This is a genomic window from Psychrobacter sp. PL15, assembly GCF_035984995.1.
In the GTDB taxonomy this organism is placed as follows: Bacteria; Pseudomonadota; Gammaproteobacteria; order Pseudomonadales; family Moraxellaceae; genus Psychrobacter.
The window spans coordinates 1-86207 of the sequence record NZ_JAXCIB010000010.1 but is presented as its reverse complement, the minus strand read 5'-3'; the positions used below and the strand labels follow the sequence as shown (position 1 = coordinate 86207).

General features: G+C 40.8%; 62 protein-coding genes, 1 tRNA gene and 4 pseudogenes. 42 read left to right on the top strand and 25 right to left on the bottom strand.

Annotated elements, in window-relative coordinates; genetic code table 11:
* Positions 1-166: 166 nt before the first annotated feature.
* Positions 167-490 (bottom strand): hypothetical protein, encoded by a 324-nt coding sequence (locus RCH20_RS09830; RefSeq protein ID WP_327193472.1) that lies wholly within the window; start codon positions 488-490, stop codon positions 167-169.
* Between the two features lie 496 nt (positions 491-986).
* Between RCH20_RS09830 and RCH20_RS09825 the strand changes: the two genes are divergently transcribed.
* Positions 987-2513, top strand: a complete 1527-nt coding sequence (locus RCH20_RS09825; protein ID WP_327193471.1) for an acetyl-CoA hydrolase/transferase family protein — start codon at positions 987-989, stop codon at positions 2511-2513.
* A 419-nt stretch (positions 2514-2932) separates the two neighbouring features.
* On the opposite strand, the gene RCH20_RS09820 is transcribed toward RCH20_RS09825, so the two are convergent.
* Both RCH20_RS09820 and RCH20_RS09815 read right to left on the bottom strand, forming a co-directional pair.
* Positions 2933-4069 (bottom strand): glycerate kinase, encoded by a 1137-nt coding sequence (locus RCH20_RS09820; RefSeq protein WP_327193470.1) that lies wholly within the window; start codon positions 4067-4069, stop codon positions 2933-2935.
* A 183-nt stretch (positions 4070-4252) separates the two neighbouring features.
* Complete coding sequence (locus tag RCH20_RS09815) at positions 4253-5611, bottom strand: GntP family permease (protein WP_327193469.1); 1359 nt, start codon at positions 5609-5611, stop codon at positions 4253-4255.
* A gap of 478 nt (positions 5612-6089) precedes the next feature.
* On the opposite strand from RCH20_RS09815, the gene RCH20_RS09810 reads away from it, so the two are divergent.
* Positions 6090-6260 carry a hypothetical protein gene (locus RCH20_RS09810; protein WP_209956941.1) on the top strand — a complete coding sequence of 57 codons (171 nt, stop codon included), beginning with the start codon at positions 6090-6092 and terminating at the stop codon, positions 6258-6260.
* 20 nt (positions 6261-6280) lie between these two features.
* Here the strand turns inward: RCH20_RS09810 and RCH20_RS09805 are convergent, their stop codons facing one another.
* Positions 6281-7273: a GlxA family transcriptional regulator gene (locus tag RCH20_RS09805; RefSeq protein ID WP_327193468.1), complete on the bottom strand. Its 993-nt coding sequence runs from the start codon at positions 7271-7273 to the stop codon at positions 6281-6283.
* A gap of 520 nt (positions 7274-7793) precedes the next feature.
* On the opposite strand from RCH20_RS09805, the gene RCH20_RS09800 reads away from it, so the two are divergent.
* From RCH20_RS09800 to RCH20_RS09780, 5 genes are all read left to right on the top strand, one after another.
* Positions 7794-9599: an acyl-CoA dehydrogenase gene (locus RCH20_RS09800; RefSeq protein ID WP_327193467.1), complete on the top strand. Its 1806-nt coding sequence runs from the start codon at positions 7794-7796 to the stop codon at positions 9597-9599.
* 12 nt (positions 9600-9611) lie between these two features.
* Positions 9612-10619, top strand: a complete 1008-nt coding sequence (locus RCH20_RS09795; protein WP_327193466.1) for an NADP-dependent oxidoreductase — start codon at positions 9612-9614, stop codon at positions 10617-10619.
* Positions 10620-10622: 3 nt separating this feature from the next.
* Positions 10623-11417 (top strand): SDR family NAD(P)-dependent oxidoreductase, encoded by a 795-nt coding sequence (locus tag RCH20_RS09790; protein ID WP_327193465.1) that lies wholly within the window; start codon positions 10623-10625, stop codon positions 11415-11417.
* A 225-nt stretch (positions 11418-11642) separates the two neighbouring features.
* Positions 11643-12404, top strand: a complete 762-nt coding sequence (locus RCH20_RS09785; RefSeq protein WP_327193464.1) for an SDR family oxidoreductase — start codon at positions 11643-11645, stop codon at positions 12402-12404.
* Between the two features lie 656 nt (positions 12405-13060).
* Positions 13061-13444: a DUF1971 domain-containing protein gene (locus tag RCH20_RS09780; RefSeq protein ID WP_209956947.1), complete on the top strand. Its 384-nt coding sequence runs from the start codon at positions 13061-13063 to the stop codon at positions 13442-13444.
* 33 nt (positions 13445-13477) lie between these two features.
* Here RCH20_RS09780 and RCH20_RS09775 read toward each other — a convergent pair whose 3' ends face one another.
* The 3 genes from RCH20_RS09775 to RCH20_RS09765 all read right to left on the bottom strand — a co-directional run bounded on the left by RCH20_RS09775 (position 13478) and on the right by RCH20_RS09765 (position 19165).
* Entirely contained in the window at positions 13478-14665 is a 1188-nt protein-coding gene (locus tag RCH20_RS09775; protein ID WP_327193463.1) for a sugar transporter, read from the bottom strand.
* Positions 14666-15107: 442 nt separating this feature from the next.
* On the bottom strand, positions 15108-17888 hold the full coding sequence (ppc, locus tag RCH20_RS09770) for a phosphoenolpyruvate carboxylase (RefSeq protein WP_327193462.1): 2781 nt from the start codon (positions 17886-17888) through the stop codon (positions 15108-15110).
* A 560-nt stretch (positions 17889-18448) separates the two neighbouring features.
* Positions 18449-19165 carry a 3'-5' exonuclease gene (locus RCH20_RS09765; protein ID WP_327193461.1) on the bottom strand — a complete coding sequence of 239 codons (717 nt, stop codon included), beginning with the start codon at positions 19163-19165 and terminating at the stop codon, positions 18449-18451.
* Between the two features lie 240 nt (positions 19166-19405).
* On the opposite strand from RCH20_RS09765, the gene RCH20_RS09760 reads away from it, so the two are divergent.
* The 3 genes from RCH20_RS09760 (at position 19406) to RCH20_RS09750 (ending at position 22165) form a co-directional block, all read left to right on the top strand.
* Complete coding sequence (locus RCH20_RS09760) at positions 19406-20398, top strand: DUF1852 domain-containing protein (protein ID WP_209956952.1); 993 nt, start codon at positions 19406-19408, stop codon at positions 20396-20398.
* 54 nt (positions 20399-20452) lie between these two features.
* The gene (locus tag RCH20_RS09755; RefSeq protein ID WP_327193460.1) at positions 20453-21511 is read left to right on the top strand and encodes a methionine synthase; all 1059 of its coding nucleotides are present in this window, start codon (positions 20453-20455) and stop codon (positions 21509-21511) included.
* Positions 21512-21661: 150 nt separating this feature from the next.
* Positions 21662-22165, top strand: a complete 504-nt coding sequence (locus RCH20_RS09750; protein WP_209959052.1) for a flavin reductase — start codon at positions 21662-21664, stop codon at positions 22163-22165.
* A 491-nt stretch (positions 22166-22656) separates the two neighbouring features.
* Here RCH20_RS09750 and RCH20_RS09745 read toward each other — a convergent pair whose 3' ends face one another.
* Positions 22657-23736, bottom strand: coding sequence for an alpha/beta fold hydrolase (locus tag RCH20_RS09745; RefSeq protein WP_327193459.1), 1080 nt, complete (start codon positions 23734-23736; stop codon positions 22657-22659).
* 884 nt (positions 23737-24620) lie between these two features.
* Here RCH20_RS09745 and zorA point away from each other — a divergent pair.
* The 4 genes from zorA to RCH20_RS09725 are packed head-to-tail and all read left to right on the top strand — an operon-like array spanning position 24621 to position 32062.
* Positions 24621-26687, top strand: a complete 2067-nt coding sequence (zorA, locus tag RCH20_RS09740) for an anti-phage ZorAB system protein ZorA (protein ID WP_327193458.1) — start codon at positions 24621-24623, stop codon at positions 26685-26687.
* Positions 26688-26705: 18 nt separating this feature from the next.
* Complete coding sequence (gene zorB1, locus RCH20_RS09735; protein WP_327193457.1) at positions 26706-27437, top strand: type I Zorya anti-phage system protein ZorB1; 732 nt, start codon at positions 26706-26708, stop codon at positions 27435-27437.
* Between the two features lie 5 nt (positions 27438-27442).
* Positions 27443-28816 carry an EH signature domain-containing protein gene (locus tag RCH20_RS09730; protein ID WP_327193456.1) on the top strand — a complete coding sequence of 458 codons (1374 nt, stop codon included), beginning with the start codon at positions 27443-27445 and terminating at the stop codon, positions 28814-28816.
* An 18-nt stretch (positions 28817-28834) separates the two neighbouring features.
* The gene (locus RCH20_RS09725) at positions 28835-32062 is read left to right on the top strand and encodes a DEAD/DEAH box helicase (RefSeq protein WP_327193455.1); all 3228 of its coding nucleotides are present in this window, start codon (positions 28835-28837) and stop codon (positions 32060-32062) included.
* A gap of 443 nt (positions 32063-32505) precedes the next feature.
* Here RCH20_RS09725 and RCH20_RS09720 read toward each other — a convergent pair whose 3' ends face one another.
* On the bottom strand, positions 32506-33369 hold the full coding sequence (locus RCH20_RS09720; protein ID WP_327193454.1) for a leucine-rich repeat domain-containing protein: 864 nt from the start codon (positions 33367-33369) through the stop codon (positions 32506-32508).
* Between the two features lie 737 nt (positions 33370-34106).
* On the opposite strand from RCH20_RS09720, the gene ppiC reads away from it, so the two are divergent.
* Positions 34107-34385: a peptidylprolyl isomerase PpiC gene (gene ppiC / locus RCH20_RS09715; protein WP_209956960.1), complete on the top strand. Its 279-nt coding sequence runs from the start codon at positions 34107-34109 to the stop codon at positions 34383-34385.
* Positions 34386-35284: 899 nt separating this feature from the next.
* Here ppiC and RCH20_RS09710 read toward each other — a convergent pair.
* Positions 35285-35359: transfer RNA gene (locus RCH20_RS09710), tRNA-Gly, on the bottom strand.
* A 282-nt stretch (positions 35360-35641) separates the two neighbouring features.
* Between RCH20_RS09710 and RCH20_RS09705 the strand changes: the two genes are divergently transcribed.
* Complete coding sequence (locus RCH20_RS09705) at positions 35642-37312, top strand: alpha-keto acid decarboxylase family protein (protein WP_327193453.1); 1671 nt, start codon at positions 35642-35644, stop codon at positions 37310-37312.
* A gap of 141 nt (positions 37313-37453) precedes the next feature.
* Here the strand turns inward: RCH20_RS09705 and RCH20_RS09700 are convergent, their stop codons facing one another.
* The 3 genes and pseudogenes from RCH20_RS09700 to RCH20_RS12515 form a co-directional block, all read right to left on the bottom strand.
* Positions 37454-38293, bottom strand: a complete 840-nt coding sequence (locus RCH20_RS09700) for a DUF5020 family protein (protein WP_327193452.1) — start codon at positions 38291-38293, stop codon at positions 37454-37456.
* Between the two features lie 515 nt (positions 38294-38808).
* A pseudogene (locus tag RCH20_RS09695) lies at positions 38809-39255 on the bottom strand (IS5 family transposase); the annotation flags it as partial.
* Positions 39256-39647: 392 nt separating this feature from the next.
* A pseudogene (locus RCH20_RS12515) lies at positions 39648-39770 on the bottom strand (hypothetical protein); the annotation flags it as partial.
* A gap of 208 nt (positions 39771-39978) precedes the next feature.
* On the opposite strand from RCH20_RS12515, the gene RCH20_RS09690 reads away from it, so the two are divergent.
* The 7 genes from RCH20_RS09690 (at position 39979) to RCH20_RS09660 (ending at position 47378) form a co-directional block, all read left to right on the top strand.
* Entirely contained in the window at positions 39979-40641 is a 663-nt protein-coding gene (locus RCH20_RS09690; RefSeq protein ID WP_209956967.1) for a cysteine hydrolase family protein, read from the top strand.
* A 90-nt stretch (positions 40642-40731) separates the two neighbouring features.
* Positions 40732-41502 (top strand): DUF2877 domain-containing protein, encoded by a 771-nt coding sequence (locus tag RCH20_RS09685; RefSeq protein WP_327193451.1) that lies wholly within the window; start codon positions 40732-40734, stop codon positions 41500-41502.
* Positions 41503-41585: 83 nt separating this feature from the next.
* The gene (fdrA, locus tag RCH20_RS09680) at positions 41586-43124 is read left to right on the top strand and encodes an acyl-CoA synthetase FdrA (RefSeq protein WP_327193450.1); all 1539 of its coding nucleotides are present in this window, start codon (positions 41586-41588) and stop codon (positions 43122-43124) included.
* Positions 43125-43138: 14 nt separating this feature from the next.
* Positions 43139-44551 carry a DUF1116 domain-containing protein gene (locus RCH20_RS09675; RefSeq protein WP_209956970.1) on the top strand — a complete coding sequence of 471 codons (1413 nt, stop codon included), beginning with the start codon at positions 43139-43141 and terminating at the stop codon, positions 44549-44551.
* Between the two features lie 56 nt (positions 44552-44607).
* Complete coding sequence (locus tag RCH20_RS09670; RefSeq protein ID WP_209956971.1) at positions 44608-45561, top strand: carbamate kinase; 954 nt, start codon at positions 44608-44610, stop codon at positions 45559-45561.
* A gap of 68 nt (positions 45562-45629) precedes the next feature.
* A complete protein-coding gene (locus RCH20_RS09665; RefSeq protein ID WP_209956972.1) occupies positions 45630-46010 on the top strand; it encodes an allophanate hydrolase-related protein in 381 nt (126 codons plus the stop codon).
* Positions 46011-46121: 111 nt separating this feature from the next.
* Positions 46122-47378, top strand: coding sequence for a cytosine permease (locus RCH20_RS09660; protein WP_327193449.1), 1257 nt, complete (start codon positions 46122-46124; stop codon positions 47376-47378).
* A 272-nt stretch (positions 47379-47650) separates the two neighbouring features.
* On the opposite strand, the gene bhcD is transcribed toward RCH20_RS09660, so the two are convergent.
* From bhcD to bhcA, 4 genes are all read right to left on the bottom strand, one after another.
* Positions 47651-48652 carry an iminosuccinate reductase BhcD gene (gene bhcD / locus RCH20_RS09655; RefSeq protein WP_327193448.1) on the bottom strand — a complete coding sequence of 334 codons (1002 nt, stop codon included), beginning with the start codon at positions 48650-48652 and terminating at the stop codon, positions 47651-47653.
* Positions 48653-48826: 174 nt separating this feature from the next.
* Positions 48827-49981, bottom strand: a complete 1155-nt coding sequence (bhcC, locus tag RCH20_RS09650) for a 3-hydroxy-D-aspartate aldolase BhcC (RefSeq protein ID WP_209956976.1) — start codon at positions 49979-49981, stop codon at positions 48827-48829.
* Between the two features lie 139 nt (positions 49982-50120).
* Complete coding sequence (bhcB, locus tag RCH20_RS09645; protein ID WP_327193447.1) at positions 50121-51101, bottom strand: beta-hydroxyaspartate dehydratase BhcB; 981 nt, start codon at positions 51099-51101, stop codon at positions 50121-50123.
* Positions 51102-51197: 96 nt separating this feature from the next.
* Complete coding sequence (gene bhcA, locus RCH20_RS09640; RefSeq protein ID WP_327193446.1) at positions 51198-52361, bottom strand: L-aspartate--glyoxylate aminotransferase BhcA; 1164 nt, start codon at positions 52359-52361, stop codon at positions 51198-51200.
* An 878-nt stretch (positions 52362-53239) separates the two neighbouring features.
* Here bhcA and RCH20_RS09635 point away from each other — a divergent pair.
* The 8 genes from RCH20_RS09635 (at position 53240) to RCH20_RS09600 (ending at position 62294) form a co-directional block, all read left to right on the top strand.
* Positions 53240-54871 carry an alkaline phosphatase gene (locus RCH20_RS09635; RefSeq protein WP_327193445.1) on the top strand — a complete coding sequence of 544 codons (1632 nt, stop codon included), beginning with the start codon at positions 53240-53242 and terminating at the stop codon, positions 54869-54871.
* A gap of 363 nt (positions 54872-55234) precedes the next feature.
* Positions 55235-55771 (top strand): acetyl-CoA carboxylase biotin carboxyl carrier protein, encoded by a 537-nt coding sequence (accB, locus tag RCH20_RS09630; RefSeq protein WP_327193444.1) that lies wholly within the window; start codon positions 55235-55237, stop codon positions 55769-55771.
* A gap of 68 nt (positions 55772-55839) precedes the next feature.
* Positions 55840-57198 (top strand): acetyl-CoA carboxylase biotin carboxylase subunit, encoded by a 1359-nt coding sequence (accC, locus tag RCH20_RS09625; protein WP_327193443.1) that lies wholly within the window; start codon positions 55840-55842, stop codon positions 57196-57198.
* 178 nt (positions 57199-57376) lie between these two features.
* A complete protein-coding gene (gene pxpB / locus RCH20_RS09620) occupies positions 57377-58060 on the top strand; it encodes a 5-oxoprolinase subunit PxpB (RefSeq protein WP_327193442.1) in 684 nt (227 codons plus the stop codon).
* A 113-nt stretch (positions 58061-58173) separates the two neighbouring features.
* Complete coding sequence (locus RCH20_RS09615; RefSeq protein ID WP_327193441.1) at positions 58174-59097, top strand: biotin-dependent carboxyltransferase family protein; 924 nt, start codon at positions 58174-58176, stop codon at positions 59095-59097.
* On the top strand, positions 59087-59821 hold the full coding sequence (gene pxpA / locus RCH20_RS09610; RefSeq protein WP_327193440.1) for a 5-oxoprolinase subunit PxpA: 735 nt from the start codon (positions 59087-59089) through the stop codon (positions 59819-59821). Before RCH20_RS09615 ends, pxpA begins: the two co-directional genes overlap by 11 nt.
* A 101-nt stretch (positions 59822-59922) precedes the next feature.
* Positions 59923-60336 (top strand): acetyl-CoA carboxylase biotin carboxyl carrier protein, encoded by a 414-nt coding sequence (locus RCH20_RS09605; protein WP_327193439.1) that lies wholly within the window; start codon positions 59923-59925, stop codon positions 60334-60336.
* Positions 60337-60611: 275 nt separating this feature from the next.
* Positions 60612-62294: an NAD-dependent malic enzyme gene (locus RCH20_RS09600; protein WP_327193438.1), complete on the top strand. Its 1683-nt coding sequence runs from the start codon at positions 60612-60614 to the stop codon at positions 62292-62294.
* A 144-nt stretch (positions 62295-62438) separates the two neighbouring features.
* Here the strand turns inward: RCH20_RS09600 and RCH20_RS09595 are convergent.
* Positions 62439-62701: pseudogene (locus tag RCH20_RS09595) on the bottom strand (DDE-type integrase/transposase/recombinase); the annotation flags it as partial.
* Between the two features lie 66 nt (positions 62702-62767).
* Entirely contained in the window at positions 62768-63061 is a 294-nt protein-coding gene (locus RCH20_RS09590; RefSeq protein ID WP_209956987.1) for a putative quinol monooxygenase, read from the bottom strand.
* Positions 63062-63529: 468 nt separating this feature from the next.
* Here RCH20_RS09590 and RCH20_RS09585 point away from each other — a divergent pair, with 468 nt between their 5' ends.
* From RCH20_RS09585 to RCH20_RS09575, 3 genes are all read left to right on the top strand, one after another.
* Entirely contained in the window at positions 63530-64210 is a 681-nt protein-coding gene (locus tag RCH20_RS09585; protein ID WP_209956988.1) for a glutathione S-transferase family protein, read from the top strand.
* A 48-nt stretch (positions 64211-64258) separates the two neighbouring features.
* The gene (gene yghU, locus RCH20_RS09580) at positions 64259-65116 is read left to right on the top strand and encodes a glutathione-dependent disulfide-bond oxidoreductase (protein WP_327193437.1); all 858 of its coding nucleotides are present in this window, start codon (positions 64259-64261) and stop codon (positions 65114-65116) included.
* A 111-nt stretch (positions 65117-65227) separates the two neighbouring features.
* On the top strand, positions 65228-65812 hold the full coding sequence (locus RCH20_RS09575; protein WP_327193436.1) for a TetR/AcrR family transcriptional regulator: 585 nt from the start codon (positions 65228-65230) through the stop codon (positions 65810-65812).
* A 423-nt stretch (positions 65813-66235) separates the two neighbouring features.
* On the opposite strand, the gene RCH20_RS09570 is transcribed toward RCH20_RS09575, so the two are convergent.
* On the bottom strand, positions 66236-66547 hold the full coding sequence (locus RCH20_RS09570) for an Arm DNA-binding domain-containing protein (RefSeq protein WP_327193435.1): 312 nt from the start codon (positions 66545-66547) through the stop codon (positions 66236-66238).
* 394 nt (positions 66548-66941) lie between these two features.
* Positions 66942-69602, bottom strand: coding sequence for a TrlF family AAA-like ATPase (locus RCH20_RS09565; protein WP_327193434.1), 2661 nt, complete (start codon positions 69600-69602; stop codon positions 66942-66944).
* Positions 69603-69702: 100 nt separating this feature from the next.
* Here RCH20_RS09565 and RCH20_RS09560 point away from each other — a divergent pair.
* The 5 genes and pseudogenes from RCH20_RS09560 to RCH20_RS09540 form a co-directional block, all read left to right on the top strand.
* Positions 69703-69825, top strand: a pseudogene (locus RCH20_RS09560) (IS3-like element ISPar1 family transposase); the annotation flags it as partial.
* Between the two features lie 285 nt (positions 69826-70110).
* Complete coding sequence (locus tag RCH20_RS09555; protein WP_327193433.1) at positions 70111-71556, top strand: leucine-rich repeat domain-containing protein; 1446 nt, start codon at positions 70111-70113, stop codon at positions 71554-71556.
* Positions 71557-71918: 362 nt separating this feature from the next.
* Positions 71919-72896 carry a leucine-rich repeat domain-containing protein gene (locus RCH20_RS09550; protein WP_327193432.1) on the top strand — a complete coding sequence of 326 codons (978 nt, stop codon included), beginning with the start codon at positions 71919-71921 and terminating at the stop codon, positions 72894-72896.
* Positions 72897-72901: 5 nt separating this feature from the next.
* The gene (locus tag RCH20_RS09545) at positions 72902-74254 is read left to right on the top strand and encodes a phospholipase D-like domain-containing protein (protein ID WP_327193431.1); all 1353 of its coding nucleotides are present in this window, start codon (positions 72902-72904) and stop codon (positions 74252-74254) included.
* A gap of 280 nt (positions 74255-74534) precedes the next feature.
* Entirely contained in the window at positions 74535-75368 is an 834-nt protein-coding gene (locus tag RCH20_RS09540) for a DUF6615 family protein (protein ID WP_327193430.1), read from the top strand.
* 151 nt (positions 75369-75519) lie between these two features.
* On the opposite strand, the gene RCH20_RS09535 is transcribed toward RCH20_RS09540, so the two are convergent.
* The 4 genes from RCH20_RS09535 to RCH20_RS09525 all read right to left on the bottom strand — a co-directional run bounded on the left by RCH20_RS09535 (position 75520) and on the right by RCH20_RS09525 (position 80841).
* Positions 75520-76185, bottom strand: coding sequence for a 3'-5' exonuclease (locus tag RCH20_RS09535; protein ID WP_327193429.1), 666 nt, complete (start codon positions 76183-76185; stop codon positions 75520-75522).
* 360 nt (positions 76186-76545) lie between these two features.
* Entirely contained in the window at positions 76546-76764 is a 219-nt protein-coding gene (locus RCH20_RS12510; RefSeq protein WP_442793129.1) for a M48 metallopeptidase family protein, read from the bottom strand.
* A gap of 319 nt (positions 76765-77083) precedes the next feature.
* Positions 77084-79345, bottom strand: coding sequence for a DUF262 domain-containing protein (locus tag RCH20_RS09530; RefSeq protein ID WP_327193428.1), 2262 nt, complete (start codon positions 79343-79345; stop codon positions 77084-77086).
* Positions 79346-79359: 14 nt separating this feature from the next.
* Positions 79360-80841: a DUF262 domain-containing protein gene (locus RCH20_RS09525; RefSeq protein ID WP_327193427.1), complete on the bottom strand. Its 1482-nt coding sequence runs from the start codon at positions 80839-80841 to the stop codon at positions 79360-79362.
* A gap of 185 nt (positions 80842-81026) precedes the next feature.
* Here RCH20_RS09525 and RCH20_RS09520 point away from each other — a divergent pair, with 185 nt between their 5' ends.
* The 3 genes from RCH20_RS09520 to RCH20_RS09510 all read left to right on the top strand — a co-directional run bounded on the left by RCH20_RS09520 (position 81027) and on the right by RCH20_RS09510 (position 85872).
* A complete protein-coding gene (locus tag RCH20_RS09520; RefSeq protein WP_327193426.1) occupies positions 81027-81884 on the top strand; it encodes a PP2C family protein-serine/threonine phosphatase in 858 nt (285 codons plus the stop codon).
* A 148-nt stretch (positions 81885-82032) separates the two neighbouring features.
* On the top strand, positions 82033-83034 hold the full coding sequence (locus RCH20_RS09515; protein ID WP_327193425.1) for a helix-turn-helix transcriptional regulator: 1002 nt from the start codon (positions 82033-82035) through the stop codon (positions 83032-83034).
* 75 nt (positions 83035-83109) lie between these two features.
* On the top strand, positions 83110-85872 hold the full coding sequence (locus tag RCH20_RS09510) for a leucine-rich repeat domain-containing protein (protein ID WP_327193424.1): 2763 nt from the start codon (positions 83110-83112) through the stop codon (positions 85870-85872).
* Positions 85873-86207 lie beyond the last annotated feature (335 nt).

Below are 86207 nucleotides of genomic sequence, written 5' to 3'. Positions count from 1 at the left end.
CACTTTGGCGGTGGATAGTAACCTTGATGCTAGCGCATCTAGGCCTCTTTTTCACCTGCTGTTTGAAATTGCACTTCACGTGTTAATCTAAGTTTCAATAACAGTCGTTAATAACAGATTTTAAATTCCTACTCTGATAGATTGAAATATAGAATACCCTCTTTATTTATCTGAACTGTCGCGTCTCTGCACCCCATGCAAAAACCAGTGCATAGAGAACGTGGCCAACCAGCGCGACCCAAGTGGCTCCTGTGAAACCGATAAACGGCGGCAGTCCGATAATCAGATGAGCGACGACGTAGAGCGCGAATACCCATAGCACGATTCCGTAGGCCAAAGCAGTGATTGTCCAGTGAAGCGACGGCATGATTGCCTTCCACATCGGTCGTACGACGATCAGCCAACCCAAGGGATAAAGTATCAAGCCGGTGAGGTAGTGCACCAGTTCAGGGACACCTGTTGGTGCTGCACCGAATACGACCTCGATCATAGTCGTGGGGAGTTTAATGGTTGAGGGCTGGAGTGGACTCTAGTACTCGATCTCGAAGATTGAGACGAGCGACATGAAGGCGTTTGTCACCATGCTGGATAATATACTCCTATTTATAATTTGTAAACACCTTTTCCCTTATTTATCAAGGATTTCAGCTGTTTTATAATATAGCTTGAATACATAAAATATTAGTTAAACTTAATAATTTCAGCTACTTGTCTATTTATTTGAGAGCTGTATATTGCGGTCATAAGAGCATGGATTTTATGATCGTAAACTTTGCTACGTCGTTTAGAATGCATACTAACGAAATAGGTTTGCCAAAAAAAAGCATGATGAGGCTGCTATATATTAATATTTAAGCCAATCTACTGGTAATTTGTAATAAAATTGGGCAATATGCTGCAACGAAATCGTGTTAGTGGATTCGTTTCAACTTTTCCTCATAATAATGAGGATTGATTTTAATATGGAAGTTACTAGGAAAAACTGTATGAGTTCAATTAACCATGAAGGGCGCGTGCTTCACGAAGGCTTGAGTAAAAAAATAATGTCTGCTGATCAAGCGGCTGCATTTATTAAAAATGATATGAACGTCGGTATGAGTGGCTTCACTGGTGCAGGCTATCCTAAAGCCATACCAGCGGCGCTTGCCAAACATATGGAAGCCGCCCACGCGCGCGGTGAAGATTTTCAAATTGGTTTGTTGACCGGAGCGTCTACTGCTACTGAGTGTGATGGTGTATTGGCTGAAGCCAAAGGCATCAAATGGCGCACCCCCTATCAATCAGAGCCGGCGCTTCGTAAACAAATCAATGCCGGCGAAGCGTATTATTTTGATATGCATTTATCGCATGTGGCGCAACAAAGTACGATTGGCTTTTATGGCGATATGCATATGGCTGTGGTTGAAGTGTCTGGTATTTTGCCAGATGGTCGCCTCATTCCTTCTACCTCCATTGGTACTAGTAATGCATGGCTAGAAAATGCCGATAAAATTATCTTAGAAGTTAACGCCCAGCAAAGCCTAATGCTTGAGGGTATGCATGACGTTTATAATGATATTGGTATGCCGCCGAATCGCAAACCAATTCCACTAGTTACTCCAGGCGGGCGCATTGGCGTTCCGTACTTACATTGTGACCTAGATAAAGTGGTGGCTATTGTCTTAACCGACTCGCCAGATCGCAATAGCAAGTTTGCAGATCCGGATGAAAAATCCAATAAAATAGCCAGCCATATCATTGACTTTTTTCACAGTGAAGTCGAAAAAGGCCGTCTGCCAGCCAACTTATTGCCGATACAATCTGGGGTGGGTAACGTGGCCAATGCGGTATTGGCAGGCTTGCAGAATAGTCCGTTTGAAGAGTTGACCGGCTATACCGAAGTGTTACAAGACGGTATGTTGGATCTGATCATGTCTGGCAAAATGACTATGGCATCTGCCACTGCACTGTCATTAAGTCCAGATGCGCTTGAAACTTTCAATGCCAATATTGAAGAGCTACGTGCTCGTATTGTTTTACGTCCACAAGAAATCACCAATCACCCTGAAGTGGCACGTCGCTTAGGCGTTCTAGCGATCAATGCGATGATCGAGTGTGACCTTTATGGTAACGTCAACTCGACTCACGTCATGGGCACTAGTATGATGAATGGCCTTGGCGGTTCAGGTGACTTTGCGCGCAACGCTTACACCTCATTCTTTGTGTCGCCATCAGTGGCCAAAGATGGTGCTATCTCTTGCATCACGCCGATGGTATCGCACCATGACCACACTGAACATGATGTGATGGTAATTGTCACTGAGCAAGGTTTGGCTGATTTGCGTGGCCTCGCACCGCGTCAACGTGCTCAAGCGATTATCGATAATTGCGCGCATCCAGACTATCGTCCGATGTTGCAAGATTACTTCGATCGTGCCTCTACCACGGCTGGCATGCAGACGCCGCATATGCTTAACGAATCGTTATCATGGCATCAACGTTATGTCGAAACGGGCGATATGCGCATTAAGTAAGTGTATACAGCCACTCTGTTGTTAAAAGTAAAGTGAGCAAAGCCAGTAAAATACAAGGCCCCTTATCTGTATTCAGGTAAGGGGCGTTTTTGTGGGTGACAGAAATAGCCGGACTAGAAATAATTTTAGACTTCAAAGATACTAGAGACAGGTATAGTTAAAATACCTTAAAAACGCTATGGTACTGCTGGTATAAGCTTCTTGCAGCCTCTGTCTGCGTAGGCACAGCAAGCAAGAGAAACTTATGCCAGCAGTACGTTATGTATCGATACTACTTTTCATTGACTATATGTCTCTTTACTCAACCTTGAGTATTTTAAAACTTTATAAAAATTATAGATAATATTAAGAATTATGAAGAGGGCACTGAATATTCGAGCCCATCCCGAATTCTGTGAAACTGCTTTTAATCAAAGCAGCTATTTCATATTCTGCCCCAACCGAATCGCAGCGGCGATATTTACCGCCGTGGTTTCGATATTATCATAGGCATATCTTAAAACCTTATCGATAGAATCTACTTTTTGAATACTGGGCATCACCACATCGAATTGAGTGGTTTGGGCTGGCTTTAACCCATCGACACTGCCACAAATAGCAATAACCGGTGTGTGACTGAGCTTAGCAAGTTGACTGATACCACCAGCCACTTTGCCCATTGAGGTTTGCGCGTCGAGTTTGCCTTCCCCAGTTATCACTAAGTCAGCATTGGCAATGTGCTGTGATAGATCAACAGCTTCAGCCATGGTATTAAAGCCTGACTGTAACTGTGCGCCGCAAAAAGTCATCAATGCAAGCCCAAGACCACCAGCTGCGCCTGCACCTGCAATATCTTGATAGTTCTCATAACTATGCTGATGGCAAACAGTCGCAAAGTGACTTAAAGACTTGTCTAAACGCGCCACTTGTTCAGGGTTGGCCCCCTTTTGTGGGCCAAAAATAGCACTGGCGCCTAACGGGCCACATAACGGATTGGTCACATCACAGGCCACTTCAAAGACAGTATTTAAAATATTCGGATTGAACGCTGAGCTGTCTATCCGTTGCAAGCTGGCAAGTTGACCACCGCCTGGTGCTAAAGGCTCACCTTGCTGGTCATAAAAGGCCATGCCCAAGGCGGTCAACATGCCAACCCCGGCATCATTAGTGGCACTACCACCAAGGCCAATAATAATACGTTTCGCCCCTTCATCTAAGGCGTCTTTAATCAGCTCGCCAACCCCGTAACTGCTTGCAATGCTAGGGTTTCGTTCTGCTACGGTCAATAAATGTAGGCCGCACGCTGCCGCGACTTCAATCACTGCAGTAGCATCGGGCAATAGCAAGTATTTTGCGCTAATAAGCCTCATGAGTGGGTCGTGCACGATCACGGCTTTCCATCGGCCACCAAGGACGTAAGACAAAACAGCGGACGTGCCTTCGCCGCCATCGGCCATCGGTAACAAGGTATAGTCTGCATTGGGGAATACCTGACTAAATCCAGACTTGATAGCCTGGCAAACTTCTAAAGCTTCTAAGCTTTCTTTAAACGAGTCTGGGGCAATTAAAATCTTCATTACACTCTCTTAAAATATCTATTATCTAGCTATTATCTAACTACTATCGATTAATTTATCAGTGAATTTTTTTAAAAATACTTAAAAATACTTAAAAATACTTAAAAATACTTAAAAATACTTAAAAATACTTAAAAATACTTAAAAATACTTAAAAATACTTAAAAGTAGCTATTAGTTAATTTAAATAAATACTAACGTCAATAACCAGATAAATATAATACTAGTGACGCCTTGGATACCGGTAGCCACCGAATGAGCTTTGTAAGCTTGCGCGACACTCATGCGACTGAACTGGCTGACGATCCAAAAGAAGCTGTCGTTAGCATGCGAGATAGTCATGGCACCAGCACCGATGGCCATCACACAAAACACTCGACCAAGATCGCTATCAAGTCCGATTTGTCCTAAGAGTGGCGCGACCATTGCTGAGGTAGTTACTAACGCTACTGTGGTAGAGCCTTGCGCGGTTTTTAGAGCGGCTGAAACGATAAATGGCATAAATATGCCCAAACCTAATGCTGACAAGGTAGTGCCTAAATAGTCGCCGATTGGGGTTACTTTCAGCATCGCACCAAATGCGCCGCCAGCACCAGTGATTAATAATATCGGTGCAGCGACTACCAAGCCTTGGGCCACGCTGTCGCTAATCTGCTGAGTTTTATCGCTACCACTTATTAAGAAAAACGCTAAAAATAAACCGATCAATAGGGCAGTAAGTGGATTACCAATAAATACTAAGATATCAACAAGGAAACTAGTGCCTAGTGGGGCAGTAGGGAAGTTGGCTACAGAGGACAGGCAGATCAAAACGATAGGTACAATAATAGGTAAAAAAGCCATCGTTGCTGATGGCATTTTATTATAGTCTTCACGAGCTTTCATATTTGCAGGGACAGCAGCAGCGGGCACATTGTCAGCATCTATGTTATCTGGTTCGACATCTAGGAAACGGTTTGACCACAACCAGCCTGCCAATACTGCCACGGTGGTCACTACGATACCAACCATGATCACCAAACCTAGGTTTGACTCAAGCCCCAAGTTACCCGCTGCAGCAATAGGCCCAGGCGTAGGCGGCACAAAAGTATGGGTTGCATATAAGCCAGTCGCCAAAGCAATACTCATCGCCACACTGGATACTTGCAAGCGCTCAGCCAAAGACTCTTTTAAAGAGTTTAAGATGATAAAACCTGAGTCACAAAACACAGGAATTGAGACTACTGCCCCAACGATAGACATGGTCAAGGTTGGAAAGCGTGGCCCTAGAAAGTTAATGACCGCTTCTGCCATAACGATAGCAGCGCCCGTTCTTTCAAGGATTAGCCCAATGATGGTACCGAACACGATTACCAGACCAATATAACCTAAGATGCCACCGAAACCGTCGGAGATAGTTTTTGCGACCGTATCAAGAGGCACTTGATAAAATAACGCCACTAAAAAGGCTGATAGTATTAAGACTAAAAAAGGATGCCACTTTAACTTTGCGGTGGCAAAAATAATAAAAAGAATGGTCAGTAAAAGCCAAAATACTATCATCATGATCCCTATGAGGTTGAGTTCTGCTTATATCTTGAGTGACTGTCAATGCAGCTGACTATCGGTTATTTACCAACAGCAAGACGATTTTTTGAGGTGCATATCTTATCGTAAATACAACTTGCTAGGGAGTCGTATTTGTTTAATGGCCATATATTTTATAGTGCTTTTCACCATACCACTTTTTAGCAATGATTAGACATTTGTATGTTCACGTGCTGCTGCTGGCTCTCGCTTATGAGTGCATTTACTATGGCTATAAAAGTAGAAACCATTACTCGATAAAGCAACGGCTATATACTTTGACATTATGTATAGTCAATGAAAAGTAATATCGATACATAACCTACTGCTGGCATAAGTTTTTCTTGCTTGCTGTGCCTACGCAGACAGAGGCTGCAAAAATCTTATACCAGCAGTATCCTAGCGTTTTTAAGGTATTTTAACTATATGTACTCGTGTCGTTGAGCAAGATAATTTGTTTATAAATACGCCAATATTAGCAGTGGGTCATGCCGGTTGGATTAACGCTGCTAAGATGATTGATGCTAGGCAAGAAGTATCGCAAGTGGCTGCCGAATGGCCACGCTCAGTCGCTTATGGTGAACTTAGTACGCCGGCGTTATCGGCACTCCAAGCCAACCAATAGTTGTGTTACCTACTCTAAATCTACAGTCGGGAAAACTTGTTCTGATATTCCTTGGGTGTAAGCTCTGTGGCGCGTTTGAATAAGCGTGTAAATGAAGACAGATCACTATAGCCGACCTGGTCAGCGAGAGATTTTATAGTCACATCCCCCGATTCTAATAAGCGTTTGGCCTGCTCGATTCTTATCGCTTGAATATACTCAATAGGGCGCATAGCCACGCAGGTTTGAAAGCGTCTATTTAAAGTCCGTGGGGTGATGTTTACCATGGCTGCTAAGTCACTAACTTGTATGGGCTGATCAAAGTTGTCCTCGATGAATTCTTGCACGCGCTGTACCAGTTGGTCGGAGTGTGATCGGTATAATTTAACATTGGTATAACTGTTCTGATTGCCTCTTTTACTATCAACGATTTGGGTTTTCGCCACTTGGGTGGAAATTTCTCGTCCACAATAACGCTCGATTAATAGTAAAGCCAGGTCATAAAAGGCACTACCGCCTGCCGCGCAAAATATATTACCTGATTGCGTGACAAACTGATTTTCTTGTAAATCGACTAATGGAAAGTCTGCTTTAAACTTACTTGCGTATCCCCAGTGAGTGGTTGCTATTAAGCCATCAAGTAATCCTGCTTTTGCTAGAAAAAAGGCGCCGCTACAATTACTGGCAATGTCTGCTTGGGTATCAGCCAAGCGTTTTAAATGTGGCAACAAACTTAGATTCTGCGCCAAAACTTTGTCAACCGAATCACCAATGGTTGGAATTAACAACAAGTCACAATGAGCCACATCCCCGATATCGCAATGGGCTTGCATAACCAAGCGATTGCTACACCTAATATCTAAGCCATCGACACTGGCAATTTGTACGCTAAATCTGGGTTCTACTCTTAGCCCCAAAAATCGTTGCCAACTGACGCCAGCAAATGAAAATAAGTCTAATGCGCCCGTTAATGCGCTACCCAGAACCCCATCAAACCCGAGGATTATGACCTTAAAAGGCTGTACGTTAGTCATTAGTTTTGAGATTCCTTAGTAATTTTATGATGGATCGCTGTTATCTAAAAAAGCTGCTCTGGTGAAAGTTAGAATGATAAGGTGAGTCATTGTTCATAATTATGTGGCGGATACTGAATAAGACAAAAATAATTAACAAACCTTCAAGTCGAGTTGATAAGGGTAATATTTCCTCAATCGCTTTGCCACTACGCTGTTTTTCAATGGCTTTCAATGCTTTAAGCGTTTCTAACTGATATGCGCTATCTGTTTTAAATCCGTCTAACCGTAGACCATCACAGCTATCGTTAAAGTGATAGCTTAACGAATTAAATGTCTCATTTCACCATTATTATGTCATAAATGACAATGGGGTAAAGGTACAAAGTAGACTAATATTAATCGGCGAGCTATTTATTGTTTTGCTTGGTTTACGTTTTTTCTAACACCCAAAGCGATACAATCAATAATTCATGATCACTTGAGCTTCCCAGTATTATTTATCAGCCCTATCTTTTAGCCTTACTAAAGAGACCCTATTATGGCAGCCGATACTTTGATCCACGACTTTGAACTCCCTTTCCAATTATATGACGTATTGAACACCGAAGCGCTTTGCAACAGCACTAAGTTTGAAGAACACAATCGTGCCACTTTCGATGCTGTATTAGATACAGCAAACAAAATGGCAACCAATTTGTTTTTGCCACACAACCATATCGCGGATAAAAGTGAACCGCAGTTTGACGGTAAAAAGGTCAGCATGATAGACGATGTCAAAGTTGCTTTTGATGCCTTCAGAGAATCAGGTTTTATCGCTGGTCGTTATTCGTTTGAAGATGGTGGCATGCAATTACCTGAAACTGTCATGACAGCGGTGGCAGGCTATTTTATGGCGGCCAATCCTTCAACTACAGCCTATCCGTTCTTGACCACAGCAGCGATTAATGTCATTTCGCACTTTGCCAGTGATGATATTAAACAGGCCTTTATGCCGCGCATGTTGACTGGAGAGTTTACCGGAACGATGGCATTAACTGAGCCGCATGCCGGCTCGTCACTTGCTGATATTAGAACCACCGCTGTTCAGCAAGACGATGGTTCTTACCGGGTAAAAGGCAGCAAAATATATATTTCAGGTGGCGACCACGAGTTATCTGACAACATTGTCCATCTAGTATTGGCCAAAGTTCCGGGTGGCCCTGGCGGCGTCAAAGGTATTTCCTTGTTGGCAGTACCAAAGTATCGGCTGAATGATGACTCGTCGGTAGGCGCGCGTAATGATGTTCATTTGACTGGCTTATTACATAAGCTCGGTTATAGAGGCACGACCTCAACCTCATTAAGCTTTGGTGATGAAGGCGAATGTTATGGCTATCTAATCGGTGAAGAGCACTTCGGTTTACGCTATATGTTTAAGATGATGAATGAGGCGCGGATAGCCGTTGGTTTTGGCGCGGCGATGATTGGCTATCGCGGTTATCAGTATTCTTTGGCTTATGCTAAAGACCGGACTCAAGGTAGAATTGCGCCGAACAACAAGCCCGAACATGATGCCACTGCCATTATCAATCATGGTGACGTTAAGCGTATGCTGCTGGCGCAAAAAGCCTATACCGAAGGCGGCATATCGTTATGTTTGTATGGCTCAAACCTAATTGACCGGATCAACACTTGTGACGACGTAACTCTAAAAGCTGAGCTATCTGAGTTACTAGATTTACTGACTCCAGTCTTGAAAGCCTGGCCCTCTGAATATGGGCCCAAAGCCAACGATTTAGGTATTCAGGTATTAGGAGGCGCAGGTTATACACGTGAATATCATGCGGAGCAATTTTGGCGCGACAACCGACTGAATCCAATTCATGAAGGCACGAATGGCGTGCAAGCCTTAGATTTGTCTTTTCGTAAATTATGGCAAAACCAAGGCTTAGGCATTCAAATCTTGAAACGTGAAGTCACTCATGATTTACAAAATATTAGCACGCCAGAAGCTGCAAAACTTGCCGCAAACCTGACCCCTTATATGGGCCAACTGCATGACGTATTGGTGCATTTAGGGGGCGTGTTAGCGACTGACAAGGCGATTACCCTCACAGGCAATGCCCAAGCATTCATGAATATTTTCGCCACCATTGTGGTGAGCTGGATTTGGATTCGTCAAGCCAGCAAAGCAGAGCAATTATTAAGCGCGAGCCCAGACCTTGAAAAACAGAATTTTTACAACGGCAAAATTCAAGCTGCGAAATACTTTATTGATTGGGAATTACCGACTATCAAGCGCGATATAAAATTATTAATGAACACCAATGAAGTTTGCACGGATATGCAAGCTGACTGGTTCTAAGGAGAGAGCAGAATGACAGCAATAAATAAACAATGGCGTCTCAAAGCAAGGCCCATTGGCGAACCTAGCGCCGATACTTGGGATTATACCGAGTCAGAACTACCGGTCGTTACTGATGGTCAACTGCTAATAAAAATTGAGTATATTTCTTTAGATCCAGCCATGCGTGGTTGGTTAAACGATGCCAAGTCTTATATAGAACCGGTACAAATTGGTGAGGTTATGCGTGCGGGCACCGTAGGACAGGTAGTGGAGAGTAAACTTGCAGGTTTTGTGGCAGGCGACTATGTCTGTGGCCACAATGGTGTACAGTCCTATGCGGTCAGTGACGGTACTGACTTGTATAAAGTTGATCCTAATCTAGCGCCATTACCTTATTACTTAGGCGTTTTAGGTATGCCTGGCATGACTGGCTATTTTGGCTTATTAAAAACGGGACAGCCAAAAGCTGGAGAGACTGTCGTAGTATCTGGGGCGGCAGGCGCGGTTGGTGGGCTAGTCGGACAAATTGCTAAGATTAAAGGCTGCCGAGTGGTGGGTATCGCTGGTGGCGCTGAGAAGTGCCAGTTTTTAGTGGATGAATTGGGTTTTGATGCCGCCATAGACTACAAAAATGAAAATGTAAAAAAAGCGCTAAGAAAGACTTGTCCAAAAGGGGTCGATGTGTTTTTTGACAACGTTGGCGGTGAGATTTTAGATGATGTTCTCACCCATATTAATCGCCATGCACGCATTGTCATTTGTGGCGCTATCAGTCAATACAACAATACGGTACCGGTTAAAGGGCCCTCAAATTATTTATCGTTATTGGTCAATCGCGCCCGCATGGAAGGCATTGTGGTGTTTGATAACATCAAAGAATATCCTATTGCTACGCAGGATATTGCCGGCTGGATACAGTCGGGTGAGCTGACCGTCAAAGACCACATTGTTGAAGGTATTGCAACCTTCCCCGATACGTTAATGATGCTCTTTAAAGGTGAGAATTTTGGCAAATTGGTACTTAAGGTAGGGGAATAAGTTATGACACTGACCACAAATGAACTGGCATCAGCGGTTGCTAGTAATGTAGCCGGTAAACGGATTTTAATCACTGGTGGTGCTTCAGGAATTGGTGCGGCAAGTGCACTTTTACTAGCGAGTCGTGGTGCTAAGCTAGTGATTGGCGATTTGGCTGAAGAGTCGGGTAGGGCTGTCGCACAACAAGCGCAGGATGCTGGCCATACGGTCGTGTTTAAAAAGGTGGATGTAACCAGCGCTGATGAAGTACGCGCTCTGTTTGCCTTTGCTATGCAAGCGCTGGGTGGCCTTGATGTGGTGGTGAACAATGCCGGTATCGATCACAAGCCTGCACCCATGCATGAACTCAGCGACGATGACTTTGACCGTAATATCGCTGTTAATTTAAAAGGCGTCTGGCATTGTATGCGAGCAGCTATTACTTGTATGGCACCTAATGGTGGCGGGCATGTGATCAATGTTGCTTCTATCGCAGGCTTGCGTTCAGCACCCTTGCTTTCCGCTTATAGCGCTGCTAAGCACGGGGTCATGGGACTTACCAAATCTGCCGCTCATGAATATGCCCGGGTTAATATTCGCTTTAATGCGGTATGTCCAAGCTTTATTGATACGCCGATGGTACGCAATACTATGGCTAATATGGATGAGCGCGCTCAGCAATCGCTTATAAAAGCCAGTCCGCTGCGCCGTTTAGGGACTGTGGATGAGGTTTCAGGCGCGATTGCATGGCTGGCTAGTGACGAGAGCAGCTTTATGAATGGTCAGGCCTTTACTCTTGACGGTGGTATGTTGGCTTGATAGTCAAATAACGGCTAAATCATTAGGGCGTTAGCCTTGCTTGATGTACCTGCTGGCATAGAGCTACTGTCTACGCTTGGCTGCCTGGTAATCAACAGCTTCTTAATCCATTGGCAGTTTTTTGACTGTCACTTATCTATGTATCGATTTTATGTATTGATGATAGAAAGTGATTCATTAACTTTAACAGTAAAGAATTAGCGCTCAAAAATATAAGGAATAACTATGACAGATCTATTTGATTTAACGGGTAAAATTGCTTTAGTCACTGGCGCCAGTCGCGGTATTGGGGAATCTATTGCACGCTTGCTGGCATCAAGAGGCGCTCATGTTATTGTCTCTAGCCGTAAGATAGATGCTTGCCAAGCAGTTGCTGACAGCATCGTAGCTGACGGAGACAAAGCCAGTGCATTCCCTTGTCATGTGGGAGAAATGGAGCAAATAACCACCATCTTCGAGCACATCAAAAATGAATTTGGTCAAATTGATATTTTGGTGAACAACGCAGCGGCCAATCCTTACTTTGGTCATATATTGGATACGGACTTAGCCGCTTTCCAAAAGACAGTAGATGTCAATATACGCGGTTATTTCTTTATGTCGACTGCTGCTGGCAAGATGATGCGCGAGCAGGGCGGTGGGGTCATATTGAACACCGCTTCCGTGAATGGCGTGGTCGCTGGCAATATGCAAGGTATCTACTCAATCACCAAAGCTGCGGTCATTAGTATGACCAAGTCGTTTGCCAAGGAATGTGGCCCCTTAAACATTCGGGTCAATGCCTTACTGCCAGGACTAACGGACACTAAGTTTGCCTCTACGCTAACTAAAAATGACCAAATACTCAATATTGCGCTTAAATCAATTCCGTTAGGGCGTGTTGCGCAACCTGATGAAATGGCAGGTACGGTCTTGTACTTGGTATCTGATGCGTCAAGTTATACCACTGGTGCCTGTGTGATTGTTGATGGTGGTATGCTGGCCTAGCTAATTAGCTTAGATTAGACAAAGTGAACCAACTACGAATCTATTACGGCGTTAGAATGGCTTAATATACGATAAGTGCCGTTGACACTAGTCTTCTTGGTAGACGCTTTATAGTTGTTTGACCATATCTAAAAAATAGAGTTATCTTAAAAAAGCCGCATAGTCTATTAAAACTATGCGGCTTTTTTGATGACTGATACTGTATCAAACAGACGTGGTAAATGGATCCGAAGGGCTGGCTAGACCTCTCATTTGCTATATGTCGTTAAAATACCTTAAAAACGCGACGGTACTGCGGGTATAAGCTTTTTGCAGCCTCTGTCTGCGTAGGCACAGCAAGCAAGAAAAACTTATACCAGCAGAGTAGGTTATGTATCGATATTACGTTTCATTGACTATAAATTATCAAGCTAATCATCCAAACTAATCATCCAAACTAATCATCCAAACTAATCATCCAAACTAATCATCCAAACTAATCATCCAAGCTAATTGTAATGGATTTTACTACAATGGTTGTTAAGATGTAATTGATAGATAGGGGTCATTCAGGCATTATTATCAAGGCGTGTCATTAAAATATCTATTTTGCTAGGTGACGCTGTTAGTTTAAAACCAGACCACAATAAACGAACCCTATCAACCGAGGAGTTATCATGAGCCCTTTGATCATCCCGAGCCATTGGAAAATAAAACGTTCGACTCACTTTTTTACCAAAGATAAAGTTCCCAAAGCCTTACTCACTCATCACAACACTGCCGAAGGCGTATTCGGTCAAATTTGCGTCATGCAAGGTACTGTTACCTTCTATGGATTCGCTAATGAGGCCGCCACTGATCCTGAGAAAACCATAGTCATTCAAGCAGGACAGTTTGCCGTCAGCCCGCCTGAATATTGGCATCGTGTCGAATTAAGTGACGATGCTCAATTTAACATTAACTTCTGGACTGAAGGTGATACTGGCAATAAATCGATGTTCAATAGCTCTAGTATTCATACTAAACCGATTGAAACATTATTCGATAAACCAAATGAGTAATAATCAATCACTACGAGCCTGTGTTCTGAACGCTTAGCGTAATGCAGGAAAGCGTTGGATCATAAATATTATAAGTAGCAGTGCCATACTAGCGACAGCAGCACCGATGAACCCTACGCTCGACAGCGAGATATGAGTGACAGCATAGCCTCCAAGCAGGGCACCGGTGCCAATACCTAAGTTAATAACGCCAGAGAACATCGACATCACCACGTCTTGAGCCTTATCATCGATCATAATGACTTTGGCTTGGGTGCAGATTACCAGCAGCATGAGCGCAGTGCCCCAGAGTAAGGTAATCACACTCAGCGACCATATTGATTTGACCGCTAACAATAGGGTGACCATAGACAGCAACATTAGTATCGTGGATACCAGCATCAACTTGGTATTGGATTTATCACCCCAACGGCTGAATATCACACTGCCAATCAGTCCAGCACCGCCGAATAGCAGTAATATAAAAGTGGTCAAGTTTTCACTGATTGAGCCGACCTGACGCATATATGGTTCGATATAAGAGTAGGCAGCGTAGTGGGCAGTAAAGACCACAAAGCAGAACAAATATAGACAGACCAACAATGGGTTTTTGAGTAGTTCTGGTACTTTTTTGGCAGACCCTTCAAACATACTGGGTAAGGTTGGCAACAGCTTGGCTTGTAGAACAAACACCACAAAGGCAATCACCCCAATACCACCAAACGTGGTTCGCCAGCCAAACCATTGACCAACCAATCGGCCTATAGGAACCCCCAGCACCATCGCCAATGAGGTACCCGTAGCAAGGACACTAAGTGCTAGCGCCTTTTTACCTTCAGGGGCCACCCGCAATATTATCGCCGCCGTAATTGACCAAAATATTGCATGTGATAAAGCAATCCCGACCCGACTGACCAGTAATACCTGAAAGCTCCAGGCAAAAACCGACAGTACATGGCTGGCAATAAACACCACGAAAACTGCCAGTAGCAGCCGCTTGCGCTCTAATTTACCGGTCAGCAGCATCAGCGGTAATGACATGGCAGCGACGATCCAAGCGTAAAGCGTCAGCATCCAACCAGTCTCTGCCGTGGTAATAGAAAAGTCTTGAGCAATATCACTCAACAACGCCACAGGGACAAATTCTGTCGTATTCACCACGAACGCACTGATACCCATTAAGATTACTCTAAAATACTGAGTCCGCAGAGAGTCTGTGCCCGCCTCGAGGTTGTGTTTCATAAAATTCAACAAAAAAAGGTGCTGATACCGCACGGTTGGCCCAAAATGGGGATGAAGATTTAGGGTTATGACGACTGAGTCGTACAACAATAGGGATAATATGAGGATGGCGTGGCCAAATACCAAGCCAATAGCTGCCGTTAAAAGAGGGTTACTAGGTATTTTGCTGATAGCAAAACCAAGTGTTCACTATATAGAGTACCCTATAAATAGATAGTTTCTTGTGCAGTTGGGGAAAGTGAAAGTAAGTTAGGCAACAGTCACGTTTCAATCACAGTGTTGTTTTTAGGCTTATTCTATAACAGGAGTGATATTAACAATAATTTATTCTCTTCTCACATAAAACGGGGCTAATATTATCAGAACTGCTTAGTAGCAGCTCGATAACATCAACCCAGTATTGGTTTACTATGTTTACTCAATAAGCACGTCGCTTTAGCCATTAACCCGTATTGCGCAGACCTGCTGCCAAGGCATTGATACTACGGATTAATGGATCTTCAACGTCAAGATCACCATGCTTATCATCGCCTGTCATATCTTGTTGTCTGGCACGTTTTAATAGCTCGATTTGTATATAGTTAATCGGGTCTAAATAAGCATCTCGCCATTGTAGGGAAGCAGCAAGATTTTGCTGGCTAGACAATAAAGACTGCTGATTAAGCAAAGAGTTTAAGCCTGAATAAGTCAGTTGGTGCTCATCGGTTACCGCTGTCATAATCTGGTCGCGTAACGTCTCATCATCACACAATTGGCTATAGGCATGAGCAATACTCATCTCAGATTTGGTAAAGGCCATTTCGATGTTGCTGATAAACACACTGAAAAACGGCCAGCAGTCATTCATTTCCTTCATCAATTCTTCGTCTTCTTTAACACTATGTAAAGCACTACCGACACCATACCAAGCAGGCAGGGTGAAGCGGGCTAACGACCAGCCAAATACCCAAGGAATCGCCCGTAAGGTGGATTTGCTTGGTAAGCCTTTTTTACGATGCGCTGGGCGTGAACCAATATTTAATAAAGAGATTTCTGCCACTGGGGTCGCTTGTGAATAGAACTTATAAAACCCTTCGGTATGGTCAGTAAGTTCGCGATAGCGATGCTCACCGGCATCAGCTAAACGAGCAAACAGCGCTTCATAACTTGGCAGCTCAGGTGGTTGTATCACAAATCTTGAGGAGCAGGCTTTAAGGGTGCCGGTGATGCCCATAGTGAGCTCAAACACAGCGGTATCAGTATTGGCATATTTGGCATAAAGCACTTCGCCTTGTTCGGTCACTTTAATCTGTCCGTGCAAGGTACCCGCTGGTTGCGCCGCGATTGCTTTATGGGTTGACCCGCCACCCCGACTCACTGATCCACCACGGCCATGAAACAAGCGGGTTTTGATACCGTATTGCTCAGCGATATGATTGATAGTCTGCTGTGCACTATAAAGCTGCCATGCAGAGGTAATAATACCGCCATCTTTGGATGAATCTGAATAACCCAGCATGATTTCTTGCGTATTATCCGAGTGTTGTAGCAGGCCGCGATAAAGTGGGTTGTCCAAAACAGCAGGTAAGATCTTGTCGATATTTTTAAGGTCTTCAATGGTTTCAAACAAGGGTGCTACGGGCAAGTCAGCAGACAATTGACCTTGATCATTAATTTTACATAAACCTGCAAAGCGCATTAATAGCAATACTTCTAATATTTGACTGGCGTTATTGGTCATCGAAATAACATAACTACCAAAAGTATCTTGCCCAACCAGTTTACGCAAGGTCGCTACCGAGTTCATCAAGGCCAACTGTTCACGGGTTTTATCGGTTAAGTTGTCGGTATAAATGAGTGGTGTACCGGGCTTTTCAAGCAAGCGCGTGAGCCATTCTCGGCGCTCTATTTCATTAAGCGTTTGATAATCTGGTAAATTAGAAGCGCTGGCAAAAATATCGGCAATGACGTCACCATGATAAGACGACTCTTGGCGAATATCGAGCGCGGCCAAATGAAAGCCACAGGTTTTTACCAGACGAATCGTATCCAGCAATAAGCCTTCTGCATGTGCCGTGTCATGAGTATTCACACTTTGACGGATAATGCGTAAGTCTGCTAACAACGCTTGTGGGTTGGGATAAGCATCTGTTTTAGCCTCGCTATCATTACCCTTGCTCTGAATAAAATTATTAGTAGCTTTGACTTTATTTAGGATTAAAGAAAGTAATCGACGATAAGGCTCATTGCCATAGTCATTGAGATTGTAATTAAATACCCGCTGATCGAGCTCATCATAACTCTTAATTTTTGCATATACTTCGGGTGCGACATCAACCGTCGTATCGCTATGAATAAGCTGGCGACGCAACTTTTTGAGCAGTACTTGATAATGACGTAGCACAGTATCAGCATGCATTAATACGGCAAGTTCTGTGGTCTCAAAAGTCACAAATGGATTGCCATCTCTATCGCCACCTATCCAAGAGCCAAAACTCATAAATGCCGGTAAGGGATAATCTATTAACTCGGGGTAAATCTCGACAATAGCATCTTTAATATTACGATAGACCTTCGGAATGGCATCAAATAAACTGGCGTTAAAATAGTGCAGACCATTATTTATCTCATCATAGACTATAGGTTTACGGGTCCGTACTTCATCAGAGGACCATAATAAATCAATCGTTTGCGCGGTTTGTTCTTTGGCTTGCTCATAAGAGAAACTGTTTTCTGAAAGGTTATTTAAGGCATCATTATGAATAAATAGACTCTGTAAGATATTCATGGTCGTACGGCGGCGCGCTTCAGTGGGATGTGCGGTAAATACCGGCGTAAATTTTAACTGATCAATAAGCTCTTGCATTTGAACCGGCTCAATTTTACGTTCACGACACTCAAGTAGCGTACGACGAAACGATCCCTCCCAACTCTGTTCTGTTTGCATACTTAGGACACGGCGCTGATCACGTAAGTAATTTTCTTCACTTAAATTTGCGAGGAAAAAATAAATAGAAAAGCTGCGTATAACATTCTTTAATGCTTGATTGTCTAAAGAGGCTATGAAGTCGATGAGTTGCTGCTTATGGGCTTCATTAGGCTCACGGCGTTGTTGAATAAAACCTTTGCGCAGTTTTTCAATCGTATGTACCGTTTGTTCACCAGACTGGCGAGAAATCGCTTCGCCTAGGAATGACCCTAATAAGCTGATGCGTTCACGTAATACGTCGTTATCTATAGCCATCCTTGAGCTCCTGATTAACTTAACTGAAAAGTAGTCGTGCCAATTTAGAATAGTATATCTAAAATTATTTGCAACAAAATTTTGGCGGTCTTAAAAAAAGCACAATTTTAATTCTTTTATTTGATTATTTACTAGAGCCTGTTAAACATACAATATTATGGCAAGCTCTTATTTGTAACCGCTATGACTTGAATATCAACACTGGTAGAAATAAGCATGATGATAATTTATCTTATCATGGACTCATGAGAGGATATTAGCTTATTATTAAATACAATGATAAAGGTGCTGATAGGGTGGAGTATAGGTTGTTAAGAAACCATCAAAAATTTATAGCTTCAAGAAGCCATTAAAAAACAATCGAAAAACTATCAGGCTTATAATCCGGAGTCGATGTATTATAATAATCCTAATTGGTTAGGCCGAGCGGCCCCACTTAAATAAATAGTCTCTGATGTAGTTGGAGCAGTTCAAATAGTCATTCCGATCCGCTAAGTTACTTCTACAATATACCTAAGCCAGTATCATGTGTTTTAGTGATAAAGACTGCACAAGTGTATTTACACCGACTCTAATACTTGCTGGCAAGCTTGAGCTAAATAAGGATCAACACTCTCCTGTTTGAGCAACCATTTAAGATAGCCTGCGCCATCAGAATTGGTCGCTAGATCTGCAATAGCGACACCCTTATGTTTACCAAAACTCAAATGTGTAGGTATGCGTGCCATTTGGCTAAATTCATATAAGCTATCTACATCAGTTATGGCATGACCTTGACTATTGGCCAAGTCAATCAAACTACCAAGCACCAGCTGAGTGAAGTAAATATCAGCGATAGCTGTATGCGCATTCCTTGCTTGATTACGCGCGACATCTCGGTGGAAGTAATAGAGTAGAGCGACTAACTTATGGCTATCAAGTGTCGGCAGAAGATGGGTAGCCATTGCAAAAGTGCATATCAACTTAGGTGTGTGAGTCACGCCAGCATTTTTTAGGACCTGCACATCAAAATCAATGTTGTGGCCAACTAAATACTCAACACTACTGGGTAATTTAAAATCTGTATGAGGGGGCGCATCCGCAATATCCTCATCACATATATGCGATGTTGCCATAGACCCTAAAGTAATTTCTTTAAGCGGATTAAAACGCTTAGCTCTCGGATCCTGCAAGACAGCTACCTTGCCACCGTTTATCGCAACAATAGAGTAGGCCGCTTCCGTCATGTGCGGTTCAATTAGTCCTGTCGTTTCTGTGTCCAGTATATAAGTACTCATAATTAGCCTTGGTCGCTTTGACTTGTTATAGGTTTTGGTTTGTTATAGGTTTAATGGTTTATTAAGTAAGTCGTCAAAATTGCCGCTATCCAATCTGCTTTCACATCATAAAATTACTAACATGAATTTTATTCATCTTTAATTTAAGTTAAGTCGTTTTTATTCATGTATTGGTTCAGGTATGATTTATCACATACAGAAATTTGGTTTTATCTCGGATAATTAGGGTAGCAGATCACCATGAGTAAAGAATTTACCTGTTCAATTAAGCGCATTCGTTTTGATGAAAACTATCATCCTGCAGACAGCACACGTCTTACGACTAACTTTGCAAATTTGGCTCGTGGCGAACACCGTCAAGAAAACTTACGCAAAACCTTAAGAATGATAAATAATCGTTTTAACGCGTTGGCGCATTGGGACAACCCGACAGCAGACCGTTATTCTGTCGAAGTGGACATCATTTCTGCAGGTATGGACATTGAAGGCAATGGTAATACGTTCCCGGTAATTGAGACGTTGAAAACAACGATTGTTGACCATAAATATAATACCCGTATTGACGGTATGATTGGCAACAGTTTCTCGTCTTATGTGCGCGATTATGACTTTAGCATATTACTATCAGAACATAGCAATAAAAACTTAGCATCACCAACGCCAGAGCATTTTGGTGATTTACATGGTAAATTGTTTCAATACTTATTGAACTCAGACGCATACAAAGCCAACTTTAATAAAAAACCAGTGATTTGTATCAGTGTTTCAACCAGTAAAACCTATCATCGTACCACCAATCAACATCCTATCTTAGGGGTTGAATACAAACAAGATGACTATTCGTTAACCGATGACTATTTCCACAAAATGGGCTTAACCGTTCGTTACTTCATGGCCGCAAATAGTGCTGCGCCTTTAGCGTTTTATTTTGCGGGCGATTTGCTGAGTGATTACACTGATCTTGAGCTGATCAGTGCTATTAGTACTATGGAAACTTTCCAAAAAATCTATCGCCCTGAAATTTACAATGCCAATTCTACAGCAGGTCAAGTGTATCAACCCAGCTTGAAGTACCAAGATTATTCACTGACTCAAATTGTGTATGATCGTGCCGAGCGCGGTCAGATGGCGGTGACTCAAGGTAAATTTACTGAAGAACAGTTTATCAAGCCCTACCAAGCCATTCTTGAGGAATGGGCTGCAAACTACACTGTCAAAAAACACGCCGCCTAACTGTCCTCAATATAAAAATAAAACATAAAACCAAAATATAAAAGATGAATCAACATGACAACATTATTACCGACACCATTACTGAAACCAACATTATTACCGACATCAACTGCTGGCAGCTTACCGAAACCTTCTTGGCTGGCAGAGCCGGAGACCATTTGGTCACCTTGGAGATTAGAAGGCGAGCAATTGATTGAAGGCAAACAAGATGCTCTACGCTTGTCATTGCAGGAACAAGTGCATGCAGGGCTTGATATTGTTAGTGATGGCGAGCAGACCCGTCAGCATTTTGTGACCACCTTTATTGAACATCTTGATGGTGTAGATTTTGAGAAACGCAAGACCGTAAAAATTCGCGACCGCTATGATGCGAGTGTGCCGTCAGTGGTTGGTGCGGTGAGCCGTCAAAAGCCTGTGTTTGTTGAAGATGCTACCTTTTTACGTCAGCAAACCAAACAGCCTATCAAATGGGCACTGCCAGGCCCGATGACGATGATTGATACGCTATATGATGGTCATTATAAAAGCCGTGAAAAATTGGCTTGGGAATTTGCTATCATACTCAATCAAGAAGCGAGAGAACTAGAAGCGGCTGGTGTTAATATTATCCAATTCGATGAACCGGCCTTTAATGTGTTCTTTGATGACGTGAACGACTGGGGTATTGCCACTTTAGAGCGTGCCATCGAAGGTCTAAAATGTGAAACGGCGGTCCATATTTGCTACGGCTATGGCATCAAGGCCAACACCGATTGGAAAAAGTCACTGGGTTCAGAGTGGCGCCAATATGAAAAAGCGTTTCCTAAACTGCAACAATCTAAGATTGATATCATCTCACTCGAATGTCAAAACTCACGGGTGCCCATGGATTTGCTTGAATTGATTCGCGGTAAAAAAGTAATGGTCGGTGCCATTGATGTGGCAACCAATGATATCGAGACCCCTGAAGAAGTGGCAAATACACTACGCAAAGCACTGCAATTCGTTGATGCTGACAAGCTCTATCCTTCGACCAACTGTGGCATGGCACCTTTGTCTCGTCAAGTTGCACGTGGTAAGCTGAATGCTTTAAGTGCAGGCGCCCAAATCGTTCGTAAAGAATTGACTGCCTAGCACTTATCAATGCACTTACCGATCTCAAGAGATGTGACCGGTTACTGCGTTCGGTTTGATTGAACACATTTGATTAGACCATCAAGTCGCCCTAGCTTCATCTAGAAACAAACGATAATCAAATTTAGGATTGCAGCAATGATTAAAGATATGATTGAAGCAACTGACTTTAGAAATGCAATGTCTTTGTTAACGACCGCGGTCAATGTGGTCACCACACAAGGCACCTCTGGTGCTCATGGGTTTACGGCATCTGCGGTCTGCAGCGTCACAGACACACCGCCAACCTTGCTGGTCTGTATGAATCATACAGCTCGATCACATGCCCACTTTATCGACAATAAAATTTTAAGTGTCAATGTGCTAGGCGCACAGCATGAACCTATATCCAATGCATTTGCATCGAAATTAGATTCAGAAGAGCGTTTTAAACACGGATCTTGGACTGAATTAGCAACAGGCGCTCCTGTTCTAGAAGATGCGTTGGTGAGTTTTGATTGTGAGATTGAACACGTTCAGGAAGTTGGCACGCATAGTATTTTTATGTGTCGTGTTGTCGCCATCAAGCATTCTGAACAGCAGGGCGGACAAGAGGACAGTCTGGTTTATTTTAACCGTGCTTATCATCAAGTGGGTCAAGGGCAATTTGCTTAAGTTATGAGAAGCGTTAAAAAATTGTACTGCTAGAAAATTATAAATTTTCTCTTGCACTAGGATAAAGGTCTCCCAGATCTTTATTTTTTCCCAGCTCATAACTTTGCAAGGGAAATTCTTTAAATAGAATTTCCGTATACTATGACACTTACCAAGTTCTAACGTTTAACTAAAAACTTGATTAAAAACCCAGCCCACGCCAATAAAATCAGACTATGCGTTAAGTATCCCGTGGAACTAATCATTTCCTTAATATATGTTGCATACTTAACCGTATCCCCGAACAACTAGATTGTATTATCCATGATTATAAAAATGCTGAAGACCTTGCTGAAGGCATTAATGATAACCAAGACCTTCAAAATTCTGTAAGGTTTCATAATAGACCGATTACAGAGAAGAAAAGCTAGACGCATACGATCATTTGATAAAAACTTAAAAAGCCAGACAATAGAAATATTATCTGGCTTTAGCTGATAAGACATTTTCTTTTATACTTTTATACTCAGTAGTTCAGCTAGATGTTGATCCAATTCATTAAGGTAGCTTTGATCAAAGCCAAATAAGCCTAAATGTCCAGTGACAGTATGCAACTCTCTTAATTCACTATTTGGAGTCAATGCTTGCTCAGCTGCACAATCCGCTGTTGGGAAAAACATATCATGGTCTATCGGCATTACGAAGGTTTTTGCGGTAATACGACCCAGTGCTGCTTTAAGATCACCATCAGTATTCCGAGCAACATCACCACGTTGCCACTTCCAAGCCATTGTCAAAAGAGCATTGGGATCCATCATTCGAAATATAGTACGCAAAAACCCTTCTTGAAATTCTTCAAAAGAATTATAACCTTGTCCCTCAATTAGAGGTTGAATGCTACGCCAATATTCTGTTTTCCAGAAGTCAGTCGAAAGACCCATCACTGCCCAAAGGTCAGCGTGACGCTCTAGCCCATCCGATACTTCAGTATGTGAGCTATACTCACCATCAGCAAAACCAGGGTCGCTAGTAATAGCATCCATCAATGTCTGCGCAAAAATGAAGTCGTGTGGCGTATTTTGAGCAGTACTAGCAATAGGGGCTGCCCTCAGTACCCGCTCAGGGAATCGAACAGCCCATTCCCAAGTTTGCTGTGCCCCCATTGAACCACCAACAACTAACGCTAGCTTATCAATATCAAAAACTTCTCGTAGTAGTTTTTCCTGCGCACGAACGTCGTCACTGATACGCACTTTTGGAAAGCGAGACATAGCAATAAGCTTATCTTGAGTGTTGTGAGGCGACGTTGAGAGACCGTTACCGATTTGGTTGACCACGATAATAAAGTACTTTTCTGGATCTAAAGCACAGCCATGACCAATATAAGCCTGCTCCCAAACACTGTGCGTCCCAGCGAACCAGGTTGGAATGAGAATAGCATTGCTTTTATCCACGTTCAAAGACCCGTAAGTTGCAACTGCAAGCTCTAGATCGGGAATAACAGTTCCTTCCTCAAGCTCGAATGGTCCTATCGAGTATAAGTCATACCTTCCTTGTACTTCCTGCGTATAAAACGGATTGTCTAATAGCATTATGTCCCTCTCCTTTTTTGATCGATTTCCCTATCATTTTTCAGACTTTTACAGCCTGACTGGACTACTAATACTATCATTAAGAATTAGAACCACCTAATCTGGTACTCTAGGTTTTGTTTAACTTTATCAAAGTTGAGTCTACGTTTTGCTCAGCATGGCTCAAAGGTTGGCAGTGCTGAGCCGCTAAAAAAAGTAAATTTGTTTGATACCATGATATACATGGATAGCATGAACGATATTTGAAAAATATATCGCCAGTAAAACTACCGTTTCTTAGGTTTCGTGAACTAGGCTTTAACGGTAGTAATCATTTCTAGTCATAATAGATATTATGGTTAGCGCCCTGATAAAGGCTTCGTGAGTAATCAAGACACCTCTGAACGAGTAAGTCAGTGGGCATATCAGATGGCAATTGAAAATAACGACCTTGTCTGGACGCCGCCCAAACAACTAAAAGTAATCAGTAAACTAACAACCCCCAAAACATTAATCTTATGACGGTCATTAATAACAGGCTTAATTATTATCAAATCAATGCCAATGAATATGCTAAGGCTACTTCTTTTTGATAGGATTCAAGTCAGGACTGTAAGGTAGTGAGCTTTGATAAATACTCTTGAAGATGGTCTATTTCATTATATCTATCATAGCTACGAACTCTCAAAACTGTCTATTATTTCCTAGGTATTAGCTGTCAATCATTTGTTTATGTTACTATTCTCTCTTTGTAAGTTACAGATTGTAATTATGGATATGGACTGCTGTCATAGATATTTTTCGATGTAAATATTTACCATGGGATTGAGCTAACTCTAATCTGGATATAGCAGGTCGAATAGTAAAACTTTCAATCTTTTCTTTGATGCATATAGGTGGTATTGATGGATTTGTTAGGTTTAGCGCAACTTTCGCAAAAGTTCTTTGTTTTGCCATTATCAATGCTTATTTTTGTTTTGGTTATCGGTATTATATTTTGGTGGTTTTATACAAGACCAGCTAAATCACTGAGTAATAAGCTGTCACAATTAGTTAATGATATCGACAAGCTTAATGAAGGATCTAATGTTGATAAAGACTCGTTGGACGCCAATTTTGTAGATAACCCTTCTTTAGAGCAAGCTTGGAAAAACTATAAAAAGACCTTTCATGATATTTATGAAACGGAAGATGGTGAAGCTAATATAGTTCATTCTCGGGCAACGGTACCAAGTGATGTATTTTTCACGGAATCCATCATTGTGGATATTCCATTAAAAGTAGATTTTTATAAGCATTTGCCAGGTCTGATTACTGGTATTGGTATTATTGCGACTTTCGCAGGTCTATTGATGGGATTATGGGCGTTCGACCCTGCGGGTGACCCTGATAAGGTTCAAGACAGTCTGGCTTTGTTACTAACAGGGGTTGCAGAAGCCTTTATGGCATCTGCGTTGGCTATCACCACCGCAATGCTGATTACTTGGCGTGAAAAGTCATGGCTTAGACAGTGTTATGCGCAATTACAACGTTTAAATACCGCCATTGATAATGCCTTTACTGCCGATGACAGTGGTGAGGAATACTTAGCCAAATTACTCAAATCATCGCAAGCCAATGAGGCTAATGCTCGACAGCTTAAAGATAGTCTGGTTAATGATTTAAAAACCATGATGACTAACTTGATTGAAGAGAATAAAAGAAATCAAGCTGCTTTTGCTTCACAACTCAGTGAGTCTTATGCTCAAGTAGGCGCATCAACGGCAACTCAGATTGGTGAATCTATTAAAAGCACATTACAAGAGCCTTTAGATAAAATCGCCTCAAGCGTGCAGCAGGTCAGCGGTGATCAAGGTTCGGCTGTGCAAGAGCTTATGACTGATGTGCTAACTGCATTCATGAGTAAGCTGGAAACGACGTTTGGCGGTCAAATGACAGGTATGAGTGAGATGATGACTCAGTCTGTCACTGCAATGCGTGAGATGCAGTCAGGTTTCTCCCAATTAATTACTGATATGCAAACCAACAGTGAAGTCTCAACTAAAACGTTAGAGACCCAAATGGCGGCAATGATGGAGGACATTCATCAAAAGCAAAATGAGATGTCTACCCAAATGAACGAAATGGTAGAGAATCTATCTGCGGGTTCGGCTAAAATTGGTGATCAAGGGTTATATGCTGTTGAGCAGTTAAACAGTAAGGTTTCAGAGCTTGTATCAGGTTTAGGTACTTCAATGTCAGACCTGCTATCAAATGTCGCAGAGCAACGTATCGAGCAGGATCGCCAAATATCAGATAATCAACAAAAATTGCATGAGCAGTCCTCTGTATTGATTGATAACTTAGGCAGTGAAATTAAAGAGTTGATTGTTCATAGTCAAAATGCGGTTCAGAGTCATAAAGAAAATATCCAAAAACTATCTCAAGTGACTACTGATAGCATCACTGGTATGAATAGTGGTGCGGAAAAAATGCGTATAGCTTCTGAACAGTTTACGACGGCTGGCAGCTCACTAATCACAGTGACTGGTAAAACCTCAGAGCTCATTGCACAGGTTAATACGACGTCAACCAATATGACCAGTGCCAGCAGTAACCTTATTGAGTTAATAAGAGATTATAAGAACTCTCAAAACAGCGTTAATCTTGCAATTGAAACACTAGAAAGTCTCATTCAGCAGTCAAAGTCTGAAGCTAGCATGAGTAGTCAAATGCTTAATGATATGAAGAATATGACGACAGCTCTAAACCAAGTCAAGATGGAAATGCAAGAATATTTAGCAGAGGTTAGTGATGTTCTAGTGAAGAGTTTTGATAGCTTTGGTACTTCCGTTGAAAGTAGTCTAAATCATTCGTTAGTGTCTTTTGACAACACACTTGATCAAGCCGTTAAACGCCTTGCAACCGGTGTTGAGGGTCTAGGAAATGTGGTTGAAGACCTTGAAGACCTTACGCAAAAAAATAGACGCTAATTCGGGAGTGTATCGATAATGATTGGTAATAGGTACGCTAAGAAGCCTCGTTCAAAGGATGAGGGTGAAAAGCCTTTTTGGATCTCATTTGCTGACTTAATGACAGCTCTCATGACACTGTTTTTAGTCGTGATGGCAGTATCATTAATGGTGGTTACTAAGAAAATTAACGAAGCAACACAAGCGGAGAAAGAGCGGAGTTCAGAGGTCTTAGATATTTGTACTAGTATTAAAGACGACCCTACTTTAAAGAATCAGCTCATCACCGTAGACTGTAAAGAGAACCGTATAAATTTTGGTGAAGCAGGCCGTTTTGGGTACAATGATTACCGCTTAAATTCAGAGGGTATAAAGGCTTTAAGTGCTTTGGTCCCTGTTGTCTTGGAAGCTGCCAATAGTGAAAACGGCAAAAAATGGTTTAAACAGATTGTGATTGAGGGCTTTACAGATACCGATGGATCATATTTATATAACTTGAATTTGAGTCTACGCCGTTCGGAGTGGGTGATGTGTAGCTTATTGGATCCTACATTCAATCAAGAAATTACCTTAACTGACGCGCAAAAAAATCAAATCAAACAGCTATTTTTGGCTGGTGGCGTCTCATTCAATGCGGCAAAAGACAGTAAAGAAGCTTCACGTCGTGTAGAACTAAGGATGCAGTTTTATGGTTTAAAAGAAAAAGATAATGCTGAGGCGCAGCCGATTTTCGTCTCTGCCCCTATTGAAACCTGTCAGCTGGCAAGGTGAATGTGATGAGTATCGCTATTTTAAAGCAAAGGTTAAATCAGAGTGTCGATAATTTCTCTGAGCCTGCCCAAATACATAATAAATTTGTCAAACCGAACAAGTTAATTAAGACATTAGAGCTCATTGAACGTAAGTTTGATGATATGGAGAGTATTCAGCCTATCGAAGAAAAAATTGTTAACTCAATTTTAAAATTAGAAAAGCAGGGTAAAGACTATCTCACAAAACGCGATTGGAAGAACCTAGCTTGGTCACTCAGTAAGAAGTTGCTAAGTTATGAGGACAAAATACTGTTCACTTTCAAAGGTAGCGAGCTCATTGAACAATTTAATAAAATGGATCCTGAGCTGCTAAAGGTTGTTTATTTCCCTCTACTTTATAGTTATTTTGCAGTAGAACAAGATGAGATAAATAAACGGCCCAACAACTGGGTTCAGCTCAGAAACATCTTAAGTACTAATCGCTCTACGTTATTTCAAGCCACTCTCAGGCCTAAAAAATGGCTTACCACGTTAACTGATCATCCTGAAGTGCTCTCGCTAGATCCTTCCAAAAGATTTATTCGTGACTTTTTACACAATAGCGATGACAGCAGAGTGAGTAGTCAGTTAGAAAGCTTAAGCATTGCCCCTAATAGCTGGTTTTGGGATAGCTTGGTAAGCTCATCTATCAAGTCAGTCAAGACAATGAAGGAAGATGACTACTTTAAGGTGATACCGCGTTTCTTACTTCTCCTCGAAAAGAATCCAATTTATACTACAGCTATTTTAACGGCTTTACTTGAACGTTATGCTTCTACTTCAAAACGCACACTTGTGCACGAAGCTTTAAAGAGTGTTTGTTTGACGCAATGGGGTAACCCGCAATACGACTCATCAGCAGGTTGGCGGAATGTCGGTTCAGATACTAGAAAAATGGTGGTTCAGTGGTTTGTAAGAGCAGATTTAGAAAGCTTTTTTACCGTTTTTAGTGGTGGCGCCGATATTCGAAGATTTAATTACTGGATGAGGTTTCTTAAGCAAGTAACGCTCTCAGAAATATTCTTAAATGATCAGGCAATGCTTTATCCAACAGCACAACAAGCAGAGTTTAAAAAAAATAATTTGGGAAGGTTTAAAAGGATTGCTGGTAAAAGCAATGCTGCAAATGCCTTTATGATTAAAATAGGTGGGTTTTATATAGTAGAGTTCTCTGAAATGAATAATGCAACTTATTTTTATCGCCAAATACCATATTCTTCATTTCAGGAAAAAACACATAAGGTTGATATTACCAGTTTGAAATCGACTTCCCGAGCTGAGTTTTACTTGTCTCATCAGAGTGTTTGGGAAAAGTCTTTCGATCGAAGATTACAAGGTTTAGGAATATTTCCAGATTAAAATTATAGAGTATCTTTAATGAAACTAGCATTTTGGAAGAAAAATAAGAGTACTGAGCCTTCGAGTACTGAAAATTCAGTAGAGGGTATTGATCCTTTACCGCTGCAATATGATGACATGGGCTTAAAGCACTGCTATACAGCTGTGGCTAAAACTGATGCAGATTTCTATTGGGAGAGTTTATCTGATGAGGAGGTTGCCTATCAGTCAGATGATGACTATATCTTACCATGGGAAGAGCTTTTTCAGATTAAACAAGATCCTGATCACAGTGATGTCATTAATTTACTTAACTTACCGTTATCAAATAATTTATACCCAGTCATCCGTAGTGAAAATAGTATAAGTGATTCTGATTTTCAAATTATTTTGGATGGTTGGTGTGATAAAAATAAGGTTAAGTTTAAAGGCTCAGTCAAACGAACAGGCGCAATCATTAGTCTTGCTAGTAAAGACTATTTATTGAATGAAAGCGCTTGGAAGTTATTAGAGAAAATTAAAGAGTTCTCTCGTATTACGGATAAAGATAAATCAACAAATCAAAAATATTGGGCGCAAATACGTGGTTTAGCAAATAAAAGTGAAGCGAACTTAGATGAGTTCCTACGTAAAACAATCGTACTGGCCCCAGATGAGCTCCAACTTAATCTTCGTAAAAACTTAGTTAGTTCAGAGTCAGTGGTAGAGGTGCAGCCTGATTTTAAAGACTCGCCCTCAAATTGGCTACAAACTTTTGATAAGTATAATGAAGTGCAAGATGAATATACAATCAGCTTACCAGAAGGTGGTTTGGCACACGTTATCATCGAGCCGCAAGTTAAAAGTGTACTAAATGAAATTAAGAAGATGCCAAATCGTCGGATAACTGGTGAGCGTGCACAGACTTTTTTACATAATCCTTTTGCTCAGTTAGGGGAGGATGCGATAGAGGTTATATCTCCAGAGGGCTTCGAGCAATCAAAAGAAGAGGCAGAAATCTATAGCTACCGTTTGCTAGTAGATAAAGCCTATGATGAAGCATCGCATTTTAGTTCCGCTCAGTTAACGTTGCATGAAAACTCAAGTAGAGCACAAGACCCTGTTCTTTTAGAGCTTTCAAATCTAGCGCAAGCCCAACACTTTATTGCTACTTATGAGCGATCATCACCTGTGTTCCTATGGGCAGGTTACAGTATAGATAGAACCAACTACTTAGAAAATCAAGTAGAAGAGCTGAAAAGTGATCTAGAAAAAATTCAACAGTATGATGATGAGTTGCAAGCTAAAACAGTGCTAGATTTAAGCAACTACAGCGATAGAGTGATAGGGATTGGTGAAGCTGAAAAACTGAGCTCTGAAGCAATTCAAAAAGATAGTGGTGAATCCGAATGGTTACCACAGAATCTTATAGATGAGTCAGCCGACTTATCTCAATTTACTTCTGATAATAATGATGCCACTACTGAACTACTTGAGCAACGTATCCAGCATGCAGAGGCAGAAGGGGAGAGCTTTGTTCTACATCCGGACAGCAACGCCTCTATTCCATTAGATGATGCAAAAAAATTACTTGATGAACTGCGTGATTCAAAGAGTGGAGACTCAGCTGAAAACGACGTAGAGCAAGAGCAGCCAGAAGCTGATGAAACAAAGAAAAAATCTACCTTATTGATTGCTAATAATATCGATGAGGCAGACTTTACTAAAAAGCGATCTGAGACTCTGACTTTCGATGAAAGTAATCGCCCTCAGGCCAGGTTGCCATCAAGTTTTAGAAGCCAAGAATTTAGTCTAAAAAAGCATCAAGAGTACGGTATCGCTTGGCTACAAAACCTATATCAGTATGCGCCAATTCAGATAAGCGGCTGCTTGTTAGCGGATGATATGGGATTAGGGAAAACTTTGCAGTTACTTTGTTTTATTGGTGAATACTTAGAAACTACAGAAGATAAAAAGCCTGCATTAGTCGTAGCGCCAGTTTCTTTATTGGAGAACTGGGAGGCTGAAATCAATAGGTTTTTTAGCGCAAAATTTGGCAAGGTTCTAAGCTTGTATGGAGATAACTTAAAACAGCGAAAAATACCGAAGCACTTAATATCTTCTCAATTAAGAAATGATTATGGAATAACGAATCTACTTGAAGAAAATTGGTTAGGTGGTGCAGATATCGTATTGACTACTTATGAAACAATGCGAGACCTTGAGTTTTCTTTAGGAAGGGTAGATTGGAGTGTGATGATATGCGATGAAGCACAAAAAATAAAGGTGCCCACTGCAATGGTTACTAAAGCTGCTAAAGCTCAAAAAGCAGACTTTAAAATCGCTTGTACAGGCACGCCTGTAGAAAACTCACTTGTTGATCTATGGTGCTTATTTGATTTCATTCAAGAAAATCTAATGGGTTCGCTTAGTGAATTTAATAAAGAGTATCGACGTCCTATTGAAAAGAAAGACGATGAAGACAATGCGATAATAGATTACCTTCGTCAATTGATTGAGCCACAAGTATTAAGACGTATGAAGCATGATGTCGCTGAGTTGCCAGCAAAACACGAAATTAATGATTGTAAAAATATTAAAATATCAACGTTGCAACGCACACTATATAAACAAGTATCAAATGATTATAGAAGTTTATCTGAGCAAGGCCACAAAGGCGTTATGTTAAAAGCACTACATGATATGCGAATGATTTGTGCTCATCCCCTGAATTTGCAAGAACAAGCGACTATTAAAGATTCACCTAAAGCCGAATGGTTAATAAAGACTTTAGAGAGTATAAAACAAAAAGATGAGAAGGTTATCATTTTTACTGAGTTCAGGGCTATTCAAGTGTTCTTAAAACGCCTTCTCCTTGAGCGATTTGGATTAAACGTTACTACAGTAAACGGGGATTCCAACACTAACAGTAGAGTAGGCTTAACTCGACAAGGTATTATTGATAAGTTCCAAGAAATGGATGGTTTCAACGTGATTATATTATCTACGGTGGCAGTGGGCTTTGGGGTGAATATCCAAAAAGCGAATCATGTGATTCATTATACACGTAGTTGGAACCCAGCTAAGGAAGACCAAGCAACTGATAGAGCCTATCGAATTGGGCAAGATAAAGAGGTTTTTGTTTATTACCCATCTATTGCAGCAGATGATTTTGATACTTTTGAGATTAAATTGGACAAGCTATTATCAAGCAAACGTAGTTTAGCTGATGATATGTTAAAACCAGAAGTGGATCTTAAACAAGAGTTGATTCAGTCGATTTATTAAGTAGGTTTTTCAAAAATAAAGCCTCTAAAATCTGTGTATCGATATGTTTATAAGTCAACAGCTCCGCATTGGAAAGACCAAGGTTTAGAAAAAATCGTTCTGTGCTGCATCCAATGTTTATTTCTCTCTTTTAGAGTAGTTTATAACAGAACTATTAGAGCTACGTTAGAGGCTCAGTATTAACTACATAGTTAGGTTTATACTGTTGTGGCATCATTAAATTGGACTGTGTTTAAGAGAAGATATTTGATAAATAGAAAAGCCAGACAACTTAAGCTATCTGACTTTTTTGACGGTTAATACTAATTTGTTTTCTTTATCTGTCCGTCACAAAGTGTACTCACATATTGCGCATAACCAACCATCTTTTGCGCACATATAAGAGATAGCTGCCAATACTTTAAGCGGATAAGCATAACCGCAGTATTCACATACAGCATTATCTAAGTCGCCTTACCACCAACACTATCCAAAAATTGATTGACAGTTTCTGATGCACCCGATGGAAGATTCTCATTAACATCGAGTTGTTCCAATGCTTTCAGGTTGGTAATGTTATTGGGCAAACTTTGCAGACCATTTTGATAGAGTACAAGGCTTTTTAATCGATTTAGATTGCCTATAGAACTTGGCAGGGTTTTGAAATCAGAAGCACGTACTTCTAATTTTGTAAGGTTTGTTAAATTTCCGATACTATCAGGCAAAGCCTTCAAATCTTCATTAGCATACAGCTCAATGCTTCTGAGCTTGCTTAGACTACCAATAGAGTATGGTAAGTGTTGAACCTGCGTTCCCCTCATATCAAAACTGGTAAGCGATGATAGATTGCCGAGTTCATCAGGAAATCTCTTTAAGCTTTTTGAAAAGATATTGAGCGATTTAAGATTTTTTAGTTTACATAGTACCTTTGGGAATTCAGTGAAAGCGCACTTCATATAAACTAGCGTCTCTAGGTTATCTAGTTGAGCAATTTCCTTTGGTAGCTCGTTAAAACCTCTTAATCTCAGGTATTTTAGGTTTTTTAAATTGCCGATAGCAGTTGGTAACGGCTCAGTGGACTCACTTTCGCTTTGTAATACTGATTTATTATCAATATAGCTATAACTAGTAGATTTTCCATACCCTAAATCAAGTCTTTCGAGCAGACGTAATGCTTCAGGGTCACGAGGAACAGTGCTGTCAAGGCTACCATACATATTATGGTTATCCATCCAGTCCCATATCTCCGTCATCCAGTCTTCAACGCCCGTATCTTGATTACGAGTAGTGTTGTCATCTTGGTTGGTTTTATCGCTATATGCTGTCATAAGGTTACCTTTTAATAATCGTTAAATGAGGTGAATACATTCAAATTCTTAGCTGGTGTTATTGCTATACGTCAAACTTAAGAGTCGTTGGGCACAGTAATAAAACCAAGGTAAGCCATATTCTTAGTGTAGCTTGGACTATCAGTGACTGAGACTGATAAAGATTTATTAAGCTTACTGGAGGAGTTTTTGAAAGAGGGCTTATTGAAAAAAGCGGAATAACGAAAAAGTCTCATAAGACTCAGTAGCCGAGTATGAGTAGAATAATTGAGAAGTATAAAGTTTGGAATCAATTGACTAGAAGTAGTCATAAAGAAATCTCCTATTGCTCTGTCTGTGCCAAATTGAAACGACACAGTCACCTTACAGAGCGAAAAGGAGTTGTGCGTTTTACCAGTCTTTGTTTTTCATCGCGCTGGAAGTAGCCTTAAACCCACGATGTTTTTTTATCATAACAAGCTGTTTATCATTTGTCAAAGAAGGTTGTCGTACTCTCTCAGGATGTTAAGTTTCCGACAATACCGAGGTGGCTCTCTGTGAAGTAATGAATTACTTCAGCCTTATTAAGCCTATGATGTAGGGGCAGCGACCCTCGACAGGTGCCAATCCTCATCCAAAGAATATCGCCTGTGTAGATAATGACTTTTGATGAAGTAGAGCATACAAATTAGGTTAGCAGCAAAAGTAAGTAGTGATATAATGCCGCGATAATCGATATTTTATGAAGGGTTTACATTATGGCTCGTACAGCTAGCGCATTACACATTTTAGTAAAACACAAAGAAGTGGCTGAGGACATTATTGCCAAGCTTAAAAAAGGTGCCCAGTTTGATGTGTTGGCTAAGAAACACTCAACCTGCCCATCAGGTAAAAAAGGCGGCAATTTAGGTGAGTTTAAACAAGGCCAAATGGTACCAGCATTTGATAAAGTCTGCTTCAGCGGCGAACTCTTCACCCCGCATTTAGTGAAAACCAAATTTGGCTGGCATGTGGTTAAAGTGCTTTATAGGACGTAAGAGTTAGAGTCGAAGCTTTTATTTTCTTTATATATCCGCCACAAAGCATTTTCACATACTGCACAAAACTAACTGTGTTTTGAACTTATATAAGAAATATCTGCAGGTAACTCAATCGGACCAATATAGACGCAGCACTTACATAGTAAATCGTTCAAGTAGGCATAACACTGAGGGCTCGTTTTAATTAGTAATTGAGCATTAATCTCATACTGTTTGCAAAGCGCCTGTACGTGTTTAATAAAGCTACCTTGACTATCGTATGCTCAGTAATCCTTACATATTCTTATACCGCGCGCGTTATGCGTCATATTGAGTTGCAGCTTTACACACACAACATGCTTCCGTTAATAGTAACAACCAGGTTGCGGTAATCGTTTATGAAGCTCACTTTGGAGCTTGTTGCTCGTATCTTTCACAAGTTAGCGGTTTTGAGTATTCAGTTGCTTTTGTATGCATACCTGCAGTGTCATATAATTATAAAAGCAAGTCTTAATGCCTAAAAAGCGTGCTAGATCTGAGCCAGGCTGAATGTAGAGCTTACAAATTAGCGTATTGGCAATAGCACTAGCATCTCTACTAATAGTGCTATTAGGCTTAAATTCAGCAAATAGTCTTTTATAATTATAATTAGTGATCTTCACAACGGTATTCCTTATCTATTCGTTTATGCTTGATAAGTTCGTCGCGTTTTGATCACGCTATGAATAATTTCAAAAGTGTTAAATGAGAAGAAAAAGTAGCGAGAATGGAATTTTTTTGCATCACTATTCTTAATAGGTGAAATTTTAGATTGGGTTCGTTTGTATAAAACCGCTATAACCCCCAAAATTAAGACAAAAAAAAGCCTCACTTCTTATAGTAAGAAGTGAGGCTTTTTGCTCTTGACGAGCCATATTTGGAGCGGGAAAAGAGATTCGAACTCTCGACCCCAACCTTGGCAAGGTTATGCTCTACCACTGAGCTATTCCCGCTGAATTATCAAATAGTTATAATTAGCAAGTAACTATCGTCTAGATGATGATGGCGTATTATACGCAGTTTTTATGACCTGTCAACAGCCACTATGCAAAAAACTAAAATTTAGCAAAATAGGCATGTCATCCTGCTATGAATGTATGATATAACAGATTGTTATAATAGGTATTCCAAAAGCTTTGAATCTAATAAGTAAGCTGAAATACTCTTTTATAATGACTCCCCATCACAGTTATAACGATGACTATTTATAACAATAAGCCTTAAGGATAAGCAATATGAGCCAAGAATACACTATCGCTGATTATTTATTTGAGCGTATCGCTGAGGCGGGCGCGACTGAAGTATTTGGTGTGCCTGGTGATTTTAACTTAACATTTTTAGATAACATCATTGCTTCTGATAAGCTACGCTGGGTAGGCAATACCAACGAGCTGAACGCAGGCTACGCTGCAGACGGTTATGCGCGTGAGCGCGGTTTTGCTGCGATGGTGACGACTTTTGGCGTAGGGGAGCTGTCTGCAATTAACGCTACTGCTGGCTCTTATGCTGAATATGCCCCGGTATTGCATGTGGTTGGGGCACCTGCTATGGCGCAACAGGCGAGCAAGCGCCGGATCCATCACTCGCTTGGTGACGGCGTGTTCAATCACTTTATCAAGATGGTAGAGCCAGTGACTGTGGCGCGTGCGCAAATCACTTCTGAAAATGCGGCCTCTGAGATAGATCGAGTGATTCGTATGGTGCTTAAAAAACACCGTCCAGGCTATCTGATGCTATCACCCGATGTAGCGCGTCTGCCCATTTATCCGCCGACAACTAAGCTCATTGATAGTACAGAGGATATTACCAGTCAAGCGGCCTTAGTCGACTTTAAGCAGGCGCTGATAGAGTTTTTACCGAATAAGACCACGACCTTGATGGCCGATTTAATGGTGCATCGTCTGGGACTACAAAACCAGCTTAAGGCTTTAATAGCCGACACTGAGATCCCCTATACGACGTTATCGTGGGGCAAGACCTTGCTGGATGAACATAGTGAACGTTGGGCAGGCACTTATGCTGGCGTGGCGTCACGTCCAGTGGTCAAAGATGCAGTTGAGAACTGTGAATGTTTGATTAAGATTGGGGTGCAATATACCGATACCACTACTGCTGGCTTTAGCCAAGACATTAATGAAGAGGTCGTGGTTGATTTGCATTACGAGCGCGCGACTATCAGTGGTCGGAACTTTGCGCCAATCGCGCTGAAAGATGCCTTGCAAGCGCTGCATGAAGTAATGACTTCTGGGATTAATATTGTGCCAAAGCCGTTATGTAAAAAGATAGAGCCGCATCAGCAAAAGGGTAAGGATGACGAGCCTATCCGTCAAGATGACTTATGGCATATTATTGCTGATCGCCTAGACCATAATAATCTGGTATTTGCGGAACAAGGCACCGCTTATTTCGGTATTAGCGATGTCCGTTTACCAGAAGGCGTGACTTGCTACGGACAACCCATGTGGGGCTCAATCGGTTATACCTTGCCTGCGAGTCTAGGCGGCGCTATTGCCTCTCCAGATAAGCGTAGTGTGCTACTGATTGGCGACGGTTCAGCCTTACTGACTATTCAAGAGATAGCCGTCATGATTCAAGAGCGTATTAATCCAGTTATTGTGCTGATTAACAATGATGGCTATACCGTTGAGCGCGCCATTCATGGTGAAAACCAACGTTATAACGACATCCCTAAGTGTAATTGGCAACTGATGCCGCAAGCATTTGGTGGTAATGAGGACAATACTCTACTGCTTAAGGTGGAAACAGCGGGCGAGTTAAAAGCCGCTCTGCTAAAGGCAGCAGCCACTACAGATAAAATGGTCATGCTAGAGGTGATCGCGGACAAACACGATATTCCGCCTTTATTGGCTGATATCAGTGCTGCATTGAAACCCTCCAAGGCCTAAAAGTTCTCGCATATTCTTACTGATAGGATTGTAAGCTGCCCATAAAATGTTAGATAGCAAAAAGCCCCGCTCAAACATCAAAGTTAGAGCGGGGCTTTTTATGTAAAAATAACTAAGCGCTGCAGACGGTTGGGATTTTACTTAAAAGTGGAATTTAACCAAGGCACTAGGCGCACTTTGTGTCTCGTCAGAACCGAATTTGTTTTTCCAGTAACTGTATTCCATGCCCACTTCTAAGCGATTATCAATACCCAATACTTTTTGTAGGTTATATTTTATTTGTGGATTGATATGAATGTTGTCTTTAATTTTATCGTTTTCACTGTTAAAAGAGTAATCAATATAACCGTCGATGACAAAGTTATTCTTCTCCCAACCATAGGTTAAGGTGATTTGTTGGTCATCTGAATTATTTTGGCTGTTAAATGCCTGGTATATAGAGGCAGACGCGTATTTCATATTCGGAATCGGTAAGTTCAGATCTGCACCGACGCCCACTAAATAGTTGTCTTGACTAAAGCCTTTGCCGTTTGAGCCAAACTCATACTGACCTGCCAAGTTAACTTGTTTGATAAGGCCAGTATCAAAGGTTGCAAGCTTAAGCTTAGGGGCAAGCTCACCATACGTTTCTTTAAACTCTTTAGTACCAATAACGTCTCCTTCATCATTTTTTAAATCATAATCATCGCCTTGGATACGATCAACGAAGAAGAATACGCCGCCCCAAGTATGAGTGGAAGCATGCTCTAGGGTCATGACCTTAAGAGTATTATCATCTAGATTAGGGGTTAATTTAAAGTTATCACCATATAGTCCAGTGATGCTGGTACCACCAAACAGCATTTTAGCGTGAGCACCAGTAGTCATGGTGCCTAAAGCAATGATAGCAACGGCGGCAGTGGTTAATGGCTTCATATAAGCCAGCTTAGCTTTAAATGATTTGGTAGAAGGTGGCAGGCTAGTAAGTAGATTTAAATGCACAGTAAAACTCCCTTTTGTACAGTCATTATATTCCCTAAAGTCGTAGCTATAGTGTCAGGTAAAAACTGGTTTTAACATCCTGTAAAAACGCGTCAGTACCATTAGGGAAAAACAGGTTTGGTTAAAAATAGGCGCTGCTGAAAGATAGTAGCTATCGTCTGCTAGAGGAGACAATCACTTAAAGTGGTGACGTGCTCCCACGACGATAACGTCAGTCGAACTGATAATTACACTAGTAACAAGATATTTATTAACGATTTGAAACAGTTAATCATAATTTAATGAGTCTAACAACTGTAATTTTTTCATAAATAAAGCCACAATATGTAGCGTTATCTTGCTAGTGTCATCTAAGATTATGATTTTATTCAGATAACTGACCATTTAGTCAGGTTTATTTATTTTGTACAGAGGGTGAAATAAAATTAAAATATATTAGGATCTGTTGAACATTGGGTATAAAACGATGGTAAAAAAATAGCAAACGAGTAGGGCCTGTTGAACATACAAGATCTAAGCCAGATATAAGCGCCAGCTAGCGCCACCGTATTCTCATAACTTTGTTTAAGTTTATCGTATCTGGTGGCCACTGCTCTGAACCGTTTTAAGTGTGCAAACGCATTTTCAACTAAATGGCGTATCTTATACAAGTCCCAATCCATATGATGGTTATCAGATTTTGTATTCTTCTTTCTAGGACTATTATCGAAGCTCCCTGCTTGTTTAATGTGCTCTCTTAGCGTGTCAGAGTCGTAGCCTTTATCGGCACATAAAATATCGGTATTGCTTAAATCTATCTTATCAACTAAATCTGGCGCGACTCTAACATCGTGAGTGGTGCCATCTGATAATATAAAGCTGATCGGGTTACCATGAGCATCGACTGCTAAGTGAATCTTGGTAGCACGACCTGCCACACTTTTACTGATGGCTTGATCCACTTCATTAACGCCACTGAGGTGCAAAGAGTTGGCTTGTCATTACATTACAGAGTGAGCTATTACTATCATAAGTCTGTGGTCTCCGTGAGAATCAGAAAATAGCAGCCAGCCTTGCATAAAGTCGGGAGAACGCTGGCAGGTATAGAAACGTACTCCATAAATCACTTCACTAAATCTCAGCAGCTAGGAGAAATAGAAAAGTATTTAGACCCTGTACGCCTCAGTCGACGGTTGCAATTCGAGGGTTGCAATTTTGTGTGCCTTTACACAAAGTGATGTCGACCGCCCTGCTGTACATAATGTTGCCTAGGATATGGCATTATTTTTAGAAGCGCTTTACATAGGCGGCGTAGATAGTGTTAGTATAAGGAAAACGGATTAGTATACTGCCCGTTTTTTTTAGTTTTTGATGCTTAAACAACTGAACGATAAGCTAAGTGACAATAACCTAAGTGACAATAACCTAAGTGACAATAACCTAAGTGACAATGACTTAAGTGACAATGACTTAAGTGACAATGACTTAAGTGACAATGACTTAAGTCACTGAGTTATTATCTAGCAGTAGGGCTAACTAGCCTAGTGTCGCGAGCTGTCGCTCAAAGCAGTTCACAGTAGTGAACACCGAGCTGCTTAAAGAACAATGACGGCTCAGTTTGAGCATTCACTCAAGTTTAGATATCATTTTAAGCTGATATAAAACATACTACTATTCTAACTTTACTATTATAAGGTTGTTAAATTATGACTAAATCATTCCAAGCCGAACCATTTGCCTTGAGCTTTGATCCAGAAACTACCGCGCTTGTCGTCATTGATATGCAGCGAGATTTTGTTGAGCCGGGTGGATTTGGTGAAGCGTTAGGTAACGATGTATCACTAGTACGCACTGCTATTGAACCTTGTGCCAAACTATTAAAAACCGCACGTGATATCGGGCTTATGGTTATCCATACTCGTGAAGGTCATCGTCCTGATCTAAGCGATTGCCCACCTGCCAAGCTTAATCGTGGCGGCAAAGCTTTTATTGGTGAAACAGGTCCAAAAGGCCGCATTCTTATTCGTGGTGAAGCTGGCCACGATACCATTCCAGAATTGTACCCTGTTGCTGGCGAGCCTGTTATCGACAAACCAGGTAAAGGTGCTTTTTATCAAACAGATTTGGAATTGATTCTACAAAATCGTAATATCAAGACCTTAATTGTTTGCGGTGTGACGACTGAAGTTTGCGTTAACACGACCGTTCGTGAAGCTAACGACCGTGGTTACGAGTGTATTATTCCTGAAGATTGCGTGGCTTCTTATTTCCCAGAGTTTCAAAAATCTACGCTTGAGATGATTAAAGCTCAAGGCGGTATTTTTGGTTGGGTATCTGATTCTGACAAGATTCTAGCAGCGCTTAAATAAACTATCAAAATCATGCTGGCACTGACTAAGGGATACCTTTGCCCAACGATGTCGTTTAATGGCAAAGTACACAGCGTTTTTCGGCGTTCGATGAACGTCACAACAGATCTTGTTGAAACGCCTTGGGTATCCCTTCTCGATAGCACATTACCAGCGACACCTACGGCTTATCAGTGCTATTTTGAGTCGCTAGGAGATTTGATAACTAGAGTTAAGGTGGGTGATGAGGTCTTTATGCGTGGTGGTATTATCCGTATAAAGTCCTCTATCATGCTAGCCGTAAACACCCTTACTGCGAGAGAATGGCAACAAGCGCCACCAGTGTCAGTACTTGATTGGGAAAAAGTTAAAAACAACCTTATTATCACTGAAAAAATATTAAGTGAACATCTATCAAAAAAAGAGCAGGTAGAGATAAGCTCTGTTGATAACTACATAGCCTATTTAGGTCTAACACTACCGAATTGTATTGAGCATTCCTCAAAAGAATTAGTTAAAAACATAGGTTTTGGTAAAGGACTCACTCCATCAGGGGATGATTTTTTAATCGGAGCTATGGCTGTATTATCAAGCTTAATGGGCATCAACCCAAAAGCTAAAATCATTTATCAGAATATGCAATCAGCAATACGGTTAAATATGGATAAGACTAATGACATTAGTGCCCATTATCTAGGCTTAGCATTATCTCGCCATTTTTCTTACCCCGTGCAATGGCTGGTATATTATTTATTGACCCAAGAAGAAGTCTCAGTTATCAACACAGCCGTTGTGACCAACCTTAGTATTGGTGCCAGTTCTGGCGCTGATACCATTGCTGGAATGCTGTACTTCCTAAATGAGCTGTATGGCCTAAATTAGAAATATTACATTGAAGAATATTGAATTAAAAATTCCTAAATCAATAACTACTGAATTAAAAACTTATATTAACAGGTACTTTCATGATCATTAAATATAAAAAATTTGAAAATCTATATCAAGATTCTGTATCCCTAATGCAAGTCTCAGCACGCCTCAATAAAATTGATGGCGTCGATGAAGCTTCTGTTGCGATGGGTACTGAAGCTAATATTGCGCGTATGACTGACGCCGGTTTTGGCACCGATATCGTCGCCAAGCCTAATGATCTCGTGGTTGCTGTCAGAGGCGAAGAAGCGGCATGTAACGAAGCCATTGACGTTGCTTACGAGGCATTAACTGCAAAACCAGATGCGGGTGATGACGGTCAACAATTCTCACAACCCTTGACTAGCTTTGCCCTTGGGGTGGATCAACATCCTGACGCCAACTTAGCGCTAATATCTGTGCCGGGAGAATATGCAACGGCAGAAGCTATGAAAGCGTTGAATCTTGGGTTAAATGTGATGATGTTCAGCGACAATGTATCCGTTGCAGATGAACGTGCAATCAAAGATTTGGCGCAACAAAAAGAGCTTATGGTAATGGGTCCTGATTGTGGTACTGCTATTATCAATGGTATTCCTTTAGGGTTTGCTAACGTCGTTCGTCGCGGTGCAATCGGGGTGGTAGCGGCATCAGGCACTGGACTACAAGAAGCCACTTGCCGTGTTCATCAATTAGGTGAGGGTATATCACAAGCCTTAGGCACAGGTGGTCATGATCTGCATCAAGACGTTGGCGGCATCTCTATGCTGCAGGGTCTACGCGCGCTTGCTGATGATTCAGAGACGAAAGTCATTGTACTCATCTCAAAGCCACCAGCCAAAGCTATTGCAGAGCGAATTTTAGAAGCCGCTTCAAAGGTAAGCAAACCAGTTGTGGTGCATTTCCTTGGCGCTACAGACAGTAATACAGCACTCAATAATATACAGTTTGCTCATTCATTGGCTCATTCGGCCGAAGTGGCTGTTGCTGTGTTAAATGACCAAGCAATTCCTGCTGTGCAAACTGAACCAAAAGATAATTCTGTATTAGCGGGACTGGCCACTTCTTTAGCGCCAACTCAGCGCTATATTCGAGGCGTATTTGCTGGCGGAACTTTTTGTTTCGAAGCGCAAATTATTGCCGACCAATATGGCCTAAAAGCTTACTCCAATACACCCATTGCAGGCAATAGCCTACTTGATGATGTGTGGAGCAGCCAGCAGCATACTATCGTAGATTTAGGCGATGACGATTTTACCCAAGGTAAACCGCATCCAATGATTGACCCCACTTTGCGTAACGAAAGAATTTTACAAGATGCTCAAGATCCTGATACCGCCGTTATTTTATTTGATGTGGTCTTAGGTTATGGTGCATCAGAGACGCCAGTAGCTGATCTGCTTGATATTATTGCGCAAGTTCGCCGTGATTCTGCAACTCAACCGGTATTTATCGCTCATGTATGTGGTACAGATTTAGACCCACAATCGTGCGACTTGATTCGTGCCTCGTTGACGACAGCAGAGGTGTTAATTGCCGATAGCAATGCCGATGCTGCACACCTTGCTGCTCAATTTGTTTCTCAACTTAGCTAAATTAGGACATTCCAATGAAAGAGCTCTTTAATCAGAAATTAATCGTCCTCAACGCAGGCCTAGCAAGTTTTGCGTCTAATATTGAACGTGCCGGCGGTGAAGCTATCGCTATGAATTGGCAACCACCAGCAGGCGGGGATCGCACAGGCGGCCTTGCCCTAGCTGGATTACTCAATCAAGCAGATATTGAATTGGCAAACCAAACTGCCATGGAGCGCTACTTAACAGCACAGCCAATGTTAGTAGACGTCATGCTCGCAGGCGAAGCAATTCCTACCCTTGCTACCAAAAAACTAATCCTACATGCAGGTCCTCCTATTGCATGGGAAGATATGTGTGGTCCGGTTCAAGGCGCTATCTTAGGTGCTATTTTATTTGAAAAATGGGCTGAAGATATTGAGCAAGCCGAAGCACTCGTACACACCGGCGACGTTTTATTCGAGCCTTGCCATCATTATGATGCTGTAGGCCCAATGGCCGGTATTATCAGTCGCTCAATGCCATTATGGGTCATCGAAAACCCTAACAGTGATAATGAGCGAGTTTACAGTAACTTCAATGAAGGGCTGGGTAAAGTATTGCGCTTTGGTGCCAATAACCCAGTGGTCATTGAACGTTTAGAGTGGATGGGCACTGAGCTTGCAGAAGCGATGAAAGCCATGCTAGTACAATCAGGTCCGATAGAATTAAAGCCTATTATGGCTCAAGCTTTGCACATGGGCGATGAGGTACATAATCGTAACGCCGCTGCAACGGGTCTGTTATTGAAACAGCTTTTGCCAGCTTTACTTAAGACTTCATTGCCAAAAGAGCAAGTACAAAGAGTCCTGGAATTTATTACCGCTAATGATCATTTCTTCCTAAACTTATCAATGGCGGCATGTAAAAGCATGCTCAAAGCGGCCGAAAACATCACCAATAGTACAATGGTGACCGTCATGGCTCGTAATGGCGTCAATTTCGGTATTCGTCTCTCAGGTACTGGTGACACTTGGTTTGAAGCGCCAGCCAATCCAGTTGATGGTCTGTTCTTCCCAGGTTATGGCATTGAAGATGCCGCAGCCGATTTGGGTGACAGCGCTATCACTGAAACCGCTGGCGTGGGCGGCTTTGCTATGGCCTCGTCACCAGCAATTGTAAAATTCGTTGGTGGAACGCCAATTGATGCCACCAATAATAGCCGCTCCATGCAGGCCATCACTTTAGGTGGCAATCCAGCCTTTACTTTACCTGCGCTTAATTTTGCACCAACAGCCGCTGGTATTGACGCACGCAAGGTTGTCGATCACTCAGTGTTACCGATTATCAACACAGGTATCGCTCATAAACAAGCGGGTGTGGGCCAAATCGGAGCTGGTATCACAACGGCACCCATGCAATGCTTTGTTGATGCTTTAGAAGCCTTTGCCACTCAACGCAATCACTAAAAAATACAATCACTAAAAAATACAGTTACTAAAAAATACAGTTACTAGGAATTAATATGACTAAAAAACCTTTAGCGGTTGTCGCTTTTGGCGGCAATGCACTGATTGAAAATGACGACCACAACTCAATCAATGATCAGTATAAAACAGTCACTAATAACGTCAGTTACCTAATCGATCTAATTGAACGCGGTTTTGACTTGGTCTTGACTCATGGAAACGGCCCACAAGTTGGTTTTATCTTGTACCGCTCAGAGCTGGCCGCTTATAAAGTCAATCCCGTCCCGATTGATTACGCCGTTGGTGATACCCAAGGTGCGATCGGCTATATGTTTCAAAAGGCCTTAAATAATGAGATGCGCCGCCGCGGTATGACCCGTCCAGTGGTGACCTTAGTGACACAAACCCTAGTTGATATCAACGATCCTGCCTTTGAAAATCCAAGTAAGCCTATTGGATCTTTTATGGATAAAGAGACGGCGGAAAAATGTGCCAGCGAGCTTGGCTGGCACATTATGGAGGACTCAGGTCGCGGCTGGCGTCGTTGCATAGCCAGTCCAAGTCCAAAAGAGATTATTGAATCTGGCAGCATTAAAACCTTACTTGATAGTGGCACGCTAGTGATTGCAGCTGGTGGTGGTGGTATTCCAGTTGAGCGCAATGCTAGCGGTGACTTGGTAGGGGTTGAAGCGGTCATCGATAAAGATGTGGCCACAGCCATGCTAGCAAAAGAATTACAAGCTGACTTGTTGATCATTCCGACTGGTGTTGAAAAGGTCGCTATTAACTTTGGTACCGCAGAGCAGGAGTGGTTAGACGAGCTCAGCCCAGCCAAGGCCAAAAAATTAAGCGAAGAAGGTCAATTCGGTGAAGGCTCAATGAAACCTAAAGTCGATGCTTTGTTGATGTTCTTAGAAGGCAATCCTAAAGGGGCAGGCCTGATCACCAAACCTGGCACTGTTATCAAGGCTATTGATGGTGAAACCGGTACTTGGATCCGCAATAATTAATTATTTAAGTTCAGTATTTATTTAAATCCGGTATGACCGGAGCAACGTTTATTTATGGAGTAAATTTTATGTCCAACACCGCCCTTTTAGCAGTAAACGGCACCTTGATGCGCGATCTTGAGCTCAACCCAAATTTATTGAATGTGGGTGCCACATTCATTCGCGAAGACAAAACAGATAAGCATTATCGTCTATGGACCATCAATGATGCTCATCCTGCTATGATTCGCACACTTGAAGAGAACAACAGTGTTGATCTTGAAATATGGGAATTACCAATGGCAGCCTTTGCCTCAGTATTGAGCAATGAGCCTGCAGGGCTTACTATTGGTAAAGTTAAACTGGCCGATGGCACAGAATTGCTTGGTGTCTTAGGTGAGTCATGGCTCGTTGAAGGGCAACGTGAAATCACTGAAACTGGCGGCTGGCGCAACTATACCAAGTTATAAATCATTAACGCATAAATCGAGATGTAAAAGAATGTCCGTATAAAATTTTTTATACGGACATTCTTGGAAACTCTTTAACCGCATTCAGTTTCGAATTTAAGGCGTGATAATATGAGTAGCAGAAACAATACGGAACAATCTGATACCGCCTCCGGTGTTCAAATAGCAATAATCCTTTTGGGTATTTTGGTTACCCCACTTTTGCTAGCATCATCGAACCTTGGTAGCCAGCTGACATTAGGGTCAGCAGCGCTGGTCATTGCTGTCGGTAGTTTAATTCTAACCGTTCTTGCTGTAATCAACATTATTATTGGTGAAAAAGCGCGCTTACCTACTTATGGTATTGTAAAATACTCATTCGGTAGTAAAGGAGCTAATGCCATCAATGTCATTATGGCCATTAGTCTATTTGGTTGGATAGCTGTGACCGCCAATATGTTTGGCAATAGTCTACAAAATCTTTTAATAACTCAGTTCCAGCTTGATTTGCCTTTTCCACTCATCGTAGCCTTCGGCTGTGTTATTTTTGTGGCCTCTACTGCTTTTGGTTTTGAAGCTTTGGGCAAGGTGTCGAAATTTGCAGTGCCCATTATCGTGCTACTGATGCTAGTGATTTTATATATGTCACTAACATCTTCTGTGGCTGTGGTAGAAAAGGTCAGTACTTTAAGCTTTGGTGCCGCGGTCTCTTCAGTGGTAGGTACCATCATAGTATTGGTTGCCACCTCTCCTGACTTTGGTAGCTTTGTGCGTAACCGTAAACATGCCATAATGGCCGCCGTTTTGACTTTTGGTGTGGCTTATCCTGTGCTATTTTTAATAGGGGCAATACCGGGCTCGCTTACCTCTGAGGACTCGTTATTATCAGCCATGGCGATTATCGGCACGACGTTACCGGCTGCTATTTTGCTAGTATTTGCTTGTATTACCGGCAATGCGGGTAATATGTTCCAAGGTACATTAGTGCTATCAACCTTATTCACTAAGTTTCCCAAATGGCAAATCACCGTTACTCTAGGTATCTTAGCAGTCATAGTAGGTAGTATGGATATCTTGACGTGGTTCATCCCGTTCTTACTATTTCTTGGGATTGCAACGCCGCCCATAGCTGGTATTTACATTGCTGACTTCTTTATCAACCGCCAAGATGGTTATGATGAGGCGAGCCTGGAAAAAGATCCTGCAATCAAACCGTTAACTTTCGTGGCTTGGGTTGTGGGCTCATTTATTGGCTTTTGTACTGTAAATGGCTGGTTTACTTTATCTGGTATCCCATCACTAGATTCTCTTCTGATTGCTTCTATAGGCTATTTTATCTTCACTAAGATGGGTAGTAAAACTTCTCAGAAGACAAATAGTAACGCCTAAGTTTTTAAGTTCGATCTTACAAGTTCATTTGTAATTAAGTCTAAACTTATTAAAAGTTAAACAAAATGCCCCATCTTATTAGATGGGGCATTTTTTTAAGTTAGTTGTTTGTTTCCATACGCTTAAACTGCCAAATATCAATGAGGTTGTTACCACTATAGTCAATGAAAAGTAATATCGATGCAGCACAGATCATCCTATACTCATCACAAAAAAACAGCCAAATAAATGAGTTATTTGGCTGTTTTAAAATAAAATGATTGGTCTAATAATTATAACGAGATTTGCTGGGCTTTACCTTTTTCTAGAGCGAGCTTGGCAGCAACGGAGGCAATCGCTAGATCTTGTAAGCCAACACCTGTACCATCAAAAAGTGTAATCTCATCAGCCGATGTACGGCCTGCATGCTTACCATTGATCACATCACCAATCGTTATAATCGCATCTTCTTTGATGGTGCCAGCAGCAATTGCGTGCTGTGTTTCACCCAGACTAATCGATTGTGCGACTTCGTCAGTGAATACCGTGGCAACTGCCATCAGATCAGCATCAACTTCTTGCTTACCTTTAGTATCGGTGCCCATACAGGCAATATGCGTACCGGGTTTGATCCACTCTTTCATAAGCAGCGGCTCAAACGCCGAAGTAATGGTAATGATCACGTCAGCTTCTGCACATAATTGTTCACGTTCAACGGCCTCAAACGGTACGCCTAATTCTTCAGCGACTGCTTGTAGGTTTTTGAGACGATCTTTATTCTTATTCCAAGCGACTACTTTTTTAAAGTCGCGTTGCTCAAGAGCGGCGCGCAGCTGAAAAGTAGACTGATGACCGGCGCCGACCATACCCAGTACTGTGCTGTCTTTGCGGGCTAGATGGGCAATCGATACCGCAGATGCTGCTGCAGTACGTACGGCCGTTAAGTAATTGCCACCCACTAATGCACGCAATTTACCGTTATCGGGATCAAACAAAAAGATCGTTGATTGATGGTTGGTCAAGCCTTTAGCCGCATTGCCCGGCCAATAACCTCCTGATTTAAGACCCAGTGCTTTACCCGCACGGTCAAAGCCAGATTTAAAGCCATATAGTGCATCAGCATAGCCAATGGCTTCGCGGATAACCGGAAAGTTATAAGCATCACCTTGCGACATCGCCGCAAAAACATCTTCAACTGCGCTAAACGCAGAAGCACGATCAATCACTGACTTACAAGCGTCTTCTGATACGATTAGTAGACCGCCTTCATTATTAATATTGTTTTCCTCACTCATTGTAAATTCCTTTTTAGTGCGCAACTTTCAATACAATATGGGCTGGCTTTTTTAGCATATAGACTGGCAATCTTAGCCCAGCCAATCGTAATAATTCACGAAAGATGCTGGGGCTATATTTATAGCCCTGGCCACAACCCATTGCAAAAATTATAATATCGAGTGTAGAGTTTTTTAGTACATTTTACCACGTGCAGATACTGGCCATACGGTTTCGACTTTACCGTTACGTACGCCCACATACCAATCGTGAACATTACAGGTTGGGTCACAGTGACCAGGTACCAGCTTGAGCTTTTCATTTACTTTAAGCACGCCATGAGGATCGCTTACCACACCATGTTCGTCCGAGCATTTAACATATTCAACATCGTCGCGGCCATAGATAAATGGCAGACCACTATCGACTGATTGAGCTTTTAGACCGGCATCAACAATCGCTTTATCTGTTTTAGCGTGACTCATAACAGAGGTTAGAAGAAATAACGCGTTCTCCCACTCATTTTTATCAATACGGTTGCCGTCTTCATCTAAAATACGGCCATAATCCGCATCCATAAACGCGTAAGAACCACATTGTAATTCATTATAAACGCCTGAATTACTTTCGAAATAGTAACTGCCGGTACCGCCACCTGAGACAAACTCTGGCTTTAAACCGATTTCTGTCAGCGCATCAACGGCATCTTTGACTTGAGCAACTGAAATTTTGGTCTTGGCTTGACGGTCACTATAGCTGTCCATATGCTGCATTGCGCCTTGATAGGCTTGGATACCCTTGAAATGGATATTGTCCGCAGCATCGATGGCTTTGGCGATATCGACCACAGCTTGGGTAGTAGTAACGCCACAACGTCCAGCGCCACAATCGATTTCGATAAAGCAATTAAGTTCAGTGCCGTTTCTAGTCGCCGCTTCTGATAACTCAGCAACGTTGTCTAGGTCATCGACACAGACCGTGATGGTTGAGCCCATCTTAGGCAGTTTTGCTAGGCGATCAAGTTTGGCAGGCTCGCGCACTTGGTTTGATATCAATACGTCCTTGATACCACCGCGCACAAATACTTCGGCTTCAGATACTTTCTGACAGCAAACACCGGCAGCGCCGCCAAGTCTTTCTTGCAGTTTTTGTACATCAACCGATTTGTGCATTTTACCGTGACTACGGTGACGCATATTATGCGCTTTAGCATAATCACCCATTTTTTTGATATTGCGCTCAAGGGCGTCTAAATCCAATATCAAGCAAGGGGTTTGAATGTCGGCTTCATCCATACCAACAGATGCGGGTACGTTATAACCTACTTCTAATTCAGCAGCAATTGTCATTTTAAGTCTTCCATGTTGTTAGTTAGTTTTATTTCATTAATGGTATAAAAGCAGTTTAAATTTGCGCATAACGTGCGCTTAATTAACGCCTGATTTTCGTATGGTTGATATTTAGTTTCTGATGTTTAATGACTGATATTTAGTTCCATGGCAGTTTGTCAAGATCGACGTTACCACCAGTGATAATGATGCCAACCGTTTTTCCTGCAAATAGGTCTTTGTTCTTTAAAATAACGGCAAGTGGCACAGCACAGCTTGGCTCAATGACGATTTTCATATGTCGCCATGTTAATTTCATGGCTTCAATAATTTCTTCTTCGGTCGCGGTCAAAATATCAGTTACGTAGTTGCTGACAAAGTGCCAGGTCAAATCTTTAAGCGGTACTTTTAAGCCATCAGCGATGGTGTCGGGGGCGTCATCAGCGATGATATGACCAGCTTTTAGTGAGCGTGCAGCATCGTCAGCGTTTACGGGCTCTGCTGCATATATTTTAACGTCAGGGGCTAGGTTTGATAAGGTCAAGCATGTCCCTGATATCATGCCACCACCGCCGATTGGAGCAACAACCATATCGGGGTTTTTATCGAGCTCTTGCATTTGCTCTAAAAACTCACGTGAACAGGTGGCCTGTCCTGCGATTACTCTTGGGTCATTATATGGATGGACAAAGTCGCCACCAGTTTCTGCTTGAACCTTAGCAAACACTTCTTCGCGTGAGGTAGTTGATGGCTCACATTCGGTAATAATACCGCCATAACCACGTACCGCCGCTTTTTTAGCTTCTGGCGCGTTATGTGGCATCACTACATGACAGGGCACGCCGCGTCGGCCAGCGGCATAAGATAAAGACAATGCATGGTTGCCTGAACTGTGCGTACATACACCGTTTTTTGCCGCTTCTTCAGAGAGACCAAACACCGCATTTGAGGCACCGCGCACTTTAAAGGCACCGGCTTTTTGGAAGTTCTCACATTTAAAAAACATCTCACAGCCCGCCATCTCGTTTAAAAACTGCGAGGTCAAAACAGGGGTGCGATGAATGTATGGCTTGATGCGCTCATGAGCTTCTAGCATATCGTCAAGGGTTGGGATCGTTAATCCATCGTTATTTGTTATCATAAAAAATACCCCTTAATTTTTATTGTTGAGTTGCTTATTTATCTGCTTGTTTATCTATTTGGTTACTTATATCAGTTACTTTTAGTTGTTTTTTACTTAATGATTGCGGTAATACTCTTGCGCCGCAGCGACACCTTGACCCAGTTTGATAGGATAGTCCAAATCAACCATCGCCATCTCAATGGCTGCCAGCCCTGATAACATGATTACCTCAGTGAGTGAGCCTAGATGTCCAATTCTAAACGCTCTGCCATTCATCTCACCCAAGCCGACCCCAAAAGATACACCATATTTATTAAAGGCATGATCGGTTAGCGCGTTACTATCAAATCCTTCAGGGACATAGATAGCGCTTACTGTATTAGAGTAAAGATCGGGTGATGCTGCACATAATGTAAGCCCCCATGCGCTAACGGCTTGGCGTACGCCTTCTGCTATGCGGTGATGGCGCGCATAAACATTTTCGAGCCCTTCTTCAAACAACATATCGAGACTGGCTCTTAGACCATGAATCAGCTGAGACGGTGGCGTATAAGGAAAGCCACCATTAGCGTTCGCCTTTAGCATGTCGCGAAAGTCAAAATAGGTACGGGGTAATTTTGCCTGATCCATCATGCTCAGTGCTTTTTGGCTAACCCCTAATATGGCCATACCCGTTGCGAGCATAAAACCCTTTTGCGAGCCCGCTACCGCCACATCAACACCCCAGGCATCCATCTCAAAAGGAACACAAGCAATTGAGCTCACTCCATCAACGAATAAAAGTGCAGGATGATCAGCACTGTCCATAGCGTTACGAGCAGCGCCAATGTCACTTAATACCCCAGTCGCCGTTTCATTATGTGTCACCAGCAGTGCTTTTATCTCATGCTCGGTGTCTGCACTTAAAATGGCCTGAAATTGATCAGCAGGCGCACCAGTGCCCCAAGGACATTCAATGACTTGCACATCGAGTCCATGACGCTGACACATATCAATCCAGCGATGAGAAAACATACCGTAGCGTGCAACTAGAACTTTATCACCAGGGGATAGGGTATTAGTGATAGCTGCTTCCCAGCCTGCTGTTCCGCTAGCGGTGAACATAATGATTTCACCGTCTTGCGTTTTAAATACTTTTTTAGCATCAGCCAGTACGGGTAACAAAGTATTTGAGAAACTAGGGGAACGGTGATCTTGAGTGGGCACGTTCATCGCGTGGCGTAGTCTGTCTGGTATATTGGTAGGACCAGGAATGAAAACTGGGTTTTGTAGCGACATGAGTTACATCCTTGTAAGTGTGCATAAAGGTGGCACAAAGAATTATATATGTAGTTTGTCAGGCAGATTTAGTGCAAGAGTCTTCCTGACTCATACAGTTGTATTTTTTGTGTTTTGTAGTTTTTAAACATTAACCATGTCAAGAGAAAGGGGTTGCAGGTGATTTATCACTCTACTGCTTACGGCTTTCTTTTTATGGCATTTCTTGCGGTAACTATTTTACGAAGGATAGATCAAGAGGTTTTGGTTGAAAAGTGTAGATACTCACCAACTGATTAAAATATAGCATTAACCGCAAGTTGTAACAAGTTATTTTTTAATATGTCAGTAAACTTGCCTCAGCATGAGGCTATTTTAAATAAGTTTATTCTAAACTGTCCTCAACTATTGCAGTGACTACTTTGCTTAGATGGTCGACATTGATATTACCTATCCTTCTGTGCTTTAACAGAGGGGTAATTCATAATTACTATATCGTTTATCTATACTATTTATCTATACCTAACCAACTTACTGCCCACTAATCCTATTAACGAGCTTTCACCCATTAATACTATCTTTTGACTCAGCCAATCGGGATTGAGTGGCTGAAATATTGTAACGGAATTGTGTTAGTGTGTTCGTTTTAACTTCTCCTCCTTGCAATGAGGATTTATTTCGATAAGGAAGTTACTAGGAAAAATAGTATGAGTTCAACTAGCCCTGAAGGGCGCGCACTTCACAAAGGTTTGCGTAAAAAAGCCATGTCTACTAATCCTGATGGAGGTAGAGAACAGTCAAATCACAGGCCATGCTAGGTAAACATCTGGACGACAGCTAAGGCGGTAATAGCCGCACCCAAATAGCCATAAAAACACTAACCGTAAAAGGATTTGAGTATGAACGTTCGTAAAGCCACGGCAGTAGCAGGGCTGGTCACAAGCTACTTCATGCTGACAGCGTGTGCAACCATGCAATCCGCACCGCAAGCAATGCAATCCGCGCCAGAAAAAGCCAAAAACGTCATTATGATCATCGGCGATGGAATGGGCCCACAACAAGTTGGCCTACTATTGGCGTACGCCAAGCAGGCGCCAAATTCGGTAATCACTGATGGCATCACGGCGTTTGATCGGATCGCTGCCAATGGCCGTATGGGTATTTCTATGACCCACGCTAACAACAACCTAGTGGTCGACTCCGCTGCTTCCGCCACACAATTGGCAACCGGTCAGCTAGCCGGTGCTGAGATGGTTGGCACGAATAAAGACGGTAACAGCGCAGAAAGCATACTGGAAAAGGCCAAAAAACTAGGCAAATCCACTGGGTTGGTGTCTGACACCCGCATTACCCATGCAACCCCGGCCGGCTTTGCCGCGCACCAGAGCCACCGCAGCATGGAAAATGAAATTGCTGTAGACCTGCTGAACAACAACGTAGATGTCATGCTGTCCGGCGGCTTGCGTTACTGGATCCCCGAATCCGCCAATGACGAGCAATCAGCTACCCGCCAAGAACTAGAAGTGCTGTCCGAAGGCAGCGTGCGCATCAAATCCAAGCGTAAGGACAACCGCAACCTAATCGCCGAAGCACAGCAGAAGAATTATGATTTAGCGTTCAACCGCTCGCAGATGGAAAAGGCCAATGGCAAAATGCTAGGCCTGTTTGCTTACTCATCGTTGCCAAACGCCATCACCGAGCACCAAACTAAGAACGACCCAGCGCGCACTATACCAACGCTGAAAGAGATGTCAGAAAAGGCGATTGGCTCGTTATCCCAAAACGACGAAGGTTTCTTCTTAATGATCGAAGCTGGGCAAATCGATTGGGCCGGGCATTACAACGACACCGGCACCATGCTGCACGAAATGCTGCGGTTGAACGAAACGCTCAATTACGTACTGGACTGGGCGGAAGGCCGTGACGACACACTGATTGTGGTGACTGCCGATCACGAAACCGGTGGTTTTGGCTTCAGCTACTCCGCCAACGATCTACCCCACGGACGTGACCTACCGGGCGATGTGTTCAAAGAGCAACAGTTCAAACCGAGCTTCAACTTCGGCGACGTAGCAACTCTTGACACACTGTACGAGCAGAAGTCCTCTTACGGTGATATCTTCTATAGCCAGTTCGACGCGCTGGATAAAGACCAGCAAACACCTGCCAGCTTGGCTCGCATTGTCAACGCCGAAACCGGCTTCGACATCACTGAAGCCCAAGCTGCGCGCGTGCTCGTAACCGAGGACAATCCTTTCTACACCGAAGGTCACCCTTACCTGAGCACCCAAACCGTTCCAAAAATGGACGTTAACGGCGCCTTCTTCGTTTACCAAACTGACGACAACCGTCAGAACCTGCTGGCTCGCGAAGTGGCCGAGCAGCAAAACGTAGTCTGGGCCACCGGCAGCCACACCAACACACCGGTACTGGTATTCACTCAAGGCCCGGGAGACACTACTGAACCCTTCGGCAAAGTGCTGCATCACACAGAAGTAGGTCAGCACGCTATTGAAGCACTAGAAGACTAACACCCGCTTGGTGATCTAATCGGCCTTCGATACTTATCGGGGGCCGTTCTACTTTTAGTACCCTTCTTATCAACAACATCAACTGCTTATCAACAACGTCACCTAAAAAAACGGCTAAATATAAAAAGGCTGCACTTTCCGATTTGAATTCTACGCGATTGATAGCAGGCGTTAACTTGCCTGAGGGTTGCGATTTTATTCAAGTAGGCGATAATGAGGTATAAGCTATTGAGGATAAATTGAATGTTAGACCAAGAAAATGATTGGGATTCAAGACACCGAATCAGGTATTGTATTCGATTGCTTAGCGCTGTATTTGGTATGTTAATCTAGGCTTTTTACTCCAACGGAATAGCTAGTAATATGAATATTAATTTTACGGATCTAGAAAAGCTGATAAAGCTAGCGGAACGCTCCGATATAAACTCTTTAGAAGTAACCGATGGCGACGCGCGTATCTCTATAGTTTGTCAGCCTAATGGCAATGAAAATAGCACGCACAATCTCTCTACTAGCCTCGCTGACAGCGCCTCTAGCTCAGAACAACAAACGGATATAAGCGCTGCTGGCAATAAAGAGAATACCAACGATATCAATGCAAGCAGTAACGGGATTGATGAGAAAATTGCTACTGATGACGTAAAAAACCAAGTATTAGCGCCTATGATATCGGCACCCATGCTAGGTACTTTTTATCGACGCTCAGAGCCTACAGCGAATGCATTTGTTGAAGTTGGCGAACAGGTAGAGGAGGGGCAGACGCTATGTATCATTGAGGCGATGAAGATGATGCACGAGGTCAAAGCAGAGGCTGCCTGCACTATCAAAGATGCCTTAGTCGATGAAGGTGATGTCGTAGAATATGGACAGTCCTTGTTTGTTATAGAACCAAATAGTTAAGACTAACCAACATTGCAAAGTATTGCACAGTTGCTGTATTTGATATTGTATTTTTTAGGAAAACGGACATGTTCTCAAAAATCTTAATTGCCAATCGTGGCGAGATTGCCTTACGTATTATCCGAGCTTGTAAACAGTTGGGTATTCAAACCGTAATTGCCCATTCGGAAGCGGATAAAGACTCGCTACCGGTACGCTTAGCCGATGAAAAGATATGTATCGGCCCTGCTAATGCGACACACAGCTACCTCAATCAAAGAGCGATTGTCTCCGCCGCAAAAATCACCAACGCCCAAGCCATTCACCCAGGCTACGGATTCTTATCCGAAAATGCAGACTTTGCTGCCCTAATTGAACAGTCTGGTCTTGTATTTATTGGGCCAACGGCAGACAATATCAGCAAGATGGGAGACAAGGTCGCTGCCAAAAAACAAATGACTGCCGCTGGTGTACCCTGTGTTCCTGGTTCTGAAGGTGCTTTGCCTGCTGATAAAGACATGGTAATTAGCATTGCAAAAAAGGTTGGCTATCCGGTTATTATTAAAGCCGCGAGCGGCGGCGGTGGTCGCGGTATGCGAGTGGTCGAAAAAGAGGCTGATCTATTATCCGCTATTTCTATGACCCAAACGGAAGCCCAAGCCAATTTTGGTAGCGCTGTCGTTTATCTGGAAAAATATCTCCAAACGCCCCGGCATATTGAAGTACAAGTACTATCCGACACTCATGGTAATGCTATCTACTTAGGTGAGCGCGATTGCTCTATGCAGCGTCGCCATCAAAAAGTAATTGAGGAAGCGCCAGCTCCCGGTATTACCGATGAGCAGCGGCAGCAGATAGGTCAAGCTTGTGTCAACGCCTGCCAGAAAATGCACTATAGAGGTGCTGGCACGTTTGAGTTTTTATTTGAGAATGGCGAGTTCTTTTTTATCGAGATGAACACTCGAGTCCAGGTTGAGCACACTATTACCGAGATGGTCACTGGGGTTGATATCGTTCAAGAACAAATACGAGTGGCCGCAGGGTTAACGCTCGCGCACAAACAAAGCGATATCTCTATCACTGGACATGCTTTTGAGTGCCGTATTAATGCTGAAAGCCCTGATACCTTTTTGCCCAACGCTGGGCGTATAGACTACTGCCATATGCCAGCGGGGTTTGGTATTCGAGTGGACAGTTATATCGAGTCAAACTATACCGTACCACCCTCTTATGACAGTTTAATCGCTAAAATATGCGTGCATGACCAGTCGAGAGACCAGGCTATAAAAAAGATGCAAGCGGCATTATCAGAAGCGCAAATTACAGGGATTGATACCAATATCAGTCTTCATCAGCGACTGTTTAAAGATGCTGGGTTTTGTCAGGGACAAATGAGTATTCATTATCTATCCGAATGGATAAAAGAAAATATACAAATTGAGAGTTAATATAGTTAATCCAATTTAGAAACGGCACAATGCTAATGGGCTACTGGGATGAATTTTTTGCAGCCTCTGTCACGTGTGCGAACAGCAAGCAAAAAAAATTTATACCAGTAGCACGTTGCTACAAGAGTATTCCTTTTATTTTGAATCGACTATAGCAAAAAACAAAGTTGAAGCCGAAATGAAAACAAAGATAGTAGAGCGTGCGCTTATGGAACTACAATGGCAAATATGCAGTGAGACCAATCTGGCTTTGTTTTTTCCTAAACCTATGACTTTAGACAAACAGCAAAAATGCTGGGCTTTGGCCGATAGTATCCAACAGCTGCCAGAAGTCATAGAAGTGGTCATTGGTATGAATACGTTAAGTGTATTCATAGTGTCGTTACCATGGAGCGAGCTTAAAGACTTTAAAGATAGGCTATCCACTCTGCTTGATGATATCCCTTCAAAAACAATAAACGGTAAGCACATTGAAATTCCAGTGCATTATGGTGGCCAATATGGTCCTGATCTAAAAGCTATGGCTAATGAATTAGGTCTCTCTGTTGCAGCGGTTGTCGATTTACATACCGAGGCTACTTATACGGTTTATTTCATTGGTTTTCAGCCTGGGTTTCCTTATCTTGGCGGCTTATCTGAATCCTTGTACTTTCCAAGACATGCGATACCAAGAACTCAAGTGCCCGCAGGCTCAGTTGGTATTGGCGGTGAACAAACGGGTGTCTATCCTTTTGAATCTCCAGGGGGTTGGCAGCTATTAGGCAAAACCGACACTTCTTTATTTGATTTGAATAAATCATCTCCTACTTTGCTTAACGCAGGCGATACCTTGAAGTTTACCGCTATTGATATTTATGAATAAGATATCCGCAAATAAGGATCATAACAATAAGAAGTGCCAATAAAAAATACGAATAAATAGAAACACGAATAAATAGAAACACAAATAAATAGAAATATAAACAGGCGACATCAATGAAAATTTTAACCGCGAATGCCCTTGCTAGCATCCAAGACTCAGGACGATTTGGCTACCGAAGCATGGGCGTGGGTAAAAATGGGGTGATGGATAGCTGGGCTCTACAAGCAGGTAATGCCTTGGTAAAAAATGATCTCAACGAGCCTGCTATTGAAATTGCTTTAGGTGATTTGACCATACAGTTCGAGGAAGACGTCAGTTTTTGCTTAACGGGCGCGCTATACGAGGCATATTTAGATGATAAGCGCATTCCCAGTTATTGGCGTATCAATGCGCAAGCGGGGCAAACTCTGAAACTTTTACGTCCACTACAAGGCATGTATAGCTATTTGTGTGTGCATGGCGGCTTTGATATCGAGCCGGTATTGCAATCGGCTAGCACTAATCTAAAAGCTGGTTTCGGCGGCTTTGAGGGTAGATATCTTAAAGCAGATGACATCTTAAAAGTGAGAACCGCTGCCAGCTTACCTGTTATAGGAGTGGCTCGTCTTGTGCCAACCCGTATCATTAGAGTGATAAAAAGTAGCGAGTATGAGCGTTTTACGCCTTCCTCTAAGGACGCTTTTGAATCACAGCAGTGGAAGCTACAAAGTAGTAGCAACCGTATGGGCTATCGCTTAGCAGGCACATCGCCACTTGAGTTGATTGAGCCCACGCAGATGAGCTCGCACGGTGTCGATATTGGGATGATTCAAGTGCCGCCGCAAGGGCAGCCTATTGTTCTGATGGCTGACGCGCAAACAACGGGCGGCTATCCTAAAATCGCGACGGTGATTAACGCGGATATAGGATTGATGGCCCAAATCAGGTTTGGTAAAACCTGTCAATTTGTCATCGTAGACTTAGAGCAAGCATTGCGTGAGCAACAAAAAAGACAACACTATATCGATCAAATCGAGGAGTACGCTCATGAAAATTGATTTAAATGCCGACGTCGCTGAAGGCTGCGGGCAAGATAATACATTATTGACCATAGTCAGTTCTGCTAATGTCTGCTGTGGTCTTCATGCAGGTTCTTACGCTGAAATGCTAACGACCTTGCAATTAGCAAAAACAAACAACGTTAGGGTAGGCGCCCATCCCGGTCTAGACGATAGAGAGAACTTTGGTCGTACCAATCAAACCTTAGATGAAGCCGCTTACCGGGCCTTATTGGCCTATCAATTGGGTGCGACTAGAGCGCTCTGCGACTTGGTCGGTATACCTTTAGAGTATGTTAAACCGCATGGTGCTTTGTATAACCAAGCGGCCGTTGATGAAGCCTTGTCAGATATTTTAGTCAGCGAAATCAAGCGTTTTGATCCAAATTTAAAAGTGATGGGCTTATCAGGGGGTTATCTGGTTAAGTCAGCAAAAAGCCAGGGTTTAGCGACTATCTCTGAAGTATTCGCTGATAGAAATTATGAAAAAGACGGCTCACTAGTATCTCGCAGCAAGGATAATGCCCTAATAACCGATACTGATGAAGCGACCAATCATGTATTACAGATGATTACTGAAGGTACTGTCACTAGTATATGCGGCACAAAAGTACCAGTAGACGCTCAAAGTATCTGCTTACATGGCGACGGTGAGCATGCCATTTTATTTGCTAAAGAGATAAAAAAACAACTAGAGCTTAAAGGTATTAAGATATCTGCCTAAAAGTCTCTGCCTAGCGTTATTTTATTACATGAGTATCTTAAGCGTGATGACCATTGCTACCTATCTTGGAATCAGTTAAGCAACAAACTAAGGAGTCTATTATGGATATAGAGCAAGTGGCACGCGTGGTCGAACTTGTTGAGAGCAGTCAGGTGCATGAAGTAACGATTGCAAATAATGGCCAGTCTATTATAGTAGTCAACAACTTAAATAAACAGGCTACTACCAGTCCTACAGGGATAATGCCTAGCCACAAGGCCGAAAATAGCGGTGATGAGCATTCGCAGGTGCGTGCTATTTATGTTGGACAAGTCTACTTAAGTGAAGACGACACAACTGATAACCTAGTTAATAAGGGTGATCATATTAAAAAAGGTCAAACAGTTTGTTTTATTGACGAGCTGACCCGATTGCTGCCTGTCATCAGTGAGAAAGAAGGTATCGTCAGCGCTATTTTAGTTAAAAATGGGCAGAATATCGAATACGGTCAGCCTATTTTTAATCTGGAAGTATAAAGAACGTTTACTCTATAACTGATTACCAATCATTTATTCAATAAAACAAACACAATGAAACAAATATTTCATCATTAATACTGAGGGCTTATGAAAGACATTTAATTTCTTATAGGTATCAACCCTTAAGTGTGCTAGTTTGAATAATTTTAAGAAAGCTAGACAAAGACATAAATTTTCATGATTTCTGTCATTTAATGAATGATTAAAAATATTTCAACAATTAACTTTGTATCATCACACGCCTTATACGCCTTTAATAAGAAGATTTTATCATGCCAAACCAACGTCCGTTATATATCCCCTTTGCAGGTCCTGCACTATTAGAAACCTCTTTGTTAAATAAGGGTAGCGCTTTTTCATCAGAAGAACGTGACAGCTTTAATTTAACAGGTTTGTTACCTCACAATATTGAGACGATTGAAGAGCAATCATTACGCGCTTATCACCAACTTTGCTCATTTACTAGTGATATGGACAAGCATATTTACTTGCGTAATATACAAGATACCAATGAGACGTTATTTCATCATTTGATTGATCAGCATATCGAGGAAGTTATGCCGTTGATATATACACCAACGGTTGGCCAGGCTTGTGAAAAATTCTCTAAAATTTATCGCCGTAAACGTGGTTTATTTATCTCTTATCCTGAGCGCCATAAAATTGATGATATGCTGCAAAATGCAACCAAACAAAAAGTAAAAGTGATTGTGGTCACTGACGGTGAACGTATATTGGGCTTAGGAGACCAAGGCATTGGAGGAATGGGAATCCCAATTGGTAAATTAGCGCTATACACGGCTTGTGGTGGTATCAGCCCTGCTTATTGTCTACCAATTTTATTAGATGTAGGCACTAACAATCAACAGTTAATCGACGACCCCATGTACATGGGCTGGAGAAATCCACGAATTTCTGGTGATGAATATAATGAATTTGTAGACTTATTTATTCAAGCGGTTAAACGGCGTTGGCCAGAGGTATTATTACAATTTGAAGATTTTGCACAAACGAACGCCACACCATTATTGAATAAATATCGCGATCAGCTGTGTTGCTTTAATGATGATATTCAAGGGACCGCGGCTGTTTCAGTCGGTACATTGATTGCCGCTTGTTTAAATAAAGGTCAAAAACTCAGTCAACAAAAAATAGCATTTCTAGGTGCAGGCTCAGCTGGTTGTGGTATCGCAGAGCATATTGTTCGCCAAATGCAGCGTGAAGGCCTAACAGAAGAGCAGGCGCGTAAACAAGTCTTTATGGTCGACCGTTATGGTTTGCTAACGGATAGCATGACAGAGCTACAAAAATTCCAAGTACCGTTAGTACAAAAAGAATCCGCTATTGAAAGTTGGGATAAGAGTCAGAAACTCGGTTTAGCGCAAGTGGTTAAACAAGCAAAAATAACGGTATTGTTTGGTGTAAGCGGGCAAAAAGGTCTATTTACACAGGAGGTGATCGAAGCTTTATGTGTTAATACGGAAAATCCAATTGTATTACCGCTGTCAAACCCAACGTCTCGTGTTGAAGCAACACCGCAAGAAGTGACTAACTGGAGCAAAGGCAAGGCCATTATTGCAACGGGTAGTCCTTTTCCTAATACCACTTTTGAAGGTCAGTCTTTTGAGGTTTCCCAGTGTAATAACAGTTATATATTTCCAGGTATTGGCCTAGGTGTTTTAGCATCACGTGCGACGGGGATCAGCGATAATATGTTAATGGCCGCGAGCCAAGCACTTGCAGACATATCAATGGAATATAAAAAAGCACCAGGTGCATTATTGCCTCCAATAAGAGTCATCAGAGAGATCAGTGAAAAAATTGCCTGTGCAGTTGCACTACAAGCGATTGAAGATAGATTGGCATTACCTGTCACGGTAGAAAATTTAGAACGTCGATTAAAAGCTAATTTTTGGTTACCTAAATACCGCAACTATCGTCGTACCTCCTTCTAGCGGTTAGAAAGTGCATATAAAAAAGCCGAATGCTATTGTTACAAGTAGCATTCGGCTTTGTTTATTTTGCTTTTGATTTAACTGAACCGCCCCGATTACATCGGAGATTATCTATTTAAGTTAGGCCAACAGAGGCTTTAACAGATGAATAACATCTTTGGGTTTGCCTCTATCCGATAGGGCCTGCTCCAAAGCATCCAGTACTCATGTGGTGTTCATACGATTAGACACCTTCCAGCCGACGATAATACCAGCAAACACATCAATGATGAAAGCTCTGTAGAGCCAGCCACTACCTGTCTTGATATCAGTAAAGTCAGCGACCGTGAGAAGCACCGCTTCGCAAGGTTAGGATAACTGGCAGTAAAGTTATGCGTCATTAAGTCATCCGCCCGCAGCTGATCGTCATCGTATTCTCTTAGAATGTTGAGTCTCCGACAATACCAGGGTGGTTCAGTTGCTAAGTAAAAATACTACTGAGCAACTTCTGTCATCTCATTTAAGATGAACGATTCGAGCGTGCCATCTGTTGCGGCTACGAAGTCTTTTAAGTGTTGGTTTTCTTTATGTGTCAGCCACAGCTCACGCGATGCCCAACTTTCATGAAACATGAAGTGAGCAGGGTTTTCGTTATCTTGGTATAGATTGTATTGGAGACAACCTTCCTCTACACGCGTAACTGGTAGGAGCTTTTCAAGTTCAGTCTTCACTAAGGCGATGTGGTCATCTTTTGCAGTGATATTGGCAATAACGGTTAATATGGTCATTTTTAGTCCTTTTTTAGTGGGATTGTATTAAAAATATTTTAGTACAATTTTAATAATTTTTAAATCGTCCTGTCTTAAAATAAGTCGATACATTTTTATTTAGCATTGGTGTTTATCGGTTACGGCCCATCGTATATTTCCTTTACTGCCTTATCAAAGTAATATTCGGTATTTTGGAGATGATACTTGCCTCTCTAGCGGCGCTTACTCTCATCAACCATTGACTCTAAATTATTTGGTATAGGCGCAACATTAACGTCTTTAAATATCGCACAAGTAAAACACTTGTTGTGCCTAATCTTGATAATTAAATGAGTGGTTATCTAAAACTTGTACTTGAACGACCGTTCAATTATAGTTATAGTAACTGTAACAACAAGTAATAAAAAAATGGTTCAACTCACAATTCAGATTCTTGATTATTTCTATAGTTGCCAAACTAATATTTTTATATAATAGGATAGCGTTATGCTCAAGTTTTATTTTCACCAAACCCCAAACCCAATGAAAGTGGCTCTTTACCTTGAAGAGACCGGCTTGCCGTATGAATTGGTTGCTGTAGATACTTTAAAAGGCGAGCAACACACACCTGAATACCGCGCTATTAACCCGAATGGTAAAACACCGGCAATTGAAGACGATGGCACACGCGTGTTTGATTCGACTGCTATCTTAATGTACCTTTCTGAGAAAACGGGAAAATTAGCAGGACAGCCGGAAGATCGCGGTGAGATGCTGTCGTGGTTGCTGTTTGTAGCGACAGGCCTAGGGCCTTTTTCTGGTCAATCCGTTCATTTTAGACACAAAGCACCAGAAAAAATACCTTATGCTATCAATCGCTATCTTCGTGAAGCTGAAAGTCATTATGAAGTGCTCGATACCCACATGGAAGGCCGCGAGTATATCGTTGGCGACGAGTATTCAATTGCCGATATTTCAGCATGGGGCTGGATTGATAAAGCTGCTGTCGTATTAGACGAAGAAGAATTAGAGAGCTATCCCAACCTAAAACGTTGGTTTGCAAATGTAAATGCACGTCCTGCGGTAGAAAAAGCCCGAACTCTTGCTAAAAATATCGAGTTTAAGACTGAGTTTGATGATGTTGCCGCACGGGCGCTATATCCACAAAACTTTGATAAAAAAGCCTAATCGAGACAAACAGAACTAATATTTTTCACCAACATAGAAGTGATAAAAATGGAAAATCAATACACACCACCAAAAATATGGACTCATGACGCAGAAAGTGGCGGTAAATGGGCAAGTATCAATCGTCCGGTTTCGGGGGCAACCCATGAAAAAGAGTTACCTATCGGCAAGCATGCTTTGCAACTGTACTCAATGGGCACGCCTAATGGCCAAAAAATTACCATCATGTTAGAGGAGTTATTAGCATTAGGTAAGGATGCGGAATATGATGCCCACATGATTAAAATTGGCGAAGGCGATCAATTCACATCGGGGTTTGTAGATATTAACCCAAACTCTAAGATTCCAGCACTAGTCGATCACTCCAGCGACGATGCTGAGCCTATTTTTGAGTCGGCTTCGATTTTAGTGTATCTTGCTGAAAAATTTGAAGCACTGCTGCCTACAGAAGGCAATAAGCGTACAAAGGTCTTTAACTGGCTATTCTGGTTACATGGCTCCGCGCCATACTTGGGTGGTGGGTTCGGTCATTTTTATGCTTATGCCCCCGAAAAATTTGAATACCCTATCAATCGTTTTACGATGGAAATCAAGCGCCAATTGGATGTATTAGACAAGCAATTAGCGACGAACGAATTTATTGCCGGTGATGATTACAGTATTGCGGACATTGCCATTTGGCCTTGGTATGGCAATTTAGTTTTGGGGAATTTATACGACGCAAAAGAATTTCTCCAGGTTGAAGAATACACCCATATCCAGCGTTGGGCGACAGCCATGTTAACGCGACCAGCAGTACAACGTGGCTGCATCATCAACCGCAATTGGGGTGAAGAGTGGGAGCAGCTTGAAAACCGTCATAATGCTGATGATATTGATAGAGTCTTAGCATTAAAGCCAAAGTAGTTTATCTCGAATAAAGCCAAGCGATAAGGTAAGAGACCAAGTAATACTATTATTACTTGGTTTCTGTTTTTTAAGACAAGCTTTTAAGACAAAATTTCTAAGGTAGAAATTATGAGTGCCCCAGTAAAATTTAATCGCGATGATGTGGTTGAAAAAGCAAAAAATCTCTATTGGCAAAAGGGCTATCACGCAACGTCAATGAGAAACCTACAAGACGTGGTGAATATGCATCCCGGTAGTATTTACGCCGCTTTTGGCAGCAAAGACCAGTTGTTTGCAGAAGCACTAAATCGTTATGCTAAAGATGGCGCTCAGAGGCTTGCTGACTGTATGGCAGAAGATAACACCGTGCTGGGTGGTTTGAAGCGATTCATTCATAGCGTGACTGTATATAATACAGCCACTGCGCCAAGTGGTATGTGCATGATTGTCAAAACGGTCTCTGAACTCACCCAGAACGATAGCCCAGATTTATTGGCTCATGCAACGGGTATTTTAGAGAATATAGAAGCATCTTTTTCTGCTATTTTTAGGCAAGCCATCGACGATGGTGAAATCAGCGTTAAGAAAAATCCGGTTGAGCTGGCGCGTTATTTCCAGATTCAAATAATAGGTTTGAGGACGTATGCTCAAGTCACCAATGATAGTGATGCCGTAGAAAAATATATTGATGATATCTTTGAAAATATGGTGTAGAAGGGTATTTTTCTCTAGCGTGTCATAAAGCAATCATATATTCACCAGCGACACGTGGAGATATGATTGCTTTATGACATATACCCTAAGTGAAAACGGTTCGAAATCCCTGCCTGTGGTTTTAGGGTTATTATTATCAGTAACGCATGCGATGATTACCTTCGCAGCTTTTCCAAATATAATCTGTAGAATGACTATAAACAAACCAGTGCTATCGTAATTGTTATTAAATAATAGGGCTTAAAAAAAGATGGATTCCTCAAATATTCTATATTTAGTGGGAGTGTTCTTACAAAGGCGTAGCATAAAAATAATAGACCCAGCTTTACAGGTAAGTGACTACTATAGCTTTCAATATCTTTCAAAAGCTGAGTAATTCTCGCTAAAAGTATTCCACGCTAAAAAGGCTTTACGGTCTGCACACTAAGCCTGAGCAATGGTATCGAACAGTCTTGAACCATCTTGTTCTGCGATTTTTTCTTTCCTCTTCTCTTTTGGATTAATACAGTCGTGAATCAGCTGCTTTATTTCTAGGTTACGCTGGCGTGCCTGTTGCAGTGTGATGACAGGATATTTACCTAGAGTAAGAGAATGCTGTTTCCCTTGCCAACGATAAGCGCTGACCCAAACTTTATTCCCCGTGTGTCTTACCCACAGCTGAAGGCCATCGCCATCACTATGCTTATCAGGACGGCTAGGAGTGCATTTTTCACTTGGGGTTAGTTTGTTGATCATAGTATGAGTTAATAGCGTGTTGGTATATTTTCTCGTTGGTATAATCTATACCGGTACATATCCCAACTTTCTATATGGTTCGCCACAATCCTATATATTCCAAAACTTCCATAAAAAAAGGCTTGCCGCATCGCTGCGAACAAGCCTAATTCAATATATGGTGGGCCCAGTATCAACCACACGGTAATAATAACTTATTGATTTAAATAGTTTTTTAAATATAAGTTATTTATTATACCAACGGTTATACCAACAATCATCCCATGCTTTTACCTATGTATAGCGATAGTCTATTATCTATAATATTATTATTATTTTTTGTAATCAGAATTTTGAATATTAAAATATAAATATTTATTGCTTTTGTCAAGATTTTTAAGAAGTCGATAAAAAGTTAGTCAAAGGCATATTTTTCACGGCGTTGATTGAAAGCGCTTTCACCACCTTCTAATATATCTACAGCAAGTTCTTGAACAGTTGGCATGTCTATAGCGCCTTGTTGATCCGGTAAAATTTGTCCTTTATTGTCTTCTACACTGAGTACACCAATCCATTCTGCATCACCAAATACTGGGATATTTGCATTATGAGTGGCAAATAAAAACTGACGATTGAGTTTGGCTTTACGTAATTCAGATATTATAAGCTCGGAAATAAAGGAGTTGTCCAGATTGTCTTCTGGTTGGTCAAGAATGAGCGGGTCATGGTTATCTAACAATAGCAAGTGTAGAACAGCTGTGCATTGTTGTCCTGTCGACAAGCCGTTAATAGGTCGAAAAATATCCTCATCTTCACTATATTTTACGTTTAACTCTATACTGGTCGTATCCGGTATAATAATTTCCTCTAATTCTAGAAGTTTATATTCTGGCAAGTTACCAAAAGCACGAACTACTGAATCAGGTATACCAAGTTTTGCTTTAATTTCTGCCTCCCCTTGTCTAATAGTGTTTGCTATATTAGAAGGAGAGAAGTCATTGTCCGATAACCATTCAAGCCTTCTAACCCCAACTCCATCTAATTTACAATCAATGAAAAAATCAATCAAAATCTGTCTATTGGTTTCAGGGTGTAATTGTAAACGTACTTTCTTATCCAGTTTTTTATTTAATTTTTTTACGGATTTAATAAGTGTGCTTGAGCGATTACTGGTATGTTGGTCTAGTTCAAGCAATAGCTTACTACGTTGGCTATAGAGTATACTCAATTGTACTTGCTTGCTTTTTAAATCTATTTGTTTTGGTAGGATTTCTTCTATTTTTTTTAGTAGCGTTTGGTATTCTGTACCAATTTGACGACCTGTTTTACCATGGCTAGCAGGGATGTCTTTAAAGGCATCTTCAATCTGTTGTTCCTGTAAGCTATGTTGCTGTATTAGTTGCCGCTGAATTGGTAGTAGGTTATCTTTAGTAATTTTATATTGTGCTTCTAAATGGACTATTGACTTACCTAATGTATTTTTAAGATTATCCAATATCTCACGTTGTTGTACTAATAAAGCTTCATTGGGTAGGGTAGAAGTATTGGTGCTATTTAAAAAAACCGTGTCTGGTAGGCAGTCTTTTAAGGTCTGAATAGCGCTTTCAACACGACTTATGCTTTCAACAATCTGACGGTTTGATTGTTTTTCTTTTTCAAGCTTGGGTATGGTTTCTAGCTTTTTTTCAATCCCTAATACTTCAAACTGTTTTGCTCGATCTTCTAGTTTTGGCAGCTGCTCAATCTCAGCTTCAATATTCACTTTTTGCCTAATTTCTAGAATAATATCGTTTCTATTATCTTTTAGTGCTAATAGTACCCTATTAATTTCGATAGTATGTTGAGCGTGTTCACCATCTAAGAATTTTTGGATAAGTTGGTTATGGCTGTTTCCATTACGAGTTATTTCATAAATCTCATTTTGACCGTATAGTTCCATACCTGGTAATAGGTCTAGGGGGTGATAGGGTGATATGCTTCCGTATTCATCTTTTACAGTTGGTTGGCTACCGTATTTTCGGATAACTGTAAAACTCTGTCCGTGCATCACAGCTGAACGCACCTTTATTTCTATCCTTCCTCTTTCGGAACCAAGGTTATGCTTGATGATATTGTCATGTTGCTTTCGTGCTTCTTCGCTAACGAATGACATATCAAAAGCAAAACGGATACATTCTAATAGTGTTGATTTTCCTGTACCTCTACCGCCAATAACTGCATTCAGATGATCTGATAGCTCTATATCTATGCCATCAAGATAGCCACCTATAATTCTCACTCTCTGTATAGCTGATGCATAGCTTTCTGGTTTATCACAGTTAAGGCGCACTCGTGAACCAGCATCCAGAAACGCTTGTTTAAATGATGTAAAACAGGGCTTGGTCATTTTTATGAGACACGAAGAACCATTGCTTTTGATTTGTTCTGGCTCACAAACATCTGCTGCGTTGATAGCAACCATTTCGCGTTTACACTTGTAGTTTGGATCTTTATTCAGAAAGACCTTGCGATAAAAGTCATTTTCTACTCCTCTTAAATCCTCAATAGAGCCAGGAATTTGTGCTGATAATAGTCCGCTATGTTGCCACACATGATTCATCTTACCAATTTTCAGGATACCGTTGTCACTCGTAGAATGTGCTGCATATATAAATCCGTTTTGCTGATTCACCTCATCAATTAATTGTTCTGCACTTAACCTAGAAGGGCGAATTCCATCTTGTGGATCAAGTAATCGCAAAGAACCTAAAATTCGTTCTAATTCTTGAGAGGTTTTGGTTTCGTCAAATAAGCATACGAAGTGAATCTTCTCGCTAGAAGCTATTTCAAATCCTGGGAAAACTACAATATCATGTGCAGTAAACAACTCTCTTATTGAATCAATGTTATCAACACAACCGTGATCAGCTAAGCCTATAATATCTATATTCGCCTCTATAGCGGCATCTAATAACTGCTGGTTATAGTCTGCTTCTGAAGTTTCCTGCTTCTGTCCACGGTATTTAATATAGCTAGCAGGATTTACTTGAAGGGCGCATTTAAAAAATCTTGCGTATCTTTTATTATTTGGACCCATTTTAAAATCTCTTTTAATGACTATTTTTATTTATTTGAGCTATTCTGAAAAAACCTTAAATATAAACTTGGTAAACTAATGATAATAACAAGAGTTTACCATAACTAAAAAAACAAGAGCCTGCAGTGATGAGTTTAAAGCTGAAGTCATTAAGAAAATAGCAGACAACAATGATAATATTTCAGCCACTGCAAAGCAGCTTAGCATTACCATGCAAATTCTAATATTGCCCACGTCACCTGAGTACTCCTAAAATTAGTAAGAACCAGCTAAGGTATGCTCGCAAATGCTGAGCTAGTCGCTTTGATTGCGACAACGGTTTTATTGATAGTAATATGCCATGAAAATCTATTATTTTTTTACCTGAGAAGCAAGGATAGTGTTAGCAATAATTACTTTAGCAGCTTATGCTGGCTCTACATAACCATGCCCTTTCTAAAACAATATACTATGTTATGATCTACTACTATTGCTATAACGAGCTTTCAACAAAGCAAGTAGGTAAACTATGACTCAAGAATATGATCCAGAATCTATAGAATCCAACGCTTTAGTCAAGCGTACTAGCAATGGGCTAATAACCAGCAAAGGTCGCAGGAGCCAAATCAGCTTAACGTCTGATATCATTAAGGCGGCGGCAATATCACGGGCCTCTAGCCAAGTATTAGTTGATGAAAGCTGGATGCAAGAAATATGGGATTGGGCAGATAAGTTTGGAATTGATGAACAAACTATGCCTCGTAATAGAATAGAGCTATTGAAATTAAATGCTATTAAAATTATCCATGAGGTAATTGACGTATTACCTGACAGCATAGGGAACTTAAGTAATCTTAAGTCACTTAATATTAAATATAGCGAATTTACCTCACTACCTGAGAGCATAGGAAATCTAAGTAATCTTGAATTACTTAAAGCTACACATGGTAAGCTTAACTCATTGCCTGAAAGTATAGGAAATCTAAGTAACCTTAAAGAACTTCATGTTAATAACAATTATCTTACGTTACTACCTGAGAGCATAGGAAATCTAGTCAATCTTGAAAAGCTTTATATTCGTCGTAACATCATCACATCACTACCTGAAGATATAGGAAAACTACATAATCTTGAATCACTTAATGCTGGTAGTAACAGGCTTACCTCACTGCCCGAGAGTATAGGAAATTTAAGTAACCTTAAAGAACTTCATCTTGATGTTTTCCATCATTATTGCTTGACTAAAACTATTGAAAACTCAAAGGCTTCTAAACCAGTCTATGTTAATAGTAATAATATTGTGTCACTACCTGAGAGTATAGGAAATCTAGTCAATCTTAAGGAACTTGATGTTGAAGGCAATAATCTTACCTCACTGCCCGAGAGTATAGGAAATCTAAGTAACCTTAAAGAACTTCATGTTATAGGCAATAATCTTATCTCACTGCCCGAGAGTATAGGCAGTCTAAGTAGTCTTGATTCACTTAGTGTTACTGATAACAAACTTACGTCACTACCTAAGAGCATAGTAGACCTAGTTAATCTTAAACGACTCAGTGTTAGTATTAATCAACTTACGTCACTACCTGAGAGCATAGGAGATCTAAGTAATCTGAAATCACTTGGTCTCGGTAGTAATAGCCTCACGTCATTACCCGATAGTATAGGAAATTTAATTAATCTTGAAATACTTAATATTGATAACAATAACCTTACTTCACTACCTGAAAGTATAGGAAATCTAAGTAGTGTTGAATCCATTGACCTTAGTAATAATAACTTCACATCATTACCTGAAAGTATAGAAAATTTAATCAATCTTCAGTCACTCAATATTGATTATAGCGAATTTACGTCATTACCTGAGAATATAGGAAACTTAAGTAACCTTAGTTATATTAGTATTGTTGATACCAATATTACGTCACTACCTCAAACCATTGATCAAACAAAGGTTCATATCTATAGAGAATAGGATTATCTTTAAATATAATATTAAATACTAAAGTTAATCTAACATTCAAACAGAAGCTATCTTCGAATATATCTCGCTTGAGCTTGAAAAAGTACAAAGTATCATTTATATTGCCGTTGCTTTGCTCATCAATCAAAACTTATTTAACGTAATCCTCCAAAAAGTGCAGCAAGGTATCACTGTTCATCTGATGCTGTCAAATGATGATATAAATCAATAAAGGCGCATTTACTATGATCAAACTCTGATATCAAGAGACTTACCTAAGCAAAACATCAAACTATTATAAGCTTAACAATCAGCCAAAAAGTATAGATGTGCCATAATATCATTAATATAACTAAAAATAAGACACGTAAAACATGACCAAAAAAGATGGACAGAAATCTATAGAATCCAACTCTTTAGTTAAGCGTACTAGTAAGGGGTTGATGACTAGCAAAGGTCGCAGGAGCCAAATCAGCTTAACGTCTGATATCATCAAGGCGGCGGCAATATCACGAGCTTCTAGTCAAGCATTGGTTGATGAAAGTTGGATGCAAGAAATATGGGAATGGGCAGATAAATTTGGAATTGACGAAGATACGATTCCTCATGACAGTGCAGCTTTATTAGCCTTAGAGTACCTTTTTGTTTACGATATTAGTTTTTTACCTGAGAGTATAGGCAATCTTATCAATCTGACATCTCTTACTGTTAGAGCTAACAAGCTTAGTTCGCTACCCGAAAGCATAGGTAACCTTGTTAACCTGACATCTCTTAATATTGGAGCTAACAAGCTTAGTTTGCTACCTGAGAGCATAGGCAATCTTGTCAATCTGACATCTCTTTATATTTTCAGCAACAAGCTTAGTTCGCTACCTGAGAGTATAGGCAATCTTATTAATCTGACGTCTTTTGATGTTTCATCGGATGAGTTTTTACCTAACAAGCTTAGTTCCCTACCTGAGAGCATAGTTAATCTTATCAATCTGACATCTCTTCATGTTGGAGCTAACAAGCTCACTTCGCTACCTGAAAGTATAGGTAACCTTGTCAATCTGAGGTCTCTTGCGGTTTCACACAACGAGCTTACTTCACTACCTGAGAGCATAGTTAATCTTATCAATCTGACATCTCTTCATGTTGGAACTAACAAGCTCACTTCGCTACCCGAAAGTATAGGTAATCTTACCAATCTGACGTATTTTGGCGTTGAAAGTAACAAGCTTACTTCGCTACCCGAAAGTATAGGCAATCTTAGAAACCTGATGGGACTTTATGTTTCAGATAACGAGCTTACTTCGCTACCTGAGAGTATTGATCAAAAGAAAGTTAATATATATCAGTCAGGAGTGTAGATAAATTGCAAACTGAAGCCATTTTTGAGTGTATTGCTGACCGTATCTCGCTTGAGCTTGAAAAGGCTCAAAGCAGTATTTACATCGCCGTTGCTTGGTTCACTAATCAAAACTTATTTAACGTTATGCTCCAAAAATCGCAGCAAGGCGTTACAGTACAGCTAATGCTATCTAATGATCATATTAATCAACAAAGTCGCATTGACTATAATCAATTGAATATTGGTAGCTCTGCCGCCTATCTTATTGGTGATGGTAAGCAAGACCTTATGCATAATAAGTTCTGTATTATTGATAACGACACTGTGATTAATGGCTCCTATAACTGGAGCTACAAAGCTGAAAAGAATCATGAGAATATACTTATTACCAAAGGTGATGAGGTTTTAGCAGATCAATTCATTAAACAGTTCAAAAAAATTCGTAATAACTACTTTGGTTATCAAGAAGACAATCCAGAGCTACCGCTCGATAAAATCATTAAACGCCTTGAGATTATAAAGAACTATGTTGTTTTAGAAGACATAGAAGACATCACTCGTGAAAATGGCAAGCTAAAAGTATATGCTTTTCAGCAAGATATCGCTGCCATCACTCAAGCACTACAACAGCATAGCTTTGAGACTGCAATAACGCTTATTGACCTATTCATTAAAAATCATCATGCCTTAGTTATCTATAACGACATCGATATTAGTGCTTTAAAACTAGAAATCCGCCAGCTCGAGCATCAGCTCAACGCCTATGACAATGAAAAAATAGAATTAGAGCAATTGTGCTCAGAGTTTTATCATCGTCATACACAGGAGCTTGGCAGTTACATCAAACGCTTATTAGAGCTGCGTAAAATATCTACTGAAGATGATCCAGAAGAATACGCAGAAGCGGTGAAAGATGAAGAAGGCTATAATAAGCAGTTTGAACTCGAATCTGAAAAAGAAATCTACCAGCTAGACGATGAGCAACGTTTAGAGATAAAAAAAGCCTATCGACAGGCCAGTCAAATCTGTCATCCTGATCGTGTTAATGAAAACATGAAAGACATCGCGCAAGAGATTTTTATTAAGCTTAATGAGGCTTACAAGAAGAACGATGTGGACGAAGTGAAGCAGATTTTATCTGAATTAAGACAAGATATATTCAAGCCACGTTCAGAAACGGTCAGCGAGTCAGATCAGCTAAAAGTCATTATTAAGACGCTCAAACATAAAATAAAAAATCTTGAAGACGAAATATTTATAATCAAAGACAGTGAAGACTATCAAACTATTAGTAGTATTGACGATTGGAATAGCTATTTTGAAGACGTAAAGGCACAGCTGATTGAAGAAATTGATTATCTTGAAGCCAAAATATAGTCGATATACTATAAAACAAGCACGGTGCTACTGGGATAAGTTTTACGCCGCCTCTGTCTGCGCGGACACAGCAAGCAAGAAAAGCTTATCCCAGTAGCGCGTTGTAATATTTGTACTTATTTTAGTTAGGGCTGACTATAGTTAAAGTAGATGAATTTAATGACGATATAGACATATGGTTTTAAATGTTATGACAATGGATAAATAACCTTAGTTGATTAATAAGTAAAACTCAGCTCACCATAAAATAAAAAGTAGGTAAATAATGTCGCTCTGTCAAATGCATAAAAATATCGAAGATGAAGTAATTGATTTTAATGCCCATGTACAGTCAGCAGGAGAAGAGTCTATTACAGATTACTTATTCTGGAGGTGGTCTTTAGCTAACCGAAGTACTTCTCATTTTACTGCCAAAACCTTTACAAAGATCGAAGAGAATAAAATTACTGGTGCAGATTTTGAAATGGAAATATGGTTCATAGGCGATAATTATAGCTTACCTCTAGCAATACAAGCTAAAAAAATATCCAATGAGCATAAGGCCTATCGTAGTGCCTTTAGTTACCCAGATGACACTAAACAACAAATTAATACTTTGCTAAATTATGCGAAGCAGAATAAACGTGTCCCTCTTTATATGCTATATAGTAAATCAGCAATGTGTACTTACTCAAAAACGCCAGATTGTGGCATTTATATTGCCAATGCTCTAGATATTGAAAGGTTCTCAGATTTACCAAAAGGAACGAAATTACCAAAGACAAGTATTTTAAATAAGTGTATTCACTTCTACCAGTTATTTTGTGCTTCAAACCAAAACGACTTAACTGGAGAAGATTCTATACAGACTGTTATAAGTACACTGAGAGAATTACTAGCAGAAAAGAGCGCTTTTACAGAAGCTGTTATTAAGCAAGTTGAAGATTGTAAAACAGAAATACTACCTAATTACGTTAGATTAATTTTAGACAGTGACCAACAAAAACTTAATATTGATGAAGAGCTAGTACAAATAATTCAGAAAATGAGCAAAAGTTATGGGGAGATAGAACCGAGAAAAATTGTAGTAATTGATGCTAGACAGAAAGACCGTCAGGATTTTATTGAGATATGATCTAAGGTAAAAATAGTCTTAATATTAGATTAATCAAACACCAATTTTGACATTCTCACCTAATTAAAATACCATCAGTGAAAATATCGACCACTTAGCTACTCAGAAAAAATGTATTCTCTTACTATAAAAAATGACTGCTTCAGTGTATTTATACCGACTTTAATACTCGCTGGCATGCTTGAGCTAAATAAGGATCAACCGTATCTTGTTTAAGCAGCCATTTAAGATAGCCAGCACCCTCAGAACTAGTGGCTAAATCTGCAATAGCTTCACCCTTATGTTTACCAAAACTTAAATGCGTCGGTATACGTGCCATTTCACTAAATTCATATAAGCTTTCCACATCACTTATCTCATGACCTTGGCTATTCGCTAAATCAATCAAACTACCAAGCACCAGCTCAGTAAAATAAATATCAGCAATGGCAGCATGAGCATTTCTTGCTTGAGCACGCGCTATATCTCGGTGAAAGTGATAGAGAAGGGATACTAGCTTATGGCTTTCAAGCGTAGGAAGTAGGTAGTTAGCCATCGCATTGGTACATATCAGATTAGGGGTATGGGTCACACCAGCATTTTTAAGAACGGCCATATCAAAATCAATATTATGACCTATCAAGTACTCAACACTGCTAGGCAGTCTAAAATCTGTGTGAGGTGGCTCATCTGTCACATCTTCACCACAGATATGTGATATCGCCATAGAGCCTAAGCTAATTTCTTTTAAAGGATTAAAGCGCTTAGCTCGCGGAGCTTGTAATACAAAGACCTTGCCATCGTTTATTTCAACAATAGAGTAGGCTGCTTCAGTCATATGCGGTTTAACAAACCCCAATATTAAGCACATCACCTAAGTAAAATACTAACTAAAGAAAGGTTGCTAACACTATGCATAATATAGTGTTAGCAACCTTTCTTTAGTTCTATCAAAATCAGTCATACCGTATATGAGTTTATAATCTTAATATTCCTATAACCACACTAATGAGGTAGTTGGCATCTGACAAATCTCAAGCCAGCCTATAAAGTGAGTTTTCTATAGCGTTAAATTCGTTTAAAAACAGCACGGATTTTGAATATTACTCAAGGGCCATAAATATTTTCATTTATATACGGACATCACTTATCTAGCTTAAAAGTAGCAAATCTATATATCTGATCAGACAATAAGATACTACTCCCGCTGTTTCCAGTCCTCTTGACCTACACGCATCCGGTTAAGTAAGTCACGTCTCGATCTCCAGTCAGGTATGTGTTTATCTAATAAAGCTTTAAACCTATCGTTATGCTGTCGTTCTTCAAAGTGTAATAACTCATGCACGATAATATACTCTAAACAGGGAAGGGGGGTTTTAGCCAATCCAAGATTAAGTAATATTCGCCCTTCCTCGATATTGCAGCTGCTCTATTTAGTTTTCATCTTTTATACTTGCCAGCCAGAGACAGTCCCATCGATCTGCTCAGACCATTTATTGATTAAAATCTCTCAAATTGATGCCACTTCCTAAAGAGGTTACCTTTTTCAAGGTACTGATAGCATGTGTGATCGGGGCATACTAAAAATGCGCTTTTTCAACCATTGCTCCAAGATGTCGCGCTCTATATTTTTATTGTCAGTGCAGTACTGCCAGTTGCCCAGATAGCGATAGCCTAGCATGTCGGTAAAAAGGCGTATGACACGGTTTTGAGTGAGTCTTTCTATATCGTCCACGTTACTCATGAGGTATACCTGTTAGCTCTAGATTTAGTCCTTGCAACATAATGTTTAGCATTTCAGTTTCATGCTGAGCAATCATTTTTTTATCCCATGTGTCTGGCTTACCTTGTATGCACTCAATCATTCTCAGTAGCTTTAAGCTATCGATTTGCCCACTTTGAATATCTCCACTTTGAGAGAAATACTTTACCTTAACATCAGGCATGTCATTACTCACACGTGAATTAAGGCTATGGCTAATCAAACATAAATTGCCAAAAGAGTGCAACAGTGAATTTTTTGCGTCTTTATCTTCCAAGAATATACTGTCATTTCGCTTATTTTGTGGATAAAAATGCTCTACAGAGCTTCTAGCGGTAAAGGTAAACTTAGGATAGTTACCGTTTAGCCAAAGCAAATAATCTAAATAATTAAATACAAAAATGTTGCGGATATTACCATACCTGAGATACTGCTTAATTTGTGTACGTAGATTATCAGTACTCAAGTTGTCATGGGTATGTTCAGCCAATAGCTTATTGAAGTCTGAAGTTTGATAAATGATTTGATGGTAATCATCAGGCTCATCAGTCAAATAACGCCTTAACATAAAGGCGCGAGCTATTCCTTCCAAATGTTCAAGATAAGCTACGCTATTAAGCCCCATTTCATCGTGTTGATAATGCGTACAAGCATAATATAAAACGGCATTAAGCCAGTGCTTATAGTTTGTGGTGGGGGTTGAGACATGAAAAGCACTTTGCAACATCACTAGCTTGTCATTATTACTCTCAAAGCTATTTTTGTAGTAGCTGTTTTTTTTATCTTCATTCTTGATCAGCTTATTAAGTGTCCATTGCCCTTTACTGTCTTGAGTATTGCGCTTTATTATAAAGTGATCAAAGATGAATTTGCTTTTAAGTAAGGCGTATATAAAAGTCTTTACTTGAGATAAAGGCGTTGTCTGATGGTTAGTTTCTATACTTTGATCAGTATCTGAGATATGAGTATTTTCTAAGCTGGATGGTTTTAAAATAAAGGTTTCAAACTGGGTTAGCAGCTGTTTGTCATCAAGTGCAATGTCCTGTTGGTATGAGGACTGCAGGTTCACCATGATTCTCAAAGCATGTAAAAGAAGGCTTGAGAAATTAACTAAGCTATAGTAAGTCTCACTATTACCGTCATCTTCTTCTTTATCAGCGGTATTATTAGGATTAGGTGGACTGTCAAAACTATCGTCAAGGATGTCATAAAGAGAGGGAAGTGGCTTTGATTTATTGTTTTGAGCATCGTCATTACAGCCAGAATATTGCTCATTATCCGGCTGGGAGTTGTTCGGACCATCAGACTCTTTATATATCTTAAGCAATTCATCAAAATCTTTAGGCCGCAAAAGAGTTAAATTATCTGAAAATAACTTGAAACGTAAAGTAGGATTGAATCCATACTGTACGTATTTGTTCATATTGGCACAAGCTTCCCAAACATTATGAATCAAGGCTTTAGCTAGTTTTTTGTCCACAAATACCATCTCGTTTTCGTCAGCCTTTTCAATGACTGACAACAAACGCGCTTTGATAATTTCATGCTTCTCTAACTGCTCGCCTCGGTTATTCATGACTTCAAAATAATGATTTAAATCCGTTTCGTCAGGCACAGGTACACGAGCAATTTGTACATATTGAAATAGATAATCACAAAACTCTTCAAGGGTTGTAGTGGATTGTTGGTTCTCATTATTAGGGGTAATAAATTTACTTTCCATTACTTCGCTAATAGACTTATAGCCGTTGATAATAGCGGGATTTAGCTTAGACTCATAGAGGTGCTCATAGGTTTCTAGATTGTCATTTAGCAATAATTCTAACGTCTGGGTAGATTTCGGGCGGCTTTCAAACTCAATATTTTGTTCTATATACCACAACATATCATAATCACTACCTATACTTTTAAAGTAATTCCTTAGGTATATGATTAATAAGCTCAGAGTAGTAAAGCGTTGTTGACCGTCAATAACTTCAAACACTTTACGTTTTGAGGATAGCTGTGGTCTCTCAAATACCACCAGTGTACCTAGATAATAATTCTTATATTCTTTTGAATTTTTTGCATCAATTTGAGCGTCCATAATATCGACAATAAGCTGTTCAATCTCACTATTGCCCCAAGCGTAATTACGCTGATACATTGGAATAAGATAGTGCTCGGTGCCATTAAGTAGCCCCTTTGGTGTTAGTAGTATCACTTGCTCAGTTGCGCTCGCATTACGGTTTTTCATGATTTTATTTTTCTCTATTTATCAGTCAAATAGTTGAGGTGACCAAATAATTGGTATATGTCGTTATCAGTTTTTTTATTAGACTCTTTTATGCCATTGCCTCTTAGAGGGTGAACACCAGTGATCCATACTTCTTTAGGCAATGTAGCGTCTTTGATGCGTTTGAATAACATACCGTCAACCGCATGATTGTCCATCGTTGCGAGTTTTACCGCATATTGTCTTAGGCGTATTTTGTATGCCCAAATAAACATAATCTCTATAACCTGTGATAAATCTTGCATACCAAATTTATCAATATAGTAGATAAAAGCATTATCAAATAAGTTACGAGTATATTTGTCACCCTGACGCCACTTATCACTATAAGTATCTAAGATCTTAACAATCTTCGATGCTCGTTCATTTAAGGTTTGGTTATAGACAGTTGCATAGGAAGGGTTGTCTTTATTCTCTGAGGCGTGCGCACTATCAATCGTTTTAGTGCGTTCAATAAGCGTATCGTAATATTCAACCATTTCAAAAAAACGACGACCGTTGACTATCTTTTGGTCTAGCTGAAACGGGTAGTTCATTGCTTGAGCATCAATATGACGGTGCATATTGCTATTATAGTCATCAACAAAATGATGCGTGATCATCATGGCTTTGGCGTAGTGTGGGAGCTCTTTTTTGTGTAAAGACACCCCTTTAAAAATATCTACATGACGACTGGTAAAGTTGCGGGCTGGTTTATGATCTATCCAACGCTTAATCCTAAATAAATGCTGACTAAACAGCCTGTGTAATTCGTCATCTTCCAAACTTTCCCAGTGAGCGACAGTTTGCGCTTTAATATTTGGATTGAGCCGTTCATCATAGGCGCTGAACTCACGTAAATGAAAAGCCTTTAATAAGTCATGAGGATATAACTCTTTACCGCGAGAGTTCTGTGAATCAAAAAACTGAAAGGCTTCTGATTCATCTTCCAATATAAAGATTACCACCTCACACTGATTTAGCAGAAAATCAATATGTTCGATGCTGAGCTCGCCACGGCTTATAATGCGTCGTATCTCTTGAAAGTTCGAGTGCAAATTATAGATGGATATATCGCTAGCAAACTCTTGTTTTTTAGCTAGGGCTGGCACGGTATTAGCTAGCTCACCTAGTATTTTTCCGATAGCTTTTGCTTCTATCGGTTTGGTTAAATTATCAGCACGATAATGTTTGATAATTGCCATGACGGTGAGCATCAGTGTTAAGGTGCGCTGTTGACCATCGACAATATTAAGCACGTCTTTATCATCTTTATCCTTAGACTTATGAAGCACGATAGTGCCGAGGCGATAGGCTGGCTTGTCACATTGCGTCTTAATATCATTGAATAAGCTTGCGATATTGTGCTGATTCCATTTGTAAGGTCGCTGATACTCAGGGATAGTGAGTAGACCTTCACTCAGTAACTGCTTTACTGAGATTATCGTTCTGTGCTGGAGTGTGATTGATTCACTCATAATTAGTGATTACCCTTAAATTTACAGAATTATATAATAAACATTAGTTGTTTAGATAATCTATTTTTCATTTGTTGAAGTAAAATATTTGTCGTTACTAGTCCAGTATAGAGGGCAACCTATAAAATAAATTTACAAGTTGTCCTCTATACTGGCTTTTATGATAAACATATAGGCCTACCATAATGATTGCCTCTTCAAATAATTGTTCTTTAAAAGAAACTCTATCTATTGCCCAAGCTTGTGTAATTACCTTTCAAGGTAATGCCAGTAATAACCTGCAGCAAGATGCTTTTTTCTTTTTAGATAATTGGTATCAAGAAGATTTAGGTGTGATGGCAATGATGCCAGTTGCAGCACCATTTTGCTTGGCAGTGTCAGATGGCGTCGCAAGCTCCAATCACTCTCAGCACTGCTCAAAGGCGGTGGTAAAAGCAATCAGACGTTTATGGAACGATCATAAATGTATCTGCTCAGACAGTATTCATCAATCGATTAATCAAACCCAGCATTCGTCTAAGCGTCATGGTGCAGCAGCAACTCTCGCGATGATTGTCGGAGAGTTGAATAGTGATGGAACAATAAAGGCAACGATAACGCATGTGGGTGACAGTCGTATTTATTTGCTGTTTAAAGGTGCGTCACAATGGCAGTGCCTGACTCGAGATCATAATCTATTGAATGAGCTCATTGATCAGCAAGCACAAGAGCAAGGCCGCCAAGCAGAGTTTGCAGACTATAACTGGGAGGGAATGGCAGGGAGTCTATATAGCATTACTGAATGCTTTGTATTGACCAGTGATGACAGTTATACAAGCAGTGAGGCGCCAGAAAGTGTGTCTCAAACGATTGATGTTAATAGTGGCGATTGTATCTTGGTTTGTACGGATGGCATTCACGACTTAGTGCCAAGCCATGAATGGCAATCTATCAGTGCGGACACTGATTTACAGCATTGGCTAATCGCTCTAAAAGACCAAGTTTATGATTCAGAGGGCAATGCTTATGATAATGGCACCGCGATTTTGGTTCGCTTTGATTGAATATTTATTTTAATAATGAAGCTATAAACTTATCATTGAACGATTTAACTGAGAAACCCATATGCCCACACACCCAATCGCAAGCTATACAAAGTCGACACGTCTATTCGCTTTATATCAATGCCTGCCTCGGAGTGAAGCTGATGCTATGTCATTAACAGAGATTATGGTTGGTTATGGTGATGATTCAGATAATTTCGCTAATGAACGTAAAAATTTAGAGAACGATCTGATTGGCTTAAATCAAATATTTAACGATATTTTTTATAGTTACGCCTTGGTGAGAGTACCAGCGTGGGGTCAGAATATCAGCGGACAAACAGCACTGTTTTATATTGAGCCTAGTTTTAGCATCGATATCATTAATGAGCAAACAGTGTTCTTTTGGGAGATGCTAGATAAATATACCGCAAACTATTTACCAGTATCTTTTAAGCAAAATATCACAGATAAGCTCAACCAATTAGGCCGGCATAATAAAAATAATTTTCATAAAAGTAAGCTAGGACAATGGCAAGATTATCTCATTACCTTACCGAGCATAGTACAGGCACCGACGCTTAATAATGATGTGATTGCAAGCATTCACCAAGCTCTGCTAAATAGGCTACAACTTAAAATAAGCTATCAAAATAAATGGAATGACAGTCCTGCTGAGAGAGTCATCTACCCTAAAGGACTGATCTTTATTGACAATATGGTCTACCTCACAGGCTTTAATCCTACTGATGATCATATCGATGATGAGGTACTGCTAAAAGCGCATCGCAACTTTGCAGTCAATCGTATCACTGAGGCAGTAGTCATAAATAAACCTGTCCCTGATTGGGTAGGACGAAACAGCCTCTCATTAAAGTATTTGTGTGAACGGGGTAAGTTGGAGCCGACTGATAGTGTTCAGATCAAACTAGTTTTAAGGGTACAGAAATACGCCTGTCAGCATCTTTATGAGCGTCCATTATCGCAAGATCAGCAGATAACAATTATCGATGATACTTGGAATCAAGTAAGCGCTACTGTTGCTAACACTCAACGCTTACAAGACTGGCTAGTGAGTATGTCGCAGCTGGCCGTGGTTGTTGAGCCAAGTGAGCTGAAAACAGTGATTCTTGAGCGTTTGCATAGTGCATTAGAGTTATATGGAGATTAAGATACAGTTGTTAATAATGTGATCTTAAATTATTTAACGACAAGGTTACTTTTCAGCTTTAAAAGGAAGTTTAAAATGATAACAAAAAATACGATTACTATAGAGCCATGGATGAAAGAACTGTGGGCTTGGGCTGATAAGTTTGAGATATCTGAAGAGGATTTGCCACGTAATAGAGAAGGTTTGTTGACCATAACAGATTTAGACATTCGCTCTAATCAACTTACTGAACTGCCTGAAAGTATCGGTCAATTAACTAGACTAAGACGATTAATGGTTAGTGATAATCAACTAGATAGATTGCCAGACAGCATCGGTCAACTTATTAATCTAGAATGTCTAGATATTAGTGACAATTCGCTCACTACGCTACCAGAGAGTATTATTCAGCTTAAGGAGCTGGAGTTTATTGCTATTGCTGAAGATGGTGCTACGAATAAGCTAGTTGATTTATCTACAGAGGTCACTGCTTTTTTACGTGGCTTAGGTGATGGTTGTAGAGGATGTAGTGACCCTATCAAATCCACTAAACCTAGTAATAGTATTCAGGATTATATACAAAAACAGATGGCGTTGAATAAAGAACAGATAGTCATAACTGAAAATATTGACCGAGAAGGGCTGCAGACAGTCATCGACTGGGCAGAGTCATGTGACCTATCTGTTTATAGCATTCCAAGAGATATTGATGAACTGGCTAACAAGACATATATATCGATCGATTCGTACACGCAGCCAATACCAAAATCTATTGGTTGTTTGACGCAACTAAGACACTTATCTTTATGTGAATCTATGTCATTAGGTGACAATAATTGCCAAGCTGATGATAGATTGCCAGACACTATTACCAATTTGGTGAATCTTGAAGAGCTCAGATTAACTTGTAACGATTCTGATTTTATACCTACTAACTTAAATGAACTAAAAAGTCTAAAAACTTTGGAAATTAGCTTTCATGATGTGTCTGCAATTCCTAAGGTATTGGTAGAGATGAGTTGTGATATCAAATTGCATCTATCTAGTAAGCAAGACAGGTTGCCAGACAACTTGACGGATATCAGATGTCTAACCGAACTATTTATCGATAATGACCGCTTAACCGTATTACCCGATAGTATCGGAGCATTAACTCAGCTTCAGTCTTTAGGCCTAAGTTGCAACAGCCTTACTCATTTACCTGAGACACTCGTAGGGTTAGAGCAGTTAACTGAACTTAATGTTTGGAGCGAGAGCCTAACGGTGTTACCCGATGCCATTTCCAAGTTAAAAAGCTTAAAGGAAATACGACTTGATTGTAAGCATTTAGCCCACTTGCCTAATTCATTAGAAAATCTAAAAAATTTGTATAAACTAACTATTAGAAGTGAACACTTAAGCAGATTACCCAACGATATCGCTGAATTAACCGGTTTAAAAGAACTGCACATGGCTTGTCCAAGTATGACAACTCTACCAAGTAATATCGATAGACTGCAACATCTTAAGACCTTACTCATCAATTTTGACAACGATGGTCATGTGGAATCATACCAGGGTAGCAGAGGTGAGGCATCGACATTATCAGGGCAGGTCACTACTTTACCTGAATCGACAGGGAACTTGCCAAATTTAGAAATATTAAAAATTCGTAGTGCTTATCTAGATAAGCTACCCGATAATATCGGCAGTTTGAAGGCCTTAAAAGAATTAACAATCACCAGTCATCATTTAAAACAACTCCCACAAACTATTGGTGGTCTAACTAGCCTGACTCAGTTAACGCTAAACTGTGAGAGTCTTGAGTGTTTGCCAGAGTCATTGGGACAGTTGATTCAGCTAGAGCAGCTCACTATCGTCAGCGATAAAATCAAAAAAATTCCACAGACTATCGGTGATCTAACCAGCCTGACGGAGTTAACGCTAAACTGTGAAGGTCTTGAGTGTTTACCAGAATCGTTGGGGCAGTTGATTCGCTTAGATGATCTCACTATCGCCAGTGATGAAATCAAGCAACTCCCAAAGACCGTCGGTGATTTAACCGGCCTGACGAAGTTAACGTTAAGCTGTGAAGGTATTAATTATTTACCAGAGGCTTTGGGAAAATTAGTTCAGTTAGAGTGGCTCAGTGTCACTAGCAATAAAACCAAGCAGTTTCCTAAGAGCTTGGTTAACCTAACCCATTTACGTTCAGTGCATATTCCTGTTCAGTTAATTGGTCTGTTACCGCCAATTGTCATCGAAAAGTATCGCAAGCAAGAGCTCCGGCTGTGTGGGCTACCTTGGACTGCTTTATACACACCTTTGGCAGGAGATTATCGCTTATCTAATTATGGATTTTTCCTCGTTGATGATGGCTGGGATGAAAAAGCACTAATTGATCTAAAGTATAAAACAGGAGTGAGTCTGTTATTCGGTTTGCAAACGTCTGACAACAGCATTGATGAATTCGATGTGATAGATGGCATTATTATTTGCCAGCCAGCAGAGGTAGAACAAGTAATAGGGGTGTTTAAATCCGTATTAGAAAGAACAGGCTTGGTTGGTATAAGTATTAATGAATTTGAGATGGGATGTTTGTCTGGAAAATATGCTCGCTTCATACAGGCTAGTGCAATGGGTGAGTTTGTTTCAGACCGAGCAATCGAGCAAATTATAAGCCAGATCCCTAAAGGTCTTAGTATTAATTCCATGATGTTTGAAGTTGAAAGTAACCGTCATATATCGTTTGACGAATTTGAAGTTATAGAAACTGCGATTGAGGGAAGGACTGCTGTTGACGCAACTGTGTTCTACAGCTCAGAAATTATTGATAAGCCTAAATATTGGTGGATGGGGGCGATGTATACTGCCAGCTAGCTTAATATTGGGTAGAAGTGAGTCCATAACTAATTTGCTCAAAATGTCTTATTAAATACATCAATTTTCTTATAGCAGAGGCAATGAAAGTAGAATTACATAATATTAAATAATTGATGAGCATCAATATGCTATTTAAGAGGATGTTACCCATGACAGTATATTGAGCTATGTTGAAGAAACTGTAGTAATAAATTTGGTAAGCTAAGCTCTATCAGTAGTCATTCAACCCCCGATCATTATAGTCAATTTCCTTTAAAAATGTTATAAACTAAACCAACTAACCTATTACTATTATAAATACTCATGACTTATTCACTAGATTTTCGCAAACA

What these genes read in the sequence shown, in the direction of transcription:
- RCH20_RS09815 (WP_327193469.1), bottom strand. Translation starts at nt 5,611, where the DNA reads ATGATAGTATTTTGGCTTTTACTGACCATTCTTTTTATTATTTTTGCC.
- RCH20_RS09575 (WP_327193436.1), top strand. Translation starts at nt 65,228, where the DNA reads ATGAGTGCCCCAGTAAAATTTAATCGCGATGATGTGGTTGAAAAAGCA.
- bhcB (WP_327193447.1), bottom strand. Translation starts at nt 51,101, where the DNA reads ATGATAACAAATAACGATGGATTAACGATCCCAACCCTTGACGATATG.
- yghU (WP_327193437.1), top strand. Translation starts at nt 64,259, where the DNA reads ATGGAAAATCAATACACACCACCAAAAATATGGACTCATGACGCAGAA.
- RCH20_RS09725 (WP_327193455.1), top strand. Translation starts at nt 28,835, where the DNA reads ATGAAACTAGCATTTTGGAAGAAAAATAAGAGTACTGAGCCTTCGAGT.
- RCH20_RS09565 (WP_327193434.1), bottom strand. Translation starts at nt 69,602, where the DNA reads ATGGGTCCAAATAATAAAAGATACGCAAGATTTTTTAAATGCGCCCTT.
- RCH20_RS09600 (WP_327193438.1), top strand. Translation starts at nt 60,612, where the DNA reads ATGCCAAACCAACGTCCGTTATATATCCCCTTTGCAGGTCCTGCACTA.
- RCH20_RS09805 (WP_327193468.1), bottom strand. Translation starts at nt 7,273, where the DNA reads ATGACTAACGTACAGCCTTTTAAGGTCATAATCCTCGGGTTTGATGGG.
- RCH20_RS09745 (WP_327193459.1), bottom strand. Translation starts at nt 23,736, where the DNA reads ATGCTATTAGACAATCCGTTTTATACGCAGGAAGTACAAGGAAGGTAT.
- RCH20_RS09760 (WP_209956952.1), top strand. Translation starts at nt 19,406, where the DNA reads ATGAGTAAAGAATTTACCTGTTCAATTAAGCGCATTCGTTTTGATGAA.
- ppiC (WP_209956960.1), top strand. Translation starts at nt 34,107, where the DNA reads ATGGCTCGTACAGCTAGCGCATTACACATTTTAGTAAAACACAAAGAA.
- RCH20_RS09530 (WP_327193428.1), bottom strand. Translation starts at nt 79,345, where the DNA reads ATGAAAAACCGTAATGCGAGCGCAACTGAGCAAGTGATACTACTAACA.
- bhcA (WP_327193446.1), bottom strand. Translation starts at nt 52,361, where the DNA reads ATGTCGCTACAAAACCCAGTTTTCATTCCTGGTCCTACCAATATACCA.
- bhcC (WP_209956976.1), bottom strand. Translation starts at nt 49,981, where the DNA reads ATGACAATTGCTGCTGAATTAGAAGTAGGTTATAACGTACCCGCATCT.
- RCH20_RS09585 (WP_209956988.1), top strand. Translation starts at nt 63,530, where the DNA reads ATGCTCAAGTTTTATTTTCACCAAACCCCAAACCCAATGAAAGTGGCT.
- pxpB (WP_327193442.1), top strand. Translation starts at nt 57,377, where the DNA reads ATGAAAACAAAGATAGTAGAGCGTGCGCTTATGGAACTACAATGGCAA.
- RCH20_RS09795 (WP_327193466.1), top strand. Translation starts at nt 9,612, where the DNA reads ATGACAGCAATAAATAAACAATGGCGTCTCAAAGCAAGGCCCATTGGC.
- RCH20_RS09555 (WP_327193433.1), top strand. Translation starts at nt 70,111, where the DNA reads ATGACTCAAGAATATGATCCAGAATCTATAGAATCCAACGCTTTAGTC.
- RCH20_RS09720 (WP_327193454.1), bottom strand. Translation starts at nt 33,369, where the DNA reads ATGACAGCATATAGCGATAAAACCAACCAAGATGACAACACTACTCGT.
- RCH20_RS09520 (WP_327193426.1), top strand. Translation starts at nt 81,027, where the DNA reads ATGATTGCCTCTTCAAATAATTGTTCTTTAAAAGAAACTCTATCTATT.
- RCH20_RS09780 (WP_209956947.1), top strand. Translation starts at nt 13,061, where the DNA reads ATGAGCCCTTTGATCATCCCGAGCCATTGGAAAATAAAACGTTCGACT.
- RCH20_RS09670 (WP_209956971.1), top strand. Translation starts at nt 44,608, where the DNA reads ATGACTAAAAAACCTTTAGCGGTTGTCGCTTTTGGCGGCAATGCACTG.
- bhcD (WP_327193448.1), bottom strand. Translation starts at nt 48,652, where the DNA reads ATGAGTGAGGAAAACAATATTAATAATGAAGGCGGTCTACTAATCGTA.
- RCH20_RS09675 (WP_209956970.1), top strand. Translation starts at nt 43,139, where the DNA reads ATGAAAGAGCTCTTTAATCAGAAATTAATCGTCCTCAACGCAGGCCTA.
- zorA (WP_327193458.1), top strand. Translation starts at nt 24,621, where the DNA reads ATGGATTTGTTAGGTTTAGCGCAACTTTCGCAAAAGTTCTTTGTTTTG.
- RCH20_RS09775 (WP_327193463.1), bottom strand. Translation starts at nt 14,665, where the DNA reads ATGAAACACAACCTCGAGGCGGGCACAGACTCTCTGCGGACTCAGTAT.
- RCH20_RS09515 (WP_327193425.1), top strand. Translation starts at nt 82,033, where the DNA reads ATGTCATTAACAGAGATTATGGTTGGTTATGGTGATGATTCAGATAAT.
- ppc (WP_327193462.1), bottom strand. Translation starts at nt 17,888, where the DNA reads ATGGCTATAGATAACGACGTATTACGTGAACGCATCAGCTTATTAGGG.
- RCH20_RS09830 (WP_327193472.1), bottom strand. Translation starts at nt 490, where the DNA reads ATGATCGAGGTCGTATTCGGTGCAGCACCAACAGGTGTCCCTGAACTG.
- RCH20_RS09800 (WP_327193467.1), top strand. Translation starts at nt 7,794, where the DNA reads ATGGCAGCCGATACTTTGATCCACGACTTTGAACTCCCTTTCCAATTA.
- RCH20_RS09765 (WP_327193461.1), bottom strand. Translation starts at nt 19,165, where the DNA reads ATGAGTACTTATATACTGGACACAGAAACGACAGGACTAATTGAACCG.
- accC (WP_327193443.1), top strand. Translation starts at nt 55,840, where the DNA reads ATGTTCTCAAAAATCTTAATTGCCAATCGTGGCGAGATTGCCTTACGT.
- RCH20_RS09550 (WP_327193432.1), top strand. Translation starts at nt 71,919, where the DNA reads ATGACCAAAAAAGATGGACAGAAATCTATAGAATCCAACTCTTTAGTT.
- RCH20_RS09790 (WP_327193465.1), top strand. Translation starts at nt 10,623, where the DNA reads ATGACACTGACCACAAATGAACTGGCATCAGCGGTTGCTAGTAATGTA.
- RCH20_RS09685 (WP_327193451.1), top strand. Translation starts at nt 40,732, where the DNA reads ATGAACGTCACAACAGATCTTGTTGAAACGCCTTGGGTATCCCTTCTC.
- RCH20_RS09730 (WP_327193456.1), top strand. Translation starts at nt 27,443, where the DNA reads ATGAGTATCGCTATTTTAAAGCAAAGGTTAAATCAGAGTGTCGATAAT.
- RCH20_RS09540 (WP_327193430.1), top strand. Translation starts at nt 74,535, where the DNA reads ATGCATAAAAATATCGAAGATGAAGTAATTGATTTTAATGCCCATGTA.
- RCH20_RS09665 (WP_209956972.1), top strand. Translation starts at nt 45,630, where the DNA reads ATGTCCAACACCGCCCTTTTAGCAGTAAACGGCACCTTGATGCGCGAT.
- RCH20_RS09690 (WP_209956967.1), top strand. Translation starts at nt 39,979, where the DNA reads ATGACTAAATCATTCCAAGCCGAACCATTTGCCTTGAGCTTTGATCCA.
- RCH20_RS09605 (WP_327193439.1), top strand. Translation starts at nt 59,923, where the DNA reads ATGGATATAGAGCAAGTGGCACGCGTGGTCGAACTTGTTGAGAGCAGT.
- zorB1 (WP_327193457.1), top strand. Translation starts at nt 26,706, where the DNA reads ATGATTGGTAATAGGTACGCTAAGAAGCCTCGTTCAAAGGATGAGGGT.
- fdrA (WP_327193450.1), top strand. Translation starts at nt 41,586, where the DNA reads ATGATCATTAAATATAAAAAATTTGAAAATCTATATCAAGATTCTGTA.
- RCH20_RS09510 (WP_327193424.1), top strand. Translation starts at nt 83,110, where the DNA reads ATGATAACAAAAAATACGATTACTATAGAGCCATGGATGAAAGAACTG.
- RCH20_RS09615 (WP_327193441.1), top strand. Translation starts at nt 58,174, where the DNA reads ATGAAAATTTTAACCGCGAATGCCCTTGCTAGCATCCAAGACTCAGGA.
- RCH20_RS09590 (WP_209956987.1), bottom strand. Translation starts at nt 63,061, where the DNA reads ATGACCATATTAACCGTTATTGCCAATATCACTGCAAAAGATGACCAC.
- RCH20_RS09660 (WP_327193449.1), top strand. Translation starts at nt 46,122, where the DNA reads ATGAGTAGCAGAAACAATACGGAACAATCTGATACCGCCTCCGGTGTT.
- RCH20_RS09635 (WP_327193445.1), top strand. Translation starts at nt 53,240, where the DNA reads ATGAACGTTCGTAAAGCCACGGCAGTAGCAGGGCTGGTCACAAGCTAC.
- accB (WP_327193444.1), top strand. Translation starts at nt 55,235, where the DNA reads ATGAATATTAATTTTACGGATCTAGAAAAGCTGATAAAGCTAGCGGAA.
- RCH20_RS09525 (WP_327193427.1), bottom strand. Translation starts at nt 80,841, where the DNA reads ATGAGTGAATCAATCACACTCCAGCACAGAACGATAATCTCAGTAAAG.
- RCH20_RS09705 (WP_327193453.1), top strand. Translation starts at nt 35,642, where the DNA reads ATGAGCCAAGAATACACTATCGCTGATTATTTATTTGAGCGTATCGCT.
- pxpA (WP_327193440.1), top strand. Translation starts at nt 59,087, where the DNA reads ATGAAAATTGATTTAAATGCCGACGTCGCTGAAGGCTGCGGGCAAGAT.
- RCH20_RS09755 (WP_327193460.1), top strand. Translation starts at nt 20,453, where the DNA reads ATGACAACATTATTACCGACACCATTACTGAAACCAACATTATTACCG.
- RCH20_RS09820 (WP_327193470.1), bottom strand. Translation starts at nt 4,069, where the DNA reads ATGAAGATTTTAATTGCCCCAGACTCGTTTAAAGAAAGCTTAGAAGCT.
- RCH20_RS09825 (WP_327193471.1), top strand. Translation starts at nt 987, where the DNA reads ATGAGTTCAATTAACCATGAAGGGCGCGTGCTTCACGAAGGCTTGAGT.
- RCH20_RS09535 (WP_327193429.1), bottom strand. Translation starts at nt 76,185, where the DNA reads ATGACTGAAGCAGCCTACTCTATTGTTGAAATAAACGATGGCAAGGTC.
- RCH20_RS09785 (WP_327193464.1), top strand. Translation starts at nt 11,643, where the DNA reads ATGACAGATCTATTTGATTTAACGGGTAAAATTGCTTTAGTCACTGGC.
- RCH20_RS09750 (WP_209959052.1), top strand. Translation starts at nt 21,662, where the DNA reads ATGATTGAAGCAACTGACTTTAGAAATGCAATGTCTTTGTTAACGACC.
- RCH20_RS09570 (WP_327193435.1), bottom strand. Translation starts at nt 66,547, where the DNA reads ATGATCAACAAACTAACCCCAAGTGAAAAATGCACTCCTAGCCGTCCT.